Raw genomic sequence first — 103,630 nt, 5'->3', positions numbered from 1 at the left:
GGCTTAACCACTTATCCTTGCCAGCAACGTTAACTCGTAGGCTCATTATGCAAAAGGCACGCCGTCACCCCACGAAAGGGCTCCGACCGCTTGTAAGCGTATGGTTTCAGGATCTATTTCACTCCGTTATTCACGGTTCTTTTCACCTTTCCCTCACGGTACTGGTTCACTATCGGTCTCTCAGGAGTATTTAGCCTTAGCGGATGGTCCCGCCAAATTCAGACAGGATTTCTCGTGTCCCGCCCTACTCAGGATACCACTATCAATTATATCACTTACCTATACAGGACTATCACCCTCTTTGGTTCTACTTTCCAGTAGATTCTAGTTCGTTTTACATTGAATATCGTGGTCCTACAACCCCAACATTGCCGTAACAACATTGGTTTGGGCTAATCCGCGTTCGCTCGCCACTACTTACGGAATCACTTTTGTTTTCTTCTCCTCCGCCTACTTAGATGTTTCAGTTCAGCGGGTTTGCCCACCTATCGGTGTACTAGATCTTCAATCTAGTGGGTTGCCCCATTCAGGTATCTACGGATCAATCGGTGTGTGCCCGTCCCCGTAGCTTTTCGCAGCTTATCACGCCTTTCATCGCCTCTGAGAGCCAAGGCATCCCCCATACGCCCTTATTTTGCTTATTGTACCAATCTTAAAATTAATTAAGACCGTTTTTGTTTGTCTTTTACTATAAATAGTAAAAAACGCTTTCTACTTTTTATATTTTTCTTATCTCAATATGTCAATGAACTTGTATCGCTAGTTTAATCGTTTTTTCGTTTAATCGTTTAACCGATTTAACAAATCAACGTATCAACTTTTGATTTGTGGAGAATAACGGAGTCGAACCGTTGACCTCCTGCGTGCAAGGCAGGCGCTCTAGCCAGCTGAGCTAATCCCCCGTTTCAAATTTTAAATTATGAATGGTGAATTTTGAATTAATGTATAATTCATACTCATACTTCTAAAATTTCCTTTTATTCTGAATTTATTTCAGAATCTATTTAAGTATAAATAGTTGTCTCGGACAGACTCGAACTGTCGACCCCTACATTATCAGTGTAGTACTCTAACCAGCTGAGCTACGAGACACTCTTATTCTTAAATTGTATTATTTGAACTAACAGCAAGAGTAATAAATTCTCAATCTTTGTTTCCACTTTCTCTTTTCGTCTCTTTCCCTACCGTGCTTATAAATAAGCTAACACTAAGGCTCTAGAAAGGAGGTGTTCCAGCCGCACCTTCCGGTACGGCTACCTTGTTACGACTTAGCCCTAGTTACCAGTTTTACCCTAGGCAGCTCCTTGCGGTCACCGACTTCAGGCACCCCCAGCTTCCATGGCTTGACGGGCGGTGTGTACAAGGCCCGGGAACGTATTCACCGGATCATGGCTGATATCCGATTACTAGCGATTCCAGCTTCACGGAGTCGAGTTGCAGACTCCGATCCGAACTGTGACCGGTTTTGTAGATTCGCTCCTGGTCGCCCAGTGGCTGCTCTCTGTACCGGCCATTGTAGCACGTGTGTAGCCCAAGGCGTAAGGGCCGTGATGATTTGACGTCATCCCCACCTTCCTCACAGTTTGCACTGGCAGTCTCGTTAGAGTTCCCGACATGACTCGCTGGCAACTAACAACAGGGGTTGCGCTCGTTATAGGACTTAACCTGACACCTCACGGCACGAGCTGACGACAACCATGCAGCACCTTGTAAATTGTCTTGCGAAAAGTCTGTTTCCAAACCGGTCAATCTACATTTAAGCCTTGGTAAGGTTCCTCGCGTATCATCGAATTAAACCACATGCTCCACCGCTTGTGCGGGCCCCCGTCAATTCCTTTGAGTTTCAAACTTGCGTTCGTACTCCCCAGGTGGGATACTTATCACTTTCGCTTAGCCACTGAGATTGCTCCCAACAGCTAGTATCCATCGTTTACGGCGTGGACTACCAGGGTATCTAATCCTGTTCGCTACCCACGCTTTCGTCCATCAGCGTCAATATATTAGTAGTAACCTGCCTTCGCAATTGGTATTCCATGTAATCTCTAAGCATTTCACCGCTACACTACATATTCTAGTTACTTCCTAATAATTCAAGTCTAGCAGTATCAATGGCCGTTCCACCGTTGAGCGATGGGCTTTCACCACTGACTTACTAAACCGCCTACGGACCCTTTAAACCCAATGATTCCGGATAACGCTTGGATCCTCCGTATTACCGCGGCTGCTGGCACGGAGTTAGCCGATCCTTATTCTTACGATACCGTCAAGCTCCTTCACGAAGGAGTGTTTCTTCTCGTATAAAAGCAGTTTACAATCCATAGGACCGTCATCCTGCACGCGGCATGGCTGGATCAGGCTTGCGCCCATTGTCCAATATTCCTCACTGCTGCCTCCCGTAGGAGTCTGGTCCGTGTCTCAGTACCAGTGTGGGGGATCTCCCTCTCAGGACCCCTACCCATCGTAGCCTTGGTATGCCGTTACCATACCAACTAGCTAATGGGACGCATGCTCATCTTTCACCGATAAATCTTTAATAATTAAATGATGCCATTCAATTATACTATGAGGTATTAATCCAAATTTCTCTGGGCTATCCCTCTGTGAAAGGTAGATTGCATACGCGTTACGCACCCGTGCGCCGGTCTCTAATTCCGAAGAACTATACCCCTCGACTTGCATGTGTTAAGCCTGCCGCTAGCGTTCATCCTGAGCCAGGATCAAACTCTTCATCGTATATTATGCAAGAACCATAAATGATTCTCTATTTATTTTTGACTGAAGGTCTAGTGGTTTTTTCAAATCTCTCGATTCTATTACTCTTATTCTTTTGTCTTTGAAATCTCTCTCAAAAACGGCTGTCAATTCAATATGTCTAGGAACGTGTCTTATCTTGTTTTCCACTCGTAGCAACACTTAACGTGTCGCTCGAAGCGGGTGCAAAAGTACAACTTCTCTTTTTATCTGGCAAGAAAAATTTGAAGTTTTTTAGAAAAATAAATCTTTCTTTTTCTTCTCTTCTCTTATCAGCTTATCAAGGAACGTTGCGCGTTTAGCGGGGTGCAAAAGTAACTATCACTTTTAAATCTCACAAGCTTTTTTGAAACTTTTTTTGAAAATAAATTTTCTGCCTTGTTTCGTTTGCTTGCCAGTATTTGAAAGAACGTCTGCGTTGTTGCGGGTGCAAAAGTAGACTCTTTAAACCGTTATTCAATACTTTTTAACCGCTTTTCTTTGCTTTATTTGCGATTTATTTTTAACACATTGGAAATGTAGAACTTGAACATGGGGTTGGTTTGCGGTTTTTTAAAATTGTTGGACAAATCTTTTAGGGATTGTAATGTTTGCACGGTTGCCGTGCTTTTTTCCCTAACATATAAGTCATATAAGTTTTGTTTTAATCCTTGTTGATCGTGGGTTTTGATTCGGATTATTAGATTTGAACCATATAAGTCATAGAAGATCATAGAAGCTGGAAGAAATTATCCTCTACCTGGCCCTCTCCGAAGGAAAAGGAGACTCTACGGATGTTTATTGTGGCGCTTTTTGGTTTTACGCTTTGCGGTTTATAAACACATAAGCTTTTCGTAAATACCTTATATGACTTATATGATGAGAAACAAGTACTACATTAGCACTTTATATAATTAAAAGGCCTTTATCAACTAGAGGTATAACGCTGCACCTTGAGCTACAATATCTAGTAGACAGCCTATCCTTATATATAGGTAACAAAAACAGTTTTTGAAATCGAAAATTTATAGAGAGCACCTTGCCCTAGCCCTGATAGAAGTGGAAATCCTACTGAGCCGTTGTACGGCGAGGTAGATTGTAGCGAATAGCAGGAAATAGCTCCTAAAAACCCTCCCTTACTTTATATGTATAAGGGATGAACAGTACAAAACACCCCATTTTAGTATTACACCTATATTATATGGAACAAACCTTATATATATATTGTATGTATTTTTGTAATGTTTATATTTGCATTCTTAAATTAATAAACAATGATTAAGATTACTTTGCCCGATGGGTCAGTTAGAGAGTATGCGCAAGACGTAACTCCTATGGATGTTGCTAAAAGCATTAGCGAAGGATTTGCTAGAAATGTAATTTCTGCTTCTTTTAATGGTACAACTATTGAAACCACAACTCCTTTGACGACAGACGGTAGCCTTATATTATATACATGGAATGACGAAGGCGGAAAGAAAGCTTTTTGGCATTCGACTTCACACGTGATGGCACAAGTTCTTGAGGAAATGTACCCTGGTATTAAATTAACTCTTGGACCTGCAATTGCTAATGGGTTTTATTATGATGTAGATTTTGAAGAGCAAAAAATCACAGAGGCTGATTTTAAGAAAATTGAAGACCGTGTTCTTGAAATTTCAAGAGGAAAACATGAATTTAAATTGCGTCCTGTAACTAAAGCAGAAGCTTTGGAATTATATAAAGACAATGTTTACAAAACGGAGATGATTACTAATCTTGAAGACGGAACAATTACGTTTTGTGATCATGATACTTTTACAGACTTATGCCGTGGTGGACATATTCCAAATACTGGAATAATCAAGGCGATGAAAATCATGAGCGTTGCTGGTGCATACTGGCGTGGTGATGAAAAGAACAAACAGTTAACTCGTGTTTACGGAACATCATTCCCAAAACAAAAAGATTTAACAGAGTACCTGTTATTGCTTGAAGAAGCAAAAAGACGTGACCATAGAAAATTAGGTAAGGAATTAGAATTATTTGCTTTCTCAGCAAAAGTAGGACAAGGTTTACCGTTATGGCTACCTAAAGGAGCTGCATTGAGAGAGCGTTTAGAGCAATTCTTGAAGAAAGCACAAAAGAAAGCAGGTTACGAACAAGTCGTTACACCACATATTGGTCAGAAAGAATTATACGTTACTTCTGGACACTATGCTAAATATGGTGCTGATAGTTTTCAGCCGATAAGCACACCGCATGAAGGTGAAGAGTTTTTATTGAAACCAATGAACTGCCCTCACCATTGTGAAATTTACAATGTACGTCCTTGGTCTTACAAAGATTTACCGAAGCGTTATGCTGAATTTGGTACTGTATATCGATATGAACAAAGTGGAGAATTGCATGGTTTAACCCGTGTGCGTGGTTTTACTCAGGATGATGCGCATATTTTTTGTACTCCAGAACAGTTAGACGAAGAGTTTAAAAAAGTAATTGACTTGGTACTGTATGTATTTGGTTCATTAGGATTTGAAAACTTTACTGCTCAGATATCTTTAAGAGATAAAGAGAATAGAGAAAAATACATAGGAACTGATGAAAACTGGGAGAAAGCAGAAAATGCTATTATCAATGCCGCAGCAGACAAAGGTTTAAATACCGTTGTTGAATATGGTGAAGCAGCATTTTATGGCCCTAAGTTAGATTTCATGGTGAAAGATGCTCTTGGAAGACAATGGCAATTAGGAACTATTCAGGTAGATTATAACCTTCCTGAACGTTTTGACTTGACATACAAAGGATCTGACAATGAATTACATAGACCCGTAATGATTCATAGAGCACCGTTTGGATCTATGGAGCGCTTTATAGCCATCTTACTAGAACATACTGCAGGAAATTTCCCACTCTGGTTAATGCCTGAACAGGCTATTATATTGTCTTTGAGTGAGAAATATGAAATATATGCCAAAAAAGTTTTAGATTTGCTAGAAAATCACGAAATTCGCGCCCTCATTGACAACCGAAACGAGACGATTGGGAAGAAAATTAGAGATGCTGAAATGCAGAAGATCCCATTCATGTTGATTGTAGGTGAGGAAGAAGAGAAAAACGGAACTATATCCATCCGTCGTCATGGACAGGAAGGAAAAGGGAATATTACCATTACAATAGAAGAATTTGCTGCTATTGTAGATGAAGAGATTAAAAAAACATTAAAAGTATTTACAGTTTAACTTAAATTATAAAGTCATAGCAATAAGAAGCAACAGAGGTTACCAACCTCGCGTAGAAAAAAAGGATGCCCACAGAATCAACAACAACATTCGTGGTATACAAGAAGTACGTCTTGTAGGTGAAAATATAGAGCCAGGAGTTTTTAAACTTTCTGAAGCTTTACGTTTAGCGGATCAATTTGAACTAGATTTAGTTGAAATTTCACCAAATGCTGAGCCGCCAGTATGTAAGATTATGGATTACAAGAAATTTGTTTACGAGCAAAAGAAACGTGATAAAATCTTAAAAGCAAAATCTACACAGGTAACTGTAAAAGAAATTCGTTTTGGTCCTCAAACAGATGAGCACGATTATGAGTTTAAGAGAAAGAATGCTGAAAAATTCTTAAAAGAAGGTGCGAAGCTAAAAGCTTTTGTATTCTTTAAAGGACGTTCTATTATCTATAAAGACCAAGGGCAAATCTTATTGTTAAGACTAGCTACTGATCTAGAAGAGTATGGTAAAGTAGAAGCGATGCCAGTACTAGAAGGAAAGAGAATGATTATGTTCATTGCTCCAAAGAAGAAAAAATAAATAAGTCGAAAGTCGAAAGTTCTAATGTCTAAAGTCTTTACTTTATGACTTTAAGACTTTGGTCTTTAAGATTAGAAGATAAGTAAGTAAGAATAAATTAAAACACTAGGAAAAAATGCCTAAAATGAAAACCAAATCTAGCGCCAAGAAACGTTTTAAAGTTACTGGTTCTGGAAAGATTAAAAGAAAGCATGCTTTTAAAAGTCACATCTTGACTAAAAAATCTAAAAAACGTAAATTAGCTTTGACACATTCAGCGTTAGTTCACAAAACAGATATGAAAAGCATCAAACAACAATTAAGAATCATATAATAAGTCGAAAGTTAGAAAGTCTTAAAGTTTTAAAGTCTACTGGCTTTTTACGTTTGACTTTTAAAACATTAGACTAAAGAAATTCTTTAGGTTAAAACAATTTAAAATAACCTTGGAGTATGGCCATTAAGTGCTTTTGATTCAATTCAAGCCGCCTGCTACAAAAACACATAAAAATTATGCCAAGATCGGTAAATTCAGTTGCTAAAAGAGCAAGAAGAAAAAAAATAATGAAGCAAGCCAAAGGTTTCTTTGGTAGACGTAAAAACGTTTGGACAGTTGCTAAGAATGCGGTAGAGAAAGCAATGTGCTACGCTTACCGTGACAGAAAAGTGAATAAAAGAAATTTCCGTGCATTATGGATTCAACGTATTAACGCTGGAGCTAGATTGGAAGGAATGTCTTATTCTCAATTCATGGGTAAAGTGAAAAAGAACAATATCGAATTGAACCGTAAAGTTCTTGCAGATTTGGCTATGAACCACCCAGAAGCTTTCAAAGCAATACTTAATAAAGTAAAATAAACGTTTTATCAACTCAATTTAAGACTACTTACTTATATAGAAACCTCAATCGGAAGATTGGGGTTTTTTGTGTTTAAAAGGGCTTAAAAAACAATCCATAAATTGACAGATTGGTTAGTACTATAATCAAATATAAAATAGTAATTTCGCAATATGGTACTAAAAAAGCTACAATTTCATCTTTATAATTTACTGCTAATTGTTTTTATACTATTGCAATCCTCATGTGAGAAAAAAAATCAAAATATAATAGCCAATAAGAAGGACATAACCGAAATAGATAAGCTCTTATCAGTTGCTCACAATTTCTACGAAAATCAACAATTTGACAGCTCTTATTACTATTACAATAAAGCTAAAAATACTGCTGAAATACAACAAGATACTTCAAGGATTATACATTCATTAAGCTGGCTGGCTCAAATACAAAGAAATCAAGGTGATTATACTGGCAGTGAAAGCACCAGTATTGAAGCGCTACCTTACATAGGAAATAAAGGTAAATTCCCATGTGGAGAAACGAATGTTTTCATAGGACTTGGTAATAACTACTTAAATACTAAGGAATATGACAATTCTATTTATTTTTTTAAAAAAGCAATCAACTCCAAGACAGATGAATTAATAAAAGCTGGCATTATGAATAATATTAGTTTGGCTTATACTGAAAAAGGAGATTATGACAAAGCAATACAAATTCTTGAATCTTTAATTTCAACAAAAGGGCTAATAAATGATCCAGAAACATATGCCAGAATAAATGATAACTTAGGGCAAACATATGATAAAGCTAAAAGTACCAAAGCAATTTATTACTTAAATGAAGGACTACAAATAAGAAATCAAATAAAAGATAATTGGGGAATTATATCTAGCAATTATAATATTTCAAGGTACTACAAAATAAAAAACCCTAGTTTATCAAGTAAATATGCTCTAATTGTTTATAAAGAATCAACAAAATTAAAAAGCGTTGATTCTCGTCTAGAGTCTTTGAGACTATTAATACAAAACAGCACTGGAAATAATTATAAAAAATACGCTTTACTATACCTACAGATAAATGATAGCATAACAAAAGTAAGACAAAAGGCAAAGAATAATTTTGCAAAAATAAAATACGATTCAAAGAAAGAAAAAGACGAAAACCTAAAACTCAAAGAACAAAAAGTTAATGATATTTTAAAATTACAGGTGCAGAAGAGTAAAACTCAGGCACTCTATTTTGTAATTTTAATGATATTAATTTTAACTGGATTAATCTATTTTTATTTAAAATCGAAAAACAGAAGAGAAAAAATCCAAGCAGCTTACACAACCGAAATCAAAATTGCAAAAAAACTACATGATGAACTTGCTAATGATTTATACCAAATGATAACATTTGCTGAAACACAAGATCTTTCAACAGAAAACAACAAAGAAACATTACTCCATAACCTAGATACAATCTATTTAAGAACGCGCAATATTTCGAAAGAAAACAGTTATATCGACACTGGAATAAATTTTATACCAACTCTAAAAGAAATGATTACTGATTTCAACACTGATATTGCCAATGTATTACTTAGTGGTTTGGACAGCATCAATTGGATATCAATTGAAAACACAAAAAAAATAACAGTCTATCGAGTACTACAAGAGCTATTAGTTAACATGAAAAAGCACAGTAATTGCAATTTGGTTGTCATTTCTTTCAAGTTAAACAACAATACGATTGATCTTAACTACTCTGATAATGGAATTGGAGTTAAAGATCAAAAGATCAATAAGAAAAATGGTCTTGAAAATATTGAAAAACGTATTGAAGACATAGAGGGAACTATAGATTACAATTCTAAATCAAGCAGAGGATTTACAGTTAATATAAAATTTCCAGTATAATACGGATTATGACTTAATATTTATCCATTTTATTTTATGAATAAACCAAGAAGGTTTTTTTTTATAAAATGAACTGCAAGCCACCCGCTCCTTGTATTTTTCATAAAAAGTCTAAATAAATATTCCTACAACTTTTAGTTTATTTTAAACTGTATTTTTTAATAATATAATTTGTAATCGGTTTTAAAGACTTTCCCGTCTCTGGATGGAATCCAGGACCATTAAAAAGTTCAATAACTCCATTTCTTTTATAATACCAAATCAGCACTTTTTCATTCTTAAAAAATTCATGCCCCCCACTTGAATTTAACTTCACTAAACCTATCACTTTGTCATCAATGGGAACAATTATTTCCGAATGAACAATTCCTAATTTATCATCAGAACACCTCACTGGTTCATAATGATTTTCAATCCACTGCATACACTCCTTATTTGGAAAAAAAACTCCTTTTATAGTATACCCCATAAAAAACAACGATAAGAATACTGCAACAAAAATAGTAACTTTCTTTCTTACGCTTCCATTCACTACTACTCCACTCTCCTTACTTAATCCCTTACCAATTCCAAAACCAGCTGCAACTAGCTTTTTCTTTTCAACTAATGTTGCACCCCCTTGCTTAATTACCTCACTACTACTTTGCAAGTTTAAATACTTATTATAAGGCCTTGGGCAAAAATCAACTAGTATGGCTGCTAATTCAATCCTAGATGAATTATCCGAATCTTTCTCGGCTTTCAAAAATGAAATTATAGGTTTGAATTTTCCAATATCAAAATTATCTATCGCTTTTCTTAAGTCTTGTCCTTCTTTTACATGGAAGAATAAACTAAATATATTTTCATCAGCACTAGTCAAGCCATTTTCAAATTTCATTAAACACAAGTTTCGCAATTGAGCAGGTGTAGGATTTAATAAAATCCCCGAAACGTCCTCCAATTTTGATACTTTGTAATGTGCTTTAATAGCACTTTTATATTCTTCAAAAGTAATTTTCTTCATAAGCATTTATCGGAATTAAACAGAAGGCGATAGAAACCTTCGGAATTATTGGAATCATCGGAATTCTTTGCCAACAGACCACCAAAGACAGCATTTCTTTGCTTCAGAATTAGTTCTTGTTTTAACCTGCAATTAAAACAAATGTACAAAACTAGTTTTTAAAAGTGTCGCTAAACAGTATCGCTCGTTTATTCGGGAAGTATAAATAAGATTATACTGTTACGCTACACTTCACTTCCCACAAGAGCTAAACAATCAATCCAAATGACATGATTGGTCGAATACAAAATATGATTTTAAATATCATACAGCCATTCCTATGTCAAATTTTAATTAAAAGTTATGAAAAAAACAGTCCTTATAGCCGTGTTAACATTTATGAGTATGATAACAATATCATGCACAACGGATGCCATAGAAAAAGACGATTTAAGAGCGAAAGATAGTGTTAAAACACTTAATGCCTCTGAACAAAAAATATTTGCCGATGGTCCAGGTGATGATGTAATTCCAATTAAACCTTAATAAATAATAAAAATAATTAAGTATTAATTACTAATTTCGGGGAAACTTTCAATTATGTTGCGTTCCCCGATTTTTATTTTACTACTTCTCTTTTTTATCTATTCTTGTGATAATATTTCAAAAAACAAAAAAAATCCTAAAACAGAAAAAACAAAAAAAAGTAATAGCATTTTTGCAAGAGCGCTATTAGACAAAGCTGAAGATTTTAATTCAAAACAGGTTTTTGATAGTGCTTACTATTACTACAACCGATCCAAAATTAATTACGAATTAGAAAAAGACAGTTCGAAAATTGCTTTTAATTTGATTCAGATGGCAACAATGCAGCAAGTTTTAAGTGACTATATGGGAAGCGAAAAAAACCTAATTGAAGCATTACCATTTATACAAAAAGGGTCATTATATGAATCTGCAACCTATAACTTACTTGGTATCTCTTCAAAAGAACTCTCCAATTATGAAGATGCAATATATTATTATGATAAAGCTAAAACGAGCACGACAGATACTATAGCTCAAATTATATTGATTAATAATAAAGCCAACATTTATATAGATCAAAAGAAATATACTAAATCCATACAATTACTAGAACCTTTATTACAATTAAAAATTCTTAAAAGCAATGAAATTAGAAAAGCTAAAATAGTAGACAATTTAGGCTTTTCCTATTTTAAAGAAAATCAAATTCAAAAAGGGTTGCCTATGATGTTAGAAGCTTTATCCATTAGAAAAAAGAACAATGATTTTTATGGAATAATAGGAAGCAATTTACATCTTGCAGAATATTATCAAAAAAACCAACCACAAATAGCAAATGAATATGCTCTAAATGCGTATCATACTTCGAGAAAGATTCACAATATCGATTCTAGACTAAAATCGCTTTCTTTTTTAATTACCACAAATTTTGATGAAAAATCAAACCAATTAGCAGTTGACTTTATAGCTTTAAATGATAGTATTATTAAAGTTCGTAATAATGCAAAAAATCAATTTGTGAAAATTAAATTTGATACTGATAAAAATAGAGCTGAAAATCTTAGTCTTATTGCACAAAAAGCTGAATCTGATTTACACCTTGAAAGAGAAAAAAATCAAAAATACCTTTCTTATTTTGGAATTAGCCTTTTACTAATAGGGATATTCTTTATCGTAACTTACTTTCGAAATAGAAATAAACGCATACAAATTGAGGCAACATACAATACCGAAACTAGAATATCAAAAAAATTACATGACGAACTAGCCAATGATGTATTTCAAACAATGGCATTTGCCGAAACGCAAGACCTTGTTTTGCCAAACAACAAAGAAACCTTACTCAACAACTTAGATACTATATATTCTAGAACTCGAAATATTTCTAAAGAAAATAGTACTATAGAAACTGGAATTCATTTCATACCTAATTTAAAAGAGATGATGTCAGGTTATAACTCATACACAACAACTATTTTAATAAATGAATTAGAATCCATCAACTGGTCATCTATAGAAAACACTAAAAAAATAACGGTTTATCGTGTAATACAGGAACTCTTAGTTAACATGAAAAAACATAGTAAAAGCAGCTTAGTGGTTCTCTCCTTTAAAATAAATAAAAATATTATCTATTTTGATTACACTGATAATGGTATTGGAGCCAATTTTGAAAAAATAAATATAAAAAATGGACTCCACAATGTGGAAAACCGTATTCTAGCTATCAAAGGAACAATTACTTTTGACACTAAATCCGAAAAAGGATTCAAAGTAAAGATTACTTTTCCAATATAAATAATGAAACTATGTTCAAAAAAATTTTAATTGCTGAAGATTTAGATAGTATCAGTATCGCCATTGTACAAGCTTTGGAAGAACTTTCGATTTCTGAAATTCACCATGCAAAATATTGTGATGATGCTTTATTGAAAATAAAAAAAGCATTACATGACGATCTCCCATACGATTTATTAATAAGTGATTTATCGTTTAAAATTGATCATAGAGAAAATATATTAAATTCTGGAGATGAACTTATAGAAGCCGTTAAGAAGATTCAGCCAGAAATTAAAACAATCGTGTTTTCAATTGAAGACAAAACATACCGCATAAAATCATTATTTAATGACTTGGGAATTAATGCGTATATATCAAAAGGACGAAACAGTATACCCGAACTCCAAAAAGCCATTCGTAGTATTTACCAAAATGAAGAAAAAATCATATCATCTGAATTATCATATGCTTTAAGAGATAAATCTTTAATAGAAATTGAGGCATATGATATTTATTTATTGAAATTTTTATCCAAAGGACAAACTCTCGATGAAATAGGTATTGAATTTAAAGCAGCTAGCATTTCCCCAAATGGTTCCAGCAGTATTGAGAAGAGAATCAATAAATTAAAAATATACTTCAAAGCCAATAACAATGTACACCTCATTGCCATTGCTAAAGATTTAGGCCTCGTATAAACTAAATTATTTTTCTTTCTACTTTACGGTTTCCCTCAAGGAAGAGACTTTTACAGGTTGTAGTTTTGAATTAAATTAATTTAAAGCATTCAGTCAAAAATGGAAAACAAAGACACTCCTTTTTTAATAGATTTCACAATAAAAAAGAGCAAACCTCCAAAAAACAGTGAATGGGACAAATACCTAGAAGATTATAATAATTACACTAAAAAATACATCAAGCATTATAAGAAGTCATTGACAGGGAATACTATTTCTTTATCAATATATCCTTATATGAAAATCAAATCTGAAATTATCGCTGAAAAACTGTACAAAGCACAAATCCAAAGTGCATTAACTACAAAACAGGTAGAACGATTTATTCAAATAAAAATGAAACTGGTGAAAATTGTTTGTTAAAGTTTAAAAAAAAATCCAAAATGAGGTTTCCCGTAAGGAATCGATTTTTTTATAAATTAATTTTACAAAAAAATACCACCATGATTTCCAAAATTGAAACATTTCGACTACTAATCATATGCTTATCAATAACTATTGGCGGATGCGAACAAAAAATAAAAGACCAAAATGACAAGCAAATAGTTATCAAAAAAAGTGATTCGGAAAATAAAAAAATAAAAAAGAACCTAATTTCTATTCCCTTAAAATATAAAGATCATGTTTGCGGTACAGATGAAGATGGAAATAATGTTCAAGGTCATATCACTGTAGAAGGTGAAAATGGTATTGGAATTTTAATTGACAATAAAGGACATGAAACAGAAATAGTATTTGAGATATTAAACCGAAAAAAAATAATAGCAACAGATATTGAAGGATTCAAATACAAACTTAAAATGGATTAAAACCGAGCTGTTTCTAACTATTTATAAAAAATTTCAGTAAGTTGCACTATATTTAAACCCTATTTTCCCTTTTTACAAATGAAAAATATCGTATTGGTATTCCTTCTTTTTTTTTGTTCTTTACTCTATTCACAAACCAAGCTAGTTTCCTGGAATATTGAAAATTTAGGGAAATCAAAATCCACTTCTGAAATTGCCTTTATGGCACAAACCGTTCAAGATTATGATATTATAGCCATTCAAGAAGTAGTCGCTGGCTATGGTGGAGCTCAAGCCGTTGCTCAATTAGTTGATGTTCTTAATCGCAAAGGGGCTAAATGGGATTATGTAATTAGTGATCCCACTAGCAGCAGTGCTTATAAAACAGAACGATACGCTTACATATGGAAAACAAGCACACTTAAAAAAATTGGAAGAGCATGGCTTGAGAAAAAATACCAACTTGAGATTGATAGAGAACCCTATTATTGTACGTTTGAATATAGTAATAAGCAATTCACAGTAGTAAATTTTCATGCCATAACAAAAAGTAAGCAGCCTGAAAGAGAGATTAAACATTTTAAATTTATACCTGAAGAATATCCCAATTTAAATTTAATATTTGCAGGAGATTTTAATTGCCCACAATCTCATTCTGTTTTTAATCCTTTGAAAATAATGGGTTATAAAAGTATTTTTATCAATCAAAAAACATCGTTAAAAAAAGAATGTAAAAACAGCAAATGTCTTGCCTCGGAGTTTGACAATATGTATTACAAAACATCCAAAATCAACTTTATAAATTCTGGAGTACTCCTTTTTTATAAAAATTTTAACTCATTAAAAGAAGCTAGAAAAATTTCAGATCACATTCCAATTTGGTTTCAATTCTCTTTAAATTGATTCTATTAAAATACAGACATACCTGTTTTAGTAGTCAAAGACTCTAATGCATGCATCCCTAATTCAGAATTTCCTTTTTTATTCAATTTTGGTGACCAAGTAGCCACTACAAATACCTTAGGAAATAAAGCTACAATTCCTCCACCTATTCCACTCTTGCCAGGCAATCCCACTTTATAGGTAAACTCACCTGACTCATCATAAAAACCACAAGTTTGCATTAAAGCATTCAGACGTTTTACTTGGCTTTTTGTTAAAATTTGTTTTCCATCCTTTGTTTTCCCTTCATTGGCAAAAAAGAAAAAAGAATGAGCCAGCTCTTTACAAGTCATCTCTATGGAGCATTGATGGAAATAAAAATCTAAAACTTCATCAACATCATTATCAATATTACCAAATGATTTTAAAAAATTAGCCAAAGCTGCATTTCTAAAGCGCGTATCCTTTTCGGACTGTGCTACAGCAAAATTATAATTAATCGATGGACTTCCAGAAATCATTCGAATAAAACTCAAAAAGTCATCTTTAGGATTTTTTAAACAGGATACCAACATATCAGCAATTACAATTGCACCCGAATTTATAAATGGATTTCTTGGAATTCCTTTTTCATATTCTAATTGAATTAAAGAATTAAAAGCAGTTCCTGACGGTTCTACACCCACTCTTTTCCAAATTTTTTCGTCCAAAAAAGAAAAAGCTAATGCAACAGTAAGTGCTTTTGATATACTTTGAATAGAAAATTGCTCTTCACTGTCTCCAATACCAAAATCTTCTCCATCAATTGTTGTGAGATGGATGCCAAATTTATTTGGATTTACCTTAGCTAGCTCAGGTATTGTAGTAGTAACATTCCCAATCGTTGGATATTCCAATAAATTCTGTTGGATTTCTTGTAGTATTTTTGGATAGTTCATTCGTGAAATAAAATTGTAGTTTATATAGGAAAGGTCTAGTATTATGTCTTTTGTTTTTTCTTTCTTGCTGCTGGAAATAATACATTATTTAAAATCAGTCGATACCCAGGAGAATTCATGTGTAAATCTAAAACTGTTGGTGCATCACCTACTCGATGTTGAAAATCTTCAGGATCATGACCTCCATAAAAGGTAAACATTCCTTTTCCTTTTTCGCCATGAATATACCTTGCTTCTCCATTCAATTCGCATACACCCATTTTTAAAACATTCGATTTTATAAGGTCAGAATCAAAAGAGGTTGTTTGCCCCATAAATCCTTTTACTAACTGTGTATGATTTTGGCATAACATTGTGGGAATTGGGTCCCATTTAGCGGAAAACTCCATTAATGTAAAATAATCCTTTTCCATAGGAACTCTCCTTTTTTCAGTCATGTCAATATCGGAAAATTCATATTTATCTGGTTTTCTCTCTAATATAAAATCTTTGAATGCAAAAGAATTATCGTAATTCATTTTAGCTTGATAATTGGCTTCACTATCATCACCGTCAAACATGGGCTCACAAATATCTACTCCATCTGCTGCCAAAGCAATATCAAAACTATCTGTTGCGGAACACATGGCAAACATGAATCCGCCACCTATTACAAAGTCTCTAATTTTTTTGGCTACAGCTCCTTTTTCTTGAGATACTTTTGCATATCCTAACTTGGAAGCTAAATCTTCAGCTTCTTTTTTTTGTTCAATATACCAAGGTGCATTTCTATAAGCCCCAAAAAATTTGCCGAATTGTCCAGTGAAATCTTCATGATGCAAATGCAACCAATCATATAATACTAATTGATCATTTAAAACTTCTTCATCATAAATAGGGGTAAATGGAATTTCGGCATACGTCAAAACAAGTGTAACGGCATCATCCCAAGGCTGCTTCCCTTTGGGTGTATAAACTGCAATTCTTGGGACTTTTTCAAGAATTACGGTTTCCATATTTTGCGATGGACTTGAGATTTCATCCAAAATTCTGGCTTCCTCTGTATCCGTTAATATTTCAAAACTTACTCCTCGAATCTGACATTCTTTTCGGATCTCTGATGCATCCGGTAATAAAAAAGATCCGCCACGATAATTAAGTAACCAACTCGCTTTGTAGCTTTTTTCTAAACACCAAAAAGTGACTCCATACGCTTTAAGATGATTCTGTTGCGTATTTTCGTCCATTGGCAACAAAATAAAGGAGGCTTTTGAAGCAAATGAAAGTAGAAAAAATAGGATAAATAAAACTTTTTTAGAAATCATTATGAAAATATTGAATAGAGTATAAAGGTATTTTATTTAAAGATTCTAGTACCCATTTTTATCAATAAATATTTCAATTACAAAACGGGTATTAATACGCATAAATGGATAAAACATTATTAATAAATTTGGATATATTTAATAATAAAAAAAGGGCAAATGGAAGATTATAAGAACAATAAGCAATATAGAGCATTATTCTTTTTAAAAAAAGGAGGTTTGTGTTTATTAGTAATGACTATTATCTTATATTTTATTTTGGCGATAAAATATCTAAATGCTTAAATTTTAAATAGATTCTTACTCAATCATACAATAAAACTATTTTATTTTGAATCGCAAAAAAAACTAAACCAGCTATATTTTTAGATTCTGTTTTAAGCAATAAATTGTTACGATGTCCATCAACAGTTCTTGGACTAATAAAAAGTAATTCGGCTATTTCTGAAGTAGTTTTTTGTTCACATATCAGTTGTAGTACTTCAACTTCACGACTTGTTAAATAATTAGACTTTAATTCTTTATTAGTAATACTATCACTTAACGCAATGTCTTTGATTACTTTCATCACATAATCATCATAATAAAACCCTTTGATGTTGACTTCATGAATGGTCTTCAATAATTCTTTTGGAGTAGTATTCTTTATTAAATAAGATACTGCTCCCACATGCATTAGATTAGCAACAAATGATTTAGAACGGTAACTGGATAAAGCAATTATTTTAATTTTCGGATATTCTTTATGAATTACTTTAGTCGCTTCTACTCCATTTAATAAAGGCATTTTTAAATCCATTATAATGATGTCAGGATGAATCTTAGAATTCTCTAAAAAAGATAAAAGTTCCATTCCATTTGATGCTTCATGAATCACTTTTATATTTTCTTCTCTATCCAATAAAAAAGAAATTCCTTTTCTGAATAAAACTTCATCATCAACTAAAATTAGTTTAATATTTCTATTCATAATTTAAAAATTTACAACTACTTTGACTCCCTTATTAATAGCTGAATCAATTATAATAGTACCATTTAAAAAATCAATTCTACTTTGAATGTTTTTCATCCCAAGTCCGCTTTGATTTTTCTTGTCTTTCATTTCAAATCCTAAACCATTATCCGAATAGCAACAAATTATTTTCCCATTCTTTTCTTCAAATAAGATATCTATAATTGTAGCTTTTCCATGGCGCAAAGAATTATTCATCAACTCTTGTAATATTCTAAAAACATGAAGATGCTTATCATTATCACTCATGTCAAACAATACCTCGTTAACATAATTAACCTGAACATGCTTACTACTATTGAACTCAGAACATAATTCTTCAATACCAGCATGCAGACCAAACTTATCTAAAACTGGTGGTAATAAATCATGAGCAATCCTTCTTGTATTCTCTAGAGCTTTGGCTGTAAGATTTATAATATTAGCCGTAATCTCTTCTGATTCATCTACTGTTAAATTTGGGGTTTTTAACAAATGACTATTTAAAGAAACAATATTAAGCTTCGAGCTAATATCATCATGCAAATCTTGAGCTATCCGTTTCCGTTCTTCCTCTTGAGTTATAATTACAGCACGTAATTGATCTCGTTGGTGCTGAATTTCTAAATCCTTCTTCTCTATTTCCTTTTGAATAATCTTCTTTCTAGAATAATAGAAAAACAAAATTAACACTAAAGCTAAAATGATAAAAAAAATAGAGGTATATAAAATAATCGAAACTATTTCCTTCTCATAAACTGGACTTGTTTTCATTTTCCTAATTGAATTGTTTTTTTTGAAAAACTTTTATACCACTCGAATACAATAAACAACTGATAAACAACATATAAAAGAGCATTAGTAACCCAAGTTATTTTACTCATTTCAGCACTCATTAAAGCAGTAAGATTCCCTACAAAAAATAGTATTGTACTTCCAAATAAATAGAGCATAATTCCAATATTGATATAATAAAACTCCTTTTTATCGCTTAGCATATTATAAAAATGAAACACGCTATAGATAATCAATAAGAATGATGTCAAAAATATTTCGAATAAATTAAATTTAAACACTAAACTAGTATCTAAACTATATTGAATTCCTAAAATAATAAAGCAACATACAAAACCGATATTTATAATTTTCTTTTGTAAGAGATTTGTAAAAAGGGATTTATAAAACAGGCCTAAAAATATAAATTGTCCTAAAAAATAAAAATGAGATAAAAAAAGATTATTAATATGTAAACTTTTTAAAAAGAAAGAAGGCAATTGAACTGCTAAAACAACTAAAAGATAAACAGTAAATATTTTATAAGCCTTGCCGTTACCTCTAAACTTTAAACTAAATAAAAGCAAGTTTACAAATAAAAAAAGACAACCCATATTAGCCAATAAATCCCAAATATATCCCATAATTAGACTGCTAAAGGGCTCTTAGGATCATCATAAGGAGGGCACGGCTTTGTAAAATCATATATGTCATCTGGAGCAGATTGAAGATTTCCATCAGGTCCTGGAGTAGTGATCAGATCTTCATAAATACCAGTTTCTGGATTATATTCTGTTCCTACAAACATTAATTTTTCAACATAAGTAGGTTGCTCCCCTTCTTGTTCAGGCTTCACTTTTTGAACACCAATATAAGCTCTAACATGTGTACCACCTTCATTCAACAATTCTTTTAAATCAACAGCAGGAATTAAAAAAGCGTTTAATTCATGATGCTTATTGTATTTACCTTCCCTTTGGGTCCAGCGTTTTGCCCATTTTTGAGCTGTTTTTAATGGAATCGCATTAATTGTAACACCCACTTTTTCTGATAATTTTTCTAATATAGTTTCCTTTGCCATTTAATCTTTATTTTTTTAATTAATAAAAACGAATACTCTATAGTAAAATACTATAGAGCTAAAGTACTATTTTTTACAATTTTAACATAAAAAATAGTACTTTTTATTGCGAAAAAAAATAAATTAAGTTTTATCGTTTTACAAAAAAAAGGTGTTTTGATTATCGCTGTCGCATTTTTATTTACTAGAAATAATTCATTTACTGAGGGAAGTTTTTTGTTTTTTACTGAACTGTTCTTTTAGAAAAATTGCTATACCATTCATATGTAATAAACAATTGGTAAATTATATACAAAAAAGCATTTAATATCCATGGCAATTTAGTGTACTCACGGTTTAAAGTAACAATTAAATTTCCTGTGATAAATAGTATGGTGCTACCAAATAGATAAATAATTATTCCCCAATTAATATAATAAAACTCTTTTTTTTCAGAGAGCATATTATACAAATGTATAACTGCAAATATCATAACTAATAGTGAAGTTATAAAAATTTCGAAAATATTAAATTTAAAAAACTGACTAGGATCAAAAATATATTCAACTCCAATAATAGCCAAACCAATTATTCCAATTGCTAATGTATCTTTTTTTAGTTTTTTAGTTTTAAAAATTGTGCCATAAAAAAGGCCTAACACAAAAAATTGTCCAATAAAATAAAAATGAGATAAATAAAGATTATTAATTCCAAATCTAGACATCATACTAGAGCTCATTTGTATTAAAAACATAAGCGCTAAATAAAAAGTGAAAATTGTAAATGGTTTTCCTTGTCCCGAAAAGCATTTTACAAATAAAACTAAATTTAAAAATAAAAGTATATTCCCTATATTAACTAAAGTTGTCAGCATTTAAATTATGTATACATTGGACTTTTACAATCACAAGCTGAAGAGAAGTCATAGATACTCTCCATTGCTAATGCACTAGCTACTCCAATAGTTATTCTATCTTCATAAATTCCAGTAACTGGCTTTAAATTAGTACCAAAAATGAATAATTTTTATGTTCTAAAAAAACAATTCAATATTAAAATACTATAAAAACGAAAATACTAGCTTTTTAATTTCAACATTAAAATTAGGGCTTTTTATTATACTAGAAATAAAAAAAGCCCAATAAAGGCTTTCTTGTTTTGCTAAAATGGCATATCACTATCATCATCGTCATCATTCAAATTACTACCAAAAGCTTCATGTGCCGAAGGAAGGTTTTTAGTTATAAAAGGATTATCTTCTTGATTCATTGACGAAGGAAGATCATCATAACTACCGCTGTGGTCTTCTAGATTATCAAACTTACCTAAGTGTCCTATAAACTTCAAACGAACGTTTTCAATACTACCATTACGGTGTTTTGCTATCATTATTTCTGCTTGACCAGCCGTTGGTGAAGCTTCATCATCATCCCATTCATCAATTTTATAATATTCAGGGCGATATAAAAACGAAACGATATCCGCATCTTGCTCAATCGCTCCCGATTCACGAAGGTCAGAAAGCAGTGGTCTTTTACTAGATCCACGCGTCTCTACAGCACGTGATAACTGAGATAGTGCTATTACCGGCACATTTAATTCTTTTGCTAGTGCTTTTAAGTTTCGGGAAATTGTTGAGATTTCTTGTTCACGGTTTCCACCACCTTTACCATTTCCTCCAGCAGTCATTAACTGCAAATAATCGACAATTATAATTCGGATTCCATGTTGTGAAACCAAACGTCTTGCCTTTGCTCTTAAATCAAAAATAGAAAGCGATGGCGTATCATCAATAAATAAAGGGGCTTTTTCTAAGTTTTTAACCTTAGTACTTAGCTGTTCCCATTCGTGTTTTTCTAATTTACCAGTACGTAATTTTTCTGATGACAAACCAGTCTCTGAGGAAATTAAACGAGTAATTAACTGAACTGACGCCATCTCAAGAGAGAACAACGCCACTGGCATTCCATAATCAATTGCCATGTTTCTAGCCATCGATAATACGAAAGCTGTTTTTCCCATTGCAGGTCTGGCCGCAATAATAATTAAATCACTAGGTTGCCATCCTGATGTAATTTTATCCAGTTTTTCAAAACCAGTTGCCACACCACTCAATCCTTCCTGTCCAGCGATTTCTTCAATACGCTTTTTAGCTTGTAATACTAAACTTTGTGCTGTTTCAGAGCTTCGTTTAATATTTCCTTGCGTTACTTCGTATAATTTAGATTCGGCTTTATCTAACAAATCAAAAACATCCGCTGAGTCATCATACGAATCCTCGATAATTTCCGATGAAATACGAATCAAACTTCGCTGAATAAACTTTTGAAGAATAATTCTAGAGTGAAATTCAATATGTGCTGATGAGGAAATCTTTTGCGTAAGCTGAATTAGGTAAAAATCACCACCAGCTAAATCTAACTTTGCGTTTTTCTTTAATTGAGCAGAAACGGTCAACAAGTCAATTGGTTGCGTATCTGTAAATAGTTGAACAATAGCCTCAAAAATATGCTTGTGGGCCTCTTTATAAAAAGCATCAGGCTGTAAAATATCAATTACATCATCAACTCCTTTTTTATCAATCATCATCGCTCCAAGTACAGCCTCTTCTAGTTCTAAAACTTGTGGGGGCAATTTTCCTTTCTCCAGGCTAATAATTGTTGTTTTATCAACCTTAATTGGGTTTATGTTTTTGAAGTTTTCCATGTAGCGAAAGTAACGTAATTTTAAAAAATATTGCAGTAGAGTTATTACAAATAAATGTTCATAACTAACTCATTTTTGTTTATAACCAAAAAAAAATCCGAAACTGTAGGGCTTCGGATTAAATAGTAATTTGTAAGATTTTACTCTTTATATTCACCCATTTTACTGTATTTGTCCATTCTCTGAGCGATTAACTTTTCTGTTGATAAGTCTTTCAACTCATTATATCCTTTTAAGATATATTCTTCTACAGTTTTAAATGTAGTCTCTCTATCATAATGAGCTCCTCCTAATGGTTCTGGAATAATGTCATCAATCAATTTTTGTCTTTTCATATCAGAAGAAGTCAATTTCAAAGCTTCAGCAGCTTGTTCTTTGTACTCCCAACTTTTCCATAAAATAGAAGAGCACGATTCTGGAGAAATAACAGAATACCATGTGTTTTCCAACATATAAACACGGTCTCCAACTCCGATTCCTAATGCACCACCTGAAGCACCTTCTCCAACAATAATGGTAACAATAGGCACTTTAAGACGAACCATTTCAAAAATGTTTCTAGCAATAGCTTCTCCTTGTCCACGTTCTTCCGCTTCTAGTCCTGGATAAGCACCCGGAGTATCAATAAGCGTTAAAACAGGTATACCAAACTTTTCCGCCATTTTCATCAATCGCAATGCTTTGCGATAGCCTTCAGGATTTGCCATCCCAAAATTTCTATATTGACGTGTTTTTGTATTGTACCCTTTTTGTTGACCAACTATCATAAAAGATTGTCCTCCAATTTTTCCTAAACCACCAATCATCGCTTTATCATCAGCAAAACCTCTATCCCCGTGAAGCTCTAAAAATGTATCACCACAAAGTGCTTTGATATGATCTAAAGTATAAGGTCTACTTGGGTGCCTTGATAACTGTACACGTTGCCAAGCAGTTAAGTTTTTATAAATATTCTTTTTGGTTTCTATCAATTTCTTGCTGATTTGCTTACATGTGGTTGTAACATCAACATCTGATTCTTGACCAATAACTTGACACTTTTCTAACTGATCTTCTAGTTCTTTTATTGGAAGCTCAAAATCTAAATATTCCATAGGATTTGTGCGTTTTTGTTTTTTATTCGAACTGCAAATATAAAATATTAAATCGTTTGCACCCTTTTATTTTTGAATTAAGTCCTAAAAACTCTTAAATACTAATTCAAAAAAAAGGAAATTCGGTATTAAACTTGGGTTTAATTATCTGCTAAATTTTAATTTCGAATCATTAATCGTTGACAATCAATACTATTAGATTCAATTAAAAAAAACAGAAGTTACTTTGAATATAAATTTTTATCAATTACTCTATTCATATAATCTTGAATAAAAGCTTTACAATTCAATTCAATATCATCCATCTCTGCATTTCTATTTTTAATTAAATTATGTTTCAATGCTTTATCGTCCTTATCATAAAACCCTAGTGCGTTTTTCCCGTCAAAAGTACAGATGTAATTCCCTCTTGAAAATTGATAAATACTGCCCGTAGAATTTAATACAAAAGGAGCACTTGATTTTTTATCTAATAAACTCCTACCCCAACTCCTAAATGGTTTATCATAGCCAATCATATCAATTATAGTCGGATAAATATCGATTTGTTGCGCTAAATCAGTATCTACACCTACTAAATCACTTCCTGGTTTGTAAATGATTATTGGGACAGCATAACGATTAATAGGTTTATGGTATTCATCATAAAAAATCTGGTTGCAATGATCCGCGACCAAAACAAAAATCGTATTGGAAAACCAAGGTTGTTTTTTGGCTTCCGTAAAAAAACGTTTCAAGGCAAAATCAGTATATTCTGCACATTTATGAATGGGCACTCCTCCTTCATGAAAACGGTCTTTGTATTTTTCAGGAATAATATAAGGTTCATGTGAACTAACTGTAAAAACGGAGGCGAAAAAAGGAGTTTTCTTTTGGTCCAACGTATTCTTCATATACTGTAAGAAAGGTTCGTCCCAAATTCCCCAAAAACCATCAAATTGAGAATCGTCGTTGAACTCTGTTCTTCCATAATAATGATCGATACCTAGAATGTTACTGAAACCTAAAAATCCCATAGAACCATTGGCAGCCCCATGAAAAAATGAAGTATCATATCCTTCTCCTTTCAAAACAGAAACGAGTGATTCTATTTTTTGCTTTGGATAAGGGGAAGACGTAAACGCATCTTTAAACGAAGGTATCCCAGCCAAAACCGATGACATTCCGTGAATGGATTGCCTTCCGTTTGCGTAGGCATTGGTATAAATCATACTGTGTTGAGACAACGAGTCTAGGAATGGCGCATGACTTTTATAATTAGGAATATTTGTGTTTTTATTAAATGCTCCTATATATTCTCTCCCATAACTTTCCAATATAAAAACAACCACATTCGGTTTTGTTTTTGGATTATTATGATACTCTTTGATCGGTTTTACTTCTTCTAGAATTACTTTCTCTGTAACTCCTTGGTAATGCGTTTTAGCAAATCCATTAGTAAACAAAGTCCTGAAAATAGCAAAAGGTGTATTTAAAACAATATCTGAATGTACAATGTTTTTGACATGACGACTGGCATCTAAAAGATTGATTGGGCGGGTTGATTTTTTAAAGTCACCACCACGAATTCCCCCAATTACAAAAAGAACAATCAATAAAAAGGCAACGGTGGAGAAACTAAAATAAGGAATGTATTTCGTAGGTTTAAAAGCAAGTACGGTTACTTTTTTATACAAATAAACCCATAATGCAGCACATAAAATGAATAATAACCACACATGCCAATACTCCAATAAAAAATTAGAAAACAAAGTAGCCTTATTCGTTTCGTGCTCTAATACACTTAAAGCAGCAGTTGTAGAGCGCGCATAAGTAAATTTATAGTAAATAAAATCTACGAAATTAGTTGAATAAGCCAGCAAGTTGGTTCCAAAATAAAGATAAAACAAAAACCTTTGGTATCCATTATTAGTGTTTTTAAATACCGGAATAATCGATACAACTATAAAAAGTAAATTGACATATAAGATCGCTGTCGTATCAAATGACAGTCCATAATAACACAAGGAAATAAAGTCAGAAAAGGATTCTACTCGTAATAAATCGGCATTATAAACGTAAAATAAAACTCGCGCAATGAAGTAAAAAAGATAAGCAAGAGACAGTCTAAAAAATAAGACTTTGTATTCGTTTAATCGCAGGTGTTTTTGCATTCCTTGTTTTTTAATTAGTAAAACTTTGCAAAGGTATCACATTTAATTTGTTTGGGGCTGTTAAAAAAAAGCTAATTACAAGCTGAAGGTATTAACTGAAAAAAAAGATTAATTCTAACCAACATAATGATTATATGGCAATTATACAATCTCTTTCTTCCTGTGTTTAATAATACCGTTCAGGATTACTGTCAATATAATTATCACAGCTCCTATATAAAAAGAAGTACTCATTTTCTCTTTTCCACCAATAATAAAATAGGCTAAAACAATTCCATAAACGGGCTCTAGATTGGTAGTAAGCATCACCGTATAAGGGCTTAGCTTTTCCATCACTTTCACCGAAGCTGTAAAAGCATAAGCCGTACAAATGGAAGCCAGAAGTAAAATAAGCATCCAATTATGAGTTGTTAGTATAAAGAAGTCTGTTGAGAATTTATTTTCATAAATAAAGTAAATAGAAATAAAGAAAACACCAGCCATAAATTCGTAGAAAGAAATAACTGATGGATCGTGTTTATGAATTAATTTTCCATTCATTAAAGTAAACAGTACTCCTAGTAAAATGGAAATAAGTGCAAAAATCATCCCTTCAAAATAATTAACCTCTACTTTCATAATCATGCCAAGTCCCGCAATGATTATGAGTCCGAATAAAACTTCGTACCACAATACTTTCCTACCATAAAAAAGAGGTTCTAATAGAGAGGCAAAAAAAGCTCCTAATGAAAAAACAGATAGTGTTATGGAAACATTAGAAACATGGATAGCATGAAAAAAAGTGACCCAATGTAGTGCAATCAAGAGTCCTACAAAAACAAGTTTAAGAAAAGCAGTTGTTGGTATTTTGAATGATTTTTTCTTGAAAACAATAAACAATGCTAAAAACACTCCTGCCATTAACATGCGGTACCAAACGATAGCATCAGCAGTGATGGTTATTAAAGCCCCCAAAATAGCCGTAAAACCCCAGATAAAAACGATTAAATGAAGATTTAAATAACTTTTAAATTTATCGTTTTGCATTGCGTAATAAAAATATAGCTAAAATTCCGAAAACAATATTAGGAAACCAAACCGCCAAGAAAGGAGAGAAAGTAGACTTCTCTGCTAGTACTCCAAATATCTTATCAAAAAACACAAAAGAAAAAGCAATTGAAATTCCTATAGTTAAGTTCATCCCCATTCCACCTCGACGTTTCATGGAAGAAACTGAAACCGCAATAATGGTCAAAATAAATGCTGATATAGGAACGCTGAACTTTTTATAAAATACCACCATATATATATTTATATTGGATGATCCTCTTTTTCTTTCTTTATCAATAAAACTATTTAGCTTATCTATACGCAAGGTTTCAGCAATATAAATAACAGGTGTTAGGTCATCCAGCTCAAAACTGAATTTCGCCTTCTTTTCTGGTTGTTTTTCAATTTTATCCCCTAATTCTCCTACAGTCCTCTTTGTATAATCATACATCGTGTAGGTTTTATCTTTGGGATTCCATTTTATTCGGCTAGCCGTAATTTTAGAAACCAATTTTTCTTTTTCGAATTTTTCTAACGCAAAATTAAAAGCCACTTTTGATGCGGTATTGAAACTATTAACATACAAAAACTCCTTGTCATTAATTTGTCTATATACATCCGTATTGTCTCCTCGCATTTGCTCTTTTCCGCCCGTTCTAAGGTAGGTATACCTAAAATTATTAAAGCCTTCATTGGCAGCAGGAACAATAGAAAAACCCAAGAATAAAACAACTAAAGAGACAATTGTAGCCCCAATAATAAAGGGCCTTAAAAATCGGGTGAAAGAAATCCCCGAACTTAGTATGGCAATAATTTCTGTATTGTTAGCCAACTTGGAAGTAAACCAAATAATGGACAAAAACAGAAATATAGGGAATAAATTATTGGCAAAATAGATTGTAAAATTGTAATAGTAAACTGCAATATCAAGAAAGGGAATCTTATTCTCAATCATGAAATTGATTTTCTCCGAAACGTCAATAATAATCCCGATAGGTACAAACATCAACAACATAGCCGAAAAAGTGGCTAAGTATCTTTTCAGAATGTATTTGTCTATTATTGTTAGCATAAAAGTGTAATCGCTTAATCGTTTATTTGTTTTAAAAAAAATGTGCTCTTTATACGATTAAACAAATAACCGAATAAACCAATCACCATATTTTTACAATCTCTGGTTCATATTTTTCACCATCATCTCTTTCCATGGTCTAAAATCCCCTGCTAAGATATGTTTTCTAGCCTCACGAACCAACCACATATAAAATCCAAGATTATGAATCGTAGCAATTTGTTTTCCTAGGTATTCATTAGCAGCAAACAGGTGACGTAAGTAGGCTTTCGTATATTCTGTATCAACAAAAGTATGTCCCATTTCATCAATTGGTGAAAAATCGGCTTCCCATTTTTTATTTTTGATATTGATAGAACCATTTGCCGTAAACAACATTCCGTTTCTAGCGTTACGCGTTGGCATTACGCAGTCAAACATGTCGATTCCCAGTGCAATGTTTTCCAAAATATTAATTGGAGTTCCCACACCCATTAAGTAACGGGGTTTATCTTCGGGTAAAATTTCACAAACTATTTCGGTCATCGCATACATTTCCTCAGCCGGTTCCCCTACTGAAAGTCCACCTATAGCATTTCCTACTTGGTTTGAATTTGCAATATATTCTGCCGATTGTTGACGCAAGTCTTTGTAACAACTTCCTTGAACAATAGGGAAAAATGCTTGATCGTAACCGTATTTCATAGGCACTTTCTCCAAATGATTCACACATCGGTCTAACCAACGGTGTGTCATTTTCATAGAGCGCTTTGCATAATTATAGTCACAAGGATATGGTGTACATTCATCAAAAGCCATGATAATATCAGCACCTATGGTACGCTGAATCTCCATTACATTCTCTGGTGTAAACACATGGTATGAACCGTCAATATGCGACTTAAACTTCACTCCTTCTTCCTTAATCTTACGATTAGAAGACAAAGAATAGACTTGATATCCACCTGAATCCGTCAAAATATTACGGTCCCAGTTCATGAATTTATGTAATCCACCTGCTTTTTCTAGGATTTCCGTTTGCGGACGCAAGTATAAATGGTAGGTGTTTCCCAAGATAATATCTGGGTTTATATCTTCTTTTAATTCCCTTTGGTGCACCCCTTTTACCGAGGCAACAGTCCCAACAGGCATAAAAATTGGCGTTTCAATAACGCCGTGATCTGTAGTAATACTTCCCGCTCTAGCTTTCGACTGCGGGTCTTTTTTTAATAAATCAAACTTCATAATACCGTTTTTCTACCGATTGTTCGGCGGGCAAAGATAGGTTAATTTGAAAACTAGAGAATTAGATAATTCAAAAATTTAATTAAGATTTGGGAAATCAACGATAAAAGTCGTTTCTAAAGTGATTTTTGTAATAAAATCATTTGGGCATGCCCTGCGCCAAAGCTCCGGTCAGGCTATCCGCTGTATTCCCGATAAGAAAAACTACGGCCAAAAAAAGCCTTGTTTTTCTAAATCGGGAGATGCCGCTCCTATCCTTCATGCAAAGTAGTGCTATCGATAAATTATGAGGTAAACTCACCTTCAGTCAATCTTTAAAAAGACATTTATTGGATCCATTTGATAAGTTTCCCTTTGGCTTAATTGGAATAAATAATTATAAAAAACACAAATAAACACCAAAGTTTAAGTGATATTTGGACAAAAACAATTGTTATTGAAATAAATGAACTTTAAAAATCACTTAGGTTCATTAAAATTTAACCCAACCGCCCCATTCTACATATAACTATGCGCAGAATTATACTCTGTCCTAGCAACGACAAGTAAATAAAAGAACATTTTTTTGTATTTTAGTACTTGCAAGCTCTATTGGACTTGGTTATTGTTTTCATTCATTCATAAATGTGAACAAACAATCCAAGAAAAAAAAAAGGAAGTGAACAAAAATTGTAACAAACTAAAAGGAGAAAATATGAAATTAGGTGCGTTTTCTGTGAGCCTTAGTGTCAAAGACATTAAAGTGTCCAAAAGGTTTTACGAAAGTCTCGGTTTTACCGTTTTAGCGGGGGATTTAGACCAAAATTATCTGATAATGAAAAATGAGAATTCAATCATTGGACTGTTTCAAGGTATGTTTGAAAGCAACATTTTAACTTTCAATCCTGGATGGGATGAAAACGGTAAAAACATTGAAAATTTTGATGATATCCGAGAAATTCAAAAACAACTCCTAAGTAAAAAGATAAAAATAGAAGGAAAAATAGATGATACAACTTCGGGACCTGCAAGTTTTATGATATCGGATCCAGATGGTAATGTTATTCTAATGGATCAACATCGATAGAGAGAATTTCATTTGGCCCAAAATTTTTTCAAGGATTTAAAGATAACAAAGCCGCTCTTTCCTACTAAGAATGAGCGGCTTTTTTTTCCAATACAAATTATTAAAAAACACCTAATCGCACACTTGGTGTGTTTACTCGTATTTGTGTATTTACTGAAGTACTGTGAGGAGTTGTTTGATAGTTTTGTTCATCATACCCATAGTAGTAATATCCAGCATGCTGGTAAAACGAATCGCTATGGTAACAATGTCCATCACAATGATGATGGTGCTCTGCATAGGCTTCTTGCTTACTCGCTATATAAGCGCGATACGCTTTCCTATTATGCTTCTTTAAATTCTTTTCATACTCTTTTTGTTCTTCCCAAAAAGCTTTTTCATCAGCTTTGCTTTTAGCTTTAAATTCAAACTCAAAACGAGCATCTTCCGCTCCTCTTTGCTCATAATACGCCATTCTATCTTGATTCGTATTTATGGTCGTTTCATTTTTTACTCTAGCTTCTTGCCCATTTACTGTTCCTATAATTCCAAAAAGTGTTATTGCTAGTATTGTTTTAATTGCTTTCATAATTTTAAATTTTAGTGATAGTACACTATCGTTTATACTAGTAAGACAACTAGAAGTGGAAACACCCTACCCTATCGTAAAAAATTGGCCCAATTTAACCCGCCAATAAGATTTTTAATATGTGAATAAAATAAATTAAATCGATAATTGTGTAATACTTTGGTCAAGAATTTAGCCCAATTTTGTATTATAAAATTAACCTATGAAAAAAATTATTCTTCTTTTAAGCATCATCGTAGTACTTTACTCATGCAAGCAAAATGAATCAACAGAATCTATTAAAACCAAAAAAGTGCGCGTAAGAAAACAACCAAAAATGGTCTCTTATACATTAACTAATACAAAACAATGGTTGGAACAAAATGCGAAAGATTCCCTAAAAATGGATATTGCCCTTGCACTTAATAGAACTGACAAAACCAATTTTACTCAAATGGATTCAGTAATCATTCCTGGAGATTTCAGCGGTGATATTGAATTTTACTTGCCTTTTCCTACTCATGTTGAGTATCTAAAAGATATTGATAAAATCATCTATTTTTCTTACCCAACACAAACATTTGCAGCCTATGAAAATGGAGAGTTAATCTATACGGGGCCAACTAATATGGGAAGAAAAAAAGACCAAACCCCTACTGGACTTTTCTATACCAACTGGAAGGCAGAACAAACAACGAGTACTTTCAATGATGAATGGGATTTAAAATGGAACTTTAATATTGCTAACAAAGAAGGTGTGGGATGGCATCAATACAGTTTACCCGGTTATCCAGCTTCTCATTCTTGCTTGCGTCTTCGAGAAAAAGATGCGCGCTATCTTTATGATTGGGCTGACCAATGGGTACTAGCTGATGAAGAAAATGTAAAAGTAAAAGGTACTCCAGTAGTTGTTTTTGGTTCTTATAATTTTGATGCTCCAAAACCTTGGTTGCAATTAATTGACAACTCAAAAGCGATTGACATCACAGAGAATGAAATAGAAGAACTAACGAAACCTTTATTAAGCGGTATTTTATCGGAACAAAAAAATAGAACTTCCTTTCAAAAAGCCAAATAGAATTATTTATGACTATTCATAAATTCAATAACCTCCTCAAAACGGTTGCTCCATGGCCATAAATATTGTGTTACCATAGGAATATGTTTTTTATTTAAATGCATTGGAGTAACTGTTGGTTGATAGGGTTGTAAGGCGTCAACAAAACGCTTGTTTGCTACTTTAATAGAAGGGTACGTTTTGTCCCCAACATAGATTAAAAACGGTGGCGTATTTTTATTCAAAAAATAAATGGGAGAAGCTTCCTTCCATTGATCAGGACTATTGGTCCAAGTTGTCAAATAATTATCGGTTGTTGTAGGTGGATTTTGTTCTAAATAGTTTTTCATATCAAGACCCGCGGCATCATTTAAAATAATCCCTGAAATACTTTTAGGTTCAATACCATATTTTGGGTTCATCACTGCCAAGGCCCCTAAATGCCCTCCCGCAGAATGACCAGTTATAAAAATTTGATTTGGATTTCCATTATACTTGCTGCCGTTCGCTTTTACCCATTGAATTACTGATGCGATTTGCTCGGTCATTTCATCATAACTAGCATCTGGACTTAAAGTATAATCAGGAATAATAGTAACTACTCCTTTGCTAGCAAAATTTCTTCCTAACAAATCATAGGTTCCTTTTCTACCACTGTTCCAGTTTCCTCCATGTACAAAAATTAAAATTGGAAAAGGTGCGCTTTTATCACTTCTTGGAACAAATACATTCAAATTAGGACTATTTGCAGTAGTACCCTCTGCAGATTTTAGATAAGAAACGGAAGTAAATTTTTTAGAACTACAACTCATCAATAAAATCCCGCTTATTAAAATAACTATAGGAAAACGCATCTTTTTTTTAACGAATATAAGACAAAAAAGTCAACTTAAAAATGGTAATTGTATTACTGTAAAATAGTACATTGCAATTCAGTACAATTGGTATTATAAAAATAAAAAAAGCATGGACTTTACCTTATTAATAGTTCCTGGATTAGGTGATTCTGGAAAAGAGCATTGGCAAAATTATTGGCTCAACAAATTTGAAAATTCAAAAAAAGTAATTCAAAAAGAGTGGGACAATCCAATTTTAGAGGATTGGCTGAATGGCCTTTCCTCAAGTATTGATAGCATTGACGGTCCAATAATTATTGTTGCTCATAGTCTAGCCGTTTCACTTGTAGCGCATTGGTCAAAAAAGAATACTACAAATAAAATCGCTGGCGCCTTACTTGTGGCTCCTGCTGATGTAGATTCACCATTACACACACCAGAAGAAACAAGAAATTTTTCACCAATTCCTTTATCCAAATTTATGTACCCTACCATTCTGGTAACGAGTGCTAACGATCCCTATATTTCTGTAGAAAAAGCTGTTTTTCTTGCTCATCAATGGGGAAGTACTTTTATCAATGTGGGACTAAAAGGACACCTCAACTCTGAATCGCGATTGCAATATTGGGAAGAAGGACAAGAATTATTAAATACATTGATAATTAAAATATAAAACAGTCTTAACTAAGAAAGCTAAGACTGTTCTAAACGGCTAAATTGGGGAATTTAACCAATCAACTAAAAAACTAAACATTCTATATTTTAACTGTATGGTCCGCTCTGTAATTTTCTTCAAAGTGTTGCTAATGATTTAATCTTATCTCAAGCGAATGCATTTACAGATACACTTATTTTACTGACCTTCTCAACAAAACATAATAACCAATTATAATACTTGTTGTTACCTACTCTATTATCTAAAACTATACCACAAATATATAAAGACATTAAAGCTCATAAATATACTATTAGATGAATGCTATTAATTGTGTAGCCGAATGACTATTTTCTTTCGACAAACAATGTACTCACATTAACTAAAATTTTAATTTATTGCAACAAAGATTGAGTTATATTTGATCTGAAATATTTATAAAAAAAATAATCCAAAAACAATGATAAAAACGAACAACTGGCATCAAAAACATCTTGAAACATTAGAATTTGGTAGCCGACTAGCTGATAGTGTAGCAAAAGGAATGGGTTCATGGAAATTTATTATTGTACAAACAATACTAGTTGTACTTTGGATGGGTCTCAATTTATTGGCTTTTGTGAAGCATTGGGATGTTTATCCTTTTATATTACTTAATCTTGTTTTTTCAACGCAAGCAGCTTATGCCGCTCCTATCATTATGATGTCTCAAAATAGACAAAGTGAAAGAGATAGAATGCAAGCCCAAGCTGATTACCAAACTAACATTGATGCTAAACAAGAAATTGAAGCATTAACCTTAAAATTAAATAATATCGAAGTAGACAAATTGGATAAAATAATTAAACTGCTTGAAGAAATGAAAAATAACTCGATACAATAGTTATCAAAACTATTTCAGTAGCTGTTATCGCATTATAAAAACATTTAAAAACTTGCATCAATAAGCCCGTTTTTCCTTTATCAAAAGGTTTAACTGGCTTTTTTGTTTTTAATTATGTTTAAATAAATTTGAAAAATATATTTTTTAGTTCTCTTTAAAGAAAGCTAACAAAACTCAAAAAACAACATGTTGTTATTACAAAGAAACGCCTTACTACTTTTAGTTAATTCACGCAGTTTATGTTTATATTAAGTTAATTAACAGTTACTTAAATTAAAATATTTATAACTTTATAAATAGAATAAGAAAAATAATAGCTTATGGATATTGAAAATTAAAAGAAATTAGAAAAAGACAAAAATTTTTATAATACAATCTATTAATATATAAAAACCAATTATTATGGCACCTACAACTAGAAAACAAGAAGCTTCAAAAGAAACAATGAAAGCAAAAGCAAATCCTTCACATGGATTAAGAGATTTATTTGAAGTTGGCTTGAAAGATATTTATTATGCAGAAAAGGTACTTAGCATTAACTTACCTAAAATGATGGAAAATGCTTCTGATCCTGAGTTAAAAACAACTTTAAAAAATCATTTAAAGGAAACACATGAACATGTTTCCAGATTAGAAAAAATATTTGAAACTACAGGAATTGAAGCAAAAGCGCAAAAATGCGATGCTATGGAAGGAATCCTAAAGGAAAATGATAAAATGATAAAAAAAACAGATCATGGTATGGTACGTGACGCTAGTATTATTGCTTCCGAACAAAAAATGAAACATTATGAAATAGCCACATATGGTACTTTACATGCTTTTGCAAAAACATTAGGAGAAAATAAAGCAGCCACTTTATTAGCCAAAACTCTCGATGAAGCAAAAAAAGCAGATGCTGAACTAACTGGCATTGCGATATCATCTATTAATAAAAATGCTTTTAGAGCTGATGCTATTTCCAACATTAGAGCATAAATAACAATATATTATTTTAAAATCTTCATAAGCCTGTTAGTATTAGCAGGCTTGTTTTTTGAAAAAAAATATGATCAAAAAAAAAATCTTATGTAACAAATGTTACTGTACACCATGTAGAGTTCTATTACTTTTGTAAAATAAAATTCAAATAACATCTGATAATCAATCAATGTTTTTTGGATGATTTCAAAAACCTTTAGAAAACAAAAAATGGACTTAGAAAAAATAATAAAAGAAAACCAAGGAACTATTGTAGATGTACGCTCCTATGGTGAATTTATAGGAGGCAATGTAGTAGGGTCTATTAACATCGTCTTAAATGAAATTCCTGAAAGAATCGAAGAGTTAAAAAAACTTAAAGCTCCGTTAATTCTATGTTGTGCCTCCGGTAATAGAAGCGGACAAGCACAGCATTTCCTTTCTCAACAAGGAATTGAATGTTACAACGGCGGTTCGTGGCTAGACGTAAACTATTATAAATCAAAATAAATCAATAAAAATGATAAACACCTTAAAAAAGATATTTGGTTTAGGACCAAAAGTAGATTACGCTGATTTAGTAAAACAAGGAGCAGTAATCCTTGACGTTCGTAGTCCCGGAGAATACAAACAAGGACATATTAAAGGCTCTATAAATGCGCCTTTGAATGAACTTAATAGCCATATTGCTAAAATCAAAAAAGAGAAAACTATTATTACTTGTTGCGCATCAGGAATGCGAAGTGCATCGGCTAAGAGTATTTTAAAATCAAACGGATTTACCACTGTTCACAATGGTGGAGGCTGGAGCAGTTTACAAAGCAAAATTTAGAAAAAAAGCATCTCTTTTTTAGAAGAAAATGCTTAAAAAAAAGCTCCATAAATTTATGGAGCTTTTTTTATGAGATTTTCTAATTCATATAATCATTATTTTATTGCATCATATATAAGAATTAATAAACAGTAAATCTCATCAACAAATTAAATCGATTAAACTTCCATTTTAGGATAGTCATTATATCCTTTTTCAGTAAAAGTGTAAAAAGTACTTGGATCTGGAGTATTCAGGGGAGCATCTTTCTTAAATCGAGCAACTAAGTCAGGATTAGCTAGAAAAGGAACACCAAACGCGACCATATCGGCATGCCCTTCTTCAATCACTTTATTACCTGTTTCTTTAGTAAAACTTTTATTAATCATCAACAACCCTTTATATATAGGTCTAAAATGTTTGGCTACTTCAGTAACGGCATAAGGTACTTCACTAACATCCGTAAAAGGTTCCGTTAAATGCACATAAGCTAATCCGTAGTCGTTTAAACGATTTACAATATATTCATGTACAGGAATTGTTTCCTTGTCTATTGTCATTCCTTGTACACCGTGCATAGATGGATTCAATCGAACTCCCACTTTAGAGTAATCAATAATTCCTTTTAGGGCATCTAAGGTTTCAAATAAAATTCGGGCTCTATTTTCAATACTTCCGCCGTATTCATCTGTACGTGTATTTGAGGCTCCATTAAAAAACTGATGAAATAAATACCCATTGGCTGCATGTAATTCAACACCATCAAAACCCGCTTCTACGGCATTTCTAGTCCCATTTGCAAAATCTTCAATAGTTGTTTTAATTTCGGCAACAGTCATTTCTTTTGGAGTTACGGTATCTACAAAACCTTGAGCAGTAAATGCTTTGGCCTCAGGATTAATTGCCGAGGGAGCGTGAGGTAATTCTCCATTATGTAAATCTGGATGTGACAACCTACCAGTATGCCATAATTGAACAAATATTTTCCCTCCTTTATTATGAACCGCTTGCGTCACTTGCTTCCAGCTTTCCGTTTGTGCTGCACTGTAAATTCCCGGAACATTAATAAAACCTACTGCTTTCGTGCTCACTACGGTACCTTCGGTAATTAGTAAACCTGCATCGGCACGATCAGAATAGTATATTGCCATTTGTTCCGTAGCCAAGTTCCCTTCGTTTCCTGACCGGCTTCTTGTCATAGGTGCCATAGCCATACGGTTATTAAAAGATGTAGAATTGAATCTATAGGGTTGTAATAAAATGCTATTATTCATAAGATTTATTTTTATTAATTAATTTGTGAGACATACGTGTTGAAACCAATTCCTTCTAAAATACTTGAAACAGTATCCAGCGCATAAGAATCATGTCCTTCTAAAAGGAACTCTTTCTCTGCTTTATCATCGGTGTTTATATTTATAACTTCGACTATTTTTGAATGTGGAAAAATAAGGTCAAAGCTTACTTGATGATTTATTGACTTGGTAAACTCATCATCATTTTCCATAATAATTACAATTTTTGCCGTAGCAACATTTTTAATATTATGAACTATATTGGAGTCGTTAATGCAAAATCCTGAAAGAATAATGATATCTGCTTCCCAACTTGCATTAGTGGGACAAGCCATCTTTTCGATAGAACCATATCGATTTTGAACTAAAAGTGCTTGATGGACATCCGAAAGTGCCTTTTCGTTTTTATCAAATAATAACATTTGGTAACGAGCTGCTAGCTCATTTAATACCACAAAATTTCTTTTGTCTGAAGCACCAATAACGGCAATTGTTTTAAAGTTTTGCATGATCATTATTTTATTAAAGCAAAACTACAACGGGAAAGTCTCTTCTTCCATTGAGGTAGAATAAGAAATGACATTGATCTAGATCAATTTTATTTGCGAAGGTTTATTTGTTTTCTCACTCGACTTAATGTCTCGGGAGTAAGGCCTAAATACGAGGCCACCATATGTTGTGGGATACGGGTCACAATATCAGGGTAATAAGTGGTCAATTTTAAATATTTTTCTTCGGCCGTAGCTGTCAATGCACTATTGATTCTAGTTTGTAAAGCGATATATGCATTTTGCAACAAAAGTCTTTGATAACTTTCAAAAGCAGGAATCGCATTCATTAATGATTCTCTGGCTGTCGTGGTTAATAACAATAATTCGGAATCTTCTAAAGCTTCAATAGTATAAGTAGAATTTCCTCCAGTTAAAAAGCTAGATAAATCGGTAATCCACCATCCTTCAAAAGCAAACTGTATCACATTTTCATGTCCTTTCTCGTCAGTAGTATAGGACCTTAAAATTCCTTTTTCAACAAAGGCATTGTACGTACAAACATCCCCTTCAAGAAGTAAGGTTTGTTTTTTTCTGATTTTTTTTGGGATAAAAAAAGTTTTACACAATTCAAACTCTTCAGTTGACAGTGTTACCTTTTCACCAATACTCTTTTCTAATTGTTCGTACATACTCGCAAGGTAATAATTACAGGAACATTATAAAAAAAGAGATTGTAAAAAAAAGAAATAAATTATACCCAAAAAAGTAGTTATTCATTATTTTTTAGAATAATAATGAGCAAAATCGCAGTATAACAAAATCAAAAATCATTTGTCTTACGCCAAAATAAAAATTACATTTGCAACAGTTTAACTTTTACACACAAAATGAAGCCTAACACACAACAATTAAACGATTTAACTATCCAAGTAAGAAGAGACATTCTTCGAATGGTACATGCCGTAAACTCAGGACATCCTGGAGGTTCACTTGGTTGTACTGAATTTCTAGTAGCTTTATACCAAAACCTTATGGAACGCAAAGAAGGTTTTGATATGGACGGAATTGGAGAAGATTTATTCTTCCTTTCAAACGGTCATATCTCTCCAGTATTTTATAGCGTACTAGCAAGAAGCGGTTATTTCCCAGTTTCTGAATTAGCGACTTTTCGTTTGATTAATTCAAGATTACAAGGACACCCAACTACTCACGATGGTTTACCAGGAGTAAGAATAGCATCTGGTTCACTTGGACAAGGTTTATCTGTTGGTATTGGTGCTGCACAAGCAAAAAAATTAAATGGTGACAACCATTTGATTTATACGCTTCACGGAGATGGTGAATTACAAGAAGGTCAAAATTGGGAGGCAATCATGTATGCATCTGCTAAAAAAGTAGATAATCTTATTGCTACTATTGACCTTAACGGAAAACAAATTGACGGAACTACTGATGAAGTTTTGGCTATGGGTAGTATCCGTGCAAAATTTGAAGCATTTGATTGGGATGTTCTTGAAATAAAAGAAGGGAACAATATCGAAGCAATCATTGCTGGTATGAATGACGCAAAATCAAGAACGGGAAAAGGAAAACCAGTTTGTGTATTATTGCACACTGAGATGGGTAACGGAGTAGACTATATGATGTACAGTCATGCATGGCATGGTAAAGCACCAAATGATGCTCAACTAGAAAATGCTTTAGGACAGAATTATAATACTGGAGGTAATTCAGATTACTAAAAAAGTATTCAGTAATTAGTGTTCAGTAGAATACTGCCAAAAATCTAAATTAGAAAATGAAAAAATATACAAATACAGGAAGTAAAGATACTCGTTCAGGTTTTGGAGCGGGAATGACTGAATTAGGTCAGAAAAATGAAAATGTTGTTGCACTTTGTGCGGATTTAATTGGATCATTGAAATTTGATGATTTCAAAAAAAATCACCCGGAGCGTTTTTTCCAAATTGGAATTGCTGAAGCAAACATGATTGGAATTGCAGCTGGTTTAACTATTGGTGGAAAAATTCCTTTCACAGGAACTTTTGCTAACTTCTCTACAGGAAGAGTATATGACCAAATTCGTCAATCAGTAGCTTACTCCGAAAAAAATGTAAAAATCTGTGCTTCACATGCTGGATTAACATTAGGAGAAGATGGTGCAACACACCAAATTCTTGAAGACATTGGATTAATGAAAATGTTGCCAGGAATGACAGTAATTAATACTTGTGATTACAATCAAACTAAAGCAGCTACGCTAGCATTAGCAGATCATCATGGTCCAGCTTACCTGCGTTTTGGACGTCCAGTTGTACCTAACTTTATGCCTGCTGACGAGCCTTTCGTAATAGGGAAAGCGATTATGCTTAGTGAAGGTACTGACGTAACTATTGTAGCAACAGGGCATTTAGTTTGGGAAGCACTTATTGCAGCTGAAGCATTAGAAGCTAAAGGAATTTCTGCTGAAGTAATTAACATCCATACGATTAAACCATTAGATGAAGGCGCCATTCTAAAATCATTGGCTAAAACTAAATGTATCGTTACTGCCGAAGAGCACAACATCCTTGGAGGACTTGGAGAAAGCGTTTCTAGAGTATTAGCTTTAAACAATCCTGCTCCACAAGAGTTTGTAGCTGTCAATGATAGTTTTGGTGAATCTGGAACTCCTGCTCAATTAATGGAAAAATACAAGTTAAACAATGAAGCGATTGTTGAAGCTGTTGAAAGAGTAATCAAAAGAAAATAATTCTTCTTTATTATATCATTAAAAAATCCCATTCATTACTGAATGGGATTTTTTTATATCTTAAAATAAGTAAATCTCAACTAAAAAACTGAAACTTCTTAAATTTTGAAGTTTATAAACTAACTAACTATGGGTGACTATTTTTATCTAAATAATCTGTTCCTGCAGCAATTTCTCTTTTCGTGCTATAGCCATCTCCATCATCATCAACGTCTAAGAAATTGGGAATACCGTCACCGTCAGTATCGTCAGGATTTACAATACCCGTAGCAAAACTTCTAACATAACCATCACCATTTAGATCTTCTAAATAAGAAGGAACACCGTCTCCATCTTGATCCAGTCTTTGCAATTCATATAGTTTAAAACTAAAAACCAAAGGGACATAAGCAGGAACAACTCCACTTCCTGAAGCATAATAAGCCAATCCTGACGGAACAAACATGATACCAGCTCCAAAATCTTTGTATGAAATAGTACCGTCCTCTTTAGTAGTATAACTCCCTGTTTTAAATTGTGGGAAAATCTCACTCCAACCTGTGATAGTACTGAATAGACTTATCATTTGTTGTGGGTATTTCACTTCCTCAAATGGTGTTGCTGTTAGTGTAGTTACATTTGATGCACTAATCTCTTCCAAATAATCTCCTTTATAAGACGACAAAACTCCGTCTACATTTGTAGGTGAACTTCCTGTTCCCGTTCTCAAAACTAAATAATATAAATTATAATTAACCTCATTTAAACTTACTGTTCTACTTTTTAGTTCATAATCCGTTTGATCCCAAATTGATTTTTGACTTCCACCATCCGGAATTTTAGTAAAAGTAACATCCTGATCATCAGAAAAACCAGGGTGATCCACTACAGTAATATAATATGTTTTTAAATATTGTTCAATAGTAGTATTATCGGTTGTATATTGTTCTGCATAATCTCTAAGTGGCTCAACTGCAGGGGTATCATTCTTCGAACATGAAAATAAAGAGAATGTTGTAATTATTAAAATAAAATAATACTTAAATTTGTTCATTATTGTTGCTTTTTAAGTGCGCAAGATACAATATTGATTTATTTTTGTAAACAATTTAACTCCGATTTTAGAATTTTTATGAGAATAGACAAATATTTATGGTGTGTCCGATATTACAAGACAAGAAATATGGTAACAGAGGCTTGTAAAAAGAATCATGTCACTGTAAATGGTCTTGTTGCTAAACCCTCAAAAGAGGTTTTTCCGACTGATAAAATCACATTTAGAAAAGATCAAATCACCCAGATAATCACCGTTTTAGATATTCCAGAGAATCGCGTAGGAGCTAAATTAGTTGATATTTACAGAAGAAATGATACTCCAGCCGAAGTGTATCAACATTTAGAACTACTAAAATTATCGAAAGACCATTATAGAAAAAACGGTACTGGAAGACCAACCAAAAAAGACCGACGAGATATTGATGAATTTGGTAACGAAATCATATCCGAAGAAGAAGACACAGAATAACTTGAAATAGTAAACTTGAAACAAATCTAATAATGAGCAAAAACATCATCTTAACAAATCAAGAAATAGAGCATAAAATAAAAAGAATTGCCTATCAAATTTACGAGACTTTTGTAGATGAAAACGAGGTAGTTCTTGCCGGAATTGCCACTAATGGTTATGTTTTTGCAGAAAAAATAGCAAGTGAACTTAAAACCATTTCCACTTTAAATGTTTTACTATGCGAAGTTCATATTGACAAACAACATCCTGAATTACCAATACACACATCTATAACCAAAGAACAATATGCCAACAAAGGACTAATCCTAATTGACGACGTATTAAACTCAGGTACTACACTTATATATGCTGTAAGACATTTTCTAGATGTTCCATTGAAAAAATTCAAAACAGCTGTCCTAGTAGATCGCAATCACAAAAAATACCCAGTTAAAGCTGATTTTAAAGGAATTTCACTTTCTACCTCTCTATTAGAGCACGTTCAAGTTGTATTTGATGAAAACGATGACAGTTACGCTTATTTAAGCTAAAACAGCTAGAATATCATTTACCGTCTCATCTATCGTTTTAGCATCTACTGAAACGATATATTGTGCCTGATTGTAATAAAAGCTCCTTTCAAAAAGATGCATGGCTATAAACTCCTTCATCTCTTCATCATTTTTATTGGCAATAAGCGGTCTTTTACTTTTATTGACAGACAATCTATCAAACAAGGTTTGGATCGATGCTTTCAAGTATATTGACTTCACACCACTCCCTTTTAATAATTCATGATTATTTGCATAACATGGAGTACCTCCACCTAAGCCAATAATAACTTCCTGATCAGAATTCAATAACTCAACAAAACATTCGTGTTCTAGTTTTCTAAAATAAATCTCACCATACAATTCGAAAATAGAATTTATAGACTTATTTACTTTATCCTCGATATATTTATCTAAATCGACAAATGGAATATGAATGTTTTTTGAAAGCATTTTGGCAATGGTAGACTTACCGCAACCCATATAGCCTAATAATATAATTTTTTTCATAGAATAAAACCTTATAAACTAAGGCGTTAAGATTAATTGTTAAAAAAAGACAAATTTATAATAAAATTGCTTGGAAAACTTCAAAAAAAGTCCTTATATTTGCACCCGCATTCAAGGAAAGAATATGACTCGATAGCTCAGTTGGTAGAGCACATCACTTTTAATGATGGGGTCCTGGGTTCGAGCCCCAGTCGGGTCACAATTGTAGTGATCAACACATAATTTCCTTGAAAGCTTTGACTCGATAGCTCAGTTGGTAGAGCACATCACTTTTAATGATGGGGTCCTGGGTTCGAGCCCCAGTCGGGTCACTAAAAGGTCGAGTAATTTATTACTTGACCTTTTTTATTTTTAGGCCACGTGGAGAAACGGTAGACTTGCCAGCTTGAGGGGCTGGTGCTCGCAAGGGCGTGTGGGTTCAAATCCCACCGTGGTCACTTTTAAGTTAAAAATTAAATCCTAATTACTTTAAAATTAAGTAATTAGGATTTTGTATTTCAAAAACTGTATTATTTCTGTATTCTAACTATTTAGTTCCCTATAAAACCCCTCTTTCTCACAAAATAAATGTTTTGTTTTAACGTGCATATTTTACACGTTTTGCACCAATAAAAAAACCGCTCATCCCTGAACGGTTTAAATTTACAATCTTATTTTATTTAATTGATTCCATTTAAGACAAAATACCAGTTTGGAATAAGTCCTTTTTGTGGATCATAAACAATAAAATTAATAAATCCTGCAATCGTATTTCCTAAATGTTGATGCTTATTAAATAAAAGTGTCTTTTCAGCAACTTCAATAATTTGTTTAGAATATTCTAACCTCTCAAATTGTTCAGGTGTTTCAGCATAGTATGTGAAAGGCTCTTTGTCTTCACAAGCCGAAGCGTGTCCAGTTTTATCGCAAACATTAAAGCGGTGCGGTGTTGTGATAATTATTTGGCTTATTCTCTTTAAATTAGTTAAGTCAATAGATAACATTTTAAAAGTATTTTCGTTGTCCAGTCCTAATTCAAAGGGTTTTGGAAACGCTTCTTTTATTACTTCAATTGAATAGCTTAAAATATCTTTTCTAAATGCTTTATAGTCTGCAATTGGTTTTTTAATAATAGCCTGTAACTCGTTTACGGCTTCATTAAATAATAATGATGTTTCATATCCATCTCTCATAGAATTTGAATGGTCGAACTCATTATAAAAAACTGGTATTCTTTTTTGTGTTTTCATTGTTATAAATTTTATTTATTATTTATGTAAATATAATAGTTTTTATCTATTATTTAGTTATATTTACAATATTCTTTTTTCATTATTTCGTGTTATAAAAGGCGTTCAGCAATTGGAACGCCTTTTTTGTTTATTGTTTTCAGCTTCCTATATTAGGTAAATTTAAAATCCATAAATCAGGGGGCGAAGTTTGTATTTTTTCTATTATATCAGCTTTAGTGTATAACTTTTCAAAGTTTGGACTATCAGGAATATTTAAACTAGATTCAATTTTAAAACATTGTTTAGCTACTTTTAAAGCATCTGAATTACTTACATTCTCACGATTTACAAACTCGATTAATTCCTCCTTACTATTTATTTTGATTACATTATCCATACTCTTTTTTGTTTATCGTTGTTAATTTTTTCTATAATATCGGCTTTACTAAATGTGGTTTCTCCAGCTTCATTTTTAAAAACTATTGGAACTACTCCAAAACATTGTTTGGCCACTTTTAAAGCATCATTTATACTTACATCGCTTCTATTTATGAAGTCGATTAATTCCTCTTTACTGTTTATTTGCACTTCCATCTTCTATTAAGTTTACGTTTATTGGTGTGAATTGATTCAATTTATTATCAACTGCGATTTCTGTTTGTCTTGGTACTATGTAAGGCAGTAGTTTAATTACTGCATCGATACGCTCCTTGTTATCTAATTTCTCCAGCCGTTCAGCTATTCCCTCCAGTTCTTTACTTACTATCTTTTGAAGTAGTTCTTTTGTTTCTGCTGTGGTTTTGTTAACCGCTCCTTTTGGTCTGCCTGTGCTTAATTTGTTGTTACTTTTAAATGCCATTTCGTGTTATTTTATGTTATTTTATCTTGTAAATAATAATCTGCTAAATCAAAACCGTTTTCAAAATCGGTTTGCTCAATCAATTCACTAACTGCAATTTTAAAACCTAAAGTATTTATTTCAGTAGCTTTCTTTTGCCAGTTTTCAAACTCCCCTTTATCAGGAAACAAAACAATACTTCGGTTTTTTATTGGTTTCAATAATTCAAATTTTAAATTCCCTTTGCTTCCAGTTGCTAACCAAATGAAGTCAGGTAAAAAAATACTCATTAGTATCGCACTTTTCTCACTTTCAACAATTGCAATAGTTTTTTGATAGTCTTCAGTTATTCGGTGTAAACCAAACAAACATTGACAAAGATTGAAATCAGGCTCTTTAATAGCTTTATGAAGCCAGTTAATGTGATTGTAAGGCTTCTTTATTCTTTTGCCTGTAATCCTATCGTATAACATAACTTTTGCACCTTGTATTTGTTCTTTGTCGTTAATCTGCCAAAATACCGTTGCATCATTCCAAAAGTGGTTTGTTCCAGTAATAAAGTAATTTTGCATAGCTGTAAAAACCTCCTCTTTTGTAAAGTGAATTTTTAAAAACTCGGTTAAATTGTCTAATTGTGAATTTTGGTAATACATTTTATCCAATAACTCCAAACTGTGAAAACTCGGGACTATCTCGGGCGGTGGCTCTTTGTTTCTAATAGTATTTATAAAACCAATTTCATCAGTATTGAAGTACTTACATTCACAATTCAAATAATTTATAATTGAGTTTTTTAAATACCATTCAGTTATCCAACAATCATTTTTTGTTTGCTCCAGTATTTGTGAGTTTGGAACTATCGAAATAAAACCAAGTTCATCAGTTAATTTGTGTGCTTTATCTGAAATACTTTTCAATAGTAAAAAAGGAACTTTAAAAGCCTTTTTGCCCTTTGGCGGTGCTTTGTGATAACCGCAATTAGTAGAGCGGTCACAACGTCCAAAATCATCAGTTAAATAGCTTCCTGTTTCTGTATCTACGTACAAAACAAAACTTCGCTTATTACAGTTTAAGCAAATGTGCTTTTTACTGCTATTGTCAAGGGTATATTTAAAATTTTCCATAAAAATAAATGTTTTGTTTTGGGTTCACATTTTACACGTTTTGCACTTTCAATTTTTCAATCAGTGTAAAAGGTGTAAAATATGCACCACTAAAAACAATCTTTTTTTTTAATGATTATTAGACAAATAAGCTACATTACCCACATTAATACGATTAACAAATATTTTATAATGTTTCAATCGTTGTATAAATTTCGTTTTGCCTACGGGTCTGTAACCGTCTTCAATACAAAACATTTTATACTGTGGATATAATTCTGAAATCAAAATATATTCGTTTACAGAAATTTTAAAGTCCATTTCAGTAATGAATAACTGAACACTATCACTTTGCTTTTCGTAATCGCTTCGAGCGTTGTCAATAGCTTCGCATTTACTGAAATTCTTCTGCTCCAGTACTCTGTCAAGTCCTTTTAAAATCCAGTTAAAAACTCCCGATAATTCATTTTTAATAATCTTTTGAGGTAGTTGTTTGTCCTGTCTATCTTCGGGAATGGTAACATCAAAACCGATAATTAAAAAGCGTCTGAAATATGCGTTTGTGTGTTCAACGTCTTTTGGTAGTTCATTACAATTGAATATTAACTTTGCATATTCATTTAATATAAAGGGGTCACCATACGGCAAACGTGCTTCAATAGGTTCGCCCGAAGCCATTTGTTTAAAAATATCAGTTTCCAGTTTACCGTTTATCTCACTTGCATAATTTACCAGCTTATTACCGATTTTAGCACGAAAATAACCGTTATCATTAGTAAGGCTTTGCAAAGAGTAGTTGCTTATATTTTCAGTTCCTAAAAGGGCGTTAAGTATCTCAAAAAACACACTTTTTCCATTTGCTCCAGTACCATAAAGAATAAGCATTTTTTCAAGTTTTAAAACACTGGGTTTTATAAAAATATAACCGCAATACTCTGCAAATACTTTTTGCTTGTCAGGGTCGGGCAAAACTTCATCTAAATACTTTTGAAATAGTGGTGCGGTCGCTTCGGGTTCGTACTCAAATGGTAATTGGTGGGTAATGAAATCTTTTTGGTCAAATGGTCTTAAACCTCTTTTAGTTGGTGTTATTTCAAACGTACCATTTAGTAAATTGATTAAAATACTATTAATCTTCGCCTGTGGTGTAGGCAAATAAGCATCTGCCATAAATTGTTTGAAAAGTTCTTCTTTAAAGGTGTGAATTTTTCCTTTGAATTTTTCAACTCCCATTTTTAAAGCTACGTTACCCAAAAAAGATTGAAAACATTCTTTGTCTATTTCGCTCCAGTAATAACCATTAAACAAATAAATAAAGTTGTTCTTTTTACACAATCCCCATTTATTAACCTCTGCAATTTTTAGAAGTTGTTCAATACATAGAATTAAATAATGGTTTTTGGTTAACTTACATTTACTTAATTCTTTACTTATATTTTGCCATTGCTTAAAGACTTCTTTGTATTCGGTGCTTTGTGTATCTGTGTAAATTGGTGTTTCTCCAAATAATTCACTTTTAAGTTGATTGTAAGATTGTCTTAATTCCTCAATATTAGGGAACGCCAGTAAATAAAAATCTATAACATCAATGTTTTTTAAAAGCTTGGTTAAAATATCATTCGAATTTGGTTTAACAACTTCAACACTTTCACTTAATTGATTTATATCATTAGTAATCAGGTGTTTTAGTTTATCTTTGTCAGTGGTATTTGATAAAGATTTTGCGGGGGTTTGTGGGTTTAAATTACTCATAAACCCTTATTTTTTTGTGATTAAACCAGCCATTACCTCACTTTTTTTGTAGTAGCACTTATTAGAAAACTTATAAGCTGTAATACGTCCTTTATTAGTCCAGTGCCATAAAGTAGAAGCGTTTATTTGTAGTAGTTCTAAAACCTGTTCCCTTGTTATAAGGTCATCATTTTCGGTTTTGGTTTCTTGGTGTTTTTGAAAGTCTTTGAATTTAGTATCAAATACATTTCCGATTAAGTCCTTTAAGTCTTCGGTACTTAAATTTTCGAGTAAGGTTGAATTTTTCTGCATTTTTACAATGTTTATTTGTTTATAACATTGCAAATATTGGTCTACAGTTGTATCTTAAAAGACTACGTATTGTACCTTTTTAGGTACGGTTTATACCTTTGCTTTATTTAATATTAATTAAATTATAAGTACTTAATCTCTTTAAATTTGATTTTGAATTTGGGTTTGTATATTTTACTTTCTCAACTGTCATTTGATAGGTTTCATTAATCCAGTTTTGAATGTCAATTAATCCAATGTTATCATAAATCAAATTATCATACTTCATAATTTGAAACATAAAATCTATATCGGTACGACTGCTTTTTGTGATTTTAAATTCATCAAACATACGTTGCCATATTTCAAACGATTTACCTTTAAATATGTGCGTATATTGATATTTAATCTCAATAGGCTCAACGGCTTCAGGTTGCTTAGATTGACTATTTATAAAAGATTTATTGTCAAGAAATTGGATATAAGTTTCGAGAATATTGATTACTCGAACTCTTCCTATCCATTGTCTTTTGTTATAAAGTTCAATGTAATCTTTGTGTTCTTTTATTATTTCTTCATTCCTTTTAATTTCATTTAGTATAAATTTTTTAGTTTGGAATGTTAAATCAAAATGAATACTTAACTCTTTTTTTTGTTGCTCCAAAAAAGTATTTAATATAATTTCATAAAAATCATTAAATAAGTCAGGACACCTAAAAGGGAATTTTGCTTTTCCATCCTTAAAATATATTACCCTCCAAAAATCAATTCCAGTATAAAATTTATTTTCAGATTTTGAAACAAAAACATATTTACTTAACTGAAGCGTATCTAGTGTACAATCTTCTTTTGCATTGTATAGCCTGTTTATTTCTTCTTCGGTGTAACCAGCATTTTGTAGATTCTTTTTTGTTAGTTCTAATATCATTTGATTCGTGTAAAAGGTGTAAAATATGTATGTAAAATAAAACAATTATTTTTTTAGTTAAAAATAGTTTGTTATTTCAAGTGCTAAATCTTTGTTGCTTTTGCCTATGTAACTTAAAAACATTGCTTCGGTGCTGTGGCCAGTTACATAAATTAAATATGTAGTTGGAATAGTACCGTAAAAATTTGATGCGAAGCTTCTCCTCCCCACATGGCTGGAAACGAGGTCGCATTTTCTATAATCTTTGGTTACTTTTCTATAAATTCCGCTTTTGGGTGCGGTTTCTATTTTCTTACTCCCATTTACTATTTGCGTTAATTCAGCAACTTCACAAACTGTTTTGATATAATCATTATACTTTTGATCTGAAATTGCATAAGGAAACGCCCCGCTACGCTTATTTAGAATTTCAATAATTTTCGGGTGCAGTGGTACGGTCATAATTTTATTAGTTTTCTTTTGGGTAAATTCAATTAAACTTTTGCCGTTTTCAATTCGTATCATATCAGCAGTAAACCGCATAAAATCTGAAACCCTTTGCCCGCAATAGCAGGAAATTATTAACCAGTCTTTTGCATTTTCTAAACTATCAGTTAATTTGCTTTTTTCTATATTTTCAATCGCTTTAATTTCATCAAAAGTCAAAAATATATTAGTTGCTTTTAATCTTGGAAAACTCAATTTGTCCAGCTCCAAACTTGTTTCTATTCCTTTAGTTCTTGCATCAATACAAATTGTTTTAACCTCGGCAAAATCTCTTTGTATTGTTATCCTACTATATTGCTGGCTTTCGCAATACTCTGAAAATTCAAGTTTAAACCGCTTGTTTACGTCTTTTATTAAAATAGCTTTATTTCTATGGGTTTGAAATCGCATTAACTTTTTTTGAAGTACTCTATATTTTCTAATCAAAACATCACTTGGATAGTTTTCTTTGTATTTAATGTAATAATCAAAATACTCAATCAGGTTTATAGGTATTGTTTCTGCGGTTGCATCGTTCTTCTTTGGATTGTAATACAAATCAATTTTGGTCTGTAACCATTCTTTTGTAATTGCTTCAGGTGTTGTAGTTTTGAAGCTGTCCAAAATTAGATTTTCAATTGTAGAACACAATCCTTTTACTCGTGTTTGTTCATTGCTTATAGTTACGTCCCTACTTTTAACATCACGTTGCTTCGTCCAAAATGTTTTTGAAACTTCAATTTTAGTTTTGGCACTCCAAAGGTATTTGATAGTATTTTCAGTGTGTTGTAGTCGCACCTCTAAAAATGATTTTTCACGTACTGAACGATATAAAAAATGTACTGTTGCCATTGTATTTGTATTAGTTGAAATCAGGAATACAAATATACTTAAATCTGTATTCTAAAATTCAATTTAACGCAAGTATTTGCATTTATTTGCAATAATCAATTTTAACAAATCTTTGTAAAGTACTGTATTTAAACGTATATTTGCAATTATTAAAAATGCAACTGATTTTATTTAATTGTATAAAAGTATTCCCACCGTGGTCACTTAAAAAAAAGGTATAAGTAGTTGATCAACTACTTATACCTTTTTTTCGTTTACAAACTGATATATTGGTTAATCTATATAATTAAAAACTCTCAGTTAGTTGAATTGATAAATAGATTGCCATTAAAATTCCAGACAAACCAGCTATTGCAACAAAAAAAGTTCCGATATACAAGAACAACGTATCGTATTTATTAATTCTATTTATTGACTTAGTTTTCATCTCTTCGCTTTAATCTAATCTATTTGCATTTATTATATTACAAAGTAAAACAATACCCCCATTATACACAATACCAACTTTTAGTGATATTTGAGTTATTTTTAATATCAAAAATATAATTCTACTATTCTATTTTTAAAGTAATGATAAAATCAAAAAAAAACTGACATAAAAAGAGTCGCATATATTAATTATAAAATCCAGAGTTATTACTTCCACTTTTTAGTAAGACCTAAAGCCCTATTACAATTTGTTTTTTATCTATCAATATCCCCACTTTAACTCACTTTTGATGAAATTGTGGTTTCTGATAAATTACATTTTAACAGAATATTAAAAAATCCGCAAAATCGACGTGCAAATAGCAAGCCTATTTTTGCGGATTTTATCAAATCCAAGTATTAAATATTTTTTTTTAATACTTATTTACCTACAGCAGTGTTATGACACGGGTTATCTTCTCTAAATTATTTAGATGGATCTTTTATATACCGTAACATCATCTACCCACATCATAGTACTTGTAAATAAGTTTATTTTATTGGGGTCAATAAAATTGGAATCGTTTGATCCTACATTCATATTTATAATGATATTATGCGGTCCAAAATTGTTCAAATTGAGCTTTGACACGCTGCTATTAGTGTATGTAGAAACCGTTACATTATCTAATTTTATAGTTACCGTCACCACATTATTTTTTACACTCCAAAAAGATTCGTATAAATGCCACCCATTATTACCATTTACATTAAATGCACTTGGATAACTTCTTTCTGCAGCGTTTCCTAATTGATTTGTCCCAGATGTTGTACCGTAAAAAAGATTAGAGGTAAAACGGGACGCATTAGGAGCAAAAGAATAACCCTCCATAGTGTCAATTTCTCCTTGAACTGGCCAAGCATTTTCTTGGACACTCCAGAAAGCGGGCCAAGCTCCATAAGTATCTGTGAATGATTTATAATTAGCACCATCCATAGCTATTAATTTAATATTAGCAGATAGCATATATTCTGTATTATTTTCAGGTTTATACTGATATATGGACTTAATTAGACCCGATTGGTATTTACTTGCACTCAACTTTGTAGTCTTTATTTCTAAACAATCTCTACCATCCCTAGTTTGTATTGTAGGTACGGAACTTTTATAATCACAATAGTTAGAATTATAATCTGTACGTTGTGCTTTTGTCCATTGCGAGAGTGAAGAACCCATATTAAATGTTTCCTCAAATTGCTTTACCCATGGAGCACCAGCGACTTTACTTGTAGCACTACTTATACTTGCAGTTACCTGTTGGTTTTCTTCGACAGATGTTACATTATCCGAGCAGGATTCTAATCCTAATAAGCAAGTTAGTGCAAAAGCAATCATACCTAATTTTTTCATAATTTTTAGTTTAATGGTTAATTTTTTAGTTGTAACAGAGCGTAATTTTGGTTTATATTATTAATTCAATCAGTTTGTTTACGGAAAAAGTTGTGCTCTTATAGCAGTGCTATTTCGAAAATTAAATTTCAGAAAATATTGCTTCACAATATTTAACGTTTTCTAAAACAGTAAAATTATTTTTGTGAAAATAGATTTATTTTAAAAATTAAAATAAAAGATTTGAAGCATTATATAAAACAAATGATGTGTGTAAATGACCGGTATTACATTTTCAATATAATAATGCAAATAGAATAGAAGAATTGATATAAAATAAAAAAAATAATTGCGATTAAAATAATTATCAAATATTCTAAAAACCAACTATTAATAATCATATTAATAAAATAAAAGGCTGCATTTATTAATCTTATAATAGAGAGTGCGATTTTAAACTTTCGTATTAAAAGCACATTCCTATCAACCTTAATACTTAAGTAATAAAATCTACTCAATTGAACCTAATTTTAAAAAAAAATTAAATTAGAAATAAAAAGCTTAAATTGGGGGTCCGTAACACAAATTGTAAAGCAACATGATTACACTTCAAATTAATGGAGAAAAACATCAGATAGATGTAGATCCAGAAATGCCTTTATTATGGGCTATTAGAGACATTATTGGCCTGACTGGCACTAAATTTGGCTGTGGAATAGGTGCTTGTGGCTCTTGCAAAGTATTAATTGACAATACTGCTACCTATTCGTGTTTGACACCTGTTTCTGCAGTTACTGGAAAAGAGATTACAACAATTGAAGGTACTCAAGAAAATCTACAATTATTGCAAAAATCATGGTCGGAATATAATGTTCCACAATGTGGCTACTGTCAACCTGGCCAATTAATTACTGCTACTTCCCTACTTAACTCAAACGAAAATCCTACAGACAAAGATATCGATGACGCCATGAGTGGTAATATTTGTCGTTGTGGCACCTACCAGCGAATAAAAAAAGCCATTCACCATACTGTTGAACTTAAAAATAAAGCAAACCATGAGTGATATTCATAACATGAGCCGTAGAAGTTTTGTTAAAAACATTGGTTTGGCCTCGGGTGGATTAATTCTAGCTGGTAGTACTTACTTATATTTCGATAAAAAAAAGCCTGAAAACAAAATTGAATTTAATCCTAATTTATTCGTTCAATTGAATTCTGATGGAAGTTTGATTTTAATTGCTTCCCGATCTGAAATGGGGAATGGAGTAAGAACCTCTTTAACTTCAGTCATTGCTGACGAAATGGATGCCGACTGGAATAAAGTGACGGTTAAACAAGCTATGGGTGACATAAAATATGGGGATCAAAATACCGATGGTTCTAAAAGTATTCTTTACCTATATGACACTATGCGAAAAATGGGCGCTACGGTTAGAGCCATGTTAATTACTGCTGCAGCAAAAACATGGCAAGTGCCCGAAGAAGAGTGTACCGCCGAAAATCATTTTATAATTCACTCTAGTGGTAAAAAATTAGAATTTGGAGCTCTTGTTGAATTAGCAAAAACACTTAAAGTACCCACAAACATAGTTTTTAAAAATCCAAATGACTTTAAATACATTGGTAAACATTTAAAAAGTATTGACATCAATGAATATGTAAATGGAGCTGCTGTTTTTGGATTAGACAAACGTTTACCAAATATGAAATTTGTAGCTATCGCACGTTGTCCCGTTACATTTGGAACCGTTAAATCTTTTGATAAGACTGCCGCAATGAAAATTCGTGGAGTGGAAGCCATAATTGAAATTCCTCGCATTGAAAGACCTTTTGGTCCTCTTGGTGGTGTAGCTGTAATTGCTACGAATACTTGGGCTGCATTCAAAGGTAAAGCTGCATTAGAAATTGAATGGAATTACGGCGAAAACGAAACGTATGATTCGGATCAATACATGAGTCAAATTACCGACAATGTCCATAAACCAGGGAAAGTGGCTAAAGAAATAGGCAATGTAAACGAAGGCTTTAAAGGAGGGCATAAAACTATCGAAAGCACCTTTCAACTTCCTCATTTAGTACATACCCCAATGGAAGTACCAAATGCAGTTGCTTGGGTTCAAGGAGATACTTGCGAAGTTTGGGCACCCACACAAGATCCTCAAACTGCCCGAAATGAAGTAGTAGATTATTTAAAAACAACTGTTGATAAAGTAACTTTAAATGTTACTTTTTTAGGGGGTGGTTTTGGAAGAAAATCAAAGCCAGATTATGTGGTAGAAGCTGTTATGGTATCAAAAATGATTAAAGCTCCTGTACAAGTAATTTGGACACGTGAAGACGATGTGAAGCATGGATATTATCATACTGTAAGTGCGCAATACATGAAGGCATCTATAGACAGTCAAGGTAATGTTACCAGCTGGCTACACCGATTTGCATTCCCTTCTATCATGTCGACCTTTGCGCCCGGAACTGATTTTCCAGCCGATTGGGAAATAGCCAGTGCAGCTAATATTCCTTATGCCATTAAAAACTTTAAGGTCGAAGTAGGTCAAGCACCTGCTCATGTGCGAATTGGCTGGATGCGATCTGTAATTAATATTCCTCATGGTTTTTCGGTGAATGTATTTGCTGACGAATTGGCTTTTGCTGCCAATAAAGACCCATTAGAGTTTCGTTTGAATCTAATAGGCCCTGACCGAATCGAAGACACAAAAGATCCTCTAAAATACAACACAGCCCGACTTAAAAACGTTTTAAATGTGGTTGCAAAAAATGCCAATTGGGGAAAACCATTACCAGAAGGTCATGCTTACGGAATAGCGGTTCAATATAGTTTTTATAGCTACGTGGCCTCAGTTGTTGAAGTATCAATGGTAAATAATAAAATAAAAGTGCATAACATTTATACTGCTATAGATTGCGGAACCGTAATAAACAAAGATACCGTAAAAGCACAAATGGAAGGCGCCGCTATTTTTGGAATGTCATTAGCCTTTTATGGGAAAATTACTGCTAAAAATGGGGCGATTGAGCAAAATAGTTTTACTGATTACAAAATGATTCGAATGAATGAAATTCCAAATGTTCATGTTGAAATTGTGGAGAGTACCGAAAACCCAACTGGCGTAGGAGAACCTGGAGTACCCGTAATTGCTCCCGCTATTATAAATGCTATCTTTAAACTTACTGGTAAAAGGTACCATAATTTACCTTTGAGCGATTTTGATATTGTATAATATCATTTTTACCTGCTTAATCTATTATGCACTCCAACCAATAATTATTTTAATGAATAACTGGATTGAATTATTACACGAATTTAAAATTAAAAAAATACCCGTAGCTCTGGTTACAGTAACTAAAGTTTTAGGCTCTGCTCCTTGCAAAGTAGCTTCTAAAATGATTGTAACCTATCAAAAAAAGATTCACGGAACCATAGGTGGCGGTAAATTAGAATTTCAAATTATTGAAGAGGCCATTAAAGCAATTCATGAAAATCAAACAAAAGAATTCTCTTATACTCTTGGACCTGAATTTGAGCAATGCTGTGGTGGCAAAGTAGAACTAATTATTGAACCTATGAATCAATCCCCTGAATTGTTTCTGTTTGGAGCCGGACATATTGGCATTGCTTTATGTGAAGTTCTAAAAGATACTCCTTTTAATATCACTCTTTTTGATACACGAGAGAATTGGAAAAACACTATTGAAATAGATAAATCAATTTTATTTAGTAGTGTTGCATTCGATCACTACAAACAAACGATCAATTGGGGAGACAATTGCTACGTAGTTATCATGACACATGATCACAAATTGGATTTTGAAATTACCGCATTAGCCGTTCACTCCAAAACAAAATACATCGGATTGATAGGCAGTAAAACCAAGAAAAATAAATTTAATAATTTATTGATTAACGAATTGGGTTTTACAGCTGGAATCAAAGCAGTTCATTGTCCAGTTGGACTAGATTTAGGCGGAACCAATCCCAAAGAAATAGCAATCAGTGTGGCATCTGAATTACTAAAAGTGTATTATGGCAAATAATACCGTTTTTATAGTACTTGCTGGGGGCAAATCAGAAAGAATGGGTATTGCTAAAGGTTTATTAGATTATAATAATACGTATTGGATTTTAGAGCAATTAGATCGGATTTCGAAAACACAAATCACAGAAGTCTACATTGGTTTGGGTTTCCATTACCAAGACTATTTCAACGCTATTCCATTGCTAGCTGAGGCGCAAACTCATTTTATGTATTTTAAAGAAATGAAAGTGAGAGTCGTTATTAATCCAAATCCAGAACGAGGTTCTTTTTCAACACTGCAAACTGTATTACAAAAAATAAAAACCAATCAAGCTGTTCTTATTAGTCCCATTGATATTCCAATTCCAAATGCTACGGTACTGAATGCAATAATTGAAATTGAAAATACCATTGTTCTCCCCAATTTTGAAGGCAAAAATGGTCATCCAATTAAACTATCTAACGCCTTTTGGAAATCTTTAACGCCATTAGATCCAAAAGAAGAAAATACAAGATTAGACTTCCAAATAAAAAAAGTGAATCTGGACGAAATTACTGAAGTAGAAGTTAATGATTCGTCAATCCTAAAAAATTTAAATACTCAAAATGATTGGACTGACTATTTGAACTCCAAATAAAAATCAAGCAAAAAAAGCCCCGATAAAATATATCGAGGCCTATAAATTTTAATACAATTAATTACTTTATTAATTGTTGCAAAGGTTTCAATTGCTCCATGTCAATATTGGACTTTTTCAGCACTTGCATCATTGTTATTATATTTGTTGGATTCATATCTTTTCCAATTACCCTAACAACTGCAAAACCAGCATCTTTTTTATTGGCATAAAAAACAAATTCTTCAATATGATCATCAGCTCCTACATAGCTTACTGATGCACCTTCTTTACCAGAACCAAATCTCATCAACTGTTGGTACTTTTTATCTTTCAAAATAGCATCCACTTTAGCACGTTGAACATCAAACTGATTTTTATTTTTATCTGTTAATTTAAATGCTAAAATATTCATCTTATCAAAAGATTTCAAAGCGGATGATTCAGCTATCGACAACTTCGTTTTGTCAACATTTAAAATATTTGGAGAAACATCCATTACAAGGAAATCTTTATTCTCTGTATTTTCTACAAAATATTTTTGTAGGGTGGGTTCTGAATTGCAGCTTACCAACAACAGGCATAAAAAATAAAAGATATAAACTGTTTTCATATTACTTTCTTCCTTTAGTTGCTTTCTTCAGGTCATCGCCACCAGGTATTCTCATTTTATCAGTTAAAACTGAAATTTCATTCAAGTCAAAATTACCTGTCAAAGACATTAACACCGTTTCATTTGTTTTACTTCCTCCTTCAATGAACATTAACAACTCTTTTATTTGACTGTCTGAGGCACCTGATTTTACTAATATCTTTATATTTTTACCACTGTCATTTACACGCATTAATTCTTCTAATCCAGCTGTTTTTATATATTTATCGGCTGCTGATTTCATATCAGCTGTTGCTCTAGAACTACTTGTAGTGAAAACTTTTAAGTTGTCTAATTTTTTGATTAAATTCATGTATTGTTGCGTTTCCTTATCAGATGCATCAACTTTTACTTTACTCATCAAGTCAAACATTTTTTTGTTGACAATAATTGAAGTCACATCATCTTGTCCATCAAATTTATCAAAAGCCGATTGGGCAAAAAACGGAGTTGCTATTAATGCAATTACTAGTGTGATTATAAATTTTTTCATTTTTTTAGTATTTGTTATTGTTTAAAAATTAATTGTTTTGAATCCTCGTATTCTTGAATGTAGTTAACACTTACTATGCCAGTATTTACATGAGTTGATAACATTGCCAATGCTTTCTGTGTTTCCTTTAAAGCAACCTCTGGATTAGTATAGGTCCCTAGGTCTTGATTAGCAACTTTATTATCAAAATACATATACGTACTAACACCTAACATAATAACAACTGAAGCTGCAATAGATAACCACGCTACTTTACGTTTTTTAGATTGTAGTGGTATTTCAGGTGCAAACTTTTGAGTTGCCGCAATAGAAAAATAATCAAATAAAGGCTTGTATTGCTCTAAATGCTGCGCAACATTTGGAGAAGAAAAATAATTTTGCAACTCTTTTTCATCCATACTACTTGTTTCCCCTTCGAAATATTTTTCTAAAAGTATTTCAATTTTATTCCATTCCATAATTATTAATTTTTGTCATGCATTCTCTTATCGTTTTTCTTGCTCTTGAAAGCGCTACACGAATAGCCGTTTCATTCATTTGCATAATTTTTGCAATCTCTTCAAATTCATATTGTTCAATATCTCTCATTTGAATTATGAGCCGTTGTTGTTCTGGCAATTGGTTAATAATTTTTCCAACCCAATCAAGACTATCATCATCTTCTATTTTCTTTTCTAAACTTGGAGTAGTATCAGCATAATTATCATGAACAATTTTAATATTATTAACCCTCTTAGATTTTAACTGATCCAAACAATGGTTTTTTGTTATTGTCATTGCAAATGCTTCTACACTATTAAAACCATTCAGACTTTCGCTTTTATGCCATAGTTTTACAAGTACTTCTTGGGTAGCGTCTTCTGCTTCTTCCGTGCTAATAAGCAGACGCTTTGCCAATCGAAAGAGTTTGTCTTTGAAAGGAGAAGTCAGTTCCAAAAATTGCACTTGATTCATATGTTACTACTTATTTTTTCTATTTTACGATTTGCAATTCGCTTGGCATACAATTTAAATCAATTGCCCTTATAATATCAAGACGAAACAGTTTAATTTTTGTTACAAAAAAACAAACAATTAAAACTAAAGATAGTATTTTTACGTTCATATACATATTAAACCCCAAATATGAGAACAACATTCAAGTTTACACTTTTATTATTTTTAGCTGCTTTAACCTTCCAGAGTTGTCAAGATCAAGATGACACAGCAGTACCAATAAATTTAGAGGTTCAAGATTTTATCTGGAAAGGATTGAATCAATACTATTTATGGCAAGCAGATGTGCCTAACTTAGCCGATGATCGTTTTGCTTCTCAAGATCAACTTAATGTATTTTTGAGAGGATATCCTGTTCCAGAAGAATTATTTGATGCGCTAAGAGTGGATAAAAGTATTGATCGCTTTAGCTGGATTGTAAGTGATTATTTAGAATTAGAGCAGGCCCTTGGAGGAATCTCAAAAAATCATGGAGCAGAATTTGGGCTTGTATACAAACCGGGAAGTACTACTGAAATATTTGGTTATGTTCGTTACATTCTTCCAAATTCTGATGCAGCGACAAAAAACATTCAAAGAGGGAGTATCTTTTACGGTGTTAATGGAACCCAACTTACTATAAGCAATTATCAAACTTTATTAGGAGCTGATAGCTATACTTTAAATTTAGCCGACTACAATGGAGGTGCTATTACATCAAATGGAAAATCAGTGGACCTAGTTAAAACAACGGTAGCCGAAAATCCAATATTAATAAACAAAGTTATTACAAATGGTGCACATAAAATAGGTTACCTGATGTACAATGGTTTTTATGCTGAATATGATACTCAATTGAATGCAGCATTTGAATCTTTAAAATCACAAGGTATTACTGACTTAGTATTAGATTTACGTTACAATGGTGGAGGTTCTGTACTTACTGCTACCCGCTTAGCCAGTATGATTACGGGACAATATACAGGACAAATTTTCGCAAAACAACAGTGGAACTCAAAGATAAACGACTATTTTGCCTCTAATAATCCAGAAGCCCTAAACAATAACTTTACAGACCAAATTGGGACAACACCTATCAACAGTTTAAATTTATCAAAAATTTATATCCTAACCACCAAAAGCACTGCGTCAGCAAGTGAATTAGTAATCAATGGCTTAAAACCCTATATGGATGTAGTACAAATAGGCGATATTACTACAGGGAAAAATGTTGGGTCGGTTACATTATATGACTCCCCTACTTTTGGAAAAGACAATAGGAATCCTAACCATCGTTATGCGATGCAACCAATAGTATTGAAGATAATCAATGCTGCTGGTTTTGGAGATTATTATAATGGCCTTACTCCTACTTACCAATTAAAAGAAAATTTAGGAAACTTAGACGTTCTTGGAAATAGTTCAGAACCTTTATTGAGTACGGCAATAGGAAAAATTACAGGAACAGGAAAAATGCTAAAACAAAACCCTGAACAAGATTTTAATTATTTTAAAGACACAAAATCGATTGACGCTTTACAAAACCAAATGTATATAGAGAAAGCACCAGAAGGGCTTTTAAAAGCATTGAAATAATTAACAGTAGAATATAATAAATTAGAATTCAATACGTTATATATAACCAACCTAATGTAAAAACTATGCTAGTTATGAAAAAACTTATTAAATCATTTTTAATTTTGATAGCTTTTACTTCTTTTGCTTTTATAAGCCCCAAAAATAAAGTACTAAAACAGATTAATGTAGTTATTGATGCTGGACATGGTGGAGAAGATTTTGGAATCACCCAAGATGATTTATCTGAAAAACAAATTGTAGAACAAGTGATTACAAAAATCAAGGCATTCAGTAAAAATAAAAATATCGTTTTTCATTTTACTCGATCGACAGATAAATTTATTCCATTACAAGATAGAACTGATTTTATAAATACAATCAAACCCGATTTGGTTTTATCAATACATGTGAACGCAAGTAAAAACAATACTACTTCAGGTATGGAATTTTATGTTTCAAAAGAATCTACCAATTATGAAAAGTCAAATACAATAGCCGAAAATTTTCAAACTAAGTTTTTAAATTCAAATTTTAAAGTTGCTGAAATAAAGAATGCGAATTTTTTTATTTTGAAAAACTCAGAGGTTCCAGCAGTTATAATGGAATTGGGATATTTAACTAATGAAAGTGACAAAAAAAATCTTTCTAATAATAACGAACAAAATCAAATTGCAAAAAAAATAATAGAATGTATTGCTGAATTAAAATAATACCATTTTCAAAAGCAAAAATCCCACTCCAAGAATTAACTTGAATGTGGGATTTTTTTTAACAATCTTGACTATTATATTAAAACAAAATATTCAAACCTACCTTAATATTTCTACCTCTTGTACTAAAACCTCTTGTCTCAACAAAATCTTTATCAAGGATATTATCAACAGCTCCAAAAATATTCATTCTGTTTTTAATAAGATCATAACGAACATTTGCATTAACTAATTGATAGTCTTTTAAAATTTCTGAATTCAATACAGCGTTATACGATGGGGCTGGATAAGTAGTGTATTCTGTGTAGCGATCCGAAACAAATTGATAAGCAGCACTAAATGCTAAACGTGGCGTGGCCTGAACATCAATTCCAGCATTCACTTTATGTTTAGGATTTAAAATACGCGATTGTCGCTCTAATTCTGTAAAAGTATAGTTTACATTAAAACTTACTTTATCGTTCGGAGCATATACCACCATTGTTTCCACCCCTTTTGTCTTATTTAAACCATTTACGTTAAAATATTTGTAGGTCATTAAATCAAAACCAATAGCATCTGTCTCTTCTCTTGCAAAAGCAACTGACGTTAAAGTTAATTTTTTACCAAACAGACTCGCTTCAAAACCTACCTCAGCAGTAGCATCTTTCTCAGGTGACAAATTCAAATCTCCGTAAGGTGAATACAACTGATATAAACTTGGAGTAACATATGCAGTACTATAAGAAGCTAAGATTTTCAATGGAAGGCTTTGCAATTTATAAGAAGGATTCACATTAAAAACCAAATTATTACCATACTTGCTATGAATATTCAAACGTGCTCCAGCATTTAAATTAAATCCAAACTCTGAATTATATACCGCAGTTAAATAAGGATCAATCATATTGAATTTTGCTAAACTACTTTCGATAGCATCATAATCACTTTTATTTGACATTTCATGGAATTGAAATTGAGCACCAGTAACGATAAACAATTGTGACGCAACATTGTATTTATTAAACACATCCGCATTTATACTTCTTGATTTGTAATACGAAAAGCTTCCGTAATTAAAAATCGATCTGTCAATCGAACTTGCACTTGAGTTCATCACAAATTCTCCTTTTTCATATTTGTACTTTGGAGAAAACCCAACTCTGTATTGTTCTGAGGTAGAAAAATTCATTTTATTATCCACAAATGATCCCGAATCAAAATCACTTTTCACTTTGTCATAATTAGCAGAAAAGTCCAAACTCAACTTTTTAGTTGGAGTAAATCCTAATTTCACTAATGAATTTATTCTTGAAAATTTATCTTTTTCAAAATCAACACCTTCATTTTCTGGCTTAGCTTCTGATATTCCTGTAGATTCAGTACTATTCAAGGAAGCAAAATAATTGACTTTATCGGTACGTCCGTTCAACGAAAAACCTTGATTATACTCCTGAGGTTTGTAATTCGCTTTATTAGCAACGGTTTGTGTACCCATATTCATATACACATTTCCAGCAATTTCTTTATTAGTTGCTTTTTTCAAAGTAATATTAATTACTCCCGTAGCTGCTCCAGAACCATATAAAGTACTTGCAGCCCCTTTCATAATTTCAATACTCTCCACTTGTTCTACAGGAAGCAAACGTAAATCATAGGATAAATTAATCCCCGACGCATCCGTAACTGGTACACCATCAATCAGGATTAAAACTTGATGTCCTCTTCCTCCGCGAATGTAAAGACCTAAATCCTTACCGTTACGGCTTTGGTTTCCATTAATTTCTACTCCAGCAACAGTACTTAAAACAGCAGCTAGAGATTGCCCTTGTTTTTTCTTTAAATCTTCAGCGGTAATCTTAACGATTACTTTTCCAGATTTTTCTTTTGGCAAAGCAAATTTTGAATCAGAAATTACAACCTCATCTAATTGATTTGACTTTTGTTCTTGTGCAAAACAATTCATTGCAAACAACAATGCAATCGCACTTATGCGAACGATTTTTTTGTTCATTTTAAAAATGTAAAATTTAATAAATTGGGGAGAAAAGCATAGAATGACCCATACCCAAACCTTTTTTCCCGAAAGTTTGATACTCGATGTAGTAGGCAGGTCTCCTGGCTTGCGTCTTGATGTTTACCTTCTCATTCGCCGTGGCGAACAATGGTTTTGTAGATAACAACAAGCTTTTTAGCTTACAGTTGCGGGTACAGCCCAAGATTACTCATTTAGAATTTTAGATTAAAATTCCAAAAAATTTACTTGATTCCCTTTTAATGTGCTTTGCAATAAAACAAACGCACAACCTCAATACGGCGGCAAAGATAAAACTAAATTCAGCTTTAAAACTAATTTGTAGAAACTATTGAGCATTTTTTTAAACAAAAGATACCAATTACTCACTAAACACTAATAAACAACTAGTTACAATTCTATTTTAACAACTGCACCAAAATTGACTTTATTATTAAATGCATCTTTTAGTGGTACATTAGTTACTTTACACAGGATACTTCTAATAACTCCTGCGTGTGCTACAATCACAATTGGTCTTTTAACGGTGCTTTTAAGTTCGTTTTCTAAAAAATCATTCACTCTATTATACAAATCAACAAAGGATTCTCCGTTAGGAACACTGACATTGACAAAGTCATTCATCCATGGTGTAAAATCATCAGGAGGAATCACATCCCACTTTTTCATTTCCCAATCCCCAAAATTCATTTCCATTAAACGAGCATCTGTAATTATTGAAGCCGAAAGATAATTAGCGAGTGTAGTACAACGAACTAAAGGACTGGAATACACAACAGCATCTTTTGGAATTTGGTTTTTTATTGAATCAAATAATTCCAAATACGGTTCCAAAATCTGAACATCCGATTGCCCATAACAAATTCCTTTTTCACAAACCGTCTCGGTGTGGCGTACTAAATAAACTTCCATAAAATAATTACTGATAAATAAATTACTACTTCACATACTTGTTGGGTTGCGCCTAAACAATCACCTGTATAGCCATCAATCCATTTTTGGAAATAACTCGCCAAAAAAAATCGCGTCAGAAAAACTGGTACTAAAACCAAAAGGAATTGCCACTGAAAACAAGCCAAAATTACAAGTGGCAATAACCCAAAAAAGAATGCACCTACTACTTCTCTCCATGTATAATTTTGTGCAATAGGTTTGCTTTTACTGCTTGCATCCTCTCTTGAATATTCATGAGTAAAAACAATCGAAATAGCTGCCAAACGACTGACAGCATGAGCCGAAACAAACAGTAGAAAAACAACTATTTGCGTCTGAATATTTAATAAATCGATTGTAGAAACTATATGGGATAAAGCCTGAAATTTTAATAAAAACAATAAAACTACTCCTATCGATCCATAAGCACCAATTGCACTGTCTTTCATGATTAAGAGAATTTTTTCTTTGGTCCATCCACCGCCAAAACCATCACAAACATCAGCAAAGCCATCTTCATGAAAAGCCCCCGTAACTAGAATAGAAGCAATCATAGAAACAATAACAGCTATTTCAGGACTTATTAAATAGCTAAACAAACTAAAAACACCAAATGCTACAACACCTACTATCCAGCCGATAAACGGAAAATAGCGAGAGGCTTTGTTTAAATAATCCGGGTTATGATCTATGTTTTTAGGACATGGAATCCGAGTATAAAACATTAAAGCCGTAAAAAATATATGTAATTCTTTTTTCATTTTATTAAGATTCTTTTTTTATCAAAGATGCATAGCAATGCATCGTAACATCGTATTTATGAGCCGCTAATCCCAGCACTTTCAAAACTAGCCATTTCATTTAAAAATGCCACAGCCGACTCAATAATAGGAAATGCAACCGCACAACCTGTCCCTTCGCCTAAACGCAATCCCAATTGTAAAACAGACTCAACTCCCAAATAATCCAGTAACTTCACATGTGCTTGTTCAGCTGAGCAATGGCAAAAAACAGCGTTCTTTATAATAACAGGATTTTTTTGATGAGCAATCAAAAAAGCCACACTACAAATAAATCCATCAACAAGAATTAGCATGTTATTTTCATAAGCCGCTTGTATTCCCGCAGCCATTTGCATGATTTCAAATCCGCCAAAATACGCTAACTTTTCCTCTAAATCTTCTGAACCCCAATAATTATCAACAGCGGTTTTAAGGATTTTTTGTTTCTGAATCAATTTTTCATCACTCACTCCTGTTCCTAATCCCACGCAATCTTCCAAAGGAATTTTAGTAATTAAACTCATCAAAACGGAAGCTGTCGAAGTATTTCCAATACCCATTTCACCAAAACCGATACAATTACTACCAGTTTTTGCAATAGCATCTACAACCGCGGCACCTTTAGAAAAACACAAATTCAATTCGGTTCTACTCATTGCAGGTCCAGTAGAATACGACTGAGTCCCCTTGCCTACTTTTGCTGAAATCAACTTGACATTAGGAGGGAAATCATAATTCACTCCAGCATCTACAATCGATAATTTAATATTATTTTGTTTGCAAAAAACATTTATTGCCGCTCCTCCTTCTAGAAAATTAATTACCATTTGGCGTGTAACATCTTGTGGATATGAACTCACTCCATGTGTCGCAATTCCATGATCAGCAGCAAAAACTACAATATTGGGTTGAATTAGTTTGGGCTCTAATGTTTGGAAAACCTCACCTATTTGTTGGGCAAGTTTTTCAAGAATCCCTAATGAACCCGTGGGCTTCGTTTTAGCATCAATTTTAATTTTTAAAACTGCTGAAATATCATCTTTAGCATCTATTTTACCTTTTTTTTCCGTTGGTGTAATTTTACTCTTAGAATGCATCATCTTGATTTCTTCTATAAAAGGAACTTCTGATTTTTGTTTCCAGTTCAATTGTTGTAACATCGGTTGTTGATCATAATTAGTTGCGGGTTTGCCTACACAGAAGTAACCTAATGGTTCAATATGTTCTGGTAATCCTAGTAATTGTTTGAACTGATAATAATTTAAAATCGAAATCCAACCCATTGAAAATCCCTGCTCTGTCAAAGACAACCATATATTTTGAGCAGCACAAACAGCACTAAATTTAATTGCTTCATTGCTTCCTACGGTTCCAATAGTGAAATTATTCAAAACTGAACGGTCATAGCAAATCACGAGTCCTAGCGGAGCTTCTTCAATTGCTTCTAGTTTTAAAGCTTTATAATCTTCCTTTTGTTGTTTGCTATCGGTTTGATTTGCAGCTTTATTATCATAATCCAAAAACAATTCTTTAACCGCTTTCTTAATTTCGTCCGCCTTAACCAGATAATATTTAGTAGCATCGGTCAGACCTACGGAAGGAGCCCAATGTCCGGCCTGCAACGCTTTTTGAATTACAGCATCAGGAACTTCATCATTTGTAAAATGACGCGTGTCGCGACGAGATTGTAAAATTTTATCTAAATTGGTCATTCTAGTTTTATTTACACTGATTTATTGATTCAATTTCTAATCGAAATCTTCCCAAACAATAAAACAATAGTCATTATACGTTTTGATCGAATAATTTGGTAGGCTTATCCTTTCACAAAAAAGAGGGCAATTTAAAACCAAAGTATGAAACTCGCCGTTTTCACCACAAGGATCTATTCCTTTTTCTTTTAGCTCAACTGCTAATTCCTTAGTCAGTATCTTACCCAGATAGCTTTCTCCCATGATCGTATTACAGGAAACAATCATAGTCTCGATGCCATTATCAATCATTTCGTTTACTAATATAATTCGGTCTTGTTGCCACAAAGGCAAAATACATTTCAGAGAGGCGGCTCCACATACTTTATCTTCCCAGTCTTTATGGGCTTGCAAATCGATATCGCCAAAAACGGCGGCATCCAAATCATATTTTGCTTTAAGCGATTTTAAAGTACTAATAAACTTTGCCTCATAATCCCCCCAAGTAGCAGGAACACCTTCTAATGGTAGCTGCATTTTTTGAGCTTGTTGATTCAATATAGACAATGGCAATCCATGAGAACGGGATATTTTTCCATTTTCGTTCATCATATTCAACAACACTTTTGGAACTAAACCTTGATCAATTGCCTGCATCATGGCATAACAACTGTCTTTTCCACCACTCCAAGAAGTTAAAAAATTCATTATTGTCCTTTTATTGTAACAGGAATTCCTGAAACCATTAAAACCACTTTATCTGCTCTTTTTGCAATATACTGATTCATCCAACCTTGTAATTCGGTAAATTTTCGGCCAATATGCGTTTCAGCATGAACCCCCATTCCTATTTCATTGGTAACAATAATAATAGTCGCGTTTTCTTGATTTGCTATTTTGTCAAACTCTGCTTTGGCTTGTTCTAAACTCAATGCTACATCATTTTTAGTATCTATAAAAAAGTTAGTCAACCAAAGTGTAACACAATCTACTATCGCAACATTACCGGAGAAATCAATTTCACTCAAGTGCTTTTCTTTTTCGATGTTAATCCAGCGTTCATCACGGTCTTTTTGATGACGATCGATTCTTTTTTGAAAATCATCGTCCCATTTTCTCGCTGTTGCAACATACATGGGTTTAGCCGATAATTCTTTTGCCAAATTCTCGGCATAACTGCTTTTTCCAGAGCGCTCTCCTCCTGTAATTAAATATATCATTTTTTATTTTTTAAAATCATAAGGACAATGTCTACATCCGTTTCCACAGCAGCTCCCTCTTTTCAAATGAAAAAATGCTTTAAAAACATAATTACCTTTCTCTAAATAGTAATCAATTCCTTCGATTAAATGAGTTGATTTTGGTAACAATGCCGCTTTATTATGGAGAACAGTTTCCGAATTCAATGTAGCTACATACTCCTCAATTTTTTCTGAACAGGATTTTTTAAAGCAAATGGGGCAAAGGCAATCAATTGCTGTTGTAGGAACAAATATCGGCGGAAAATCATTACACCAACATCTAGTTCCTTCTAATGTATCTCCACAACCAAAGTTAGTTCCACAACTTGAACACTGTTTCGCTTTTATTCCATTCATGCTGTAAAGATAGTATTTGTTGATTTTTTTTGGCTAAAAAATAAACAAGATTTTTTTGTAATTTCTTTTACCTTTGCTTAAATCATAAAATAGCATCATGAAACTTTCTTCCTATAAAATTCTTTTACTAGTTGTTCTTCTCTCCTTCATTAGTTGTAAAAAAGCAGATAAATCAGAAACTAAATCCATTTTAAACGCAAAAAACGAAATTGAATATGCAAATAGCTTAGCCATATACAAGTACGAAGGCTTTTCTATAGTGAAGGTAATCAACCCATGGCCCAATGCTGAAAAAGGTTTTACTTATATCTTAAAAGAGAAAAACAGCGCCATCCCAGATAGTTTGAAAAAATACAATACCATCCAGGTACCTCTAGAGTCGATTGTGGTAACTTCTACTACGATTGTCCCTTATTTGGAAATGCTAGGAGTGGAAAATCGATTGGCTGGATTCCCACATACAGACTACATTTCTTCTAAAAAAACCAGAAAATTAATTGATAATGGAACCGTTAAAAATGTAGGGCAAAACGAAAAATTAAATATAGAGCAATTGATAGAAATGAACCCAGAGCTTATAGTGACTTTTGGTATTGACAACAATAATCCAATGATTGATAATCTTGCAAAAAGTGGCTTAAAAGTATGTATTCAGGCAGATTGGATGGAGCAATCTCCTCTTGGAAAAGCAGAATGGATAAAACTGTACGGCGCTCTTTTTGGAAAAGAGAAAGAAGCCAAAACTCAATTTGACGCTATTATTAAAAATTACAAAGAAGCGTTGGATTTGGTTTCCACCAAAAAACCAACAGCAACAGTATTATACGGTTCCATGTACCAAGATCAATGGTATGTGGCCAAAGCCAATAGTTGGGTTGCACAATTTTTAAAAGATTCAAAAGTTAATTACCTTTGGTCAGACACCGAAGGAACGGGTAGTATTGGATTATCATTCGAAAAAGTATTAGAAAAAGCTAAAACAGCTCAGTATTGGATTGCTACAGGCCCTTATAAAACAGTAGCTGAATTAGAAAAAATCAATCCACATTACAGTCAATTTGATGCCTTTAAAACCAAACAAGTATATACTTTTGAGGGTAAAATAGGCGCTACTGGCGGAACGATATACTATGAATCAGCCCCTAGCCGACCCGATTTAGTCCTAAAAGATTACATCAAAATTTTCCATGCTGATTTACTTCCAAATTATACTTTTACCTTTGCACAAAAACTAAACTAAACTAAACTAAACTAAACCCTCTCCATAAGACAGCATACAAAACGGATTTCCGATTCGTTTTTAAAAACTGATCCATTATCAAAAACACAATACAAATAAAAAAAATACTAATTGAATAATCAAAAACGAAATATCATTTTATTCTCTTTACTGGCTATAGGATTGGTCGTTTTGTTTTTTATAAACATCAGTTTTGGCTCGATAACAATTCCGTTCAAGGAAGTTTACAACAGCTTAACGGGAGGACAAGCAAGTAAATCCACTTGGGAATATATTATTATTAATTACCGCTTACCCAAAGCTATCACTGCTGTTTTAGTTGGAATGGGACTTTCTATCAGCGGATTACTGATGCAAACTTTATTTAGAAATCCGCTTGCGGGACCTTATGTTTTAGGGCTGAGCTCAGGTGCAAGTTTAGGCGTTGCTTTTGTGATTTTAGGAGCTGCGTTTATGCCCTCATTTATCAGTACTATTCTATTGTCCTCTTACGGAATCGTTCTTGCGTCAACTATGGGAAGTTCTATCGTTTTATTAGCTGTTCTCCTAGTTTCTCATCGCTTGCGTGATACGATGGCCATTCTAATTGTAGGTTTGATGTTTGGTAGTTTTACCAGTGCCATCGTAGGAACACTTACGTATTTCAGCACGGCAGAACAATTACAAAAATTTACTTTTTGGTCTATGGGAACACTCGGTAATTTATCCTGGACCTCTATAACTATTTTATCCATTTCAGTTTTCATAGGATTACTATTAAGTCTATTTAGTATCAAACCCTTAAATGCATTATTACTTGGGGAAAACTACGCAAGAAGTTTGGGACTTAATTTCAAGAAAATGCGACTTACTATAATTCTTGCCACTAGTATTCTCGCGGGAAGTATCACGGCTTATGCAGGGCCAATTGCCTTTATAGGTTTAGCAGTTCCTCATATTGCAAAACTTATATTCCAAACTAGTAATCATTCGGTTTTATATTGGAGTACACTTCTTCTTGGCGCGGGAATCATGCTTGTATGTGATCTAGTTTCACAAATGCCAGGTTTTGATATAACTTTACCTATAAATGCGATTACGTCACTACTTGGTGCACCTATTGTAATTTGGTTACTAGTACGTAAGAGGAAAATGATGGGGTGATTGAACATAAAAACGACTTTATTTTTTATCTCATTTAGAAAATTTAGGCAATACTGTACCTTAACTCCTTGACGGTTTTATAAAAAAAGTTTAAAAAATAAACTCGAAAAAATTGATGAATAAAAACATCCTATCCACATCAAACCTAAGCATTGGTTACAAAACCAAAAGCGCAGTTACGACCATTGCTAAAAACCTCAACCTGAATTTACAGCAAGGAAAACTTATAGCATTAATTGGTGCTAATGGAATAGGGAAGTCAACTTTATTGCGCACTATTAATGGAATTCAAAAACCATTGGAAGGGGCTGTCTATTTGAATGATAAAAAAGTAACTGATTATGAACCATTAGAACTAGCCCAAAATCTAAGTATTGTTTTAACCGAAAAATTACCGCCTAGTAATTTGACGGTTTTCGAATTGGTCGCTTTGGGACGTCAACCGTATACCAATTGGATCGGAACTTTATCCGATGAAGATGTTGCTAAAATTAATGATGCCCTTGAACTGACCAAAATCAGTCATTTGGCCTCCAAAAAGCATTACGAAATAAGTGACGGGCAATTGCAAAAAGTGTTAGTAGCACGTGCATTGGCGCAAGATACTCCTTTAATTATTCTTGATGAGCCTACCACCCATCTCGATTTACTGCACAAAGTAGCACTCTTCAAATTGCTAAAAAAACTAACAAAGGAAACAAATAAATGTATTTTATTTTCGACACATGATATCGATATGGCGATTCAACTGAGTGATGAAATGATTATTATGACGGCAGAAACAGTCATCCAAGACGAACCGTGCAATTTGATTTCAAAAGGGAGTTTTAATACAATCTTTAAAGACGAACACATTACATTCGATTCCGCAAAAGGGAAATTTGTTATTGTATAATCACTATTTCGCACCAACAGTTATTAATTCCATAATGGACAACAGAATTATCACAAAACATACCCAAAAAGCAAAGTGTATCAATTTTATACTTTATTGTTTTGTAAATTAGTATACCTCATTCTTATTTCCCCAAATTCAACTTATCTACATTATTAAAACTAATCTTTAAAAATTTTAATTATGGAAAATTTGTGTACTTTACTCAAAAAAGTGGTTCTATTGGGAAGCTTATTTTTTCTCTATTCTTGCAGTCAGGACGAAATGATTTCTACTGATTTACAAACAAACACCTCCAAACCTTTTAATGTAAAAACGAATGCAATGAAGCTCAATGTATTCAAGGGACCTCAAGTAACACTCGGATACGGAAAAGTGCGCTCCTGGATAAGTGTTGATGGCAGTGGTAATCCAAATGAAATTGGAATTGAAATGACCGCTGAAGCCTTATTAAATCCAGAAAGAGACAAAAATAATGCACCGCTGGCAGGTTCAACAATTGTTATTCCGCTACACCTTAAAGCACATCAGTTGACACCGTTTGATCATATCGGACTTAATTGGAATCCCAATGGCCATGAACCAGAACATGTTTTTGATGTACCCCATTTTGACATTCATTTTTATATGATCTCTCTCGACGAACAACTGGCTATACCAGCATGGTCTGAAAGCACAAATGATCTATTTAATAATTATCCGCCTTTGGGATATATGCCTGCTGATTATTTTACACCTCCTGATGGTGGTACTGCTGAAGCTCAAATGGGAAAACACTGGCTACCGTTAAACTTACCCGATTATTTGCCCTTTAGCAAAATTATGATCTATGGATCCTTTGATGGTGATTTGATATTTGTAGAACCTATGATAACTTTAGAGTATTTACTTTCTAATGAGGAATCTAGACTGAATTATTCTCAACCGGAACATTTTGCAAAAGCAGGTAATTACCCAACAAAATATAATATTTATCATGATGCCAAAACGGGCAGTACTTTTATAACACTGAGCGATTTTGTTATGCGAGATTAATTAAAAAAGAGGAAGCTTTTGATAAGGCTTCCTCTTTTTTTTTACCTTATTTCCCTTTTAATAAATTAACACTTACCGTGGCGATATTAGAATCTGGAAACCGTTTAAAAAATGAAATGTCTGGATACAAACCCGCTTCTGCAGCAATTTTATGCAATACAGGAATTTCTACAATATATTGATCCGAAAATCCATGAGTAGCATCATAAGCAGTTGCAGCCGTTTTCCCTAAATTAGCTGCAGTCAAAGCTGGAGGAATGGTATGTAACTCAATCATTAACAAGCCGTACTTATGCACATAAGGAGACCATTTATTAAAATGCTCTAGTAGATTATCTTCCACTACATTAGTACTAATCCTTTTTCCTCTGTGAGCAAAAGCACCAGTAGATTGGCTATCTCTTTCTGGAGAACGTTTTTTTGGTTCTTCCCAAATGCGGTTGTGATCCAAAAAAGTTCTCACATTCAGCACATCCTTTAAATCAATATTATAATTTCCCAATAAATCTTCGGCAAGCACATCTGGCCTACCGATATCACCCCAAATGACTTTAGCCCAAATATCCGCTTTTATTAAATTGGCTCGCGTTACTTTCAAAGCAGCTTGATTGTAATCAACACCTATGAGAAACAAAGGATAGTCATCAAGTATTTTTCCTCGAAAGGTTTGCCTTTCGATAACATTAAAAATATGTTCTAAGAAAGCACCATTGCCACAGCCCATATCTAAAATTCCTTTGGGTTGATCTTCTATTGGTAAATTAAACAATTGAATAATAATCTCATCGACAACCTTGAAGTAACTGTCATGAGCTCCACCGCTACCCCATACATTCATTTCACGGTCTACATGAATTTCGTCCTCCCCATCACTTGTATTTCGCAAAACATTAGGATTACCAAAAAGCAAATCATCCATTTTACTAAATGTAGGCAAATAGGAAACGGTTACTCCATAAGCAGATGCTCTTTTGGCAAAAAACAAACCCGTTTCTGTAAATTGATAATTTCCGTTTTTTTGGGTAAACCAACCCAAATAAGTCAAAAAATCCAGGATGACTTTAAAATTTTCTGGTGTTTTATGAAACTCTTCTGGTCGGAATGAGATTTCCATAAAATACTTATGAAACATTCCGCTCATTCCTAGTCTGACCAAAGTAGGACCAACTAATACCCCTTCAATATGCATCAATATTTGATGTTGTACTTCTTTGATTTTGGAGTCTTCTGAAAATACTAGATTGTAGTTTTTTTTATATTTTTCAAAAATGACTTTCAGCCTTTCAAAAGGAGCTTCTTCAAATAACCTAGGATGAAATTGCATCGAAAACTGTAACAGGTCAACCACATCCTCATAAAGGTCAAAAAAGGAAAAGGCAATTTCGCTTGTATCAGTCAAGCTAAATTTAATTTCATCTGTAGTAGTATTGATATGGTATTTCAAAAAACCTTGCGAACATAAAACGCGCAAACCTATATTGAGATACCCTTCATTAGCCGAAAAATGATTGGTAAGATCTGCTAAACTTACCTCCTTTTTATCCATCAAAAAAGCCAAAACTCCTTTTTTATGCAAAGAATAGGCTACTGGCGCAGTTACCAAACCATCTAAATGTCTAAAAATTGAACCACGGAGAGTAACTTTATCAATCATAAAAAGGAAATTTAAAATGAGTAGAATTCAGTTCTTATTGCAAATGAGGTACTCAAATATATAAAATTTCAATCGAACAATTGGGATAATTAGAATCTATATTGCTGCTATTACTTTAATTGAATTTGCCTTTTGGCTTCGCCAATTACAAATGCTACTGAATTGGCAATGTTGAAACTACGGATATTTGTTGACATCGGAATTTTTAAATGATTCTCGAATTGGGCCAAAACTTCTTTACTCAATCCCTTACTTTCTTTTCCAAAAACCAACCAATCACCATCTTGAAAATCAATTTCTAAATACGATTTCGGGGCATGTGAACTCATTAAGAAAACTCTTGATGTATCTGGAACTATTGACTTCCATTCGGCTACATTTTGATATTGCGTTACATCAAGATGTACCCAATAATCAAGTCCCGAGCGTTTTAAATTTTTATCATTAATTACAAATCCAAAAGGATGAACTAAATGCAAACGACTTTCCGTTCCTACACACAAACGGCCAATGTTTCCAGTATTATTAGGTATTTCGGGCTCAACTAAAACAATGTTCAACATTAGTAATTATTTAAAGATTTAAAAATTAAAAGATTTAAAAGATTAAAGTATTAATCTTCGGTATTAAAATCGGAGACTTCTATTACATCACCAGATTGTAAGTTGTCAAGATGTACATTCCCTATACGAACACGAACCAATCTTAAAGTAGGAAAACCTACAGCAGCAGTCATTTTACGTACTTGTCTAAACTTTCCTTCATTGACCGTGATCGAAGCCCAAGAAGTTGGACCATGACGTTCGTCACGAATTTTTTTCCCTCTAAGTCCAAAATTAGGCACTTCATGAATCAAACTGGCATTGCATTTTTTAGTAATGTATTTAGTCCCGTTGAAACCTATTTCTACCCCTTCTTTCATCAGGTCAACGGCGCTCTGAGTGATTACACCGTCCACTTGTACATAATATTCTTTATCTACTTTTTTTGATCGTATCATTTCGCTCATCTTACCATCAGTAGTCAGTAACAAAAGTCCTTCTGAATCTTCATCTAAACGACCAATTGCCATAGTCCCTAATGGAAAATCGTACAATTCCCCTAAAAGTTTCTTTTTTCTTTTCAACTCATAAATAAACTGACTTAAATAACCGTAGGGTTTGTGGAGGATAAAGTGTTGGTGGGGCATACTATTTGAACTATTTTATGCAAAAATACATTTTTAAATTGTCTGATATCAATTTTTAGGAATCTCACCCATCTTTTGCTACTTTTACTATTCATAAAAAAAACCTTTCATGTCAAATATGCTTCCTTTTTTGTTTCTATTTATTATTGCCCTTGCTATAGGAGTCTTCATAGGAAAACTCATTTTCTCCGCTCGCTTTCAGTCTGAAAAAATCAGTTTAGAAGAAAAACTGATTGCTTTAAATTCTCACTTTGACCAACAGAAAGAACAATATTTAAATGATCGTACTATATTCGAAAAACAACTTCAAACTAGTTCGCTAGAAAAAGAAACCATTCGAAATGAAAAAGACAGTTTAGCGATTCAGCTTTCGAAAAAAGAAGTGGATTTCGAAAATCTTTGGGAACGTAATAAAGAACAAAAAGAAGAAGTAGAAAAACTACAAGAAAAATTCACCAAAGAATTTGAGAATCTGGCAAATAAAATATTAGACGAAAAATCCAATAAATTTACAGAACAGAACAAGGAAAATATGAAAAACATCTTGTCTCCTTTGCAAGATAAAATTCAATTATTTGAGAAAAAAGTCGAAGATACCCACAAAGAAAGTATTGATTATCATGCGGCTTTACGCCAACAAATTCTGGGCTTACGTGAAATGAATATTCAAATGAGCAAGGAAACCATCAATTTGACCAAAGCCTTAAAGGGTGACAGCAAAATGCAAGGGAACTGGGGCGAACTCGTTTTGGAGCGTGTACTTGAAAAATCAGGATTGGAAAAAGGTCGTGAATATGAAGTACAACAAGCTTTTACTACGGAGGAAGGAAATCGTGTTTTCCCTGATGTTGTAATCAATCTCCCTGATGGCAAAAAAATGATAGTCGATTCTAAGGTTTCTTTGACTGCTTATGAAAAATACATTAACGAAGAAGAGGATGATTTAAAAATTGGTTATTTAAAAGAACATGTCAATTCCATAAAACGCCATGTAGAACAATTAGGCAATAAAAATTATCAAGATTTATACCAAATAGAAAGCCCCGACTTTGTACTGCTATTTATCCCAATTGAACCTGCTTTTGCCATGGCGCTGAATGAAGACAATACCTTGTACAACAAAGCATTCGAAAAAAACATTGTTATCGTAACACCAGCTACTTTACTTGCAACCTTACGTACTATTGACAGTATGTGGGCCAACCAAAAACAACAAGAAAATGCTTTTGAAATTGCGCGTCAAGCGGGAGCACTATATGACAAATTTGAAGGTTTTGTTGCTGATTTAATTAAAATTGGTAAAAAAATTGACGAAAGTAAAACGGAATATAGTGGTGCCATGAATAAATTAGTAGAAGGAAAAGGGAACTTGATTACCAGTGTAGAGAAATTGAAAAAAATGGGAGCCAAAGCTAAAAAGTCACTTCCAGAAAGCATCATAAATAGAGCTGAAAAAGACGAAAATCAACTATTAAACTAGAAAAAATGAAAAAATTTTTAGGCATTCTTGTGGCAGTAATCATACTATCAATCATTAGTTATTTTACTTTTTTATACTACGCAACCTATAGCGAAGGTGTTCGATCTGGTGAGTTAATTAAATTTAGTCATAAAGGAATGGTTTTCAAAACTTGGGAAGGAGAAATTAGTCAAGGCATTTCAGGTGCTCAAATATTCGCATTTTCAGTTTTAGACAAAGACAAAAAAGTAATTACAGATTTGCAAGAGATGGAAGGACAATATGTAAAAGTATCGTATATCGAACGTTACAAAACATTTCCTTGGTGGGGTGATACTAAGTATTACATTGTAGAAGTCAAGAAAGAAACCTCCCCTTTTAAAATTAAATAAAACATGCATAATACTTTCAAAACAGTCGCATCATCAGATATTACAATTTCTGAATTAATGCTTCCATCGCACACAAACTTTAGTGGTAAAATACATGGTGGCTATATCCTTTCTTTACTCGATCAAATTGCCTTTGCTTGCGCATCTAAATTTTCAGGAAATTATTGTGTAACAGCATCAGTAGATACCGTAGATTTTCTAAGACCTATAGAAGTTGGTGAATTAGTCACTATGAAGGCAAGTGTCAATTATGTAGGTAAAAGCTCCATGATTATAGGAATTCGAGTAGAGTCTGAAAACATTCAAACAGGAACTGTTAATCATTGTAATTCTTCTTATTTTACGATGGTTTCTAAAGATAAACATGGAGCAAATGCAAAAGTTCCAGGTCTTATCCTTTCCAATTTAGAGGAAGTGCGTCGTTTTTGTAATTGTTTGAAACAAATCTCCTTAAAAAAGGAAAAAAATCGTCATGAAGAGGTGTTTAATTATAGTTCTATAGAAACATTAGCAAGTTTGGAAAAATACAATGTTCAAATCGAACTAAGCTAATAAACTGATTACAAACACTTAACCGTTTGTAATTATTTTTCTTTTACTTTTCAGAATATTAAAATCAATTTAGTTCCTATTTCTCACCAATTAACCATTTGAATATAGTCTAAATTCGGCTGATTTTTCGTAACTTTAAGTAGAACAATATAGGACAAAACCTATGAAAAAAACGCTACTCTTACTCGCTTTGTTTATAGCAACCAACCTACATGCTCAAGAAAAAATGACTTCTACAAACGGAATCATTTCCTTTGAGGCATCAGTACCTTTTTTTGAAAATGTAGAAGCAAAAAACGAGACCGTAAATTCCTATTTAAACACAAAAAAAGGTCAAGTATCGTTTGTCGTTTATATTAATATGTTCCACTTTCAAAGAAGTTTAATGGAAGAGCATTTTAATGCTAATTATTTAGAAAGTAAAAAATATCCAAAAGCAACTTTTAAAGGTGTAATTGAAAAATTCGAAATAAAAAATATTGATTTTCATACGAATGTATATTACATAAGTGGGAAAATAACTATCCACGGCAAATCAAAAAACATAAGAGTGCCTGCTAAAATCAAAAAACTAGGTAAAGGTTTAGAACTACAATCCAATTTTACAATAAACACAGATGACTTCAATATTGCTATTCCCTATATCGTGAGAAATAAAATTTCTAAAGAAGTTACTATTACACTATATTCTGTTATACAATAATACTGTTAAGGCAAACAAATTTTTATCGTTTCTTCTAAATTTTTATGCTCGAAATAAAAGCCAGTACTTTCTATTTTATCTGAAGAAACCCTTCTACCAGTCAAAACAATCTTAGCCATTTCCCCCATCATTATTTTTAATACAAATGCAGGAATATTAGGCAGCCAAAGAGAGTGACCGCATAGCTTAGCTAAGGTTTTCGAAAAAATAGCATTGGTTGTATCGTCATTGATAGCCGCATTATATGGCCCTTCCATTTTAAGGTTAGTAATAGCTTCTAGATATATTCTACAAAGATCACTAATATGAATCCAAGGCATATATTGTTCCCCTGAGCCTAAAGCGGCACCTAAATTCCATTTAAAAAGCGGAATTAACTTATTTAAAAAACCATCATTTTTACCCAATACTAAACCAGTACGAATTTTCACAGTCCGAATCCCTAAATTTCCAACACGATCCGCTGCAGCTTCCCATTTTTTACAGGTAACTCCCAAGAAATCATTTGCCTCAGTTGTTTTTTCAGTACAAATAGCTCTCCCGTTTATCGCTCCATAAATACCAACTGCTGAGGCAGAAACAAATGCTTCGGGTATTTTATTATTCTTTTTTAGAACGGAATAAATCAATTGAATTGATTTTTCCCTACTATCGATAATTTCCTCTTTCCTTTTTTTTGTCCATCTTTTTTCGGCAATGTTTTCTCCAGCAAGATGAATTATATAATCAGCATTAAGAACTGCTTCCTCTTCTATTTTCTGATTTGTAACATCCCAAGTATAATAAAAAATATTGGTTACATTCTCCTTTTTCCCTCTGCTTAAAATAGAAACTGTAAATCCTTTATCGATTAATAAATGGGTCATGTGTTTCCCAATAAATCCAGTACCTCCTGTTATCAAAACATTTTTTTTCATGGCAGTTCAACTTTAATGATTTTATAATAAAACAAATATACAAAATAAATTTTTGTTTAACTTTAACAATATTTCATTAAACAATACTTATCTTTATACTCTAATTTGAAATTTTCAAAAAAATGGCAACTAAAAAAGCAACACTTAGCAAAGACAAGATAGTTTCTATGTATATGGATTATACATTGGAAAATAATGAAAAGCCAAAATCAGTTTATCAGTTTATGAAATTAAATGGATATTCAGAAACTGAATTTTACACCTTTTTTGGAACTCTAGAAGGAATCGAAAAAGAAATATATGTGTTATTTCTGCAAAAAACGGTTGAACTTTTACACAAAAACAAAGAATACGAAACCTATGATATGAAAAGTAAAATGCTTAGTTTTTATTTTACTTTCTTCGAATTATTAGCTGCTAATCGTTCTTATGTCGTTATGAGTTTGAAAGAACACCAAAATCAGTTAAAAAATTTGATGCAATTATCAGAATTAAGAGTTGCTTTCAAGGAATACGTAACTACAATTATCACTGATGAATATCGTATTAAAAACGAAAAAGCACAGGAATATCAAGAAAAAGCAATTACCGAAGGGTCTTGGATTCAATTATTGATGACGCTAAAATTTTGGTTGGATGATTCCTCTCCTGCTTTTGAAAAGACAGATATTTTCATTGAGAAATCGGTTAAAGCCACTTTTGAATTAATGAATATCAGCCCTATTGAATCACTAATCGATTTTGGAAAATTTATTTTCAAAGAAAAAATACAAACCAAATAAATGAAAACAATTGATTATATCCCAACCTCAAAAATAGAAAGAGCGACGAAACTGGTGCAAACTGGTGCTAAAGTAGGCGTTAACTATTTAAAATATTACGGCGAAAAAATGGTGAATTCCGATTTGACACGTGACAAATTAAATGAAGACAATGCCGAAGACATATATGATGGTTTAAAAAGCCTAAAAGGAAGTGCACTTAAAGTAGCGCAAATGTTAAGTATGGATAAAAGTTTCTTGCCTCAAGCCTATGTAGAGAAATTTTCTTTGTCTCAATTTTCTGTTCCACCACTTTCTGCGCCATTAGTTTTGAAAACATTTAAAACTAATTTCGGAAAAACACCATACGAGATTTTTGATGAGTTTAATTCTACTTCAGTAAATGCGGCGAGTATCGGACAAGTACATTTAGCAGTAAAAGATAATAAAAAACTCGCTGTGAAAATTCAGTATCCTGGAGTAGCCAACAGTATCTCATCGGATTTGGCGTTGGTAAAGCCAATCGCTATAAGAATGTTTAATCTTCAAGGAAAAGACTCCGATAAATACTTTAAGGAAGTAGAAGACAAACTGATTGAAGAAACTAACTATTTGTTAGAACTACAACAAAGTCAAGAGGTAGTTGCAGCTTGTGAAAAAATTGACAATTTAGTTTTTCCAAATTACTACCCAGAGTTTTCATCAGAGAAAATTATTACGATGGATTGGATGGCGGGTGTTCATTTATCTGAATTTAAAAATGCGAATCCTGAGATTGCCAATAAGCTAGGACAAGCATTATGGGATTTCTATATGTATCAAATCCACATACTAAAAAAAGTACATGCTGATCCACATCCTGGAAATTTCTTGGTGAATGATAAAAATCAATTGGTAGCACTTGATTTTGGTTGCATGAAGCAAATACCAAATGAATTTTACATTCCTTATTTTGAATTGATTAACAAAGAAGTAATAGACAACAAAGTACTATTTGAAAAAAAACTATTTGAATTAGAAATATTAAGAACCGATGATTCTAAAGAAGAAATTGTGTATTTCACTCAAATGTTTTACGATTTATTATCGCTGTTTACCAAACCGTTCCAAACAGAAACTTTCGACTTTTCAGATGAAGAATTTTTTGAAAACATTGCCCAATTAGGAGAACGATTTTCAAAAGATACTAATCTTAGAAAAATGAATGGCAATAGAGGTTCTAAACATTTCATCTATATGAACAGGACTTTCTTTGGCTTGTATAATTTAATGTTTGATCTAAAAGCAACTATTGTAGTCAATCAATATAAAAAATACTAATCGTGAAATTAATTCTAGCAGAAATAGAAATTGATCGAATCATTGAAATGGCATGGGAAGATCGAACCACATTTGAAGCAATTCAAATTCAATTTGGTTTAAAAGAACAAGAAGTGATTGACTTAATGCGACAAGAAATGAAAGCGTCGAGTTTTAAAATGTGGCGTGAACGCGTGCAAGGCAGGAAAACAAAACATGAAAAATTACGTGATTTTCAAGAAGGTCGTTTTAAATGCAACAGACAAAGAAACATTAGCAATAATAAAATTTCAAAAAGATAGATTTAAAAACTTATTTTAAATGAAAAACATACTAATCATTGGTGGCAGCAAAGGCATAGGAAACGCCATTCTTTTACAACAATTAGAACAAAATACTATATATAACATTAGTAGAAGTACTCCTGAAATTTCACACCCAAATTTGATACATTATCCTCTAGATGTTTTAAATGATGCACTTCCACAAATAGAAAAAATTGACACAATAATCTACTGCCCTGGTTCCATTAATTTAAAACCAATTGGTAGTTTAAGTATCGAAGATTTTAGAAATGACTTTGAAATTAATGTAATTGGAGCAGTAAAAGTCATTCAAAACTATTTACCTGTTTTAAAAAAGGGAACAAATCCATCCATACTCTTATTTAGTACAGTTGCTGCAAAACTGGGAATGCCATTTCACGCTAGTATTGCAACAGCTAAGGCGGGAGTGGAAGGATTAGTTAAATCGTTGGGAGCTGAGTTGGCATCGGTAGTACGCATCAATGCCATTGCTCCCACGATTACCGAAACATCGCTATCAGCAGGGATTTTACGAAATGACCGAATGAAGGAAAATATGGTAGAACGACACCCTATGAAAGGATACCTTAAACCCGAAGAAGTGGGTGATATGGCAGATTTTCTACTGTCTGAAAAAGCAAAATCCATTTCAGGTCAAGTCTTTGAAATGGATTATGGAATAGTAACTTTTAAAATATAATGACTCCCCTATAAAATAACAATCGCATGATTAAAGAAATGAAAAGTTACGAAAAAACAGAACAGTATGATGCTGAAACAACGAATGTATTAGCAGCCAATTACAAAACAATAATTCACGGTTTAGGGGAAGACGTTACTAGAGAAGGTCTTGAAAAAACACCCGAACGTGTCGCTAAAGCCATGCAGTTTTTGACTCATGGATACGCAATTGACCCATTAGAAATATTAAAATCGGCATTGTTTACGGAAGACCATAGCCAAATGATTGTGGTGAAAAATATCGAAGTATATTCTATGTGTGAACATCATATGCTCCCTTTTTTTGGAAAAGCACACGTAGCTTATATTCCAAACGGAAAAATTGTAGGACTTAGTAAAATTCCTAGAATTGTAGATGCATATGCCCGTAGAATGCAAGTTCAAGAACGATTGACTGACCAAATTAAAGATTGTATTCAAGAAGCATTAGAACCATTAGGTGTTGCAGTAGTCATTGAAGCACAACACATGTGCATGCAAATGCGTGGCATTCAAAAACAAAATTCTTTCACAACTACTTCCTCTTTTACAGGTGCATTTGAAAAAAATAAAACTAGAAAAGAATTTATCAGCTTGATTTCTAATAAATTAAGTTAATTTAAACAAAAACTATGAAAATTCTCTTAACAGGCGCAACAGGTTATATCGGGAAGCGACTATTACCCATTTTAGTAGCACAAGGTCACGATATAATCTGTTGTGTAAGAGATAAAAACAGGTTCTATGTTCCAATTGAATTAATAAAAAACATCGAAGTTATTGAAGTTGATTTTCTAAAAAAAGAAACACTAAACAACATTCCTAATGACATTGATGCGGCCTATTACCTGATTCATTCGATGTCAAGTTCTGCTGATAATTATGATGAATTAGAACAAGCTTCGGCTGAAAATTTTGTGACTAAAATAAATACCACCCATGCCAAACAAGTGATTTACTTGAGCGGTATTGTAAATGACAAATCACTTTCTAAACATTTATCTTCTAGAAAAAATGTAGAAAATATTCTAAGCTCAGGAACTTTCGCCCTTACCACTTTGCGTGCTGGAATTATCGTTGGTTCTGGAAGTGCCTCGTTCGAAATCATTAGGGATTTAGTCAATAAACTTCCAGTAATGATTACGCCCAAATGGCTTAATACCAAATGCCAACCTATTGCCATCAATGATGTACTCGATTTTTTATCTAAATCACTGTTAAACCCCGTCACTTACAATCAAAGTTTTGATATAGGTGGTCCCGATATTTTGACTTATAAAGAAATGTTGTTGGCTTTCGCCAAAGCAAAAAAACTAAAACGCTGGATTTTCACCGTCCCAGTAATGACTCCAAAACTCTCTTCCTACTGGCTTTATTTCGTCACCTCAACTTCTTATAAATTAGCGAGCGCTTTAGTGAGTAGCATGAAAGTAGAAGTGATTTGTAGAGATACAAAAATTAACGAACTGCTTCAGGTAAAACCCATGTCCTACGAACAGGCACTTTCACGAGCATTAATAAAAGTTGATGAAGATAAAGTAGCTTCGAGTTGGAAAGATTCCTTAATCAGTGGTCGATTTAATAGTAATATTTCAGAATATCTACAAGTACCCAAAAAAGACTGTTTTATAGACAGACGCAAAATGGAAATTATAAATCGGGCCTATACCATTCACCAAATTTGGTCCATTGGTGGAGAAACAGGATGGTATTACGGAGATTGGTTGTGGGGATTACGTGGATTTATTGATAAATTGTATGGTGGTGTAGGTTCTAGAAGAGGACGAACTAACAAACACGATATTCATGCTGGCGATGCACTGGATTTTTGGAGGGTTTTGTATGCTAATAAATCAGAAGGGAAATTAATTCTTTTTGCCGAAATGAAACTCCCGGGAGAAGCTTGGCTAGAATTCAAAATAATTGGAACCACCTTGTATCAATCTGCTACGTTTAGACCTAGAGGTATTTGGGGAAAATTATATTGGTATTCTGTTTTGCCTTTTCATGGGTTTATTTTTAAGGGAATGTTAGCGAAGTTAATTCGTTAAATATTTAACATATAAGCTTTTTAACCATTAAGAAATTAAGTAAAATTAAGCTGAAAAAGCTATATGAAACTTAACTCCATAATGGTTTTAACTTTATTTACAATTCAAAAAACTTATATGACTTATATGGTAAAAAAAATAAGCTAAATAAAACTTAATTCCTTAATGGTTTTAACTTTATTTACAATTCAAAAAACTTATATGACTTATATGTTTAATAAAAATCACTTCAATATTCCTGCCTTATAAGTCGCAATCGCTCTGTCTCTCGCCATAGCATGTTCTACCATAGACGCTCCGTATCCTAAATCGAATTCAGGAATCCATTTACGAATGTAAATCCCTTTTTCGTCAAACTTTTTCAATTGAATTTCAGGATTGAATACTCTAAAATAAGGTGCAGCATCGCAACCCGTACCAGCTGCCCATTGCCAGTTTCCTACATTAGCAGATAGTTCATAATCCAACAACTTTTCGGCAAAATAAGCTTCTCCCCATTGCCACTGAATTAATAAATGTTTACACAAAAAACTCGCCACCACCATACGAACACGATTGTGCATGTACCCCGTTTCATTCAGCTGACGCATTCCTGCATCCACCATGGGATAACCTGTAGTACCAGTGCACCAGCGTTTGAAATCTTCTTCATTATTACGCCACTGGATACCATCATAAGCCGATTTGAAATTATGATCCATCACTTTTGGGAAACTATAAAGGATTTGCATGAAAAACTCCCGCCAAATGAGTTCACTCAAGAAAACATCATTTTTATGTACAGCCCAATTGACTAATTTTCGAATGCTAACAGTTCCAAAACGCAAATGAGGTGATAAGTAAGAGGTGCTATCTATCGCTGGAAAATCTCGGGTTTCGTGATAATTAGAAATTTGCGTGAGATTGTGTGGCTTTACTTTTATAGTACTTTCTATAAAACCAATTTGTTCCAAAGTTGGAAAATCAAAATTGCTTTTATAAAAATTAGAATAGTAAAGGGAAGCATCAAATTCCGTTTCTGGAGCGTTTGCTTTGTATTTTTCTAACCATTTATTTTTATAGGGTGTGTAAACCGTATAAGGCAAACCATCGGCTTTGGTGATTTCCAATTCTTCAAAAATCACTTGGTCTTTATAGGAATTTGCAGTGGCTTTATTTGCATTTAATAATGCACCAATAGCAAGATCCCGTTTCATAGCATATGGCTCATAATCTTTATTGAAAAACACTTCTTGAATATCAAATTCTTGAATTAACGATTGCCAAACGGCTGCAGTTGTTCCTTTTTTTACCAAAAGGGAACTTCCTAATTCTCGAAGCTGGGTATCAATTTTCGAAAGTGATTCGTGAATAAAACCAACTCGTGCATCATTTTTTGGTAAACTATCCAGAATGGCATCATCAAATATAAACAATGAAATTACAGGATAATGAGATTGTAACGCATGAAATAAACCTACATTGTCTTCTAAACGCAAGTCCCGACGAAACCAAAAAACAGCTACTGATTGCTTGGTCATTATTTTGAATTAAAAAGTTGATCGACCATTTTTACTCGGTGAGCAAAAATTTCGTTTAGTTTTCCTTTTACGACGAGCGTATTCATAATGCGTCCTAAGATTCCTAACGGCAATCCATAATGCACAACATCAGTCATTTTTACTCCATTTTCGGTAGCTTCAAAAAAATGCTTGTGGTGCCAAAATGCATAAGGTCCAAAACGTTGTTCGTCTATGAAATAGCTATTGTCTTTTACTTTTGTAATTTCGGTTACCCACGCTATTTTAATTCCTGCTAAAGGCGATACTTTATATTGAATGATTTGGCCTGGATACATACTTTTCCCATCGTAATCAGTAATTTGAAAACCCATGGTTTCAGGTGTAATTTTTTGAAGGTTTTTTGGACTGGAAAAAAAAGCCCAACATTCCTCAATACTTGCATTGACATATTGAACCGATTCTTTTTTATAGAGTTTCATAGTAGTAGAGTTTAATAATCTATTCTTGAAGTATCAACAGGGATGCGTGAGATTTGAAATTAAAAGGAGGACAGCCAGTGGCTGTCAGGTATATTCGAAAAAGTTTTTAAATTATTCTTATATGAGTTTAATCAAAAAAACGGGTCACACCCAAATAATTTTACATTTTGTAATATTTGAAAGGGACAAATAACATTCCAAAACACTCCCCTTCTTCTTTTCCCAGATGCTTGTGGTGCACTTTATGGGCTTTTCGCAAACCGATTAGGTATTTGTTTTTGGTGTTTTTGAACCACTTGAAACGTTGATGAATTAAGACATCATGAATCATAAAATAGCAAAATCCGTAGGTAGTGATTCCAAGTGCGATGAAAAATAAATAATTGATTCCCCCCTCGACACCAAAATAAAAAAGAACGATGCTGGGGATGGCAAAAATGACAAAAAAAACATCATTCCGTTCAAATGGATGCGCATATTTAGGCTGGTGATGGTCTTCGTGAAAATACCACATCAAGCCGTGCATGATGTACTTGTGTGTGAGCCAAGTGACGCATTCCATAATGAGAAAAACGCTTATAAAAATTAAAAAAGAAATCATTGTTTTTTTATTTAAAAGTACTAGACTAATTTAAGTTTATAGGTTACAAATGATTGTGCTAGCAGTCCGGCTTTGGTATAATTAGAAACTCGGATTCTTGCACTCCCAATTTCGTGATAAGGTGTTTTTTCCAATTTTTTAAGTAGTTTTTTATAATAAACAAAAGCGGTATACACACCAAATTTAGCTTCAATAGGCAATTTTACAATGCCTTGATACGCTACTTTGAAATCTTCTTCGATTTCTTTGATAATCGCTATTTTAGCTTTTTCATCGAAAGATTTTAAGTCGACACCAGGGAAATAATTACGGTTTAAAACCAAATTATCATCTTTTAAATCTCGCAGGAAATTTACTTTTTGGAAGGCTGAGCCCAATCGCATGGCTTCCCCTTTTAACTGCTCATAACGGACTGCATTTCCTTTTACAAACACTTTGAGACACATCAAACCCACCACATCGGCTGATCCGTAAATATAGTCTTCGTATTCATCCTGCGTTTCATAATCCGATTTTACTAAATCCAGTTTCATACTTTTCAAGAAAGCTTGAATGAGATCATCTGTAATATTATATTCTTTTACTGTATGCTGAAATGAATTTAAAATAGGATTTAAACTGATTCCGGCTTTATACGATTTATAATATTCTTTTTCGAAATCATTAATTAAATCGGCTTTATCAAAACCATGAAAAGAATCTACAATTTCATCAGCAAAGCGCACAAAGCCGTAAATACTATAAATAGCATCTCTGATACTTGGTGACAGCATATATACCGCCAATGAAAATGAAGTACTATAGTTTTTAGTAACTAGCTTACTGCATTTGAAAGAGACATCATCAAATAATTGCTTCATAATAGTATTCTTTAATTTGCTTTTCTATTAACTCAGATACTAATTTTCCGGAAATTAGTGCAGGTGGAACTCCAGGTCCTGGAACAGTTAATTGCCCTGTAAAATAGAGATTGTTTACTTTTTTACTTTTTAATTTTGGTCTTAAAAAAGCCGTTTGCAATAAAGTATTTGCCATTCCGTAGGCATTGCCTTTGTATGAATTGTACTCAGATACAAAATCATTTTTGCAAAAGGATTCCTTAAATATAATATTTTTTTTAATGCTTTGCTGTGTTACGCGTTCAAAACGATCCATAATTTTATCAAAATATTCCTCCCTTAATTCTTCTGTATCTTCTATTCCAGGCGCCAATGGTATCAAGAAAAAACCCGTTTCCATTCCTTCTGGCGCTGCTGTTTTATCAGTCAGCGAAGGGAAATTAGCATAAAACAAAGGTTCTTTAGGCCATTGTGGTTTGTCATAAATATCAGCTGCATGTTGCTTAAAATCTACATCAAAAAATAAAGCATGATGTGAAATGTTTTTTATTTTTTTATTAAAACCCACATAGAACAATAGTGACGAAGGTGCAAAAACTCGACTTTTCCAATATTTTGCTGAATAGGCTCTATGTTCCTTATCTAGTAAAGTTTCGGTATGATGATAATCAGCACCACTTAAAACAATATCTGAATCAATTCGTTTGCCATTGACAACAATTGCTTTTGCCGTTTTATCTTCGACTATAATCTTTTCAATATTAGCATTGGTATGAAAAGTAACCCCTAGTTCAAGTGCTAAACTTTCCATTGCTTTAACCACGTCAAACATTCCTGTTTTGGGATGCCAAGTTCCAAGACCAAAGTCGGCAAAATTCATAAAACTATAAAATGAAGGCGTATCTGACGGTTTAGCTCCTAAGAACAAAACGGGAAATTCAAGAATTTGAATCAGTTTTTCATTTTTGAATTTCTTGCGAATATCTTTACTGATATTACTAAAAAAGGCTCCCACTTTCATTGCCGTCTCCACAGTCACCAATTCAAGTGGTGAAACTCCTGGACGATATACTAAATCTTTGATGGCAATATTATAATTGCTTTGTGCTTCCATCATAAAGTCATCTAAAATTTGGCCACTTCCTTTTTCGATTTTTTCGAAAGTAGTTTCAATTTCGATTAGATTATCTGCTATAGCTATAAAATCATCCACTCCATAATATACGCGATACGCTGGAGAAAGTTTTATGAGCTCGTAATAATCAGAAGTTTTTTTTCCAAAATCGGCAAAAAAACGATCAAAAACATCAGGCATCCAGTACCAACTTGGTCCCATATCAAAGGTAAAACCTTCTTTTTTTAACTGCCTAGCTCTACCTCCTATCGAGGCATTCTTTTCAAAAACGGCAACCTGATGACCCATTTTTGCTAAATAGCAAGAAGCAGACAATGCAGCGAAACCCGAACCTATAATTGTAATTTTCTTTTTCATTTGTTTAGCAAATATACAAAATGTTTAAACAAAATATTAAATTTTATCTACTAAATCTGAAATAGAATTAAAAACAACAACTTTATCATCACGCTTTTCCATATGGATAAATTCTGCTAGTCGACCAATATACCAAAGTGACGTATTCTCGTCAAGTAACTGAGTTATCATTTCGTCAACATATTCATTAACTATGTTACGCTCTGGTTGTACAGTGAAATAAGATAAAAAGACTATTGATTCAAAATGTTTTTTGAGGTCCTTCAAGTTTTCTATTGGCATACTCTCACCAAGATAGATTGCTTTATAACCCTGTAGTACTATTTCATAGTTGATATACATTAAACCTAATTCATGTATTTCATTCATTGGAAGAGATAAGACAAAAACCTTATCCGTTTTAGAAGGTTTTTGCGTTTGCACTTTTTCAATATTTATAACTAATTTTTGTTTTATTAAATAGCTGATAAAATGCTCATGTGCAGGAGAAATAGTATCTGTTTGCCATAACAAACCCAGTTCATTCATAAGGGGAATAAATACTTGATGGAAAACTTCTTTAAATGACTTCTCGGCTATTAACCAATTGTATGTATTAAAAAAAAGCTCTTGATCGAAATTCATCATTGCCATTTTAAAAGCACTGATTGCATGATTTTTAGCATTTTTAGAAGAAGTTATTTCGCGTACAAGTGATGGGATTTTTTCTTCAGAATAAGCCGCGATTTTAGAAATTTTATAGCCGTGATCATGTAACAAAGTAATATTTAATAGCTTTTGCAAACTAGCTAAATCATACAATCTAATATTAGTATCCGTACGCATTGGCTGTAAAACGTTATACCTCTTTTCCCAAATGCGAATTGTATGCGCTTTAATACCTGAAAGATTTTCTAAATCTTTTATACTAAAAACATTTTTTACATTGTTTATCATTTATTGAAATTTAATAAACAAATATAGCTTAAAAAATTAAATAAATAAGAAAAACAATTATTCCATATCAACCAATTGAAATGCATTCAACTTTTCTAAATTCAAAACTGTTTTAGAATTATCGATACTTCTAAAATACATAGACTCGAACTTAGCACCATAAACTACTTCATCAAAAGTATATGAAGTACGGATGGCAACTGTATTACTAAACATATCATCAAAAGTTTTAATATAAACCAAAATTTCACCACGCAAATTGGCATAATCTTCTTTCGTAAAATTATAGAGTGGACTATCTTCAGTAATAGGGTGAACCAAGGTCCAGCTTAAATTTAGTGCACTTATTTTTTGCAGTTCAAGATCAAGAGAATAAAATCGATTTACCATTTTCCCATTCTCCTCAATATTCATTCCCAATGTAATTTGAGCTTCGGCATCACTAAAATTAGTATTTTTAAAAGGAGTTAACCGTATCATTAAACCTTTGATATCATCATACGGAGCGATAACTGCATTATGCGAAAATTTAAGAAAAGCAGTTGGTCTACTAAATCTACCGAAGAACAATCCCGTCGCAATAGCAAAACTCAACAAGCCAATAAGCGCTTCGGCTGCAGAAAGTGCACTAGTTAAGAAACCAGTAGGACTTATATGGCCATAACCAACAGTCGTAAAGGTTTGCGCACTAAAGAAATAAGCTTTCCCAAATTGTTCCCACTTATTATCTGATAAAGCAATTCCGTCAAGGTGTTCAACACCAATTCCATAATAAATGGCCGCAAAAACAAAATTAATACTGATATAGAAGGACAAAATAATAGCCATGAATTTCCACGCTGACATTTCTATCATAGTATGATACCAACTGATGCGATGCAAAGCATGCATACCTCGTTTCTCAATGTTTGCCGAACCATTTTTATTTACAAAACGTCCTCCATAGCTACTTGCATTAGTACCAAAACCAGTATTTTGCTTTGCTTTAGCTCTCATATTAATTCTTTCTAATAACGCCATTTACTTGTAATTCTTTGAAAGTAAATTTAAACAAAAAATACAAGTACAATAAACCTATTGCATATTTAAAACAGTGCTTCTTTTTTTTAGCTAACTTTGATACTAGACTGTTTTTATAATCTAAGAATAGTGTTAAAAATGAAACTATTTTATTAGACAAAAAAAACGTTTTACAGCCTCCTTTTATTAATTTATGACAATGGTATAAATAAGAACTGACGCTATGAAAACAGCAGTACCAAATAGTTTTTGGCAATTTGACACTACATATTGGTATGATAAATTAAACAGTTCCCCTAACGGCTTGCCCCAAAATTTAGCAGAGCAAGTGTCTCTTCAAGCGGGACATAATATAAAAAAAGAATCAGTATTTAGTAAGGATTTCTTTCTATTGACAGGACAATTTAAAAGTCCGCTAATGCTATTACTAATTGGAGCGGTTATTTTATCAGCCTTTCTAGGTGATACCTCAGATGTTTTTATAATCCTATTTATTGTATTATCTACTGGTTTATTGAGTTTTTTCCAGGAAAGAAATGCAGGACGTATTGTCGATAAATTACAATCTTTAATTGCTTTAAAATGCAGCGTAATCCGAGACGGAATGGTACAAGACATTTTTAGCTCCACTATTGTCCCAGGAGATATTATTATTTTAAAAGCTGGAGATATGCTACCTGCAGATTGTTTAATTATTGAAGCAAATGAATTACACACTAATGAAGCTAGCCTTACTGGAGAATCCTATCCTACCGCAAAAGAAATAGGGGTTCTTGATGAAAACACTGAAATTGCTAAAAGAACAAATTCGCTATGGGAAGGAACCAGTATTGTAAGTGGCACTGCTAAGGCATTAGTAATCAACACGGGATCCAACACCATCTTTGGCACGATCACTAAAAATGCCAACACCACCGTTGAGACCAAATTTGAAAAAGGAATAAAAGATTTTGGTTTTTTTCTAATGAAAATTACGCTGGTATTGTCTCTTTTTATTTTAATAGTTAATTTATTGTATCATAAAAACGTGATAGAGTCCGCCTTATTTGCTTTGGCTTTAGCCGTAGGAATGGCCCCTGAATTACTACCTGCAATTACCACAATCGCTATGAGTGCAGGCGCACAAAGAATGTTGTCTAAAAAAGTTATAGTAAAAAAGCTCACTTCAATTCAAAATTTAGGAGAAGTAAATTTATTATGTACAGACAAAACAGGAACCATCACTGAAGGTACTATTAAAGTAGTAGGAACAGTAGATAGTCTAGGAAATGAATGTGAATTTGTGAAAGAAATTGGGTATTGGAATGCCACTTTTGAAACAGGATATTCAAATCCCATGGATGATGCCTTAAAAGAATTAATAATCGATTCTAAAATTACTCCCATAAAAACTGGGGAAATTCCCTATGATTTCATCCGTAAACGATTAAGTATAGCAATAATTACTAAGAATGACACTTTATTAATTAGTAAAGGAGCCTTTAACCAAATTATTTCCATTTGCTCCACTATGCGTTTACCAAACGGCAATATTGAAAATCTAGAACAACATAAAGCTGAAATAGAAAAAAACTTTGAACAATATGGTATCAATGGATTGAGAGCTATTGGTATTTGCTATAAAAACATAGAGGCAAGTATAATTACAAAAGAAGATGAAACTGCTATGGTATTTGCAGGATTCATTTTACTGGAAGATCCTATAAAAGAAGGGATAACTGAGGCAATTGAAAAATTAAAAAAACTACAGGTTAATCTAAAAATTATTTCAGGGGATAATAAAAATGTATCCAAATCTACAGCACTAAAGATTGGTATAAAAAATCCTGTAATAATCACTGGACAAGAGCTATATAAAATAAGTCCCGAGGCCTTAAAACAATTAGTAAAAAAAACACACATTTTTGCCGAAGTAGAACCACAACAAAAAGAACGAATTATTCAAGCTTTAAGAAAGACGTATACTGTAGCGTATATGGGCGACGGCATCAATGATGTATCAGCAATTAATGTTGCCGATGTTGGAATTTCTGTAGAGAATGCAGTGGATGTAGCACGAGAGGCAGCAGACTTTGTACTAATGGAAAAAGATTTAACCGTAATTATAGATGGTATTAAGGAAGGTAGAAAAACTTTTGCTAATACTTTAAAATACATTTTCATAAATACGGGTTCCACTTTTGGAAATATGTTTAGTGTAGCAATCGCTTCCCTTTTATTGCCGTTCCTCCCCATGTTGCCCAAACAGATTTTGCTAACAAACTTTATTACTGATTTTCCGTACCTAACTATTGCATCTGACAATGTAGACCCAGAGCAATTAAGAAAACCCGGTAAATGGAATCTCAAATTTATAAGAAACTACATGATTATTTTTGGGATACATAGCTCCATCTTTGATGTAATTACTTTTCTTATTCTTTTTTATATTCTAAAAGTAAAAGAATCCGCTTTTCAAACTGCGTGGTTTATCGAGTCCATACTCACAGAGTTGTTTATTTTATTTATCATTCGAACTCATAAAAACTTTTTTAAAAGTAAACCTGGAAAATACCTTTTCATACTTAGTGTCTTAGGATTACTAATAACGATTGCTTTGCCCTACATTCCCTTCGCTGATAAAATTGGACTATCGCCACTTCCTTTATTTAATTTAGTACTCATGCTTCTAATTGTGGCGACTTATATCATTACAGCCGATCTATTAAAAGTTTGGTTTTTCAAAAAGTACAGAAATTAATTACTATAATTTATTTTAATAGTAGGTTCCCTCCAAAAAAAACAATTTTTTTAAAAATAAAAAATAATTTCTTCTTTTCAAAAACAAAATAGCGCGATTTATTTCTTTAAACAGCTGAAAATCAGTATATTTATATAGATTGAATTTAGTATTCTAATAATTTAGTATATGTTTAAAGATCGATTAGAAGCTGCATTAATGCTAAAAGATAAATTAAAAAAATACAGTCATAGCAATGCTATTGTTTTGGCTGTACCAAGGGGTGGTGTGCCTATAGGTTATGCAATTGCTAAAAAACTACAACTTCCTTTAGACATCATACTTTCAAAAAAGATAGGGCATCCTAACAACAAGGAATTTGCTATAGGCGCGATAGCATTAGACTCTGTGATTATAGATGATCAAATAAGTGTTTCTGACAGTTATATTCATAATGAAACTATACGATTACGCCAATTACTAGCGGAAAAATACAAGCTATATAGAGGCAATAACAAACCCCTTGATATTAACAGAAAAAATGTAATTCTAGTTGATGATGGAATTGCTACAGGAAATACACTCCTAGCCAGTATTGCCATGTTGCGAAAAAAGAAGCCTTCTAAAATAATTGTTGCTGTTCCCGTTTTACCTTATGATACAATACCCATTTTTGAACAATATGCTGATGAATTAGTTTACATACTAGCCCCTCACAACTTTAGAGCTGTAGGTGAATTTTATCAAGAATTTAATCCAGTCAAAGACGAAGAAGTAATACAAATGCTACAGGTTACCGCCCCAAATCAATAAAGAATCAAGACCTACTAATTATTCATTTTAAAATTTAAAATCATGAAGAAATTAGAAATAAATATCCCTTTGACTTCAGTGACACTGAAAGGGGATTTAGTCATTCCTGAAAATGCAATTGGAATTGTTGTCTTTTCTCATGGAAGCGGTAGTAGCCGATTGAGTCCTAGAAACAGAATGGTTGCGGAACTACTACAAAAGCAAAATATAGGAACTTTATTATTTGATTTACTTACCTTAGAAGAAGACGAAGTGTATCGAAATAGGTTCAATATTGATTTACTGGCGGGTCGCTTGATTGAAACCACAGAATGGCTTATGACCTATTCTTATGTAAAAAACATGCCTATCGGTTATTTTGGTGCCAGTACAGGAGCTGCATCTGCATTACGAGCGGCCGCTTATTTTGGAAATCTAATACAATCTGTAGTATCTCGAGGTGGCCGACCAGATTTAGCTTTGGGAGTACTACATCAAGTAACAGCACCCACCTTATTAATTGTAGGCGGTATGGATGTGCCTGTAATTGAAATGAATAAAATTGCTTTTGATGAATTGGAAGCTATAAAAGAAATGAAAATAGTTCCTGGTGCCAGTCATCTTTTTGCAGAACCCGAAAAACTAATAGAAGTAGCCAATTTAGCTGCCGTTTGGTACAAAAAACATTTAGTCAAAAATAAAGAACTAGCAACATAAAATCAATCAAAAAACACATTAGATAAAATCCCAACATTGGGATTTTTTTTGTCCCTAAATAGCAACTCATTTGCAGTACTCCCCAATAAATTTAATTATATTTGAGAATACAAATATTTGAAAATGCCTATTAAAAAAATCATAGAAGATTATCCTTATATTGCTTATAGCAAACCCATTTTAGAAGATAAAGCAATACTAGAACGCGCTAAATCTTTTTACGAATTCATGGATACAAGACGCTCAGTTAGAGGATTTTCAAATTTTCCTGTAGCTCGTGAAGTAATCGAAACCATAATCAAAACTGCTTCCACTGCTCCATCTGGTGCACACAAACAGCCTTGGACTTTTTGTGTAGTCGAAAATCCTGAAATTAAAAAACAAATACGCATCGCTGCCGAAGAGGAAGAACTTCAAAGTTATGAATCTCGAATGTCAAGCGAATGGCTTGACGATTTGAAACCTTTAGGAACCGATTGGCATAAACCCTTTTTAGAAACTGCTCCCTATATCATTATTGTTTTTAGACGCATTTATGAATTTGACGATGAAGGAAAAAAGAAAAATAATTATTACGTACAGGAAAGTGTAGGCTTAGCTTGCGGTTTTTTATTGGCCGCTATCCATGATGCTGGTTTAGTTTCTTTAACACACACACCAAGCCCCATGAATTTCATCACCAAAATCCTAAATCGCCCCGAAAACGAAAAACCTTTTTTATTAATTCCAGTGGGTTATCCTGCAGAGGAATGTTGGGTTCCAGATATAAAAAGAAAAGAATTGGAAGATATTTGTGTTTTTTATTAAAAAAAAACTTTAGTAAATTTTCGAAAAAAAATCACAAGAAATAATAAATAACCAAACATCAAACGGAATTAAAAATGAATGTTAGTTCGAAATTCAGACAAATGTATTGGGCACGAGTTACTATTGGACTTATAGTTGGAATCACCATGTCGATAAAGTTTTTGCAAATGTCAATAATGGAAAACGGAAGATTTAATTTTGAATATGCTCCTTTTTGGATTGGAATACTAATTAGTATTATATTGATTATTCAAATTATTTCAATTCTTACTTTACAAACGATACATGTTTATAATGATAAAATTGTAATCAAATATTTATTCTTTACTACTAGTAAAACATTACTTTATGATGCCATTTTAAATATTGAAAGAATTAAAATCCAACAAAAGGTCGAAAGTGGACTGGTAAGCGACGGTTATCATTTAAGTGCTATACATTTAACTAATGGCGAACAAGAAATTATTTCGCCCGATATATTTGAAAATTATACTGAAATTATTTATGCAATTCGCTCGAATTTAGATCAATATAAATAGCTCAATTTAGAAATTGCATTTAAAACAGCTTATAAATTTTTCTCAATACTAATAATAATAATAATAATAATAATAATAAACCAATAGATATATGGCCTCAGGATTTTTTGCCCTTTTAGATGATATTGCAGCACTTATGGATGACGTCGCTTTGATGAGTAAAGTTGCTACCAAAAAAACAGCGGGAATATTAGGCGATGATTTAGCTGTTAATGCAGAGAAGGCATCAGGCTTTGTTTCTTCAAGAGAAATCCCTGTTTTATGGGCCATCACAAAAGGATCTTTATTGAATAAGTTAATCATTTTGCCTTTTGCCTTTTTATTAAGTGCTTTTGCTCCTATTGTAATTACTGTTATTCTACTATTAGGTGCATTTTATTTAGCCTACGAAGGTGTAGAAAAAATATACGAATACGTTGTTCCTCATAATCAAACGGAAAACAAAATTGAAACACAACCGCTAACCCAAGAGGAAATCCTCATTCTTGAAAAAGACAAAATAAAATCAGCTATTGTAACTGATTTCATATTATCAATAGAAATCGTGATAATTGCTTTAGGAACCGTTATGGGCAAACCTATTTTAGGACAAATTATTGTAGTTACCTTCATTTCGTTCCTAGCAACCGTAGGCGTTTACGGAATTGTTACTCTTATAGTTCGAATGGACGATGCAGGAGTTGCCATAAGAAAAAGAGAAAGTACTATCGCGCAATTATTAGGGGATCTATTAATTCAAGGGTTACCAAAAGTCATCAAAACATTAGCATTTGTAGGCACAATCGCCTTACTATTAGTAGCTGGTGGAATATTTGCACATAAAATCGAACCCTTACATCATTTTCTAAATGGTGTTCCTGATTTTGTAAAAGAATTTATCGTGGGCTTACTAGCGGGTATTGTTGCTTTGGCTCTCGTTTTAATTTTTAAAAAAATATTTAAAAAGAAATAAAAATAATTATACTCTAAATAGAAAAACACAATGATTTCCATAGCATTAATTGACACTAAACATCCCTTTTACCCCTTAGAACAAGAATTACGAAACAAAATTTTATTGAGACCTATAGGTGTTCCAGATCATGCTTGGGAAATGCACGATGAAAAATCATGGCATTTTGTCGCCGTTGAAAATGAAACTGTAATTGGTTGCGTTGTCTTGGTACCTTTAAATCCAGAGCAAACCAAAACGCAGCTAATGCAAATGGCAGTAGAAACCAATCAGCAAGGAAAAGGAGTTGGCAAACTATTAGTAAAAGAATTAATTGCTTTTTCTAAATCCAAAGGGATTAAAGAAGTCATATGCCACGCCAGAGACAATGCTGTCCCTTTCTACCTCAGCTTAGGTTTTGAAATTTATGATGACCCTTTTGTAGAAGTAGGCATTCAACATTACCACATGCGAATTAATTTATAAAATCAACACAACATGACTCTAGACAACACTTCTTATGCCGAGGCAGCGATGCTAATTAGAAAACCAGTATTCGATGTATTTCAAGCCTTTATTAATCCCGAAATCACGACTCAATTTTGGTTTACAAGTGCATCTGGAAAACTGGAAGAAGGCAAATCGATTGATTGGATTTGGGAAATGTACGGCAACCATACCGTTACCGTTAAAGTGCTTTCTATAAAGCCAAACGAATCCATTGTAATCCAATGGGGAGATGATGAAAAAGCCATAGCAGAATGGGAATTTAACGATTTAGGAGAAAGTAAAACCTTTGTTACCATAACCTACAACGGAATTCAAGGAAAGCAAGACGAGATGTGTGCCCAAATTAGAGATACTACCGAAGGTTTTACCTTGGTTTTAGCGGGCTTGAAAGCTTATTTAGAACACAATATTCAATTGAATTTAGTTTCTGATCGTTTTCCAAAAGAATTAAGAGAAGAATAAGAAACTTTTTCATGACTTTCTACTCTTTAAGAAAATACTGCATAAATAGAAAGGAGTTAGATTATTCGGTATATTTGATAATAAATAAAGTTTGATAGATATCAGACATCTAAGTTAGCCTCAACCATTTCGCAGAATCAAAAATAGGACTTTTAAAACAGAAGAATGAACATTGAATTGATATTTCAAGACAAAACGTCAAAACAAATAAAAAGTGTAGATGATTTTACATATGACATTAATGAAATTGTGAACATCCAATTTATTAATTACAACAAGGATAATATTAAGTATATAGAAAAAGAATTCAATATTAATACAAGCATTTTAAATACTGGAGAAGACATAGAAATTAGCTCTCATTATTTAGAAACAGAAAATCAAATTGGTATTAATTTTTCTGTCCCATATTTCGACATTGAAAATAAAATTAACGAAGTATCAGTTTGCATTATTTTAAAAAACGACACCCTATTCACATTCTCAACAGTAAAATTTGAAGAAATTTTACCCTTTCGACAAAAGCAATTTCAATTGGAAGAATTGGACGGTTTCTTAGATACTAATGCTTTTTTCGTATTAATAGTTGGTTTCGTTTCTGATTACTTTGCTGACTTAACAGAAATAATTTCTAAAAAGATAATAAATAGTTACTCTGAAATTTTAAAAAAGAATAAATTTTCTGAACAAGAGTTAGACAAACTAACTAATTTTAGTTTCAATAATTTAATAATTGAAGAAGCTAATAATGAATATCGAAGAATAATACATCTACTAAGAAAAAGTAAAAAACTAAACAGCGAAACAAAAGATAACTTTTATTCAGAACTTAATGATTTGTCTGTAATAAATGAGTATGTGCAGAACAACTTTAAAAGAATTGACGACTTGAAGCAAAATATATCAAGTAAAATTGAGTTGGAACAAAATAAAATTTTTAAAACTCTCACAATTGTAACAATGTGCATTTCATTACCGATGTTAGTAGCAGGTATTTATGGTATGAACTTTAAATATATGCCTGAATTGGAATGGAAATTTGGCTATTTATACGTATTAATTTTAATAGTTTTAAGTTTTATATTTCCAATTCTATGGTTTCGAAAAAAGAAATGGTTCTAAAAACGGTATTGGTTAACAGTCGTTTGGCAAAAAATCAAGGTCGGTGGTTAAATGATGAGGACTGTTTCCTATCAAGTTCACTGCTGGCAGACAGTGACGTGATGCGAAATCCGCTTCTTCGTCAAGCATCAAAACGTTAACTTCTCAAATCCTTCCAGTTAAGATACCCCTAAAAACAAAAAAAGCCCCAAACGGGGCTTTTTTACTATACTAAATTCAAGTATTATTTACTCAAATACATTTTCCTTCTAGAGTACAATTCGTAGAATTGATCGTCTTTTAAGTCATCAATAAACAAGATGCTTTCTCCTGTCGATTTCATCTCAGGTCCTAATGCTTTGTTTACATTATGGAACTTGCTGAAAGAGAAAACCGGTTGCTTGATTGCATACCCTTTTAATTGTGGATTGAAATCAAAATCAGTTACTTTATTATGTCCTAACATTACTTTTGTAGCGTAGTTTACATAAGGTTCTCCGTATGCTTTTGCAATAAATGGTACTGTACGAGATGCTCTAGGATTAGCTTCGATAATATAAACGGTATCGTCTTTTATCGCAAACTGAATGTTGATTAAACCAACCGTTCTTAATCCTAATGCTATTTTCTTAGTATGGTCTTTTATTTGTTGCATTACAAATTCTCCTAAATTAAAAGGAGGCAATGTTGCATTACTATCACCAGAGTGCACTCCACAAGGTTCAATGTGCTCCATAATTCCTATGATGTACACATTTTCTCCGTCACAAATCGCATCTGCTTCTGCTTCAATCGCACCATCTAAATAATGGTCTAAAAGCAATTTGTTTCCAGGAATGGTTTTCAATAAATTCACAACATGCTCTTCTAATTCTTGCTTGTTGATTACAATTTTCATTCCTTGACCTCCTAACACATACGAAGGACGAATCAATAATGGAAAGTCTAAAGTATCTGCTAATGCAGCAGCCTCATCAGCCGTTTCAGCAATTCCAAACTGCGGGAAAGGAATTTCTAATTCAGTCAATAAATCAGAGAAACGCCCTCTATCTTCGGCTAAATCCAAAGCATCAAAGCTAGTTCCAATAATTTTTATTCCGTATTTAGATAATTTTTCTGCTAATTTCAGTGCCGTTTGACCTCCTAATTGTACAATAACCCCTTCAGGTTTTTCGTGCTTGATAATATCGTAAATGTGTTCCCAAAAAACAGGCTCAAAGTATAATTTATCTGCCGTATCAAAATCAGTTGAAACCGTTTCAGGATTACAGTTAATCATGATGGTTTCGTATCCACACTCTTTAGCAGCAAGCACTCCGTGTACACAAGAATAATCAAATTCGATTCCTTGTCCAATTCTATTTGGGCCTGACCCAAGAACAATTATTTTCTTTTTATCGGTAACAACGCTTTCATTATCTACGAAACGAGTTCCGTCTGCTTTTTCAATTTCAGCTTCAAAAGTAGAATAGTAATAAGGTGTTTTCGCTTTAAATTCGGCCGCACAAGTATCAACTAGTTTGAATACGCGATTAATATCCATATCCATACGCAAAGCATGTACTTGACTTTCTAAACAGCCCACCATGTGTGCAATTTGTCTGTCGGCAAACCCTTTTTGTTTCGCTTCAAGCAAAAGTCCTTTTGGCAAGGCATCCACTTTATAGGTTGTAATTTCTTTTTCTAAAGTATAAAGTTCCTCATATTGTTTCAAGAACCACATATCGATTTTAGTAATTTCATGGATGCGGCTCAAAGGAATCCCCATGGCAATCGCATCATAAATCACAAAAACACGATCCCAACTTGCAAAAGTTAGCTTCTCTATAATTTGTTCATAGTTCGTATATCCTTTTCCGTCAGCACCTAAACCATTTCTTTTAATTTCTAATGATTGAGTCGCTTTATGCAATGCTTCTTGGAACGAACGACCAATTCCCATTACTTCACCAACCGATTTCATTTGAAGACCTAAAGTTCTATCCGCTCCTTCAAATTTATCAAAGTTCCAACGTGGAATTTTCACAATCACATAATCCAAAGTTGGTTCGAATAATGCCGAAGTAGATTTGGTAATTTGATTTTGCAGTTCATCTAAATTATATCCTAAAGCTAGTTTCGAAGCAATTTTTGCAATTGGATAACCTGTTGCTTTTGAAGCCAAGGCAGAAGAACGAGACACACGAGGATTGATTTCTATCGCTACGATATCTTCTTTATCATCTGGTGAAACGGCAAACTGTACGTTACAACCTCCTGCAAAATTCCCGATACTACGCATCATCAAGATCGCATAATCACGCATTCTTTGGAAAGTAGTATCCGATAAAGTCATTGCTGGTGCCACTGTGATTGAATCTCCAGTATGAATTCCCATTGGATCCATATTTTCGATAGAACAAATGATAACCACATTGTCGTTTTTATCTCTTAAAAGTTCCAATTCGTATTCTTTCCATCCCATTAAAGCCTTGTCAATCAAAACCTCATGGATAGGAGATGCTTCTAAACCTCTAGTTAAAAGTTCATCAAAATCTTCTTTTTTATAGACAATTGCTGCTCCAGTTCCTCCAAGTGTAAATGAAGGACGGATTACTAATGGAAAACCAAATTCTTGTGCAATTTCTTTTCCTCTTAAGTATGAAGTACAAATTTCTGCAGGTGCTGATGGTACTCCAATTTTTTTCAAAAGCTGTTTGAACTGCTCTCTATCCTCCGTAATATTAATGGCATTAACATCAACTCCAATTAATTTTACTCCAAAATCTTCCCAAATTCCTTTTTCTTCCGCTTCTAAACACAAGTTCAACGCCGTTTGTCCACCCATAGTAGGTAAAACAGCATCAATTTGTGGATGTGCTTTTAAGATTTCAATTATCGATTTAGTAGTTAAAGGCTTCAAATAAATATGATCGGCCATAGAAGGATCGGTCATAATCGTTGCTGGATTAGAGTTTATCAAGATAACTTCTATTCCTTCTTCACGAATTGAACGTGCAGATTGCGATCCTGCATAATCAAATTCGCATGCTTGACCAATAACAATAGGACCTGAACCTATTATTAAAACTGATTTTATGGATGTGTCTTTTGGCATTGTAATATAATTATATTTAGTTTTTTTTGTTTAAAGTTTAAAGTTTAAGGTTAGTTACACAACATTAAACCTTTAAACTTTAAACTTTTAATCTTATTTTAACGACAAGGTATAAAAAAAGGCGATACTAAAAAAAGTAACGCCTTATTTATGTTTATACAAACATTATTTTTTGTGTCTTGGGTCACAAGAAACAGTCAATTTATGTCTTCCTTTAGCTCTTCTTCTAGCAAGAACTTTTCTTCCATTCGCAGAAGCCATTCTGTCCATAAATCCGTGCT

At 32.8% G+C, this 103,630-nt stretch carries 108 protein-coding genes, 5 tRNA genes, 2 rRNA genes and 1 riboswitch (2 of these 116 running past the window's edge); of the genes, 54 read left to right on the top strand and 61 right to left on the bottom strand.

Going from position 1 to position 103,630, the window contains the following annotated elements:
- From AB3G34_RS02585 to AB3G34_RS02565, 5 genes are all read right to left on the bottom strand, one after another.
- Positions 1 to 644 (bottom strand): 23S ribosomal RNA (locus tag AB3G34_RS02585) (it extends 2,242 nt beyond the left edge of the window).
- Positions 645 to 828: 184 nt separating this feature from the next.
- Positions 829 to 902 (bottom strand) — tRNA-Ala (locus AB3G34_RS02580).
- Between the two features lie 116 nt (positions 903 to 1,018).
- Positions 1,019 to 1,092: transfer RNA gene (locus AB3G34_RS02575), tRNA-Ile, on the bottom strand.
- A gap of 127 nt (positions 1,093 to 1,219) precedes the next feature.
- Positions 1,220 to 2,733 (bottom strand): 16S ribosomal RNA (locus AB3G34_RS02570).
- The 16S and 23S rRNA genes sit together here with 2 tRNA genes alongside, the layout of an rRNA operon.
- Positions 2,734 to 2,736: 3 nt before the next feature.
- The gene (locus AB3G34_RS02565; protein ID WP_367768211.1) at positions 2,737 to 2,901 is read right to left on the bottom strand and encodes a hypothetical protein; all 165 of its coding nucleotides are present in this window, start codon (positions 2,899 to 2,901) and stop codon (positions 2,737 to 2,739) included.
- 1,103 nt (positions 2,902 to 4,004) lie between these two features.
- Between AB3G34_RS02565 and thrS the strand changes: the two genes are divergently transcribed.
- The 5 genes from thrS (at position 4,005) to AB3G34_RS02540 (ending at position 9,249) form a co-directional block, all read left to right on the top strand.
- A complete protein-coding gene (gene thrS, locus AB3G34_RS02560; protein WP_369753363.1) occupies positions 4,005 to 5,951 on the top strand; it encodes a threonine--tRNA ligase in 1,947 nt (648 codons plus the stop codon).
- A 16-nt stretch (positions 5,952 to 5,967) separates the two neighbouring features.
- On the top strand, positions 5,968 to 6,525 hold the full coding sequence (infC, locus tag AB3G34_RS02555) for a translation initiation factor IF-3 (RefSeq protein ID WP_369754072.1): 558 nt from the start codon (positions 5,968 to 5,970) through the stop codon (positions 6,523 to 6,525).
- A 115-nt stretch (positions 6,526 to 6,640) separates the two neighbouring features.
- Positions 6,641 to 6,838 (top strand): 50S ribosomal protein L35, encoded by a 198-nt coding sequence (rpmI, locus tag AB3G34_RS02550; RefSeq protein WP_022827375.1) that lies wholly within the window; start codon positions 6,641 to 6,643, stop codon positions 6,836 to 6,838.
- A 179-nt stretch (positions 6,839 to 7,017) separates the two neighbouring features.
- The gene (gene rplT, locus AB3G34_RS02545; protein ID WP_026708677.1) at positions 7,018 to 7,362 is read left to right on the top strand and encodes a 50S ribosomal protein L20; all 345 of its coding nucleotides are present in this window, start codon (positions 7,018 to 7,020) and stop codon (positions 7,360 to 7,362) included.
- A gap of 153 nt (positions 7,363 to 7,515) precedes the next feature.
- Positions 7,516 to 9,249: an ATP-binding protein gene (locus AB3G34_RS02540; RefSeq protein ID WP_369753361.1), complete on the top strand. Its 1,734-nt coding sequence runs from the start codon at positions 7,516 to 7,518 to the stop codon at positions 9,247 to 9,249.
- Positions 9,250 to 9,388: 139 nt separating this feature from the next.
- On the opposite strand, the gene AB3G34_RS02535 is transcribed toward AB3G34_RS02540, so the two are convergent.
- Positions 9,389 to 10,255 (bottom strand): hypothetical protein, encoded by an 867-nt coding sequence (locus tag AB3G34_RS02535; RefSeq protein WP_369753360.1) that lies wholly within the window; start codon positions 10,253 to 10,255, stop codon positions 9,389 to 9,391.
- Between the two features lie 384 nt (positions 10,256 to 10,639).
- Between AB3G34_RS02535 and AB3G34_RS02530 the strand changes: the two genes are divergently transcribed.
- The 6 genes from AB3G34_RS02530 (at position 10,640) to AB3G34_RS02505 (ending at position 14,969) form a co-directional block, all read left to right on the top strand.
- Positions 10,640 to 10,780, top strand: coding sequence for a hypothetical protein (locus AB3G34_RS02530; RefSeq protein ID WP_367768199.1), 141 nt, complete (start codon positions 10,640 to 10,642; stop codon positions 10,778 to 10,780).
- A 54-nt stretch (positions 10,781 to 10,834) separates the two neighbouring features.
- Complete coding sequence (locus AB3G34_RS02525; RefSeq protein WP_367768196.1) at positions 10,835 to 12,559, top strand: hypothetical protein; 1,725 nt, start codon at positions 10,835 to 10,837, stop codon at positions 12,557 to 12,559.
- Positions 12,560 to 12,570: 11 nt separating this feature from the next.
- On the top strand, positions 12,571 to 13,239 hold the full coding sequence (locus AB3G34_RS02520) for a response regulator transcription factor (protein ID WP_367757845.1): 669 nt from the start codon (positions 12,571 to 12,573) through the stop codon (positions 13,237 to 13,239).
- A gap of 99 nt (positions 13,240 to 13,338) precedes the next feature.
- Positions 13,339 to 13,641, top strand: a complete 303-nt coding sequence (locus tag AB3G34_RS02515) for a hypothetical protein (RefSeq protein ID WP_367768193.1) — start codon at positions 13,339 to 13,341, stop codon at positions 13,639 to 13,641.
- Positions 13,642 to 13,721: 80 nt separating this feature from the next.
- Positions 13,722 to 14,087, top strand: coding sequence for a hypothetical protein (locus AB3G34_RS02510; protein WP_367768190.1), 366 nt, complete (start codon positions 13,722 to 13,724; stop codon positions 14,085 to 14,087).
- A gap of 78 nt (positions 14,088 to 14,165) precedes the next feature.
- A complete protein-coding gene (locus AB3G34_RS02505; RefSeq protein ID WP_369753359.1) occupies positions 14,166 to 14,969 on the top strand; it encodes an endonuclease/exonuclease/phosphatase family protein in 804 nt (267 codons plus the stop codon).
- A 5-nt stretch (positions 14,970 to 14,974) separates the two neighbouring features.
- Here the strand turns inward: AB3G34_RS02505 and AB3G34_RS02500 are convergent, their stop codons facing one another.
- The 13 genes from AB3G34_RS02500 to tgt all read right to left on the bottom strand — a co-directional run bounded on the left by AB3G34_RS02500 (position 14,975) and on the right by tgt (position 29,293).
- A complete protein-coding gene (locus tag AB3G34_RS02500; protein ID WP_369753358.1) occupies positions 14,975 to 15,886 on the bottom strand; it encodes a glutaminase in 912 nt (303 codons plus the stop codon).
- A 41-nt stretch (positions 15,887 to 15,927) separates the two neighbouring features.
- On the bottom strand, positions 15,928 to 17,190 hold the full coding sequence (locus AB3G34_RS02495; RefSeq protein ID WP_369753357.1) for an asparagine synthetase B: 1,263 nt from the start codon (positions 17,188 to 17,190) through the stop codon (positions 15,928 to 15,930).
- 304 nt (positions 17,191 to 17,494) lie between these two features.
- The gene (locus AB3G34_RS02490) at positions 17,495 to 18,160 is read right to left on the bottom strand and encodes a response regulator (protein ID WP_369753356.1); all 666 of its coding nucleotides are present in this window, start codon (positions 18,158 to 18,160) and stop codon (positions 17,495 to 17,497) included.
- 3 nt (positions 18,161 to 18,163) lie between these two features.
- Complete coding sequence (locus AB3G34_RS02485; RefSeq protein ID WP_369753355.1) at positions 18,164 to 18,955, bottom strand: sensor histidine kinase; 792 nt, start codon at positions 18,953 to 18,955, stop codon at positions 18,164 to 18,166.
- A complete protein-coding gene (locus AB3G34_RS02480; protein ID WP_369753354.1) occupies positions 18,952 to 19,599 on the bottom strand; it encodes a hypothetical protein in 648 nt (215 codons plus the stop codon). Before AB3G34_RS02480 ends, AB3G34_RS02485 begins: the two co-directional genes overlap by 4 nt.
- 2 nt (positions 19,600 to 19,601) lie before the next feature.
- Positions 19,602 to 20,036 (bottom strand): hypothetical protein, encoded by a 435-nt coding sequence (locus AB3G34_RS02475; RefSeq protein ID WP_367757824.1) that lies wholly within the window; start codon positions 20,034 to 20,036, stop codon positions 19,602 to 19,604.
- 223 nt (positions 20,037 to 20,259) lie between these two features.
- Positions 20,260 to 20,769 carry a hypothetical protein gene (locus AB3G34_RS02470; RefSeq protein WP_367757821.1) on the bottom strand — a complete coding sequence of 170 codons (510 nt, stop codon included), beginning with the start codon at positions 20,767 to 20,769 and terminating at the stop codon, positions 20,260 to 20,262.
- A 407-nt stretch (positions 20,770 to 21,176) separates the two neighbouring features.
- On the bottom strand, positions 21,177 to 22,721 hold the full coding sequence (gene dnaB / locus AB3G34_RS02465) for a replicative DNA helicase (RefSeq protein WP_367757819.1): 1,545 nt from the start codon (positions 22,719 to 22,721) through the stop codon (positions 21,177 to 21,179).
- A gap of 140 nt (positions 22,722 to 22,861) precedes the next feature.
- Positions 22,862 to 23,815, bottom strand: a complete 954-nt coding sequence (locus AB3G34_RS02460) for an acetyl-CoA carboxylase carboxyltransferase subunit alpha (RefSeq protein ID WP_367768170.1) — start codon at positions 23,813 to 23,815, stop codon at positions 22,862 to 22,864.
- 221 nt (positions 23,816 to 24,036) lie between these two features.
- Positions 24,037 to 25,968 carry an LTA synthase family protein gene (locus AB3G34_RS02455; protein ID WP_367768167.1) on the bottom strand — a complete coding sequence of 644 codons (1,932 nt, stop codon included), beginning with the start codon at positions 25,966 to 25,968 and terminating at the stop codon, positions 24,037 to 24,039.
- A gap of 141 nt (positions 25,969 to 26,109) precedes the next feature.
- Positions 26,110 to 26,994 (bottom strand): DMT family transporter, encoded by an 885-nt coding sequence (locus AB3G34_RS02450; protein ID WP_367757810.1) that lies wholly within the window; start codon positions 26,992 to 26,994, stop codon positions 26,110 to 26,112.
- On the bottom strand, positions 26,981 to 28,069 hold the full coding sequence (locus tag AB3G34_RS02445) for an LptF/LptG family permease (RefSeq protein ID WP_367757808.1): 1,089 nt from the start codon (positions 28,067 to 28,069) through the stop codon (positions 26,981 to 26,983). Before AB3G34_RS02445 ends, AB3G34_RS02450 begins: the two co-directional genes overlap by 14 nt.
- Before the next feature lie 93 nt (positions 28,070 to 28,162).
- Entirely contained in the window at positions 28,163 to 29,293 is a 1,131-nt protein-coding gene (gene tgt, locus AB3G34_RS02440; RefSeq protein ID WP_369753353.1) for a tRNA guanosine(34) transglycosylase Tgt, read from the bottom strand.
- A 694-nt stretch (positions 29,294 to 29,987) separates the two neighbouring features.
- Between tgt and AB3G34_RS02435 the strand changes: the two genes are divergently transcribed.
- Positions 29,988 to 30,359, top strand: coding sequence for a VOC family protein (locus AB3G34_RS02435; protein ID WP_369753352.1), 372 nt, complete (start codon positions 29,988 to 29,990; stop codon positions 30,357 to 30,359).
- A 100-nt stretch (positions 30,360 to 30,459) separates the two neighbouring features.
- Here AB3G34_RS02435 and AB3G34_RS02430 read toward each other — a convergent pair whose 3' ends face one another.
- Positions 30,460 to 30,927, bottom strand: a complete 468-nt coding sequence (locus tag AB3G34_RS02430; protein ID WP_369753351.1) for a hypothetical protein — start codon at positions 30,925 to 30,927, stop codon at positions 30,460 to 30,462.
- A 202-nt stretch (positions 30,928 to 31,129) separates the two neighbouring features.
- Here AB3G34_RS02430 and AB3G34_RS02425 point away from each other — a divergent pair, with 202 nt between their 5' ends.
- The gene (locus AB3G34_RS02425) at positions 31,130 to 31,984 is read left to right on the top strand and encodes a L,D-transpeptidase (RefSeq protein ID WP_367768155.1); all 855 of its coding nucleotides are present in this window, start codon (positions 31,130 to 31,132) and stop codon (positions 31,982 to 31,984) included.
- Positions 31,985 to 31,986: 2 nt separating this feature from the next.
- Here AB3G34_RS02425 and AB3G34_RS02420 read toward each other — a convergent pair whose 3' ends face one another.
- Positions 31,987 to 32,817: an alpha/beta hydrolase gene (locus AB3G34_RS02420; protein ID WP_369753350.1), complete on the bottom strand. Its 831-nt coding sequence runs from the start codon at positions 32,815 to 32,817 to the stop codon at positions 31,987 to 31,989.
- Between the two features lie 112 nt (positions 32,818 to 32,929).
- On the opposite strand from AB3G34_RS02420, the gene AB3G34_RS02415 reads away from it, so the two are divergent.
- The 5 genes from AB3G34_RS02415 (at position 32,930) to AB3G34_RS02395 (ending at position 36,129) form a co-directional block, all read left to right on the top strand.
- Positions 32,930 to 33,472, top strand: a complete 543-nt coding sequence (locus tag AB3G34_RS02415) for an RBBP9/YdeN family alpha/beta hydrolase (RefSeq protein ID WP_369753349.1) — start codon at positions 32,930 to 32,932, stop codon at positions 33,470 to 33,472.
- A 442-nt stretch (positions 33,473 to 33,914) separates the two neighbouring features.
- Positions 33,915 to 34,337, top strand: coding sequence for a DUF1003 domain-containing protein (locus tag AB3G34_RS02410; RefSeq protein ID WP_367768147.1), 423 nt, complete (start codon positions 33,915 to 33,917; stop codon positions 34,335 to 34,337).
- Between the two features lie 402 nt (positions 34,338 to 34,739).
- Positions 34,740 to 35,315, top strand: coding sequence for a ferritin-like domain-containing protein (locus AB3G34_RS02405; RefSeq protein ID WP_367768144.1), 576 nt, complete (start codon positions 34,740 to 34,742; stop codon positions 35,313 to 35,315).
- Positions 35,316 to 35,498: 183 nt separating this feature from the next.
- On the top strand, positions 35,499 to 35,807 hold the full coding sequence (locus AB3G34_RS02400) for a rhodanese-like domain-containing protein (RefSeq protein WP_369753348.1): 309 nt from the start codon (positions 35,499 to 35,501) through the stop codon (positions 35,805 to 35,807).
- A gap of 10 nt (positions 35,808 to 35,817) precedes the next feature.
- Positions 35,818 to 36,129 carry a rhodanese-like domain-containing protein gene (locus AB3G34_RS02395; protein WP_367768139.1) on the top strand — a complete coding sequence of 104 codons (312 nt, stop codon included), beginning with the start codon at positions 35,818 to 35,820 and terminating at the stop codon, positions 36,127 to 36,129.
- A 158-nt stretch (positions 36,130 to 36,287) separates the two neighbouring features.
- Here AB3G34_RS02395 and AB3G34_RS02390 read toward each other — a convergent pair whose 3' ends face one another.
- From AB3G34_RS02390 to AB3G34_RS02380, 3 genes are all read right to left on the bottom strand, one after another.
- Positions 36,288 to 37,382 (bottom strand): alkene reductase, encoded by a 1,095-nt coding sequence (locus AB3G34_RS02390; RefSeq protein ID WP_369753346.1) that lies wholly within the window; start codon positions 37,380 to 37,382, stop codon positions 36,288 to 36,290.
- Positions 37,383 to 37,396: 14 nt separating this feature from the next.
- Positions 37,397 to 37,912 carry a hypothetical protein gene (locus AB3G34_RS02385; RefSeq protein WP_369753345.1) on the bottom strand — a complete coding sequence of 172 codons (516 nt, stop codon included), beginning with the start codon at positions 37,910 to 37,912 and terminating at the stop codon, positions 37,397 to 37,399.
- An 89-nt stretch (positions 37,913 to 38,001) separates the two neighbouring features.
- Complete coding sequence (locus AB3G34_RS02380) at positions 38,002 to 38,583, bottom strand: Crp/Fnr family transcriptional regulator (protein WP_369753344.1); 582 nt, start codon at positions 38,581 to 38,583, stop codon at positions 38,002 to 38,004.
- 198 nt (positions 38,584 to 38,781) lie between these two features.
- On the opposite strand from AB3G34_RS02380, the gene AB3G34_RS02375 reads away from it, so the two are divergent.
- Together AB3G34_RS02375 and AB3G34_RS02370 are read left to right on the top strand one after the other, a co-directional pair.
- A complete protein-coding gene (locus AB3G34_RS02375) occupies positions 38,782 to 39,636 on the top strand; it encodes a transketolase (protein WP_367757781.1) in 855 nt (284 codons plus the stop codon).
- Positions 39,637 to 39,692: 56 nt separating this feature from the next.
- Entirely contained in the window at positions 39,693 to 40,646 is a 954-nt protein-coding gene (locus tag AB3G34_RS02370) for a transketolase family protein (protein WP_367757779.1), read from the top strand.
- Between the two features lie 127 nt (positions 40,647 to 40,773).
- On the opposite strand, the gene AB3G34_RS02365 is transcribed toward AB3G34_RS02370, so the two are convergent.
- Positions 40,774 to 41,679 carry an FKBP-type peptidylprolyl isomerase gene (locus AB3G34_RS02365; RefSeq protein WP_367757777.1) on the bottom strand — a complete coding sequence of 302 codons (906 nt, stop codon included), beginning with the start codon at positions 41,677 to 41,679 and terminating at the stop codon, positions 40,774 to 40,776.
- A 78-nt stretch (positions 41,680 to 41,757) separates the two neighbouring features.
- Here AB3G34_RS02365 and AB3G34_RS02360 point away from each other — a divergent pair, with 78 nt between their 5' ends.
- Together AB3G34_RS02360 and AB3G34_RS02355 are read left to right on the top strand one after the other, a co-directional pair.
- A complete protein-coding gene (locus AB3G34_RS02360; protein ID WP_367774067.1) occupies positions 41,758 to 42,150 on the top strand; it encodes an RNA-binding S4 domain-containing protein in 393 nt (130 codons plus the stop codon).
- Between the two features lie 32 nt (positions 42,151 to 42,182).
- Positions 42,183 to 42,683, top strand: a complete 501-nt coding sequence (locus AB3G34_RS02355; RefSeq protein WP_367757773.1) for a phosphoribosyltransferase family protein — start codon at positions 42,183 to 42,185, stop codon at positions 42,681 to 42,683.
- On the opposite strand, the gene AB3G34_RS02350 is transcribed toward AB3G34_RS02355, so the two are convergent.
- The gene (locus AB3G34_RS02350) at positions 42,675 to 43,193 is read right to left on the bottom strand and encodes a shikimate kinase (RefSeq protein ID WP_367774065.1); all 519 of its coding nucleotides are present in this window, start codon (positions 43,191 to 43,193) and stop codon (positions 42,675 to 42,677) included. The genes AB3G34_RS02355 and AB3G34_RS02350 overlap by 9 nt on opposite strands.
- Before the next feature lie 126 nt (positions 43,194 to 43,319).
- Between AB3G34_RS02350 and AB3G34_RS02345 the strand changes: the two genes are divergently transcribed.
- The 3 genes from AB3G34_RS02345 (at position 43,320) to AB3G34_RS02335 (ending at position 43,630) form a co-directional block, all read left to right on the top strand.
- Positions 43,320 to 43,392, top strand: a tRNA-Lys gene (locus tag AB3G34_RS02345).
- A gap of 39 nt (positions 43,393 to 43,431) precedes the next feature.
- Positions 43,432 to 43,504, top strand: a tRNA-Lys gene (locus AB3G34_RS02340).
- A 43-nt stretch (positions 43,505 to 43,547) separates the two neighbouring features.
- Positions 43,548 to 43,630: transfer RNA gene (locus AB3G34_RS02335), tRNA-Leu, on the top strand.
- A 222-nt stretch (positions 43,631 to 43,852) separates the two neighbouring features.
- Here the strand turns inward: AB3G34_RS02335 and AB3G34_RS02330 are convergent.
- From AB3G34_RS02330 to AB3G34_RS02280, 11 genes are all read right to left on the bottom strand, one after another.
- Positions 43,853 to 44,422: a hypothetical protein gene (locus tag AB3G34_RS02330; protein WP_369753342.1), complete on the bottom strand. Its 570-nt coding sequence runs from the start codon at positions 44,420 to 44,422 to the stop codon at positions 43,853 to 43,855.
- 139 nt (positions 44,423 to 44,561) lie between these two features.
- Positions 44,562 to 44,801 (bottom strand): hypothetical protein, encoded by a 240-nt coding sequence (locus AB3G34_RS02325; RefSeq protein ID WP_369753341.1) that lies wholly within the window; start codon positions 44,799 to 44,801, stop codon positions 44,562 to 44,564.
- The gene (locus AB3G34_RS02320) at positions 44,789 to 44,998 is read right to left on the bottom strand and encodes a hypothetical protein (RefSeq protein ID WP_369753340.1); all 210 of its coding nucleotides are present in this window, start codon (positions 44,996 to 44,998) and stop codon (positions 44,789 to 44,791) included. The genes AB3G34_RS02325 and AB3G34_RS02320 overlap by 13 nt, the downstream gene beginning before the upstream one ends.
- Positions 44,976 to 45,263, bottom strand: a complete 288-nt coding sequence (locus tag AB3G34_RS02315; RefSeq protein WP_369753339.1) for a hypothetical protein — start codon at positions 45,261 to 45,263, stop codon at positions 44,976 to 44,978. Before AB3G34_RS02315 ends, AB3G34_RS02320 begins: the two co-directional genes overlap by 23 nt.
- A gap of 11 nt (positions 45,264 to 45,274) precedes the next feature.
- Complete coding sequence (locus AB3G34_RS02310; RefSeq protein WP_369753338.1) at positions 45,275 to 46,366, bottom strand: DUF6371 domain-containing protein; 1,092 nt, start codon at positions 46,364 to 46,366, stop codon at positions 45,275 to 45,277.
- A gap of 108 nt (positions 46,367 to 46,474) precedes the next feature.
- On the bottom strand, positions 46,475 to 48,097 hold the full coding sequence (locus tag AB3G34_RS02305; protein WP_369753337.1) for a phage/plasmid primase, P4 family: 1,623 nt from the start codon (positions 48,095 to 48,097) through the stop codon (positions 46,475 to 46,477).
- Positions 48,098 to 48,103: 6 nt separating this feature from the next.
- Complete coding sequence (locus tag AB3G34_RS02300; protein ID WP_369753336.1) at positions 48,104 to 48,388, bottom strand: helix-turn-helix transcriptional regulator; 285 nt, start codon at positions 48,386 to 48,388, stop codon at positions 48,104 to 48,106.
- A gap of 103 nt (positions 48,389 to 48,491) precedes the next feature.
- Positions 48,492 to 49,295 carry a hypothetical protein gene (locus tag AB3G34_RS02295; protein WP_369753335.1) on the bottom strand — a complete coding sequence of 268 codons (804 nt, stop codon included), beginning with the start codon at positions 49,293 to 49,295 and terminating at the stop codon, positions 48,492 to 48,494.
- Positions 49,296 to 49,352: 57 nt separating this feature from the next.
- On the bottom strand, positions 49,353 to 50,612 hold the full coding sequence (locus AB3G34_RS02290) for a phage integrase SAM-like domain-containing protein (RefSeq protein ID WP_369753333.1): 1,260 nt from the start codon (positions 50,610 to 50,612) through the stop codon (positions 49,353 to 49,355).
- A gap of 286 nt (positions 50,613 to 50,898) precedes the next feature.
- Positions 50,899 to 51,039 (bottom strand): hypothetical protein, encoded by a 141-nt coding sequence (locus AB3G34_RS02285; protein ID WP_367774063.1) that lies wholly within the window; start codon positions 51,037 to 51,039, stop codon positions 50,899 to 50,901.
- 471 nt (positions 51,040 to 51,510) lie between these two features.
- A complete protein-coding gene (locus tag AB3G34_RS02280) occupies positions 51,511 to 52,431 on the bottom strand; it encodes a glycoside hydrolase (RefSeq protein ID WP_367774062.1) in 921 nt (306 codons plus the stop codon).
- Between the two features lie 577 nt (positions 52,432 to 53,008).
- Here AB3G34_RS02280 and AB3G34_RS02275 point away from each other — a divergent pair.
- From AB3G34_RS02275 to AB3G34_RS02260, 4 genes are read left to right on the top strand one after another with little or no spacing between them, the layout of a single operon-like run.
- Complete coding sequence (locus AB3G34_RS02275; RefSeq protein WP_367774061.1) at positions 53,009 to 53,476, top strand: (2Fe-2S)-binding protein; 468 nt, start codon at positions 53,009 to 53,011, stop codon at positions 53,474 to 53,476.
- Positions 53,469 to 55,652: a molybdopterin cofactor-binding domain-containing protein gene (locus AB3G34_RS02270; protein ID WP_369753332.1), complete on the top strand. Its 2,184-nt coding sequence runs from the start codon at positions 53,469 to 53,471 to the stop codon at positions 55,650 to 55,652. Before AB3G34_RS02275 ends, AB3G34_RS02270 begins: the two co-directional genes overlap by 8 nt.
- A 52-nt stretch (positions 55,653 to 55,704) precedes the next feature.
- A complete protein-coding gene (xdhC, locus tag AB3G34_RS02265) occupies positions 55,705 to 56,466 on the top strand; it encodes a xanthine dehydrogenase accessory protein XdhC (RefSeq protein WP_369753331.1) in 762 nt (253 codons plus the stop codon).
- Positions 56,456 to 57,085, top strand: a complete 630-nt coding sequence (locus AB3G34_RS02260; protein WP_369753330.1) for an NTP transferase domain-containing protein — start codon at positions 56,456 to 56,458, stop codon at positions 57,083 to 57,085. The genes xdhC and AB3G34_RS02260 overlap by 11 nt, the downstream gene beginning before the upstream one ends.
- Positions 57,086 to 57,146: 61 nt before the next feature.
- Here AB3G34_RS02260 and AB3G34_RS02255 read toward each other — a convergent pair whose 3' ends face one another.
- From AB3G34_RS02255 to AB3G34_RS02240, 4 genes are read right to left on the bottom strand one after another with little or no spacing between them, the layout of a single operon-like run.
- Positions 57,147 to 57,677: a DUF4252 domain-containing protein gene (locus AB3G34_RS02255; protein WP_367774055.1), complete on the bottom strand. Its 531-nt coding sequence runs from the start codon at positions 57,675 to 57,677 to the stop codon at positions 57,147 to 57,149.
- A 1-nt stretch (position 57,678) separates the two neighbouring features.
- Positions 57,679 to 58,209, bottom strand: coding sequence for a DUF4252 domain-containing protein (locus AB3G34_RS02250; protein ID WP_367757756.1), 531 nt, complete (start codon positions 58,207 to 58,209; stop codon positions 57,679 to 57,681).
- 14 nt (positions 58,210 to 58,223) lie between these two features.
- Positions 58,224 to 58,667, bottom strand: coding sequence for a hypothetical protein (locus AB3G34_RS02245; protein WP_367757754.1), 444 nt, complete (start codon positions 58,665 to 58,667; stop codon positions 58,224 to 58,226).
- Positions 58,654 to 59,163 (bottom strand): RNA polymerase sigma factor, encoded by a 510-nt coding sequence (locus AB3G34_RS02240; protein WP_369753329.1) that lies wholly within the window; start codon positions 59,161 to 59,163, stop codon positions 58,654 to 58,656. Before AB3G34_RS02240 ends, AB3G34_RS02245 begins: the two co-directional genes overlap by 14 nt.
- A gap of 171 nt (positions 59,164 to 59,334) precedes the next feature.
- Here AB3G34_RS02240 and AB3G34_RS02235 point away from each other — a divergent pair, with 171 nt between their 5' ends.
- Positions 59,335 to 60,780 (top strand): S41 family peptidase, encoded by a 1,446-nt coding sequence (locus tag AB3G34_RS02235; protein ID WP_369753328.1) that lies wholly within the window; start codon positions 59,335 to 59,337, stop codon positions 60,778 to 60,780.
- A 74-nt stretch (positions 60,781 to 60,854) separates the two neighbouring features.
- A complete protein-coding gene (locus tag AB3G34_RS02230; RefSeq protein WP_367774048.1) occupies positions 60,855 to 61,472 on the top strand; it encodes an N-acetylmuramoyl-L-alanine amidase in 618 nt (205 codons plus the stop codon).
- A gap of 79 nt (positions 61,473 to 61,551) precedes the next feature.
- Here AB3G34_RS02230 and AB3G34_RS02225 read toward each other — a convergent pair whose 3' ends face one another.
- The 7 genes from AB3G34_RS02225 to AB3G34_RS02195 form a co-directional block, all read right to left on the bottom strand.
- Positions 61,552 to 63,465, bottom strand: a complete 1,914-nt coding sequence (locus AB3G34_RS02225) for a TonB-dependent receptor plug domain-containing protein (RefSeq protein ID WP_369753327.1) — start codon at positions 63,463 to 63,465, stop codon at positions 61,552 to 61,554.
- A gap of 76 nt (positions 63,466 to 63,541) precedes the next feature.
- Positions 63,542 to 63,770, bottom strand: a riboswitch (cobalamin riboswitch).
- Between the two features lie 106 nt (positions 63,771 to 63,876).
- Positions 63,877 to 64,398 carry an alpha-ribazole phosphatase gene (gene cobC, locus AB3G34_RS02220; protein WP_367774044.1) on the bottom strand — a complete coding sequence of 174 codons (522 nt, stop codon included), beginning with the start codon at positions 64,396 to 64,398 and terminating at the stop codon, positions 63,877 to 63,879.
- Positions 64,383 to 65,180, bottom strand: coding sequence for an adenosylcobinamide-GDP ribazoletransferase (locus AB3G34_RS02215; protein WP_367774042.1), 798 nt, complete (start codon positions 65,178 to 65,180; stop codon positions 64,383 to 64,385). Before AB3G34_RS02215 ends, cobC begins: the two co-directional genes overlap by 16 nt.
- A 56-nt stretch (positions 65,181 to 65,236) precedes the next feature.
- Positions 65,237 to 66,913 (bottom strand): nicotinate-nucleotide--dimethylbenzimidazole phosphoribosyltransferase, encoded by a 1,677-nt coding sequence (gene cobT, locus AB3G34_RS02210; protein ID WP_369753326.1) that lies wholly within the window; start codon positions 66,911 to 66,913, stop codon positions 65,237 to 65,239.
- A 36-nt stretch (positions 66,914 to 66,949) separates the two neighbouring features.
- Positions 66,950 to 67,600 (bottom strand): diphthine--ammonia ligase, encoded by a 651-nt coding sequence (locus tag AB3G34_RS02205; RefSeq protein WP_369753325.1) that lies wholly within the window; start codon positions 67,598 to 67,600, stop codon positions 66,950 to 66,952.
- Positions 67,600 to 68,112 (bottom strand): bifunctional adenosylcobinamide kinase/adenosylcobinamide-phosphate guanylyltransferase, encoded by a 513-nt coding sequence (gene cobU, locus AB3G34_RS02200; protein ID WP_369753324.1) that lies wholly within the window; start codon positions 68,110 to 68,112, stop codon positions 67,600 to 67,602. The genes AB3G34_RS02205 and cobU overlap by 1 nt, the downstream gene beginning before the upstream one ends.
- Before the next feature lie 3 nt (positions 68,113 to 68,115).
- On the bottom strand, positions 68,116 to 68,490 hold the full coding sequence (locus tag AB3G34_RS02195; RefSeq protein WP_369753323.1) for a DUF5522 domain-containing protein: 375 nt from the start codon (positions 68,488 to 68,490) through the stop codon (positions 68,116 to 68,118).
- Between the two features lie 97 nt (positions 68,491 to 68,587).
- Between AB3G34_RS02195 and AB3G34_RS02190 the strand changes: the two genes are divergently transcribed.
- From AB3G34_RS02190 to AB3G34_RS02175, 4 genes are all read left to right on the top strand, one after another.
- Entirely contained in the window at positions 68,588 to 69,730 is a 1,143-nt protein-coding gene (locus AB3G34_RS02190; protein WP_369753322.1) for an ABC transporter substrate-binding protein, read from the top strand.
- Between the two features lie 111 nt (positions 69,731 to 69,841).
- Entirely contained in the window at positions 69,842 to 70,873 is a 1,032-nt protein-coding gene (locus AB3G34_RS02185) for an iron chelate uptake ABC transporter family permease subunit (RefSeq protein WP_367774029.1), read from the top strand.
- Positions 70,874 to 70,988: 115 nt separating this feature from the next.
- Positions 70,989 to 71,768, top strand: coding sequence for an ABC transporter ATP-binding protein (locus AB3G34_RS02180; protein WP_369753321.1), 780 nt, complete (start codon positions 70,989 to 70,991; stop codon positions 71,766 to 71,768).
- 183 nt (positions 71,769 to 71,951) lie between these two features.
- Positions 71,952 to 72,803, top strand: coding sequence for a hypothetical protein (locus AB3G34_RS02175; RefSeq protein WP_367774025.1), 852 nt, complete (start codon positions 71,952 to 71,954; stop codon positions 72,801 to 72,803).
- A gap of 46 nt (positions 72,804 to 72,849) precedes the next feature.
- On the opposite strand, the gene AB3G34_RS02170 is transcribed toward AB3G34_RS02175, so the two are convergent.
- From AB3G34_RS02170 to AB3G34_RS02160, 3 genes are all read right to left on the bottom strand, one after another.
- The gene (locus AB3G34_RS02170; protein WP_367774023.1) at positions 72,850 to 74,457 is read right to left on the bottom strand and encodes a class I SAM-dependent methyltransferase; all 1,608 of its coding nucleotides are present in this window, start codon (positions 74,455 to 74,457) and stop codon (positions 72,850 to 72,852) included.
- Between the two features lie 110 nt (positions 74,458 to 74,567).
- Entirely contained in the window at positions 74,568 to 75,020 is a 453-nt protein-coding gene (locus AB3G34_RS02165; protein WP_369753319.1) for a tRNA (cytidine(34)-2'-O)-methyltransferase, read from the bottom strand.
- A gap of 50 nt (positions 75,021 to 75,070) precedes the next feature.
- The gene (locus tag AB3G34_RS02160) at positions 75,071 to 75,646 is read right to left on the bottom strand and encodes a pseudouridine synthase (protein ID WP_367774017.1); all 576 of its coding nucleotides are present in this window, start codon (positions 75,644 to 75,646) and stop codon (positions 75,071 to 75,073) included.
- A gap of 109 nt (positions 75,647 to 75,755) precedes the next feature.
- On the opposite strand from AB3G34_RS02160, the gene rmuC reads away from it, so the two are divergent.
- The 4 genes from rmuC (at position 75,756) to AB3G34_RS02140 (ending at position 78,752) form a co-directional block, all read left to right on the top strand.
- Positions 75,756 to 77,126, top strand: a complete 1,371-nt coding sequence (rmuC, locus tag AB3G34_RS02155) for a DNA recombination protein RmuC (protein WP_369753317.1) — start codon at positions 75,756 to 75,758, stop codon at positions 77,124 to 77,126.
- A 5-nt stretch (positions 77,127 to 77,131) separates the two neighbouring features.
- Complete coding sequence (locus AB3G34_RS02150; protein ID WP_367757717.1) at positions 77,132 to 77,497, top strand: 6-phosphogluconate dehydrogenase; 366 nt, start codon at positions 77,132 to 77,134, stop codon at positions 77,495 to 77,497.
- Positions 77,498 to 77,500: 3 nt separating this feature from the next.
- Positions 77,501 to 78,049 (top strand): acyl-CoA thioesterase, encoded by a 549-nt coding sequence (locus AB3G34_RS02145; protein WP_367757715.1) that lies wholly within the window; start codon positions 77,501 to 77,503, stop codon positions 78,047 to 78,049.
- A 163-nt stretch (positions 78,050 to 78,212) separates the two neighbouring features.
- A complete protein-coding gene (locus AB3G34_RS02140) occupies positions 78,213 to 78,752 on the top strand; it encodes a YceI family protein (RefSeq protein ID WP_367774011.1) in 540 nt (179 codons plus the stop codon).
- A gap of 5 nt (positions 78,753 to 78,757) precedes the next feature.
- Here AB3G34_RS02140 and AB3G34_RS02135 read toward each other — a convergent pair whose 3' ends face one another.
- Complete coding sequence (locus AB3G34_RS02135) at positions 78,758 to 79,669, bottom strand: TIGR01777 family oxidoreductase (protein ID WP_369753316.1); 912 nt, start codon at positions 79,667 to 79,669, stop codon at positions 78,758 to 78,760.
- Between the two features lie 122 nt (positions 79,670 to 79,791).
- Between AB3G34_RS02135 and AB3G34_RS02130 the strand changes: the two genes are divergently transcribed.
- Genes AB3G34_RS02130 through AB3G34_RS02105 form a run of 6 tightly spaced genes read left to right on the top strand, consistent with a single transcriptional unit; the run spans position 79,792 to position 84,805 of the window.
- Positions 79,792 to 80,451, top strand: a complete 660-nt coding sequence (locus AB3G34_RS02130; protein WP_369753315.1) for a TetR family transcriptional regulator C-terminal domain-containing protein — start codon at positions 79,792 to 79,794, stop codon at positions 80,449 to 80,451.
- On the top strand, positions 80,452 to 81,750 hold the full coding sequence (locus AB3G34_RS02125; protein WP_369753314.1) for an ABC1 kinase family protein: 1,299 nt from the start codon (positions 80,452 to 80,454) through the stop codon (positions 81,748 to 81,750).
- A gap of 2 nt (positions 81,751 to 81,752) precedes the next feature.
- Positions 81,753 to 82,031 carry a TIGR03643 family protein gene (locus tag AB3G34_RS02120; RefSeq protein WP_369753313.1) on the top strand — a complete coding sequence of 93 codons (279 nt, stop codon included), beginning with the start codon at positions 81,753 to 81,755 and terminating at the stop codon, positions 82,029 to 82,031.
- A 19-nt stretch (positions 82,032 to 82,050) separates the two neighbouring features.
- Positions 82,051 to 82,734 (top strand): SDR family NAD(P)-dependent oxidoreductase, encoded by a 684-nt coding sequence (locus tag AB3G34_RS02115; protein WP_367774000.1) that lies wholly within the window; start codon positions 82,051 to 82,053, stop codon positions 82,732 to 82,734.
- A 38-nt stretch (positions 82,735 to 82,772) separates the two neighbouring features.
- The gene (gene folE, locus AB3G34_RS02110; RefSeq protein ID WP_369754071.1) at positions 82,773 to 83,372 is read left to right on the top strand and encodes a GTP cyclohydrolase I FolE; all 600 of its coding nucleotides are present in this window, start codon (positions 82,773 to 82,775) and stop codon (positions 83,370 to 83,372) included.
- Between the two features lie 14 nt (positions 83,373 to 83,386).
- The gene (locus AB3G34_RS02105) at positions 83,387 to 84,805 is read left to right on the top strand and encodes an SDR family oxidoreductase (RefSeq protein ID WP_367773993.1); all 1,419 of its coding nucleotides are present in this window, start codon (positions 83,387 to 83,389) and stop codon (positions 84,803 to 84,805) included.
- Between the two features lie 224 nt (positions 84,806 to 85,029).
- Here the strand turns inward: AB3G34_RS02105 and AB3G34_RS02100 are convergent, their stop codons facing one another.
- From AB3G34_RS02100 to AB3G34_RS02070, 7 genes are all read right to left on the bottom strand, one after another.
- On the bottom strand, positions 85,030 to 86,325 hold the full coding sequence (locus AB3G34_RS02100) for a deoxyribodipyrimidine photo-lyase (RefSeq protein ID WP_369753312.1): 1,296 nt from the start codon (positions 86,323 to 86,325) through the stop codon (positions 85,030 to 85,032).
- Complete coding sequence (locus tag AB3G34_RS02095) at positions 86,325 to 86,786, bottom strand: SRPBCC family protein (protein WP_369753311.1); 462 nt, start codon at positions 86,784 to 86,786, stop codon at positions 86,325 to 86,327. Before AB3G34_RS02095 ends, AB3G34_RS02100 begins: the two co-directional genes overlap by 1 nt.
- A gap of 160 nt (positions 86,787 to 86,946) precedes the next feature.
- On the bottom strand, positions 86,947 to 87,387 hold the full coding sequence (locus AB3G34_RS02090; RefSeq protein WP_369753310.1) for a carotene hydroxylase: 441 nt from the start codon (positions 87,385 to 87,387) through the stop codon (positions 86,947 to 86,949).
- A gap of 20 nt (positions 87,388 to 87,407) precedes the next feature.
- Complete coding sequence (locus AB3G34_RS02085; RefSeq protein ID WP_369753309.1) at positions 87,408 to 88,247, bottom strand: phytoene/squalene synthase family protein; 840 nt, start codon at positions 88,245 to 88,247, stop codon at positions 87,408 to 87,410.
- On the bottom strand, positions 88,231 to 89,718 hold the full coding sequence (locus AB3G34_RS02080) for a phytoene desaturase family protein (RefSeq protein ID WP_369753308.1): 1,488 nt from the start codon (positions 89,716 to 89,718) through the stop codon (positions 88,231 to 88,233). Before AB3G34_RS02080 ends, AB3G34_RS02085 begins: the two co-directional genes overlap by 17 nt.
- A 36-nt stretch (positions 89,719 to 89,754) precedes the next feature.
- Positions 89,755 to 90,654, bottom strand: a complete 900-nt coding sequence (locus AB3G34_RS02075) for a MerR family transcriptional regulator (RefSeq protein ID WP_367773975.1) — start codon at positions 90,652 to 90,654, stop codon at positions 89,755 to 89,757.
- 57 nt (positions 90,655 to 90,711) lie between these two features.
- A complete protein-coding gene (locus AB3G34_RS02070; RefSeq protein WP_367757686.1) occupies positions 90,712 to 91,674 on the bottom strand; it encodes an ion channel in 963 nt (320 codons plus the stop codon).
- Between the two features lie 223 nt (positions 91,675 to 91,897).
- On the opposite strand from AB3G34_RS02070, the gene mgtA reads away from it, so the two are divergent.
- The 9 genes from mgtA to AB3G34_RS02025 all read left to right on the top strand — a co-directional run bounded on the left by mgtA (position 91,898) and on the right by AB3G34_RS02025 (position 100,273).
- The gene (mgtA, locus tag AB3G34_RS02065; RefSeq protein ID WP_369753307.1) at positions 91,898 to 94,414 is read left to right on the top strand and encodes a magnesium-translocating P-type ATPase; all 2,517 of its coding nucleotides are present in this window, start codon (positions 91,898 to 91,900) and stop codon (positions 94,412 to 94,414) included.
- A gap of 168 nt (positions 94,415 to 94,582) precedes the next feature.
- The gene (locus AB3G34_RS02060; protein ID WP_367773969.1) at positions 94,583 to 95,206 is read left to right on the top strand and encodes a phosphoribosyltransferase; all 624 of its coding nucleotides are present in this window, start codon (positions 94,583 to 94,585) and stop codon (positions 95,204 to 95,206) included.
- Between the two features lie 42 nt (positions 95,207 to 95,248).
- Entirely contained in the window at positions 95,249 to 95,902 is a 654-nt protein-coding gene (locus tag AB3G34_RS02055) for a dienelactone hydrolase family protein (protein ID WP_367773967.1), read from the top strand.
- Positions 95,903 to 96,025: 123 nt separating this feature from the next.
- Positions 96,026 to 96,709: a nitroreductase family protein gene (locus AB3G34_RS02050; RefSeq protein WP_367773964.1), complete on the top strand. Its 684-nt coding sequence runs from the start codon at positions 96,026 to 96,028 to the stop codon at positions 96,707 to 96,709.
- Positions 96,710 to 96,783: 74 nt separating this feature from the next.
- On the top strand, positions 96,784 to 97,248 hold the full coding sequence (locus tag AB3G34_RS02045) for a hypothetical protein (protein ID WP_367773962.1): 465 nt from the start codon (positions 96,784 to 96,786) through the stop codon (positions 97,246 to 97,248).
- Between the two features lie 91 nt (positions 97,249 to 97,339).
- Entirely contained in the window at positions 97,340 to 98,200 is an 861-nt protein-coding gene (locus AB3G34_RS02040) for a DUF808 domain-containing protein (protein WP_367773960.1), read from the top strand.
- Between the two features lie 30 nt (positions 98,201 to 98,230).
- On the top strand, positions 98,231 to 98,665 hold the full coding sequence (locus AB3G34_RS02035; protein WP_367773957.1) for a GNAT family N-acetyltransferase: 435 nt from the start codon (positions 98,231 to 98,233) through the stop codon (positions 98,663 to 98,665).
- 12 nt (positions 98,666 to 98,677) lie between these two features.
- Complete coding sequence (locus AB3G34_RS02030; protein WP_367773954.1) at positions 98,678 to 99,151, top strand: SRPBCC family protein; 474 nt, start codon at positions 98,678 to 98,680, stop codon at positions 99,149 to 99,151.
- 165 nt (positions 99,152 to 99,316) lie between these two features.
- Complete coding sequence (locus AB3G34_RS02025; RefSeq protein ID WP_367773952.1) at positions 99,317 to 100,273, top strand: CorA family divalent cation transporter; 957 nt, start codon at positions 99,317 to 99,319, stop codon at positions 100,271 to 100,273.
- A gap of 223 nt (positions 100,274 to 100,496) precedes the next feature.
- Here AB3G34_RS02025 and carB read toward each other — a convergent pair whose 3' ends face one another.
- Positions 100,497 to 103,349 carry a carbamoyl-phosphate synthase large subunit gene (carB, locus tag AB3G34_RS02020; RefSeq protein ID WP_367773950.1) on the bottom strand — a complete coding sequence of 951 codons (2,853 nt, stop codon included), beginning with the start codon at positions 103,347 to 103,349 and terminating at the stop codon, positions 100,497 to 100,499.
- A 165-nt stretch (positions 103,350 to 103,514) separates the two neighbouring features.
- On the bottom strand, positions 103,515 to 103,630 hold the 3' portion of the coding sequence (gene rpmH / locus AB3G34_RS02015) for a 50S ribosomal protein L34 (protein WP_026706823.1). The gene runs 46 nt beyond the window's last position; 116 of the gene's 162 nt are visible here — the last part of the coding sequence; its start codon lies beyond the right edge, outside the window; the stop codon is at positions 103,515 to 103,517.

This window comes from Flavobacterium sp. WC2409 (genome assembly GCF_041200085.1).
GTDB lineage: Bacteria > Bacteroidota > Bacteroidia > Flavobacteriales > Flavobacteriaceae > Flavobacterium.
Note: the sequence above shows the minus strand (reverse complement) of the source record. Positions and strands in the feature narration are given on the sequence as shown.

Coding starts and splice junctions, on each gene's coding strand:
- AB3G34_RS02295 (WP_369753335.1), bottom strand. CDS start 49,295: ATGATATTAGAACTAACAAAAAAGAATCTACAAAATGCTGGTTACACC.
- AB3G34_RS02495 (WP_369753357.1), bottom strand. CDS start 17,190: ATGATTTCTAAAAAAGTTTTATTTATCCTATTTTTTCTACTTTCATTT.
- AB3G34_RS02310 (WP_369753338.1), bottom strand. CDS start 46,366: ATGGAAAATTTTAAATATACCCTTGACAATAGCAGTAAAAAGCACATT.
- AB3G34_RS02535 (WP_369753360.1), bottom strand. CDS start 10,255: ATGAAGAAAATTACTTTTGAAGAATATAAAAGTGCTATTAAAGCACAT.
- AB3G34_RS02385 (WP_369753345.1), bottom strand. CDS start 37,912: ATGCAAAACTTTAAAACAATTGCCGTTATTGGTGCTTCAGACAAAAGA.
- AB3G34_RS02035 (WP_367773957.1), top strand. CDS start 98,231: ATGATTTCCATAGCATTAATTGACACTAAACATCCCTTTTACCCCTTA.
- rpmI (WP_022827375.1), top strand. CDS start 6,641: ATGCCTAAAATGAAAACCAAATCTAGCGCCAAGAAACGTTTTAAAGTT.
- AB3G34_RS02235 (WP_369753328.1), top strand. CDS start 59,335: ATGAGAACAACATTCAAGTTTACACTTTTATTATTTTTAGCTGCTTTA.
- AB3G34_RS02240 (WP_369753329.1), bottom strand. CDS start 59,163: ATGAATCAAGTGCAATTTTTGGAACTGACTTCTCCTTTCAAAGACAAA.
- AB3G34_RS02505 (WP_369753359.1), top strand. CDS start 14,166: ATGAAAAATATCGTATTGGTATTCCTTCTTTTTTTTTGTTCTTTACTC.
- xdhC (WP_369753331.1), top strand. CDS start 55,705: ATGAATAACTGGATTGAATTATTACACGAATTTAAAATTAAAAAAATA.
- AB3G34_RS02275 (WP_367774061.1), top strand. CDS start 53,009: ATGATTACACTTCAAATTAATGGAGAAAAACATCAGATAGATGTAGAT.
- cobU (WP_369753324.1), bottom strand. CDS start 68,112: ATGATATATTTAATTACAGGAGGAGAGCGCTCTGGAAAAAGCAGTTAT.
- AB3G34_RS02170 (WP_367774023.1), bottom strand. CDS start 74,457: ATGATTGATAAAGTTACTCTCCGTGGTTCAATTTTTAGACATTTAGAT.
- cobT (WP_369753326.1), bottom strand. CDS start 66,913: ATGACCAATTTAGATAAAATTTTACAATCTCGTCGCGACACGCGTCAT.
- AB3G34_RS02060 (WP_367773969.1), top strand. CDS start 94,583: ATGTTTAAAGATCGATTAGAAGCTGCATTAATGCTAAAAGATAAATTA.
- AB3G34_RS02095 (WP_369753311.1), bottom strand. CDS start 86,786: ATGAAACTCTATAAAAAAGAATCGGTTCAATATGTCAATGCAAGTATT.
- AB3G34_RS02320 (WP_369753340.1), bottom strand. CDS start 44,998: ATGGAAGTGCAAATAAACAGTAAAGAGGAATTAATCGACTTCATAAAT.
- AB3G34_RS02215 (WP_367774042.1), bottom strand. CDS start 65,180: ATGAAAAAAGAATTACATATATTTTTTACGGCTTTAATGTTTTATACT.
- AB3G34_RS02290 (WP_369753333.1), bottom strand. CDS start 50,612: ATGGCAACAGTACATTTTTTATATCGTTCAGTACGTGAAAAATCATTT.
- AB3G34_RS02090 (WP_369753310.1), bottom strand. CDS start 87,387: ATGATTTCTTTTTTAATTTTTATAAGCGTTTTTCTCATTATGGAATGC.
- AB3G34_RS02140 (WP_367774011.1), top strand. CDS start 78,213: ATGAAAAAAACGCTACTCTTACTCGCTTTGTTTATAGCAACCAACCTA.
- AB3G34_RS02485 (WP_369753355.1), bottom strand. CDS start 18,955: ATGAAAACAAGTCCAGTTTATGAGAAGGAAATAGTTTCGATTATTTTA.
- AB3G34_RS02365 (WP_367757777.1), bottom strand. CDS start 41,679: ATGAACAAATTTAAGTATTATTTTATTTTAATAATTACAACATTCTCT.
- AB3G34_RS02145 (WP_367757715.1), top strand. CDS start 77,501: ATGCATAATACTTTCAAAACAGTCGCATCATCAGATATTACAATTTCT.
- AB3G34_RS02420 (WP_369753350.1), bottom strand. CDS start 32,817: ATGCGTTTTCCTATAGTTATTTTAATAAGCGGGATTTTATTGATGAGT.
- AB3G34_RS02050 (WP_367773964.1), top strand. CDS start 96,026: ATGCCTATTAAAAAAATCATAGAAGATTATCCTTATATTGCTTATAGC.
- AB3G34_RS02100 (WP_369753312.1), bottom strand. CDS start 86,325: ATGACCAAGCAATCAGTAGCTGTTTTTTGGTTTCGTCGGGACTTGCGT.
- AB3G34_RS02115 (WP_367774000.1), top strand. CDS start 82,051: ATGAAAAACATACTAATCATTGGTGGCAGCAAAGGCATAGGAAACGCC.
- AB3G34_RS02195 (WP_369753323.1), bottom strand. CDS start 68,490: ATGAATGGAATAAAAGCGAAACAGTGTTCAAGTTGTGGAACTAACTTT.
- AB3G34_RS02350 (WP_367774065.1), bottom strand. CDS start 43,193: ATGAAAAAAATTATATTATTAGGCTATATGGGTTGCGGTAAGTCTACC.
- dnaB (WP_367757819.1), bottom strand. CDS start 22,721: ATGGAAAACTTCAAAAACATAAACCCAATTAAGGTTGATAAAACAACA.
- AB3G34_RS02030 (WP_367773954.1), top strand. CDS start 98,678: ATGACTCTAGACAACACTTCTTATGCCGAGGCAGCGATGCTAATTAGA.
- AB3G34_RS02080 (WP_369753308.1), bottom strand. CDS start 89,718: ATGAAAAAGAAAATTACAATTATAGGTTCGGGTTTCGCTGCATTGTCT.
- AB3G34_RS02370 (WP_367757779.1), top strand. CDS start 39,693: ATGAAAAAATATACAAATACAGGAAGTAAAGATACTCGTTCAGGTTTT.
- cobC (WP_367774044.1), bottom strand. CDS start 64,398: ATGGAAGTTTATTTAGTACGCCACACCGAGACGGTTTGTGAAAAAGGA.
- AB3G34_RS02430 (WP_369753351.1), bottom strand. CDS start 30,927: ATGAAAGCAATTAAAACAATACTAGCAATAACACTTTTTGGAATTATA.
- AB3G34_RS02480 (WP_369753354.1), bottom strand. CDS start 19,599: ATGGGATATATTTGGGATTTATTGGCTAATATGGGTTGTCTTTTTTTA.
- AB3G34_RS02175 (WP_367774025.1), top strand. CDS start 71,952: ATGGAAAATTTGTGTACTTTACTCAAAAAAGTGGTTCTATTGGGAAGC.
- AB3G34_RS02150 (WP_367757717.1), top strand. CDS start 77,132: ATGAAAAAATTTTTAGGCATTCTTGTGGCAGTAATCATACTATCAATC.
- AB3G34_RS02045 (WP_367773962.1), top strand. CDS start 96,784: ATGAATGTTAGTTCGAAATTCAGACAAATGTATTGGGCACGAGTTACT.
- AB3G34_RS02075 (WP_367773975.1), bottom strand. CDS start 90,654: ATGATAAACAATGTAAAAAATGTTTTTAGTATAAAAGATTTAGAAAAT.
- AB3G34_RS02515 (WP_367768193.1), top strand. CDS start 13,339: ATGGAAAACAAAGACACTCCTTTTTTAATAGATTTCACAATAAAAAAG.
- AB3G34_RS02280 (WP_367774062.1), bottom strand. CDS start 52,431: ATGAAAAAATTAGGTATGATTGCTTTTGCACTAACTTGCTTATTAGGA.
- AB3G34_RS02255 (WP_367774055.1), bottom strand. CDS start 57,677: ATGAAAACAGTTTATATCTTTTATTTTTTATGCCTGTTGTTGGTAAGC.
- AB3G34_RS02055 (WP_367773967.1), top strand. CDS start 95,249: ATGAAGAAATTAGAAATAAATATCCCTTTGACTTCAGTGACACTGAAA.
- AB3G34_RS02085 (WP_369753309.1), bottom strand. CDS start 88,247: ATGAAGCAATTATTTGATGATGTCTCTTTCAAATGCAGTAAGCTAGTT.
- AB3G34_RS02300 (WP_369753336.1), bottom strand. CDS start 48,388: ATGCAGAAAAATTCAACCTTACTCGAAAATTTAAGTACCGAAGACTTA.
- AB3G34_RS02525 (WP_367768196.1), top strand. CDS start 10,835: ATGTTGCGTTCCCCGATTTTTATTTTACTACTTCTCTTTTTTATCTAT.
- AB3G34_RS02460 (WP_367768170.1), bottom strand. CDS start 23,815: ATGGAATATTTAGATTTTGAGCTTCCAATAAAAGAACTAGAAGATCAG.
- AB3G34_RS02225 (WP_369753327.1), bottom strand. CDS start 63,465: ATGAACAAAAAAATCGTTCGCATAAGTGCGATTGCATTGTTGTTTGCA.
- AB3G34_RS02245 (WP_367757754.1), bottom strand. CDS start 58,667: ATGGAATGGAATAAAATTGAAATACTTTTAGAAAAATATTTCGAAGGG.
- AB3G34_RS02530 (WP_367768199.1), top strand. CDS start 10,640: ATGATAACAATATCATGCACAACGGATGCCATAGAAAAAGACGATTTA.
- carB (WP_367773950.1), bottom strand. CDS start 103,349: ATGCCAAAAGACACATCCATAAAATCAGTTTTAATAATAGGTTCAGGT.
- AB3G34_RS02500 (WP_369753358.1), bottom strand. CDS start 15,886: ATGAACTATCCAAAAATACTACAAGAAATCCAACAGAATTTATTGGAA.
- rplT (WP_026708677.1), top strand. CDS start 7,018: ATGCCAAGATCGGTAAATTCAGTTGCTAAAAGAGCAAGAAGAAAAAAA.
- AB3G34_RS02270 (WP_369753332.1), top strand. CDS start 53,469: ATGAGTGATATTCATAACATGAGCCGTAGAAGTTTTGTTAAAAACATT.
- AB3G34_RS02360 (WP_367774067.1), top strand. CDS start 41,758: ATGAGAATAGACAAATATTTATGGTGTGTCCGATATTACAAGACAAGA.
- AB3G34_RS02355 (WP_367757773.1), top strand. CDS start 42,183: ATGAGCAAAAACATCATCTTAACAAATCAAGAAATAGAGCATAAAATA.
- AB3G34_RS02380 (WP_369753344.1), bottom strand. CDS start 38,583: ATGTACGAACAATTAGAAAAGAGTATTGGTGAAAAGGTAACACTGTCA.
- AB3G34_RS02190 (WP_369753322.1), top strand. CDS start 68,588: ATGAAACTTTCTTCCTATAAAATTCTTTTACTAGTTGTTCTTCTCTCC.
- AB3G34_RS02315 (WP_369753339.1), bottom strand. CDS start 45,263: ATGGCATTTAAAAGTAACAACAAATTAAGCACAGGCAGACCAAAAGGA.
- AB3G34_RS02025 (WP_367773952.1), top strand. CDS start 99,317: ATGAACATTGAATTGATATTTCAAGACAAAACGTCAAAACAAATAAAA.
- AB3G34_RS02490 (WP_369753356.1), bottom strand. CDS start 18,160: ATGAATAGAAATATTAAACTAATTTTAGTTGATGATGAAGTTTTATTC.
- thrS (WP_369753363.1), top strand. CDS start 4,005: ATGATTAAGATTACTTTGCCCGATGGGTCAGTTAGAGAGTATGCGCAA.
- AB3G34_RS02410 (WP_367768147.1), top strand. CDS start 33,915: ATGATAAAAACGAACAACTGGCATCAAAAACATCTTGAAACATTAGAA.
- AB3G34_RS02470 (WP_367757821.1), bottom strand. CDS start 20,769: ATGTTTTTAATACAAATGAGCTCTAGTATGATGTCTAGATTTGGAATT.
- AB3G34_RS02325 (WP_369753341.1), bottom strand. CDS start 44,801: ATGGATAATGTAATCAAAATAAATAGTAAGGAGGAATTAATCGAGTTT.
- AB3G34_RS02390 (WP_369753346.1), bottom strand. CDS start 37,382: ATGAATAATAGCATTTTATTACAACCCTATAGATTCAATTCTACATCT.
- AB3G34_RS02330 (WP_369753342.1), bottom strand. CDS start 44,422: ATGAAAACACAAAAAAGAATACCAGTTTTTTATAATGAGTTCGACCAT.
- AB3G34_RS02180 (WP_369753321.1), top strand. CDS start 70,989: ATGAATAAAAACATCCTATCCACATCAAACCTAAGCATTGGTTACAAA.
- mgtA (WP_369753307.1), top strand. CDS start 91,898: ATGAAAACAGCAGTACCAAATAGTTTTTGGCAATTTGACACTACATAT.
- AB3G34_RS02135 (WP_369753316.1), bottom strand. CDS start 79,669: ATGAAAAAAAATGTTTTGATAACAGGAGGTACTGGATTTATTGGGAAA.
- AB3G34_RS02260 (WP_369753330.1), top strand. CDS start 56,456: ATGGCAAATAATACCGTTTTTATAGTACTTGCTGGGGGCAAATCAGAA.
- AB3G34_RS02395 (WP_367768139.1), top strand. CDS start 35,818: ATGATAAACACCTTAAAAAAGATATTTGGTTTAGGACCAAAAGTAGAT.
- AB3G34_RS02105 (WP_367773993.1), top strand. CDS start 83,387: ATGAAAATTCTCTTAACAGGCGCAACAGGTTATATCGGGAAGCGACTA.
- AB3G34_RS02455 (WP_367768167.1), bottom strand. CDS start 25,968: ATGCAAAAACACCTGCGATTAAACGAATACAAAGTCTTATTTTTTAGA.
- tgt (WP_369753353.1), bottom strand. CDS start 29,293: ATGAAGTTTGATTTATTAAAAAAAGACCCGCAGTCGAAAGCTAGAGCG.
- rmuC (WP_369753317.1), top strand. CDS start 75,756: ATGTCAAATATGCTTCCTTTTTTGTTTCTATTTATTATTGCCCTTGCT.
- AB3G34_RS02415 (WP_369753349.1), top strand. CDS start 32,930: ATGGACTTTACCTTATTAATAGTTCCTGGATTAGGTGATTCTGGAAAA.
- AB3G34_RS02205 (WP_369753325.1), bottom strand. CDS start 67,600: ATGAATTTTTTAACTTCTTGGAGTGGTGGAAAAGACAGTTGTTATGCC.
- AB3G34_RS02450 (WP_367757810.1), bottom strand. CDS start 26,994: ATGCAAAACGATAAATTTAAAAGTTATTTAAATCTTCATTTAATCGTT.
- AB3G34_RS02520 (WP_367757845.1), top strand. CDS start 12,571: ATGTTCAAAAAAATTTTAATTGCTGAAGATTTAGATAGTATCAGTATC.
- AB3G34_RS02425 (WP_367768155.1), top strand. CDS start 31,130: ATGAAAAAAATTATTCTTCTTTTAAGCATCATCGTAGTACTTTACTCA.
- AB3G34_RS02285 (WP_367774063.1), bottom strand. CDS start 51,039: ATGAAAACTAAGTCAATAAATAGAATTAATAAATACGATACGTTGTTC.
- AB3G34_RS02070 (WP_367757686.1), bottom strand. CDS start 91,674: ATGGCGTTATTAGAAAGAATTAATATGAGAGCTAAAGCAAAGCAAAAT.
- AB3G34_RS02400 (WP_369753348.1), top strand. CDS start 35,499: ATGATTTCAAAAACCTTTAGAAAACAAAAAATGGACTTAGAAAAAATA.
- AB3G34_RS02165 (WP_369753319.1), bottom strand. CDS start 75,020: ATGTTGAACATTGTTTTAGTTGAGCCCGAAATACCTAATAATACTGGA.
- AB3G34_RS02375 (WP_367757781.1), top strand. CDS start 38,782: ATGAAGCCTAACACACAACAATTAAACGATTTAACTATCCAAGTAAGA.
- folE (WP_369754071.1), top strand. CDS start 82,773: ATGAAAAGTTACGAAAAAACAGAACAGTATGATGCTGAAACAACGAAT.
- AB3G34_RS02230 (WP_367774048.1), top strand. CDS start 60,855: ATGAAAAAACTTATTAAATCATTTTTAATTTTGATAGCTTTTACTTCT.
- AB3G34_RS02040 (WP_367773960.1), top strand. CDS start 97,340: ATGGCCTCAGGATTTTTTGCCCTTTTAGATGATATTGCAGCACTTATG.
- AB3G34_RS02160 (WP_367774017.1), bottom strand. CDS start 75,646: ATGCCCCACCAACACTTTATCCTCCACAAACCCTACGGTTATTTAAGT.
- AB3G34_RS02130 (WP_369753315.1), top strand. CDS start 79,792: ATGGCAACTAAAAAAGCAACACTTAGCAAAGACAAGATAGTTTCTATG.
- AB3G34_RS02510 (WP_367768190.1), top strand. CDS start 13,722: ATGATTTCCAAAATTGAAACATTTCGACTACTAATCATATGCTTATCA.
- AB3G34_RS02445 (WP_367757808.1), bottom strand. CDS start 28,069: ATGCTAACAATAATAGACAAATACATTCTGAAAAGATACTTAGCCACT.
- AB3G34_RS02475 (WP_367757824.1), bottom strand. CDS start 20,036: ATGGCAAAGGAAACTATATTAGAAAAATTATCAGAAAAAGTGGGTGTT.
- AB3G34_RS02540 (WP_369753361.1), top strand. CDS start 7,516: ATGGTACTAAAAAAGCTACAATTTCATCTTTATAATTTACTGCTAATT.
- AB3G34_RS02250 (WP_367757756.1), bottom strand. CDS start 58,209: ATGAAAAAATTTATAATCACACTAGTAATTGCATTAATAGCAACTCCG.
- AB3G34_RS02405 (WP_367768144.1), top strand. CDS start 34,740: ATGGCACCTACAACTAGAAAACAAGAAGCTTCAAAAGAAACAATGAAA.
- AB3G34_RS02435 (WP_369753352.1), top strand. CDS start 29,988: ATGAAATTAGGTGCGTTTTCTGTGAGCCTTAGTGTCAAAGACATTAAA.
- AB3G34_RS02305 (WP_369753337.1), bottom strand. CDS start 48,097: ATGAGTAATTTAAACCCACAAACCCCCGCAAAATCTTTATCAAATACC.
- AB3G34_RS02125 (WP_369753314.1), top strand. CDS start 80,452: ATGAAAACAATTGATTATATCCCAACCTCAAAAATAGAAAGAGCGACG.